The 112,637-nt window shown below is 71.1% G+C and carries 104 protein-coding genes and 1 pseudogene (1 of these 105 only partly in view); 52 read left to right on the top strand and 53 right to left on the bottom strand.

Annotated features, from left to right (window positions below; all coding sequences use genetic code 11):
• A protein-coding gene (locus tag E4V99_RS08690) for an LLM class flavin-dependent oxidoreductase (RefSeq protein ID WP_135069404.1) crosses the window boundary here: on the top strand, positions 1-393 show its 3' end. 657 nt of this gene lie to the left of the window's left edge; the window shows 393 of its 1,050 coding nt (coding positions 658-1,050); its start codon lies beyond the left edge, outside the window; it ends in the stop codon at positions 391-393.
• A gap of 87 nt (positions 394-480) precedes the next feature.
• The gene (locus E4V99_RS08685) at positions 481-1,851 is read left to right on the top strand and encodes an MFS transporter (RefSeq protein WP_245233142.1); all 1,371 of its coding nucleotides are present in this window, start codon (positions 481-483) and stop codon (positions 1,849-1,851) included.
• Positions 1,852-1,880: 29 nt separating this feature from the next.
• Here the strand turns inward: E4V99_RS08685 and E4V99_RS08680 are convergent, their stop codons facing one another.
• The 4 genes from E4V99_RS08680 to pheA form a co-directional block, all read right to left on the bottom strand.
• Entirely contained in the window at positions 1,881-2,996 is a 1,116-nt protein-coding gene (locus E4V99_RS08680; RefSeq protein WP_135116971.1) for an alkene reductase, read from the bottom strand.
• A gap of 131 nt (positions 2,997-3,127) precedes the next feature.
• Complete coding sequence (locus E4V99_RS08675; RefSeq protein ID WP_205805808.1) at positions 3,128-3,580, bottom strand: MarR family winged helix-turn-helix transcriptional regulator; 453 nt, start codon at positions 3,578-3,580, stop codon at positions 3,128-3,130.
• A 30-nt stretch (positions 3,581-3,610) separates the two neighbouring features.
• Positions 3,611-4,441 carry a PhzF family phenazine biosynthesis protein gene (locus tag E4V99_RS08670; RefSeq protein WP_135116970.1) on the bottom strand — a complete coding sequence of 277 codons (831 nt, stop codon included), beginning with the start codon at positions 4,439-4,441 and terminating at the stop codon, positions 3,611-3,613.
• Positions 4,441-5,403 (bottom strand): prephenate dehydratase, encoded by a 963-nt coding sequence (gene pheA / locus E4V99_RS08665; protein WP_135116969.1) that lies wholly within the window; start codon positions 5,401-5,403, stop codon positions 4,441-4,443. Before pheA ends, E4V99_RS08670 begins: the two co-directional genes overlap by 1 nt.
• Before the next feature lie 123 nt (positions 5,404-5,526).
• Here pheA and pgm point away from each other — a divergent pair, with 123 nt between their 5' ends.
• On the top strand, positions 5,527-7,173 hold the full coding sequence (gene pgm / locus E4V99_RS08660) for a phosphoglucomutase (alpha-D-glucose-1,6-bisphosphate-dependent) (RefSeq protein ID WP_135069416.1): 1,647 nt from the start codon (positions 5,527-5,529) through the stop codon (positions 7,171-7,173).
• Positions 7,174-7,201: 28 nt separating this feature from the next.
• Here the strand turns inward: pgm and E4V99_RS08655 are convergent, their stop codons facing one another.
• Positions 7,202-8,311, bottom strand: coding sequence for a glycerate kinase (locus E4V99_RS08655; RefSeq protein ID WP_135116968.1), 1,110 nt, complete (start codon positions 8,309-8,311; stop codon positions 7,202-7,204).
• A gap of 10 nt (positions 8,312-8,321) precedes the next feature.
• Positions 8,322-9,317 carry a LacI family DNA-binding transcriptional regulator gene (locus E4V99_RS08650; protein ID WP_135116966.1) on the bottom strand — a complete coding sequence of 332 codons (996 nt, stop codon included), beginning with the start codon at positions 9,315-9,317 and terminating at the stop codon, positions 8,322-8,324.
• Between the two features lie 62 nt (positions 9,318-9,379).
• Between E4V99_RS08650 and galT the strand changes: the two genes are divergently transcribed.
• From galT to E4V99_RS08635, 3 genes are all read left to right on the top strand, one after another.
• Positions 9,380-10,570 (top strand): galactose-1-phosphate uridylyltransferase, encoded by a 1,191-nt coding sequence (gene galT, locus E4V99_RS08645; RefSeq protein WP_135116964.1) that lies wholly within the window; start codon positions 9,380-9,382, stop codon positions 10,568-10,570.
• On the top strand, positions 10,567-11,721 hold the full coding sequence (gene galK, locus E4V99_RS08640; protein WP_135069427.1) for a galactokinase: 1,155 nt from the start codon (positions 10,567-10,569) through the stop codon (positions 11,719-11,721). Before galT ends, galK begins: the two co-directional genes overlap by 4 nt.
• Before the next feature lie 128 nt (positions 11,722-11,849).
• Positions 11,850-12,686: an alpha/beta hydrolase gene (locus E4V99_RS08635; RefSeq protein ID WP_135069430.1), complete on the top strand. Its 837-nt coding sequence runs from the start codon at positions 11,850-11,852 to the stop codon at positions 12,684-12,686.
• An 18-nt stretch (positions 12,687-12,704) separates the two neighbouring features.
• On the opposite strand, the gene E4V99_RS08630 is transcribed toward E4V99_RS08635, so the two are convergent.
• Complete coding sequence (locus E4V99_RS08630) at positions 12,705-13,733, bottom strand: 2-dehydropantoate 2-reductase (RefSeq protein WP_135069433.1); 1,029 nt, start codon at positions 13,731-13,733, stop codon at positions 12,705-12,707.
• 147 nt (positions 13,734-13,880) lie between these two features.
• Between E4V99_RS08630 and E4V99_RS08625 the strand changes: the two genes are divergently transcribed.
• Positions 13,881-14,192, top strand: coding sequence for a Dabb family protein (locus E4V99_RS08625; RefSeq protein ID WP_135069436.1), 312 nt, complete (start codon positions 13,881-13,883; stop codon positions 14,190-14,192).
• Positions 14,189-15,253 carry an alcohol dehydrogenase catalytic domain-containing protein gene (locus E4V99_RS08620; RefSeq protein ID WP_135069439.1) on the top strand — a complete coding sequence of 355 codons (1,065 nt, stop codon included), beginning with the start codon at positions 14,189-14,191 and terminating at the stop codon, positions 15,251-15,253. Before E4V99_RS08625 ends, E4V99_RS08620 begins: the two co-directional genes overlap by 4 nt.
• Position 15,254: 1 nt before the next feature.
• On the opposite strand, the gene E4V99_RS08615 is transcribed toward E4V99_RS08620, so the two are convergent.
• Entirely contained in the window at positions 15,255-15,950 is a 696-nt protein-coding gene (locus E4V99_RS08615) for a helix-turn-helix domain-containing protein (protein WP_135069442.1), read from the bottom strand.
• Positions 15,951-16,173: 223 nt separating this feature from the next.
• Between E4V99_RS08615 and E4V99_RS08610 the strand changes: the two genes are divergently transcribed.
• The 3 genes from E4V99_RS08610 (at position 16,174) to E4V99_RS08600 (ending at position 20,021) form a co-directional block, all read left to right on the top strand.
• Positions 16,174-17,556, top strand: coding sequence for a Xaa-Pro peptidase family protein (locus E4V99_RS08610; protein WP_135069445.1), 1,383 nt, complete (start codon positions 16,174-16,176; stop codon positions 17,554-17,556).
• A complete protein-coding gene (locus E4V99_RS08605; RefSeq protein ID WP_135116963.1) occupies positions 17,553-18,419 on the top strand; it encodes an NAD(P)-dependent oxidoreductase in 867 nt (288 codons plus the stop codon). The genes E4V99_RS08610 and E4V99_RS08605 overlap by 4 nt, the downstream gene beginning before the upstream one ends.
• 162 nt (positions 18,420-18,581) lie before the next feature.
• Positions 18,582-20,021: an amidohydrolase family protein gene (locus tag E4V99_RS08600; protein ID WP_135116961.1), complete on the top strand. Its 1,440-nt coding sequence runs from the start codon at positions 18,582-18,584 to the stop codon at positions 20,019-20,021.
• 8 nt (positions 20,022-20,029) lie between these two features.
• Here the strand turns inward: E4V99_RS08600 and E4V99_RS08595 are convergent, their stop codons facing one another.
• Positions 20,030-20,596 carry a TetR/AcrR family transcriptional regulator gene (locus E4V99_RS08595; protein ID WP_135116959.1) on the bottom strand — a complete coding sequence of 189 codons (567 nt, stop codon included), beginning with the start codon at positions 20,594-20,596 and terminating at the stop codon, positions 20,030-20,032.
• 58 nt (positions 20,597-20,654) lie between these two features.
• Between E4V99_RS08595 and E4V99_RS08590 the strand changes: the two genes are divergently transcribed.
• The 6 genes from E4V99_RS08590 to E4V99_RS08565 all read left to right on the top strand — a co-directional run bounded on the left by E4V99_RS08590 (position 20,655) and on the right by E4V99_RS08565 (position 26,759).
• On the top strand, positions 20,655-21,746 hold the full coding sequence (locus E4V99_RS08590; protein WP_135116957.1) for an SDR family NAD(P)-dependent oxidoreductase: 1,092 nt from the start codon (positions 20,655-20,657) through the stop codon (positions 21,744-21,746).
• Between the two features lie 19 nt (positions 21,747-21,765).
• Entirely contained in the window at positions 21,766-23,235 is a 1,470-nt protein-coding gene (locus E4V99_RS08585) for a carboxylesterase family protein (RefSeq protein WP_135116955.1), read from the top strand.
• A 99-nt stretch (positions 23,236-23,334) separates the two neighbouring features.
• On the top strand, positions 23,335-23,991 hold the full coding sequence (locus tag E4V99_RS08580) for a DUF1345 domain-containing protein (RefSeq protein WP_135116954.1): 657 nt from the start codon (positions 23,335-23,337) through the stop codon (positions 23,989-23,991).
• A 132-nt stretch (positions 23,992-24,123) separates the two neighbouring features.
• Entirely contained in the window at positions 24,124-24,885 is a 762-nt protein-coding gene (locus E4V99_RS08575; RefSeq protein WP_209305613.1) for an SDR family NAD(P)-dependent oxidoreductase, read from the top strand.
• A 40-nt stretch (positions 24,886-24,925) separates the two neighbouring features.
• Positions 24,926-25,897, top strand: coding sequence for a squalene cyclase (locus E4V99_RS08570; protein WP_135116951.1), 972 nt, complete (start codon positions 24,926-24,928; stop codon positions 25,895-25,897).
• A 19-nt stretch (positions 25,898-25,916) separates the two neighbouring features.
• Complete coding sequence (locus E4V99_RS08565) at positions 25,917-26,759, top strand: NAD(P)-dependent oxidoreductase (protein ID WP_135116949.1); 843 nt, start codon at positions 25,917-25,919, stop codon at positions 26,757-26,759.
• A gap of 4 nt (positions 26,760-26,763) precedes the next feature.
• On the opposite strand, the gene E4V99_RS08560 is transcribed toward E4V99_RS08565, so the two are convergent.
• From E4V99_RS08560 to E4V99_RS08535, 6 genes are all read right to left on the bottom strand, one after another.
• Positions 26,764-27,750, bottom strand: a complete 987-nt coding sequence (locus tag E4V99_RS08560; RefSeq protein WP_135116947.1) for an LLM class F420-dependent oxidoreductase — start codon at positions 27,748-27,750, stop codon at positions 26,764-26,766.
• Positions 27,751-27,873: 123 nt separating this feature from the next.
• Complete coding sequence (locus E4V99_RS08555) at positions 27,874-28,884, bottom strand: site-specific DNA-methyltransferase (RefSeq protein WP_240742910.1); 1,011 nt, start codon at positions 28,882-28,884, stop codon at positions 27,874-27,876.
• On the bottom strand, positions 28,881-29,930 hold the full coding sequence (locus E4V99_RS08550) for a biotin/lipoate A/B protein ligase family protein (protein WP_135069481.1): 1,050 nt from the start codon (positions 29,928-29,930) through the stop codon (positions 28,881-28,883). Before E4V99_RS08550 ends, E4V99_RS08555 begins: the two co-directional genes overlap by 4 nt.
• Before the next feature lie 28 nt (positions 29,931-29,958).
• On the bottom strand, positions 29,959-31,137 hold the full coding sequence (locus E4V99_RS08545; protein WP_135069484.1) for an ROK family transcriptional regulator: 1,179 nt from the start codon (positions 31,135-31,137) through the stop codon (positions 29,959-29,961).
• 71 nt (positions 31,138-31,208) lie between these two features.
• On the bottom strand, positions 31,209-32,165 hold the full coding sequence (locus E4V99_RS08540; protein WP_135071512.1) for an ABC transporter permease: 957 nt from the start codon (positions 32,163-32,165) through the stop codon (positions 31,209-31,211).
• Between the two features lie 86 nt (positions 32,166-32,251).
• Positions 32,252-33,772 carry a sugar ABC transporter ATP-binding protein gene (locus E4V99_RS08535; RefSeq protein ID WP_240742733.1) on the bottom strand — a complete coding sequence of 507 codons (1,521 nt, stop codon included), beginning with the start codon at positions 33,770-33,772 and terminating at the stop codon, positions 32,252-32,254.
• 269 nt (positions 33,773-34,041) lie between these two features.
• Between E4V99_RS08535 and E4V99_RS08530 the strand changes: the two genes are divergently transcribed.
• The 3 genes from E4V99_RS08530 (at position 34,042) to E4V99_RS08520 (ending at position 37,368) form a co-directional block, all read left to right on the top strand.
• Entirely contained in the window at positions 34,042-35,088 is a 1,047-nt protein-coding gene (locus E4V99_RS08530) for a substrate-binding domain-containing protein (RefSeq protein ID WP_135069487.1), read from the top strand.
• 97 nt (positions 35,089-35,185) lie between these two features.
• Positions 35,186-36,328: a Gfo/Idh/MocA family oxidoreductase gene (locus E4V99_RS08525; protein ID WP_135071518.1), complete on the top strand. Its 1,143-nt coding sequence runs from the start codon at positions 35,186-35,188 to the stop codon at positions 36,326-36,328.
• 35 nt (positions 36,329-36,363) lie between these two features.
• On the top strand, positions 36,364-37,368 hold the full coding sequence (locus E4V99_RS08520; protein ID WP_135069490.1) for a sugar phosphate isomerase/epimerase: 1,005 nt from the start codon (positions 36,364-36,366) through the stop codon (positions 37,366-37,368).
• 22 nt (positions 37,369-37,390) lie between these two features.
• On the opposite strand, the gene E4V99_RS08515 is transcribed toward E4V99_RS08520, so the two are convergent.
• Positions 37,391-38,239: an alpha/beta fold hydrolase gene (locus tag E4V99_RS08515; RefSeq protein WP_135069493.1), complete on the bottom strand. Its 849-nt coding sequence runs from the start codon at positions 38,237-38,239 to the stop codon at positions 37,391-37,393.
• A gap of 67 nt (positions 38,240-38,306) precedes the next feature.
• On the opposite strand from E4V99_RS08515, the gene E4V99_RS08510 reads away from it, so the two are divergent.
• From E4V99_RS08510 to E4V99_RS08500, 3 genes are read left to right on the top strand one after another with little or no spacing between them, the layout of a single operon-like run.
• Positions 38,307-38,750, top strand: a complete 444-nt coding sequence (locus E4V99_RS08510) for a MarR family transcriptional regulator (protein WP_240742734.1) — start codon at positions 38,307-38,309, stop codon at positions 38,748-38,750.
• A complete protein-coding gene (locus E4V99_RS08505) occupies positions 38,747-40,147 on the top strand; it encodes an MFS transporter (RefSeq protein ID WP_135069496.1) in 1,401 nt (466 codons plus the stop codon). The genes E4V99_RS08510 and E4V99_RS08505 overlap by 4 nt, the downstream gene beginning before the upstream one ends.
• Before the next feature lie 17 nt (positions 40,148-40,164).
• Positions 40,165-41,793 carry a DHA2 family efflux MFS transporter permease subunit gene (locus tag E4V99_RS08500; protein WP_135069499.1) on the top strand — a complete coding sequence of 543 codons (1,629 nt, stop codon included), beginning with the start codon at positions 40,165-40,167 and terminating at the stop codon, positions 41,791-41,793.
• Positions 41,794-41,812: 19 nt separating this feature from the next.
• Here E4V99_RS08500 and E4V99_RS08495 read toward each other — a convergent pair whose 3' ends face one another.
• The gene (locus tag E4V99_RS08495) at positions 41,813-42,814 is read right to left on the bottom strand and encodes a LacI family DNA-binding transcriptional regulator (RefSeq protein ID WP_135069502.1); all 1,002 of its coding nucleotides are present in this window, start codon (positions 42,812-42,814) and stop codon (positions 41,813-41,815) included.
• Between the two features lie 145 nt (positions 42,815-42,959).
• Here E4V99_RS08495 and E4V99_RS08490 point away from each other — a divergent pair, with 145 nt between their 5' ends.
• From E4V99_RS08490 to E4V99_RS08470, 5 genes are read left to right on the top strand one after another with little or no spacing between them, the layout of a single operon-like run.
• Positions 42,960-43,361 (top strand): L-rhamnose mutarotase, encoded by a 402-nt coding sequence (locus E4V99_RS08490; RefSeq protein WP_135069505.1) that lies wholly within the window; start codon positions 42,960-42,962, stop codon positions 43,359-43,361.
• Positions 43,358-44,524 carry an L-rhamnose isomerase gene (gene rhaI / locus E4V99_RS08485; protein WP_135116945.1) on the top strand — a complete coding sequence of 389 codons (1,167 nt, stop codon included), beginning with the start codon at positions 43,358-43,360 and terminating at the stop codon, positions 44,522-44,524. The genes E4V99_RS08490 and rhaI overlap by 4 nt, the downstream gene beginning before the upstream one ends.
• A 2-nt stretch (positions 44,525-44,526) precedes the next feature.
• Positions 44,527-45,834 carry an MFS transporter gene (locus E4V99_RS08480; protein ID WP_205805810.1) on the top strand — a complete coding sequence of 436 codons (1,308 nt, stop codon included), beginning with the start codon at positions 44,527-44,529 and terminating at the stop codon, positions 45,832-45,834.
• A gap of 30 nt (positions 45,835-45,864) precedes the next feature.
• On the top strand, positions 45,865-47,901 hold the full coding sequence (locus E4V99_RS08475; protein ID WP_135116943.1) for a bifunctional aldolase/short-chain dehydrogenase: 2,037 nt from the start codon (positions 45,865-45,867) through the stop codon (positions 47,899-47,901).
• Entirely contained in the window at positions 47,898-49,328 is a 1,431-nt protein-coding gene (locus E4V99_RS08470) for a rhamnulokinase family protein (protein WP_135116941.1), read from the top strand. Before E4V99_RS08475 ends, E4V99_RS08470 begins: the two co-directional genes overlap by 4 nt.
• 141 nt (positions 49,329-49,469) lie before the next feature.
• Here E4V99_RS08470 and E4V99_RS08465 read toward each other — a convergent pair whose 3' ends face one another.
• The 16 genes from E4V99_RS08465 to E4V99_RS08390 all read right to left on the bottom strand — a co-directional run bounded on the left by E4V99_RS08465 (position 49,470) and on the right by E4V99_RS08390 (position 65,402).
• On the bottom strand, positions 49,470-50,432 hold the full coding sequence (locus E4V99_RS08465) for a LacI family DNA-binding transcriptional regulator (RefSeq protein WP_135117250.1): 963 nt from the start codon (positions 50,430-50,432) through the stop codon (positions 49,470-49,472).
• 49 nt (positions 50,433-50,481) lie between these two features.
• On the bottom strand, positions 50,482-51,369 hold the full coding sequence (locus E4V99_RS08460) for a tagatose-bisphosphate aldolase (protein WP_135069518.1): 888 nt from the start codon (positions 51,367-51,369) through the stop codon (positions 50,482-50,484).
• Positions 51,370-51,544: 175 nt separating this feature from the next.
• Complete coding sequence (locus E4V99_RS08455; protein ID WP_135116940.1) at positions 51,545-52,546, bottom strand: hexose kinase; 1,002 nt, start codon at positions 52,544-52,546, stop codon at positions 51,545-51,547.
• Positions 52,543-53,370: a class II fructose-bisphosphate aldolase gene (locus tag E4V99_RS08450; protein ID WP_245233141.1), complete on the bottom strand. Its 828-nt coding sequence runs from the start codon at positions 53,368-53,370 to the stop codon at positions 52,543-52,545. Before E4V99_RS08450 ends, E4V99_RS08455 begins: the two co-directional genes overlap by 4 nt.
• Positions 53,371-53,381: 11 nt before the next feature.
• Complete coding sequence (locus E4V99_RS08445) at positions 53,382-54,029, bottom strand: nucleoside/nucleotide kinase family protein (protein WP_135116938.1); 648 nt, start codon at positions 54,027-54,029, stop codon at positions 53,382-53,384.
• The gene (locus E4V99_RS08440) at positions 54,026-55,114 is read right to left on the bottom strand and encodes an alcohol dehydrogenase catalytic domain-containing protein (protein WP_135116937.1); all 1,089 of its coding nucleotides are present in this window, start codon (positions 55,112-55,114) and stop codon (positions 54,026-54,028) included. Before E4V99_RS08440 ends, E4V99_RS08445 begins: the two co-directional genes overlap by 4 nt.
• Positions 55,114-55,842 carry an SDR family oxidoreductase gene (locus tag E4V99_RS08435; RefSeq protein ID WP_135069532.1) on the bottom strand — a complete coding sequence of 243 codons (729 nt, stop codon included), beginning with the start codon at positions 55,840-55,842 and terminating at the stop codon, positions 55,114-55,116. Before E4V99_RS08435 ends, E4V99_RS08440 begins: the two co-directional genes overlap by 1 nt.
• Positions 55,839-56,600 (bottom strand): class II aldolase/adducin family protein, encoded by a 762-nt coding sequence (locus E4V99_RS08430; protein WP_135069535.1) that lies wholly within the window; start codon positions 56,598-56,600, stop codon positions 55,839-55,841. Before E4V99_RS08430 ends, E4V99_RS08435 begins: the two co-directional genes overlap by 4 nt.
• Positions 56,597-58,102: an FGGY-family carbohydrate kinase gene (locus E4V99_RS08425; RefSeq protein WP_135116935.1), complete on the bottom strand. Its 1,506-nt coding sequence runs from the start codon at positions 58,100-58,102 to the stop codon at positions 56,597-56,599. The genes E4V99_RS08430 and E4V99_RS08425 overlap by 4 nt, the downstream gene beginning before the upstream one ends.
• A 1-nt stretch (position 58,103) precedes the next feature.
• Positions 58,104-58,871 carry an SDR family oxidoreductase gene (locus E4V99_RS08420; RefSeq protein ID WP_135116933.1) on the bottom strand — a complete coding sequence of 256 codons (768 nt, stop codon included), beginning with the start codon at positions 58,869-58,871 and terminating at the stop codon, positions 58,104-58,106.
• A 66-nt stretch (positions 58,872-58,937) separates the two neighbouring features.
• A complete protein-coding gene (locus E4V99_RS08415; RefSeq protein WP_135069544.1) occupies positions 58,938-59,933 on the bottom strand; it encodes an ABC transporter substrate-binding protein in 996 nt (331 codons plus the stop codon).
• Positions 59,934-59,981: 48 nt separating this feature from the next.
• A complete protein-coding gene (locus E4V99_RS08410) occupies positions 59,982-61,061 on the bottom strand; it encodes an ABC transporter permease (RefSeq protein ID WP_135069547.1) in 1,080 nt (359 codons plus the stop codon).
• Positions 61,058-61,822 (bottom strand): ATP-binding cassette domain-containing protein, encoded by a 765-nt coding sequence (locus E4V99_RS08405; RefSeq protein ID WP_135069550.1) that lies wholly within the window; start codon positions 61,820-61,822, stop codon positions 61,058-61,060. The genes E4V99_RS08410 and E4V99_RS08405 overlap by 4 nt, the downstream gene beginning before the upstream one ends.
• Before the next feature lie 54 nt (positions 61,823-61,876).
• Positions 61,877-63,295, bottom strand: coding sequence for an FGGY family carbohydrate kinase (locus tag E4V99_RS08400; protein ID WP_135116931.1), 1,419 nt, complete (start codon positions 63,293-63,295; stop codon positions 61,877-61,879).
• On the bottom strand, positions 63,292-64,323 hold the full coding sequence (locus E4V99_RS08395) for a class I mannose-6-phosphate isomerase (RefSeq protein WP_135069556.1): 1,032 nt from the start codon (positions 64,321-64,323) through the stop codon (positions 63,292-63,294). Before E4V99_RS08395 ends, E4V99_RS08400 begins: the two co-directional genes overlap by 4 nt.
• Entirely contained in the window at positions 64,320-65,402 is a 1,083-nt protein-coding gene (locus tag E4V99_RS08390) for a LacI family DNA-binding transcriptional regulator (RefSeq protein WP_135069559.1), read from the bottom strand. The genes E4V99_RS08395 and E4V99_RS08390 overlap by 4 nt, the downstream gene beginning before the upstream one ends.
• Positions 65,403-65,512: 110 nt before the next feature.
• On the opposite strand from E4V99_RS08390, the gene E4V99_RS08385 reads away from it, so the two are divergent.
• Complete coding sequence (locus tag E4V99_RS08385; protein ID WP_135116930.1) at positions 65,513-66,697, top strand: HAD-IA family hydrolase; 1,185 nt, start codon at positions 65,513-65,515, stop codon at positions 66,695-66,697.
• A 146-nt stretch (positions 66,698-66,843) separates the two neighbouring features.
• On the opposite strand, the gene E4V99_RS08380 is transcribed toward E4V99_RS08385, so the two are convergent.
• On the bottom strand, positions 66,844-67,572 hold the full coding sequence (locus E4V99_RS08380) for an SDR family oxidoreductase (RefSeq protein WP_135116929.1): 729 nt from the start codon (positions 67,570-67,572) through the stop codon (positions 66,844-66,846).
• A 31-nt stretch (positions 67,573-67,603) separates the two neighbouring features.
• Between E4V99_RS08380 and E4V99_RS08375 the strand changes: the two genes are divergently transcribed.
• Positions 67,604-69,070: a mannitol dehydrogenase family protein gene (locus E4V99_RS08375; protein ID WP_135116927.1), complete on the top strand. Its 1,467-nt coding sequence runs from the start codon at positions 67,604-67,606 to the stop codon at positions 69,068-69,070.
• A 6-nt stretch (positions 69,071-69,076) separates the two neighbouring features.
• On the opposite strand, the gene E4V99_RS08370 is transcribed toward E4V99_RS08375, so the two are convergent.
• A complete protein-coding gene (locus E4V99_RS08370; RefSeq protein ID WP_135116925.1) occupies positions 69,077-70,087 on the bottom strand; it encodes a DUF4432 family protein in 1,011 nt (336 codons plus the stop codon).
• Positions 70,088-70,867: 780 nt separating this feature from the next.
• On the opposite strand from E4V99_RS08370, the gene E4V99_RS08360 reads away from it, so the two are divergent.
• The 3 genes from E4V99_RS08360 to E4V99_RS08350 all read left to right on the top strand — a co-directional run bounded on the left by E4V99_RS08360 (position 70,868) and on the right by E4V99_RS08350 (position 73,922).
• Positions 70,868-71,707 (top strand): aldolase, encoded by an 840-nt coding sequence (locus tag E4V99_RS08360; RefSeq protein WP_135069574.1) that lies wholly within the window; start codon positions 70,868-70,870, stop codon positions 71,705-71,707.
• Positions 71,704-72,861 carry a Gfo/Idh/MocA family oxidoreductase gene (locus E4V99_RS08355; RefSeq protein ID WP_135069577.1) on the top strand — a complete coding sequence of 386 codons (1,158 nt, stop codon included), beginning with the start codon at positions 71,704-71,706 and terminating at the stop codon, positions 72,859-72,861. Before E4V99_RS08360 ends, E4V99_RS08355 begins: the two co-directional genes overlap by 4 nt.
• A gap of 62 nt (positions 72,862-72,923) precedes the next feature.
• Positions 72,924-73,922 carry a LacI family DNA-binding transcriptional regulator gene (locus E4V99_RS08350; RefSeq protein ID WP_135116923.1) on the top strand — a complete coding sequence of 333 codons (999 nt, stop codon included), beginning with the start codon at positions 72,924-72,926 and terminating at the stop codon, positions 73,920-73,922.
• A gap of 224 nt (positions 73,923-74,146) precedes the next feature.
• On the opposite strand, the gene E4V99_RS08345 is transcribed toward E4V99_RS08350, so the two are convergent.
• Together E4V99_RS08345 and E4V99_RS08340 are read right to left on the bottom strand one after the other, a co-directional pair.
• A complete protein-coding gene (locus E4V99_RS08345) occupies positions 74,147-75,685 on the bottom strand; it encodes a family 20 glycosylhydrolase (RefSeq protein ID WP_135116921.1) in 1,539 nt (512 codons plus the stop codon).
• A 5-nt stretch (positions 75,686-75,690) separates the two neighbouring features.
• Positions 75,691-77,412 carry a hypothetical protein gene (locus tag E4V99_RS08340; protein ID WP_135116920.1) on the bottom strand — a complete coding sequence of 574 codons (1,722 nt, stop codon included), beginning with the start codon at positions 77,410-77,412 and terminating at the stop codon, positions 75,691-75,693.
• A 381-nt stretch (positions 77,413-77,793) separates the two neighbouring features.
• Here E4V99_RS08340 and E4V99_RS08335 point away from each other — a divergent pair, with 381 nt between their 5' ends.
• From E4V99_RS08335 to E4V99_RS08285, 11 genes and pseudogenes are all read left to right on the top strand, one after another.
• Positions 77,794-79,056, top strand: a complete 1,263-nt coding sequence (locus E4V99_RS08335) for an extracellular solute-binding protein (protein ID WP_135069586.1) — start codon at positions 77,794-77,796, stop codon at positions 79,054-79,056.
• A 113-nt stretch (positions 79,057-79,169) separates the two neighbouring features.
• On the top strand, positions 79,170-79,964 hold the full coding sequence (locus E4V99_RS08330) for a sugar ABC transporter permease (protein ID WP_240742737.1): 795 nt from the start codon (positions 79,170-79,172) through the stop codon (positions 79,962-79,964).
• Positions 79,954-80,802, top strand: coding sequence for a carbohydrate ABC transporter permease (locus tag E4V99_RS08325; protein ID WP_135069589.1), 849 nt, complete (start codon positions 79,954-79,956; stop codon positions 80,800-80,802). Before E4V99_RS08330 ends, E4V99_RS08325 begins: the two co-directional genes overlap by 11 nt.
• Positions 80,685-81,395 (top strand): XRE family transcriptional regulator, encoded by a 711-nt coding sequence (locus tag E4V99_RS08320; protein ID WP_135069592.1) that lies wholly within the window; start codon positions 80,685-80,687, stop codon positions 81,393-81,395. The genes E4V99_RS08325 and E4V99_RS08320 overlap by 118 nt, the downstream gene beginning before the upstream one ends.
• Positions 81,396-81,424: 29 nt before the next feature.
• On the top strand, positions 81,425-82,429 hold the full coding sequence (locus E4V99_RS08315) for a Gfo/Idh/MocA family oxidoreductase (protein WP_167747828.1): 1,005 nt from the start codon (positions 81,425-81,427) through the stop codon (positions 82,427-82,429).
• Entirely contained in the window at positions 82,426-83,244 is an 819-nt protein-coding gene (locus E4V99_RS08310; RefSeq protein ID WP_135069598.1) for an amidohydrolase family protein, read from the top strand. The genes E4V99_RS08315 and E4V99_RS08310 overlap by 4 nt, the downstream gene beginning before the upstream one ends.
• Positions 83,241-84,440 (top strand): aminotransferase class V-fold PLP-dependent enzyme, encoded by a 1,200-nt coding sequence (locus E4V99_RS08305; RefSeq protein WP_135069601.1) that lies wholly within the window; start codon positions 83,241-83,243, stop codon positions 84,438-84,440. Before E4V99_RS08310 ends, E4V99_RS08305 begins: the two co-directional genes overlap by 4 nt.
• Positions 84,437-85,666, top strand: a complete 1,230-nt coding sequence (locus tag E4V99_RS08300; protein WP_167747830.1) for an ArgE/DapE family deacylase — start codon at positions 84,437-84,439, stop codon at positions 85,664-85,666. Before E4V99_RS08305 ends, E4V99_RS08300 begins: the two co-directional genes overlap by 4 nt.
• A 32-nt stretch (positions 85,667-85,698) precedes the next feature.
• A complete protein-coding gene (locus E4V99_RS08295; RefSeq protein WP_135069607.1) occupies positions 85,699-86,094 on the top strand; it encodes a Rid family detoxifying hydrolase in 396 nt (131 codons plus the stop codon).
• Positions 86,091-86,950 (top strand): annotated as a pseudogene (locus E4V99_RS08290) (fumarylacetoacetate hydrolase family protein). Before E4V99_RS08295 ends, E4V99_RS08290 begins: the two are co-directional and overlap by 4 nt.
• Positions 86,947-87,702 (top strand): SDR family oxidoreductase, encoded by a 756-nt coding sequence (locus E4V99_RS08285; RefSeq protein ID WP_135116919.1) that lies wholly within the window; start codon positions 86,947-86,949, stop codon positions 87,700-87,702. Before E4V99_RS08290 ends, E4V99_RS08285 begins: the two are co-directional and overlap by 4 nt.
• A gap of 54 nt (positions 87,703-87,756) precedes the next feature.
• On the opposite strand, the gene E4V99_RS08280 is transcribed toward E4V99_RS08285, so the two are convergent.
• The 4 genes from E4V99_RS08280 to E4V99_RS08265 form a co-directional block, all read right to left on the bottom strand.
• Positions 87,757-88,602 (bottom strand): transglutaminase family protein, encoded by an 846-nt coding sequence (locus E4V99_RS08280; RefSeq protein ID WP_135116918.1) that lies wholly within the window; start codon positions 88,600-88,602, stop codon positions 87,757-87,759.
• Complete coding sequence (locus E4V99_RS08275; protein ID WP_135069617.1) at positions 88,599-89,531, bottom strand: alpha-E domain-containing protein; 933 nt, start codon at positions 89,529-89,531, stop codon at positions 88,599-88,601. Before E4V99_RS08275 ends, E4V99_RS08280 begins: the two co-directional genes overlap by 4 nt.
• Positions 89,525-91,264, bottom strand: coding sequence for a circularly permuted type 2 ATP-grasp protein (locus E4V99_RS08270; RefSeq protein WP_135069620.1), 1,740 nt, complete (start codon positions 91,262-91,264; stop codon positions 89,525-89,527). The genes E4V99_RS08275 and E4V99_RS08270 overlap by 7 nt, the downstream gene beginning before the upstream one ends.
• A 65-nt stretch (positions 91,265-91,329) precedes the next feature.
• On the bottom strand, positions 91,330-92,646 hold the full coding sequence (locus E4V99_RS08265; protein ID WP_167758100.1) for a Bcr/CflA family efflux MFS transporter: 1,317 nt from the start codon (positions 92,644-92,646) through the stop codon (positions 91,330-91,332).
• A gap of 104 nt (positions 92,647-92,750) precedes the next feature.
• Here E4V99_RS08265 and E4V99_RS08260 point away from each other — a divergent pair, with 104 nt between their 5' ends.
• Positions 92,751-94,493: a dihydroxy-acid dehydratase gene (locus E4V99_RS08260; protein ID WP_135116915.1), complete on the top strand. Its 1,743-nt coding sequence runs from the start codon at positions 92,751-92,753 to the stop codon at positions 94,491-94,493.
• Complete coding sequence (locus tag E4V99_RS08255; RefSeq protein WP_135116913.1) at positions 94,490-95,857, top strand: FAD-dependent oxidoreductase; 1,368 nt, start codon at positions 94,490-94,492, stop codon at positions 95,855-95,857. The genes E4V99_RS08260 and E4V99_RS08255 overlap by 4 nt, the downstream gene beginning before the upstream one ends.
• Positions 95,858-95,860: 3 nt before the next feature.
• Here the strand turns inward: E4V99_RS08255 and E4V99_RS08250 are convergent, their stop codons facing one another.
• The 9 genes from E4V99_RS08250 to E4V99_RS08210 all read right to left on the bottom strand — a co-directional run bounded on the left by E4V99_RS08250 (position 95,861) and on the right by E4V99_RS08210 (position 103,238).
• Positions 95,861-96,655, bottom strand: a complete 795-nt coding sequence (locus tag E4V99_RS08250; protein ID WP_135116912.1) for an IclR family transcriptional regulator C-terminal domain-containing protein — start codon at positions 96,653-96,655, stop codon at positions 95,861-95,863.
• 59 nt (positions 96,656-96,714) lie between these two features.
• The gene (locus tag E4V99_RS08245; protein ID WP_135069634.1) at positions 96,715-97,578 is read right to left on the bottom strand and encodes an ABC transporter permease; all 864 of its coding nucleotides are present in this window, start codon (positions 97,576-97,578) and stop codon (positions 96,715-96,717) included.
• Between the two features lie 3 nt (positions 97,579-97,581).
• Positions 97,582-98,415: an ABC transporter ATP-binding protein gene (locus E4V99_RS08240; RefSeq protein ID WP_135069637.1), complete on the bottom strand. Its 834-nt coding sequence runs from the start codon at positions 98,413-98,415 to the stop codon at positions 97,582-97,584.
• A gap of 19 nt (positions 98,416-98,434) precedes the next feature.
• Positions 98,435-99,535, bottom strand: a complete 1,101-nt coding sequence (locus E4V99_RS08235; protein WP_135116911.1) for an ABC transporter substrate-binding protein — start codon at positions 99,533-99,535, stop codon at positions 98,435-98,437.
• Between the two features lie 87 nt (positions 99,536-99,622).
• Positions 99,623-100,048 (bottom strand): DUF126 domain-containing protein, encoded by a 426-nt coding sequence (locus E4V99_RS08230; protein WP_135069643.1) that lies wholly within the window; start codon positions 100,046-100,048, stop codon positions 99,623-99,625.
• Entirely contained in the window at positions 100,045-101,325 is a 1,281-nt protein-coding gene (locus E4V99_RS08225) for an aconitase X catalytic domain-containing protein (protein ID WP_135116909.1), read from the bottom strand. Before E4V99_RS08225 ends, E4V99_RS08230 begins: the two co-directional genes overlap by 4 nt.
• Before the next feature lie 10 nt (positions 101,326-101,335).
• Positions 101,336-101,587: a hypothetical protein gene (locus E4V99_RS08220; RefSeq protein WP_167758099.1), complete on the bottom strand. Its 252-nt coding sequence runs from the start codon at positions 101,585-101,587 to the stop codon at positions 101,336-101,338.
• Positions 101,584-102,696: a hypothetical protein gene (locus E4V99_RS08215; RefSeq protein WP_135116907.1), complete on the bottom strand. Its 1,113-nt coding sequence runs from the start codon at positions 102,694-102,696 to the stop codon at positions 101,584-101,586. The genes E4V99_RS08220 and E4V99_RS08215 overlap by 4 nt, the downstream gene beginning before the upstream one ends.
• Complete coding sequence (locus E4V99_RS08210) at positions 102,693-103,238, bottom strand: UGSC family (seleno)protein (protein WP_135116906.1); 546 nt, start codon at positions 103,236-103,238, stop codon at positions 102,693-102,695. The genes E4V99_RS08215 and E4V99_RS08210 overlap by 4 nt, the downstream gene beginning before the upstream one ends.
• Before the next feature lie 160 nt (positions 103,239-103,398).
• Here E4V99_RS08210 and E4V99_RS08205 point away from each other — a divergent pair, with 160 nt between their 5' ends.
• The 6 genes from E4V99_RS08205 to E4V99_RS08180 are packed head-to-tail and all read left to right on the top strand — an operon-like array spanning position 103,399 to position 109,579.
• A complete protein-coding gene (locus E4V99_RS08205) occupies positions 103,399-104,553 on the top strand; it encodes an alcohol dehydrogenase catalytic domain-containing protein (RefSeq protein WP_245233140.1) in 1,155 nt (384 codons plus the stop codon).
• Complete coding sequence (locus E4V99_RS08200) at positions 104,550-105,008, top strand: MaoC family dehydratase (RefSeq protein ID WP_135069658.1); 459 nt, start codon at positions 104,550-104,552, stop codon at positions 105,006-105,008. The genes E4V99_RS08205 and E4V99_RS08200 overlap by 4 nt, the downstream gene beginning before the upstream one ends.
• Positions 105,005-105,922: an SDR family NAD(P)-dependent oxidoreductase gene (locus E4V99_RS08195; RefSeq protein WP_209305600.1), complete on the top strand. Its 918-nt coding sequence runs from the start codon at positions 105,005-105,007 to the stop codon at positions 105,920-105,922. Before E4V99_RS08200 ends, E4V99_RS08195 begins: the two co-directional genes overlap by 4 nt.
• Positions 105,919-107,535: an AMP-binding protein gene (locus E4V99_RS08190; RefSeq protein ID WP_135116904.1), complete on the top strand. Its 1,617-nt coding sequence runs from the start codon at positions 105,919-105,921 to the stop codon at positions 107,533-107,535. The genes E4V99_RS08195 and E4V99_RS08190 overlap by 4 nt, the downstream gene beginning before the upstream one ends.
• Positions 107,532-108,404: an amidohydrolase family protein gene (locus E4V99_RS08185; protein ID WP_135069663.1), complete on the top strand. Its 873-nt coding sequence runs from the start codon at positions 107,532-107,534 to the stop codon at positions 108,402-108,404. The genes E4V99_RS08190 and E4V99_RS08185 overlap by 4 nt, the downstream gene beginning before the upstream one ends.
• Positions 108,401-109,579 carry an acyl-CoA dehydrogenase family protein gene (locus E4V99_RS08180; protein WP_135116903.1) on the top strand — a complete coding sequence of 393 codons (1,179 nt, stop codon included), beginning with the start codon at positions 108,401-108,403 and terminating at the stop codon, positions 109,577-109,579. The genes E4V99_RS08185 and E4V99_RS08180 overlap by 4 nt, the downstream gene beginning before the upstream one ends.
• 7 nt (positions 109,580-109,586) lie before the next feature.
• On the opposite strand, the gene E4V99_RS08175 is transcribed toward E4V99_RS08180, so the two are convergent.
• From E4V99_RS08175 to ddaH, 3 genes are all read right to left on the bottom strand, one after another.
• Complete coding sequence (locus E4V99_RS08175) at positions 109,587-110,378, bottom strand: IclR family transcriptional regulator (protein WP_135069670.1); 792 nt, start codon at positions 110,376-110,378, stop codon at positions 109,587-109,589.
• Positions 110,379-110,503: 125 nt separating this feature from the next.
• Positions 110,504-111,721 (bottom strand): ornithine--oxo-acid transaminase, encoded by a 1,218-nt coding sequence (gene rocD, locus E4V99_RS08170; RefSeq protein ID WP_135116901.1) that lies wholly within the window; start codon positions 111,719-111,721, stop codon positions 110,504-110,506.
• Positions 111,718-112,596 carry a dimethylargininase gene (ddaH, locus tag E4V99_RS08165; protein ID WP_135116899.1) on the bottom strand — a complete coding sequence of 293 codons (879 nt, stop codon included), beginning with the start codon at positions 112,594-112,596 and terminating at the stop codon, positions 111,718-111,720. The genes rocD and ddaH overlap by 4 nt, the downstream gene beginning before the upstream one ends.
• Positions 112,597-112,637 lie beyond the last annotated feature (41 nt).

Below are 112,637 nucleotides of genomic sequence, written 5' to 3'. Positions count from 1 at the left end.
CCGCAGCATCCCGAGCCCCGCACGTTCCTGACCGTCAACGTCATCGCCGCCCCCACGGCCGAGGAGGCGGAGGAGCGCGCCCTGCCGCAGCTGCGGATGATGGCGAGGCTCCGCACCAACCGCCCGCTCGTGCCGCTGGAGACCGTTGAGCAGGCTCAGGCCGACCCGTGGGACGGGATGGCGAACAGCCTCATGACCGCCGCCCGCTCGAAGTGGTTCGTCGGCACCGGCGACCACGTGTCGGCGGAATTGTCGGCCTTCGCCGCGCGGTTCGGCGTGGACGAGGTCATGATCTCCCCCGTCGCCGGCTCGTACGACGGTGAGCCCCTGGACACCGCCCCCGGCCGCATCCGCACGCTCGAGCTGCTCGCCGCGCCGGCCCGGGTGGCCTGAGCTCCCGGGCGGCGGCGCGCGTAACCGGACCGCGACATGCCCGCAAGGCCCGGTACCCCCGGCGCACGCGGGCGTACCCTCGACCCCGTGAGCGAAGCCACCGCATCGGCCGGTCCGACGCGCGCGCCGGTGAGCACCGGCCGCGCCATCCTCAACACCGTGAAGGGCTCGGCGGGCAACCTCGTCGAGTGGTACGACGTCTACGTCTACACCGTCTTCGCGACGTACTTCGAGGCGCAGTTCTTCGATCAGGACGACCGTAACTCGACGTTCTACATCTATGCGATCTTCGCCGTGACCTTCATCATGCGGCCGATCGGATCGTGGTTCTTCGGACGGTTCGCCGACCGCCGCGGCCGCCGCGCCGCCCTCACCGTCAGCATCACACTCATGTCCGCGTGCTCGTTCCTCGTGTCGGTCATGCCGACGCGGGAGGCGATCGGCATGTGGGCGGCGGTGATCCTCATCGGCGCGCGGCTCGTGCAGGGCTTCGCCACCGGCGGCGAGTACGGCACGTCGGCCACCTATATGTCGGAGGCGGCCACCGCCCGCCGCCGCGGGTTCTTCTCCTCCTTCCAATACGTCACCCTCATCGGCGGCCACGTGCTCGCGCAGTTGACGCTGCTCATCGTGCTCGCGGTCATGCCGGTGGAAGCGGTCGAGGACTGGGGATGGCGCATCGGCTTCTTCGTCGGCGGCATCGCCGCCCTCGTGGTGCTGTGGCTGCGCCGGACGATGGACGAGTCCCTCAGCGAGGAGCACCTGGAGGCGGTGCGCTCGGGCGCCGACCGCGATTCGGGGTCGCTCAAGACCCTCTTCACCTCGTACTGGCGGCAGCTGGTGTGGGTGTTCCTCGTCACGGCGGGAGGCACGATCGCCTTCTACACCTACAGCGTCAACGCCCCCACCATCGTCAAGACGGCCTTCGGCGAGGAGGGAGCGGTCGCGGCGACGTGGACCAACCTCCTCGGACTCATCTTCCTCATGCTGCTCCAGCCCCTGGGCGGACTGCTGAGCGACCGCGTCGGGCGCAAGCCGCTGCTGGTCTTCTTCGGAATCGGCGGTGTCCTCTACACGTGGGTGCTCATCACCTTCCTCCCGCAGACGCAGTCACCGCTGGTCGCGTTCGCCCTCACGGCGGTGGGGTACGTCATCCTCACCGGCTACACCTCGGTGAACGCGATCGTGAAGGCCGAAGTGTTCCCCGCGCGCGTGCGGGCGCTGGGCGTGGGCCTCGGCTACGCCCTCGCCAACTCGGTGTTCGGCGGCACGGCGCCCGCGGTGTACCAGGCCTCCCTCACCGGCGGCGGGGTGACGTGGTTCATCGTCTACGTCACCGCGGTGATCGCGGTGAGCCTCACGGTGTACATCTTCTTCATGCGCAACCGGGCCGAGACGCCGCTGGACCGCGAACAGGGCAGCGCGTGGGTCACCCTGCAGGACGCCCCGCGTCCCTGACCCTCACCGCACGCGCCGCCGAGCTCGGCTCAGGCAGATGCGCCGTCGCGGGCGAGCACGGGGTAGTCGGTGTATCCCTCGCGACCACCGCCGTACGCCTTGGTCAGGTCGGGCTCGGCCAGCGGAGCGCCCTCGGCGAGCCGGTCGACCAGGTCGGGGTTGGCGATGTACGCGCGGGCGAAGGAGACGAGGTCGGCCTCGCCCCGTGCGACGCGGTCCAGCCGCGCGCTGTCATCGCGTGAGTCGGGGGTGACCGCATTGAGGATGAGCGCGCCCTTCCACGCCGCCCGGATCACCGGGGTCAATCCCGCGTCACCGGCCTCGACCAGGTGCAGATACGCCAGCTGCAGGCCGTTGAGCCGCTCGACGAGAAGCGGGTACAGCGTCGCGGCATCGTCCTCGGTGGTGTCGCCGAGGCCATTGGCGGGCGAGATGCGCAGCCCGGTCCGGTCGGCGCCGATGGCCGCGGCGACGGCCTCGACGACCTCGACGGTGAAGCGGATGCGATTGCGGGCGCTTCCGCCCCAGTCGTCCGTGCGCTGATTGGCGTTGGTGGCGAGGAACTGGTGCAGCAGGTACCCGTTGGCGCCGTGCACCTCCACCCCGTCGAATCCGGCCGCGACGGCGTTGCGTGCGGCGGCGGCGAAGTCGGCGATGGTCGCGCGGATCTCGTCCTCGTTCAGCTCGGCGGGCTGCACGTGATCCCTCGGCCCCTCGGGGGTGAAGACGGATCCGGCCGCACGGACCGCCGACGGGGCGACCGGGGTGAGCGCGCCGGAACCGACGGCGGCGGTTGTGGCGGGATGCCCGATGCGACCGGTGTGCATGAGCTGGGCGACGATCACGCCGCCTGCTTCATGCACAGCACCGGTCACGGCCGTCCACGCCTCCACCTGCTCGTTCGTGTGCAGGCCTGGGGTGTCGGGATAGCCCTGCCCCACCGGGCTCGGCTGCGTTCCCTCCGTGATGATGAGCCCGGCACCGGCGCGCTGGGCGTAGTAGGTGGCCATGTCGGCGTTGGCACGGGTGCCGAACGCGCGGCTGCGCGTCATGGGGGCCATGACGATGCGGTTCCGGAGCCGGAGGCTGCCGATCGTGATCGGCTCGAATGCCGTCACGGGGGTGGGTGCTGAGTGATCGCTCATGCGGATGCTCCTGTTCGAGGTGGCGGAATGCCACTACTTGCTCGAACAACGAAAACCGCCCGGCGTATTCCTTGCTCGAGCAACTTTCTTCCACGCGTCAAGGGGCGGCGGAGCAGGAGCGGATCCCGCGGCTAGAGCCGGTCGCCTGCCTCGCGCAGCGGGGTCTCCAGTCCGGTCAGGAGGGCCAGCAGCTGCCGACGCTCGTCCTTCCCCAGCGACCCCGCCGTCACCGCCTCCAGTTCCGCCCACGCCGCCTCGACGTCGGCCCGTAGGCGGACGCTGGCCTCCGTCGCCTCGACGACGCTCACCCGCCGGTCGACGGGGGAGGGTCCGCGACGGACGAGGCCGGCCCTCTCCAGCCGTCCGATGCTGCGCGTCATCGACGGGGCATCCGTATCCAGCGTCTGCACCAGGTCGGTCATGCGCTGCGGGCCGTGCTCCCACAGGGTCATCAGGACTAGTTCCTGCCCCGGCCGCAGCCCGGTCGATCGCAGGAGCTTGGCCGCGAGGGCCTTGTGCGCTCGGGCCACCCGGAAGATCGCGGAGCTCAGGGGTCCGGTGGACAGCCGCATCGGCTCAGGCATGTCCACAGCGTAGAGGACCCCCGAGCGGGGTCAGAGGAGGCGGGCGGTACCCGAGACAGTGATGCCGCCGGCGGCGGGGATGTCGACCACGAGCAGACTCGGCCGCCCCACGTGCCGGCCCTGGCGGATCCCGACGCGCGCGGGGGCGTCCACCGCCGCGAGTTCGCGCAGGTACCCGCCGAAGGATGCCGCGGCCGAACCCGTCGCCGGATCCTCCGTGATCACCCCGACCGGGAAGAGGTTGCGGGCCTCCCACACCGTGTCGGCCGCGCGCAGCATCACCGTCACGGTGCCCGCCCACCCCTCGGCATCCATCAGCGCCCGCACCGCCGCCGGGTCGAACGTGAACCCGTCGAACACGCCGGCGTCGTGGAGGACGAGCACGGGATGCCGGTTGCCCGCGTACGCGATGCGCGGCGGCAGATCGGGGTCGAGGTCTTCCTCGCGGATGCGCAGGAGGTGCAGAAGGCGGGAGAGCACGGCCGGGGCGAACTCCTCGATCCGCGGCTCGACGCTCGTGAACGACGCGCGCAGGACACCGTCCGCCCCGCGCGAGGTCTCCAGCTCGACCGGGCCCACCGGGGTCGCGAACGTGAGGGAGCCCGCCCCGTCGCGCGCGGCCACCGCGACGGCGGTCGCGATCGTGGCGTGACCGCAGAAGGGCACCTCGGCCAGCGGGGAGAAGTATCGGATGCCGCCGTCGGCGCGCAGGAACGCCGTTTCGGAGAAGCCCACGTCGGCGGCGATGCGCTGCATGTCGGCATCGGTGAGGCCGTCGGCATCCAGCACCACGCCCGCGGGATTGCCGCCGCCGGGGCGATCCGGATCGGCGAACGCGGCGTACCGCAGCACCGCGGGCATCAGCTCTCCGGCTCTCCGCTCAGGAGTCCCCGCAGCCAGTCGCGGGCCTCGGCGAACACGTCGTCGGAGTATCGCGGCGGGTAACGGACGATCGCGCGGTCGGCCCGCGCGTACGAGCCGAGGAAGATCACCTTGGGGCTGAAGCGGCGCAGCCCCAGGAGGGCATCGGCCATGCGCTCGTCGTGGACGTGGCCGTCCGCGTCGATGACGAAGCGGTACCGCCCGAGCGCGTCTCCGATCGGACGCGACGCCAGCAGGCTGAGGTTGATGCCGCGCGTGGCGAACTGCTCCAGCAGCTCCAGCAGGGCGCCGGGGTGGTCTTCGGGCAGCTCGACGATGAGCGAGGTCTTGTCCGCCCCCGTGGGCGGGGCGGGAGCGACGGTGCGGCTGACGAGGACGAAGCGCGTCACGGCGTTGGCGTTGTCCCCGATCCCCTCGGCCAGCACGGCCAGCTCGTGGTGGGCCACGATGCCGGGGGCGGCCACGGCGGCATCCGCATCCGAGGTTCCGTCCAGGATCCCCAGGGCGCTGGCCACGTTGCTGGCGGCGGGGATGTGGGCGTGGGCGGGGAGGGTCGCGGTGAGCCACTGCAGGCACTGCGCGTAGGCGACCGGATGCGCCGCCACCAGCGACACCTCCTCCATCCGCGTGCCGGGGCGGGCCACGAGGACGAAGTTCACCGGCACGAGGTATTCGCCGATGATCCGCAGGCCCGGCATGGTCGCCAGGGCGTCCTGAGCCGTCGACACCCCGCCGTCCACGGAGTTCTCGATCGCGATCATGGCCGCGTCCGAGCGGCCTTCCACGACGTCGGCCAGCGCTTCGCCGACGTTGCGCACGGGCCGCCAGATCTGATCGCGGGCCTCGGGCACCTGCGCGAGCGCGGCTTCCGTGAAGGTTCCCGCCGGCCCCAGATAGCTGTACGTACGGCGGACGGGCGGGTTCTCGTGCTCGGACGTCACGGCGATCAGCCTAGACCCGCCCCGGCGCCGGGCTCGCTGCGCGGCGAGGCCCGCGATTGCCAGAACGGGATCGATCGTGTCAAATCGGTGCCGCTCGGCGCGCGCGCGAGGCAGACTGGGAGGATGAGCAGTCGCGCAGGACTTCCCGCCGAAGCATCCGATCTCATCGACGTCGACGAACTGATCAACGCCTACTACGACCGCAAGCCGGATGCGTCTGTCCCAGGGCAGCGCGTCGCGTTCGGCACGAGCGGCCATCGCGGGTCGTCGCTGTCCACGAGCTTCAACGAAGACCACATCCTCGCCACGACGCAGGCGATCGTCGACTACCGCGCCGGCCAGGGCATCACCGGGCCGCTGTTCCTCGGCCGCGACACGCACGGCCTGTCGCTGCCGGCCGAGCACACCGCGATCGAGGTGCTTGTGGCCAACGGCGTCGACGTGCGCATCGACTCGCGCGACTCGTGGGTGCCGACCCCTGCGCTCAGCCACGCGATCCTCACCCACAACCGCGGGCTCGCCGCCGATGACCCTGGCCGCGCGGACGGCATCGTCGTGACCCCCAGTCACAACCCGCCGCGCGACGGCGGTTTCAAGTACAACCCCCCGCACGGCGGACCCGCCGACACGGATGCCACCAGCTGGATCGCCGACCGCGCGAACGAGCTCATCGCCGGTGGCCTGTCGGGCGTGCGTCGCACCCGCCATGCCGACATCGACCTGGATTCGCTCGGCGAGTACGACTTCCGCGACGCCTACGTGCGCGACCTCGCGAGCATCATCGACATCGACGCCATCCGCTCCGCCGGCGTGCGCATCGGCGCCGACCCGCTGGGCGGGGCATCCGTGGAGTACTGGGCCCTCATCGCCGAGGTGTACGGCCTCGACCTCACGGTCGTGAACCCCGATGTCGACCCGACGTGGCGGTTCATGACGCTGGACTGGGATGAGAAGATCCGGATGGATCCGTCCTCGCCCTCGGCGATGGCCGCCCTCGTCGCCCGTCGCGACCAGTACGACATCCTCACCGGCAACGACGCCGACGCCGATCGGCACGGCATCGTCACGCCCGACGCGGGGCTGATGAATCCCAACCACTACCTCGCCGTCGCGATCGACTACCTGTTCTCGCACCGCCCGGGGTGGCCCGCGGATGCGGCGGTCGGCAAGACGCTCGTGTCGTCGATGATCATCGACAAGGTCGTCGCCTCGCTCGGCCGGTCGCTGTACGAGGTTCCCGTCGGGTTCAAGTGGTTCGTGCCGGGCCTGCTGGACGGCACGGTCGCCTTCGGCGGCGAGGAGTCGGCCGGCGCCTCGTTCCTCCGCACCGACGGGAGCGTGTGGACGACCGACAAGGACGGCATCCTGCTGTGCCTGCTCGCCGCGGAGATCCTCGCCGTCACCGGCAAGACCCCGTCGCAGCGGTACGCGGAGCTCGAGGCCGAGTTCGGTGCGGCGGCATATCAGCGCGTGGACGCGCCCGCGACGCCCGCGCAGAAGGCGCAGCTGGCCAAGCTGTCGCCCGACGCGGTGACGGCGACCGAGCTCGCCGGTGAGCCCATCACGGCGAAGCTCTCGCACGCCCCCGGCAACGGGGCCGCGATCGGCGGCGTCAAGGTGCAGACCGCCGACGCGTGGTTCGCCGCCCGGCCCTCCGGCACCGAGGACGTGTACAAGCTCTACGCCGAGAGCCTGCGCGGCGAGGAGCACCTGCGCGAGGTGCAGGCCGAAGCCCGCGCCGTCGTCACGGCCGCCCTCGGCGACGCCTGACCCTGATCGAGGGCGGGCGGCGCTCGGGTCAGAGGGCCAGGGTGCGCGCGAGGCGCGCACCCGCTTCGTGCAGCCACCGGGCCGGCTCGGCGAGCGCGGCGGCGGATGACCCAGCCAGGTCGGTGAGCGAAAGGGATGCCGCGAAGGCCGACGTGTCGGCATCCGCGGCGACTCGTCCGGCCACCAGTGCCGTGCGGCCAGGGGCGAGCGACGCGACGAAGGCGGGCACCTTGCCGGCCGCCGACTGCGCGTCGTAGGCCCCCTCGCCGGTCACCACGACGTCGGCCGTCGCCGCGGCCGCCGGCAGCCCGGTGAGGGCGGCGACGTGCCGCGCACCGGGGACGAGCTGCGCACCCCACACCGCGAGGCCCCAGCCCGTTCCGCCGGCGGCGCCCATCCCCGCCGCGGCGGCGACGACCGACGGCACGAGCGCCGACAGGCGCGCCAGGCCGGCATCGGCACGGGCGACTCCCGCGTCGTCGAGGCCCTTCTGCGGGCCGAACACCGCGGCGGCGCCCTGCGGGCCGAGCAGCGGATTCGTCACGTCCGTCAGCACCACGGCCCCGGCCGGTGGCAGGGGGCGCAGCCCGGTGAGATCGGCGGCGGCCACGGTGTCCAGGCCCGCCGCACCGGGGGCCACCGGATCGCCCGCCGCATCCGTGAACCGCGCGCCCAGCGCCGTGAGCATCCCGACGCCGCCGTCGGTGGAGGCGCTCGATCCGATCCCGAGGATCAGGCGGGTGACACCGGCGTCCAGCGCTGCGGCGAGAGCCTGCCCGAATCCGGTCGTCGACGCCGACTCCGGCAGCCGCCGGTCACCGAGCAGCTCGATTCCCGAGGTGTTCGCCAGCTCGATGACGGCGCTGCCCACCGGCGCGTCGGGCGTCGGCGGAAGCAGGAGCCAGGACGCGACGATCCGCTCCCCGTCCGGCCCCGTCACGGTGACGGGGATGCGCTCCGCGCCGCGCACGGACGTCGCCACCGCATCGAGGGTGCCTTCTCCGCCGTCGGCCATGGGGCGCAGGACGAGGTCGTCGTGCGGGCGCACTGCGCGCCATCCCTCCGCCAGCGCCCGAGCCGCCGCGGCGGCGGGCAGCGTGCCCTTGAAGCTGTCGGGGGCCAGGACGACGCGACTCACGCGGTCGATGCTATCGGGGGTGCGGGGGCGGTCCGGAGCTCTCGCGCACGACGAGCTCGGCGGCGACGGTGATGGCGGCCGGCGGAGCATCCTCCTCGACCATCGCGAGCAGCGCCGTGAGCGCCTGCGCCCCGAGCGCGTCGAAGTCCTGTCGCATCGTCGTCAGCGGCGGCCGGTACTCCGCGGCGTCGACGACGTCGTCGAACCCCACGATCGCGACGTCGTCGGGGATGCGGCGCCCCGCGTCGGAGAGGGCGCGGATCGCCCCGAGTGCCATCTGGTCGTTTGCTGCGAAGACGGCGGTCGCGCCGGGGAGCGCGGATGCGGCGGCGTGCCCTGAGCGGGAGGTCCAGTCCCCGCGCGCCACCGGCGGGACCGGCGCGCCTGCTCTCCGCAGGGCGAGGAGCCACCCGCGCTCGCGTTCGACCGCGGCGTACGAGCCGCCCGGCCCCGCCAGGTGGTGCACCGTGACGTGACCGCGCGCGAGGAGGTGCCCGACGGCTGCCGCCGCCGCCTCGGCGTGATCGGTCTGGACGATCGTGAACCGCTCGTCCGTCGGCGAGTCGACGACCACGAGGCTCATGCCGGCGGGCGGTGCCACGTCGCGCAGGAGCGTCGTGGCCTCGTTGAGCACGATCGCACCGTCCACGCCCTGGTGCCGGAGGCGCGCGAGGGCATCGGCGATGGGATGCTGCGGCGTGAGGGTGACCACCGCGAGGGCGTAGTCGCGCAGGGCGGCCGCGACGGAGATGGCCTGCAGCATCCGGGAGTTGCCGACCGAGGCCAGCGTCGAGACGACGACCCCGACGGTCTGCGACCGGCCGGTGCGCAGGGCGCGGGCCGCCGCGTGGGGGCGGTACCCGAGGTGGCGCAGGGCCTGCTCGACGCGGGCGCGGGTGGCCGGATCCACGCGCGGGCTGCCGTTGACCACGCGCGACACCGTCTGCCCCGACACGCCGGCGCGGGCGGCGACGTCCGACATCGACACGCGCCGCGGCTGCGCCATCCGCCCTCCGTTCAGAATTCAGGAATGTTGACGTTACCACGGCCCCGGGATACCGTGTTGACGTGAACACGCCTGAGTTTTGGACGCCGGCGGATGCCGAGGCCGTGACGCTCGGCGCCGGCGTCGTGAAGCGCCCCACGCGCCTGGCCGACGGGCGCGAGCTCATCTACTACGACGACGCCGGGACGACCCTCCCGGCGGAACGCGCGGTCGACGCGCGCGTGCTCGATCCGCGGCCGGCGACCGCGACGATGCGCCAGGACGTGCTCACCGGCGACTGGATCTCCATCGCGGCGGCGCGGCAGAACCGCGCCTTCCTCCCGCCCGCGCACCTCGACCCCCTCGCCCCGCAGACGGAGGCGAACCCGTCCGAGATCCCCGACCGGTACGACGTCGCGGTCTTCGAGAACCGCTCACCCTCCTTCGGCCCGGCCCTGGCCGCCGCCACCGGCGACGCCCCCGCCGCCGAGGACGCGCCGCACGGGCTCGACGACCTCGCCGACCCGGGCCTCGGGCGCACGCGCACGTCGGTGGGCCGCTGCGAGGTCGTGTGCTTCAGCCCCGAGCACACCGGATCCTTCGGCACGCAGACCCCGACGCGCGCCCGCACCGTGATCGAGGCGTGGGCCGATCGCACCGCCGCCCTCTCGGCCCTCCCCGGCGTCGAGCAGGTCTTCCCGTTCGAGAACCGCGGCGAGGCGATCGGGGTGACGCTGCCGCATCCGCACGGGCAGATCTACGCCTACCCCTACATCACTCCACGCACGCAGCGGATGCTGGATGCCGCGGCGCGCACGTCCGACGACCTGTTCGCGCGCATCCTCGACTTCGAACAGGGCTCGGAGCGCATGGTGCTGCAGGGCGAGCACTGGAGCGCGTTCGTCCCCTTCGCCGCACGCTGGCCGATCGAGGTGCACCTCCTCCCCCACCGGCACGTGCCCGACCTGGCCGCCACCAGCGACGACGAACGCGCCGAGCTCGCTCCGCTGTACCTGCGGCTGCTGCGCGGGATCGACGCCCTGTACGACTCGCCCACGCCGTACATCGCGGCGTGGCATCAGGCACCCGTGCACGACGGCCGCGAGGCGGTGCGCCTGCACCTGCAGCTGACCTCGCCGCGGCGAGCCGCCGACAGGCTGAAGTTCCTCGCCGGATCCGAATCCGCGATGGGCGCCTGGATCGCCGACATCCCGCCGGAGACGCAGGCCGAGCGCCTGCGCGAGGCCCTCGCGACCGTGGCGGACCCGGCATGAGCGCCGCCACCGATCTCCTGGCCACCTTCACCGACCGGCCGGCCGCCGGGGAGTGGTCGGCGCCGGGACGGGTCAACCTCATCGGCGAGCACACCGACTACAACGACGGCTTCGTGCTGCCCTTCGCCATCGAGCACCGCACGTCGGCGGCCGTCGCCCTGCGCGAGGACGACATCATCCGGGTGGCGACGACATTCGCCGACGCGCCGGTCGAGGTCGCCCTCGCGGACCTGGACCACGCCATCGCCGCCGGCGGGCTGGACTGGGCGGCGTACCCGCTCGGGGTGGCGTGGGCCCTCCGTGCGGCAGCGCCCGGCGCCTCCCCGCGTGGGGTGGACATCGCCATCGCGTCGGATGTGCCGGTGGGCGCAGGGCTGTCGTCCTCCGCCGCGATCGAAGGCGCCGTGGCCGCCGCGCTCAGCGACGTGTGGGCCGCGGGCCTCGACCGCGTCGCACTGGCCCGGGTGGGCCGCACCGCCGAGAACGACGCCGTCGGCGCCCCCACCGGCATCATGGACCAGATGGCCACGATGCTCGGGGAGGCCGACGCCGCGACGTTCCTCGACTGCCGCTCGCTCGAGGCCCGGCCCGTCGACCTGGGCTTCACCCGCGAGGGGCTGCAGATCCTCGTCATCGACACGCTCGTCACCCACGCGCACGCCTCCGGCGGCTACGGCGAGCGCCGCGCGTCGTGCGAGGCCGGCGCCCGCGCGATGGGCGTGCCGGCGCTGCGCGACCTCACGGTCGATGATCTCCCCCGTGCCCAGCAGCAGCTGGACGAGGTGACCTTCCGGCGCGTGCGTCACATCGTGACGGAGAACCAGCGCGTGCTCGACACCGTCGCGACACTGGATGCGGACGGCCCGCGCGCGATCGGCGACCTCCTGACCGCGTCCCACGCCTCGATGCGCGACGACTTCGAGATCTCGGTGCCCGAGCTCGACCTCGCCGTCGAGACGGCTCTGAAAGCCGGAGCGCTGGGCGCGCGCATGACGGGCGGCGGCTTCGGCGGCGCCGCGATCGCGCTGCTGGATGCCGAGCGCGTCGACTCCGCTGCATCCGCCGTCGCCGCCGCGTTCGAGGCCGCCGGCTTCCGCGCCCCGCGGACGTTCACCGTCACGCCCTCCGCCGGCGCCCGCCGCGACGCGTGAGGACTCCGGAGGAGGAGGAGGAGGAAGGTACGAGGGGCCCGCGCACGGTGCAACCCCTGGGATCCGGGGGCCTCGGTCGTTAGCGTCGGAACCGGCCGGCAACGACCCCCGGCCGGAAGAGGTGTTCCGTGGCGTACGTGACCGTCGGGGCGGAGAACTCCGTCGAGATCCGCCTGTACTACACCGACCAGGGCTCGGGGCAGCCGGTCGTGCTGATCCACGGGTTCCCGCTCAACGGCGAGTCGTGGGGCAAGCAGCAGGCCGCGCTCCTGGACGCCGGATACCGCGTCATCGCGTACGACCGGCGCGGCTTCGGGATGTCGACCAAGGCCGGCAGCGGGTACGACTACGACACCTTCGCGGCAGACCTCGACGTGCTGCTGACCCACCTCGGCCTGGAGGACGTCGTCCTCGTGGGCTTTTCGATGGGCACCGGCGAGATCGCCCGGTACCTGTCCGCCTACGGCAGCGAGCGCGTCGCCCGCGTCGCCTTCCTCGGATCACTGGAGCCGTTCCTGCTGAAGACGGACGACAACCCCGACGGCGCCGGCGGACAGGACTTCTTCGACGGAATCGCCGCGTCGGTGCGCGCCGACCGCTACGCGTTCGTCAGCGGCTTCTTCCGGGACTTCTACAACCTCGACGACACCCTCGGCACCCGCATCTCGCAGGAGGCGCTGGACGCGAGCATCGAGGTGGCCAACACCGCCGGCAACGCCGCCATCGCTGCCGCTCCCCTGACGTGGCCGACCGACTTCCGCGGCGACATCGCCGCCATCGACGTGCCCGCGCTCATCGTGCATGGCACCGCCGACAACATCCTGCCCATCGACGCGACCGGTCGACGCTTCCGCGACCTCGTCCCCGCCGCCCAGTACGTCGAGATCGAGGGCGCCCCGCACGGGATGCTGTGGACCCACGGCGACGAGATCAACGAGGTGCTGCTGGCCTTCCTGCGCGCCTGATCGACCGGGCCTCCGCCCTCACGCGGCGGCGGCGGTGAGTTCGCTCAGCAGCGCCGCGTCGGGCCGCACGCCCGCGCGCTCGATCTGGCGGGCCAGGTGCACCACAGCGTCGTTCACGGGGGTGGCGACGCCCTGTCGCCGGCCCTCCGCGGCGACGAGGCCGTTGAGGTCGTCCACCTCGGCGTGCCGCCCCTTCGTCCAGTCCTGCAGCACCGTGGTGGTCGCCCCGGGGACCACGAAACCCGCGAAGAGCTTGTCGGTCATGGTCTCCACGACGCGCGAGCGATCGGCGACCTCGTCGGGGGTGAGTCCGAAGATCGGCAGGACGGGGTGCCCCACGGCTGCACCGACCTCGAGCGCCTCGTTGCCGGCGGCGATCATGACGGCGCGGAATCCCGGAGTGTGCAGCGCGTCGAGCATCGGCAGGCCCAGGATCGCCGAGGTCGCCAGCAGCGTGGCGTTGCTCACGAGCTTCATCCACTTGGCCGCCTCGATGTCGTCCACGCTCGCCACCGTGCCGGCGCAGCGCAGGAGCGCGGCGATGTCCTCCACGCGGTCGGCCGGGCCGCCCGGCAGCGCTCCCACCGCGAACCAGGAACGCGACACCGGCGTGTGGCGGTGCACGATGCCGGGCTCATCCATCGTGGCCGAGCACTCGATCACGGCGCCCATCGTGCGCCGCGGGCCGACGGCGTCCTGCACCGTGCGCGTGGTCATCCCGTTCTGCACGCCCGCCATCAGACCGTCGGCGGCGAGGTAGGGCCTCAGCATCCGCGCCGCCCACGCGGTGTCGTAGGCCTTCATGAGCACCAGGACGACGTCGAACGGCCCGGTGAGCTCGGCCACCTCGCACAGGTTGATCACGTGCGGCCGCACATGCAGGTCGCCGTCGGGCGAGATCACGTGCAGGCCGTCCGCGCGCATGGCCTCCACGTGCGCGGGCCACTGCTCGATCAGGGTGACGTCATGGTCGGCGGTGAGGAGGTCGGCCCCCACCGAGGCTCCGTTGGCACCGGCGCCGAGCACCGCGATCCGTGGACGAACCATGACGACCTCTTCCCACGCTGGACAGCCGCACTTTACATCACGGCACCGCGGTTCCGGGATACCCTGAGCACGGCGCATCCACGCGCCCCGGATGTAAACCTCCGCTGAACAGCTCGACACCGCTCGACGAAGAGAAGAGAAGGGCCCATGATCCTGCACATCGCCGCCTTCCGGTGGAAGGACGACGTCACCGAGGCCGACGTCACCGCCCTCACCGAGGCGCTCCTGACGATGGCCGCCGGCATCCCGGAGCTCCGCTCCTACGTCGCTGCCCCCAACCTCCATCTGCGCCCGGCCGGCTTCGACTACGGCGTGGCGGCGGTCGTGGACGACCAGGCCGGGCTCGACGCCTACCTGGATTCCCCCGAGCACCTCGCGGCATACGAGAACTTCATCGGCCGGATGCTCGCCGAGCGCGCCGCCGTCCAGCTGCCGATCGCGGAGGGCTCCTTGCGATGACCGGCATGCTCGCCGCCGTGCTCCACGGCGTGGGCGATCTGCGCGTCGAGACGAGGCCGGTCCCCGACCCCGGCCCCGGCGAGGTGCTCGTGCGGATCGACGCGTGCGGAGTCTGCGGCAGCGACGCGACGGAGTTCGGGCGGAATCTCGTCCTCGCCGACCCGCCCGTCACGCTCGGTCACGAGTTCGTCGGCACGGTGCACAGCGTGGGCGAAGGAGTGGACGGACTGTCCGCCGGCGCGGTCGTCGTGTGCGGCGCGGGGATCGCATGCGGGAGGTGCAAGCCGTGCCGCGAGGGTCGCACCAACCTGTGCCGGTCGTACACGACGATCGGCTTCCACCACGACGGCGGCCTGGCCGGATACGTCGTGGCCCCCGCCGGGATCCTCCTCGACGTCACCGACGCGGGCCTGACCACCGACACGCTCGCGCTGACCCAGCCGATGGCGATCGGGGTGCATGCCGTCCGCCGCAGCGGATTGCGGGCGGGGCAGGATGCGGTGGTGATCGGTGCCGGCGGCATCGGCACGTTCATCACGATCGCCGCCGCCGCCACCGGCGCCCGGGTGCTGGTCGTCGACCCCAATCAGGACCGCCTCGACCTCGCACAGGAACTGGGCGCGAGCGCAGGGCTGCGCACGGGCGGTGCGAGCCTGTCCGACACGCTGGCGGAACTCGGCATGGATGCCGACGTCTTCTTCGAGGTGAGCGGATCGGCATCGGGCCTGACCGCCCTCCTGGACGCCGCCCGGCCCGGATCCACGATCGTCCCCGTCGGGATCCAGCGTGGCGAGCCCGCACTGGCGCTGGGGTCGTGGACGCTGCGGGAGTACACGATCATCGGCACCGTCGCCCACGTGTTCGCCTCCGACTTCCCCGAGGCCGTGCGGCTGCTGGGCACGCGCGAGGACTGGTCCGGCATCGCCGGCGACGTCATCCCCCTCGCCGATGTCGCCGACCTCGCGCTGACGCCGCTGCTGGAGGGCCGCTCGACGCGCATCAAATCCCTCGTCGACCCGTGGGCGACCTCCGTGCGCCCGGCCCGTCACGGCCGCCGCTGACTCAGCCCAGGTCGTCCATCGCCCGCAGGACGTCCACCGCGGAGGCCGGTCCCACCGCGTCGACGGCTTCCCCACCCCCGCCCGGAGCATCGGGCAGCGAGCGGTTCTGCTGGCGACGGCCCACGACGAACCACACGCCGCGGGCGACCGCGTCGGAGCGGTTGGAGTACAAATGTGGGCGCACCGAGTCGAACTGCAGCGAGTCGCCGGCGTGCAGGACGTGCGTCTCGAAGTCGAGGTGGACGGTGAGCTCGCCCTCGAGGAGGTAGGCGTACTCGACCCCGGCGTGACGCATGAGCTTGCCCTCCACCGAGCTGCTGGCGCCGGGCTCATAGGTGACAAGGAGCGCATCGGCCGGTCCGCCGGCGCCGGCGGCCAGGCGCTCCCAGCGCACGCCGTTCTCCATCTCGATCACCGGGTTCTCCGCGGCGCGCTGCACGTCGGGAAGGGGAGGGCCGGAGTGGCCGAACATCGGCGCGGCCGCCGGCCGGGCCGACGGGATGCCGAGGAGATCGTCGAGCGAGACGCCGAGGTGGCTCGCGAGGGCGTACAGCGTCGCGACCGAGGGCTGGGTCTTGCCGATCTCGACCTGGGAGATGAGGCTGGCCGAGACCCCGACTGCCTGGGCGACGCTGCGCAGGCTCAGTCCGCGCTCGGTCCGGGCCGCGCGGATGCGTTCACCCAGGTGTTCCGGCATGCTGCCGCCTTCCGTGTCGGTTCGCCGGGAGGCGGCGAGCCCTGCGGTCATTCTAGATCGGCCGCCTTCCCGACCTGTGCAGTGACGGTCGACTCCGCTTCCCCACCGGCGACCCTTTTCCGCGCGGACGCCACCTTCCCGCGGCGATCCGTGGCGCCGGTGTTAAGCTCAGCTTCACGCGCGTGCAGCCTGACCGCCACCACCAGCGACCGAGGAGGACTCGATGAAGAGCACCGGCACGACCGGCACCAACGGCGTCGACTGGGAGGAGCGGGTCGATTTCGGGCGTCTGCGGGACGCGCGGTTGGCCCGCCTGAAGGCGCAGCTGGACACCTCCGATCTCGGCGCCGTGCTCGCGTTCGACTTCTCCAACATCCGCTACATGAGCGCCACGCACATCGGCACGTGGGCGATGGACAAGCTGATCCGCTTCGCCCTGCTCACCCGCAGCACCGACCCGATCGTGTGGGACTTCGGCTCGGCCGCCAAGCACCACCAGCTCTACAATCCGTGGCTGGACACCACCACGGCCGAGTTGGATGCCGACCCCAGCGCCCCGCACGAGGGCGCCAAGCGCCCGCGCCTGGAATCCGGTGCGCGCGCGGGCATCTCCACACTGCGCGGCGCCTTCCCGCCCGACGCCGGGATCGCCGAGGGCGTGGCGAAGAAGATCAAGCGCGAGCTGGAGAAGTTCGGGGTTGCCGACCAGCCCCTGGGCGTCGACGTCATCGAGCTGCCGATCCTGTTCGCCCTCCAGAAGGAGGGCATCCAGGTCGTCGACGGCCAGCAGGTGTTCATGGAGGCTCGCCGCGTGAAGACTCCCGACGAGATCCGCCTGCTCACCCAGGCCGCGTCGATGGTGGATGCGGCGTACGAGGAGCTGTACCGGTTCCTGCGCCCGGGCGTCCGCGAGAACGAGGCGGTGGGGCTGGTCGCCAAGACGCTGTACGACCTGGGCTCCGAGTACGTCGAGGGGGTCAACGCCATCTCCGGAGAGCGCTGCTCGCCGCATCCGCATGTCTTCTCCGATCGCCTCATCCGCCCCGGCGACCCGGCCTTCTTCGACATCCTGCACAGCTGGAACGGCTATCGCACGTGCTACTACCGCACCTTCGCGGTGGGTTCGGCCAGCTCCGCGCAGCGCGACGCGTACACGCGCGCCCGGGAGTACATGGACCGTGCGATCGCGCTGGTCAAACCCGGCGCGACCACCGCCGACATCGTCAAGGTGTGGCCCACGGCGCAGGAGTTCGGCTTCGCCGACGAGGAGGCCGCCTTCGCCCTGCAGTACGGTCACGGCGTGGGCCTGTCGATCTGGGAAAAGCCGATCTTCTCGCGTCTGACGTCCCTGGACCACCCCGAGGTGCTGCAGGAGGGCAACGTGTTCGCGCTGGAGACGTACTGGCCCTCCGCCGACGGGTGGGGCGCCGCGCGCATCGAGGAGGAGCTCGTCGTCACCGCCGACGGGTGCGAGGTCATCACCAAGTTCCCCGCCGAGGAGCTCCTCGTCGCCGGTCGGCGGTACTACGCCGTCGACGGACCACTGAACCTCCAACGCGACGCGCAGTCGCACCGGAACACGACATGGGGGCGCGGAGAAGCGTGAGCACCGTCGGATTCCTCGGCCTCGGGAAGATGGGGCGCGGCATGGCCGCGCGCCTGGTCGACGCCGGCCACGACGTGCGCGTGTGGAATCGGTCGACCGGTCCGGTGGATGACCTCGTCGACCGCGGCGCAACGGCGGCGAGCGTCCCGGAGGCCCTCGCCGCCGACGTCTCGTTCTCGATGCTCGCCAACGACGAGGCGGTGCAGGAGGTGCTGACCCCCGCCGCCCTGGCGTCGGCATCCGGCCGCATCCACGTCGTGATGGCCTCCATCTCCCCCGCACTGGCCGATCGCCTGGAGCACCACTTCGCCGAGGCGGGCGCCGGCTACGTCGCCGCCCCCGTGCTGGGACGACCGGAGGTCGCCGCCGCCGGGCAGCTCAACATCCTCGCCGCCGGCCCTGCGGACAGAGTCCAGGCCGTCCTGCCCTACCTGGAGGCGATGGGCAAGCGCGTGTGGCGACTGGGCGAGACCGCGTCGGCGGCGAACGCCGTCAAGGTGGCCGTCAACTACAACATCATCCACGCGATGCAGGCGATCGGCGAGTCGGTCGCGATGACCGAGCGGCTGGGCGTTCCGGCCGAGGAGTTCACCGAGCTGCTGGCGCAGACGCTGTTCGGTGGCGTCGTCTACGGCGGGTACGGCAGGATCATCGCCGAGGAGTCGTATCACCCGCCGGGGTTCCACATGGGGCTCGGCCGCAAGGACCTCGGGCTCGCGGAGGAGGTCGCCGCCTCCGTCGGGGTGAGCCCCGCGACTCTCCCCGGCCTCATCCGGGTCTTCGAGGCGGCGCTGGCGGACGCGGATCTGCAGGACGCGGACTGGAGCGCGATCGCCGAGGTCTCCCGCCGCGACCTCCTCTGACACGGCTGGGGGCGCCCTCGAAAGTGACACTGGACAGAGCTGTCCAGTGGTGCTTACTGTGAACCCCAGGTCGACCCGCACGACGGCAGTCGAGCAGCGGTGCGCGAGGTCGCGCACCGCGGGGCGGGCCACCCGACGGCAATCAAGGAGGATGAACGTCTCATGCCCGGTACTCCCGCTCCACAGCCCGGTCAGCCCATCGTGATCCGCGACGCCATCGTGCTGACGATGGATGACGCGCACACCGTGATCCCCGAAGGCGACGTGCTCGTCGTCGACGGGCGGATCGCCGAGGTCGGCGTCGACCTCGCCGCACCCGAGGTCGCCTTCGAGATCGCCGCGAAGGGCGGCATCGTGATGCCCGGCATGGTGGACACCCACCGCCACATGTGGCAGTCCGCCATGCGCGCGTACGGCGCCGATTGGACCCTCACGCAGTACTTCGTCTGGTACTACCTCGAGCACGGCATGAAGTTCCGCCCCCAGGACGTCGGAGCGGGGAACCGCATCTCGGCGCTGGATGCCATCGAGTCCGGCATCACCACGAGCCTGGACTGGTCGCACGGCCTGCGCACCCCCGACCACGGCGAGGCGGCCCTGGAGGCGCTGGCCGGATCACCCGGGCGGTTCGTGCTGGCCTACGGCAACCTCGCCGGCGCGCCGTGGGAATGGACGCAGGACCCGGCCGTCCGCCGGGTCATCGAGCGGGCGCGTGATGACTCGCGCATGTTCGGCGCGCAGCTGGCCTTCGACGTGCCCGGCGATGAGGGCTTCCCCGAGCGTGCGGCGTTCCAGGCGGCCCGCGATCTGGGCGTCTCGGTCACGACGCACGCGGGGGTGTGGGGGGCCACCGGCGACAACGGCATCCGGCTCATGTACGACAACGGCGCCATGACGCCCGGGACGGTCTACGTCCACGCGGCCACCCTCAGCGACGAGTCGTACCAGATGATCGCCGCCACCGGCGGGACGGTCTCGCTGGCGACCGAGAGCGAGCAGACGTGCGGCCAGGGCTATCCCCCGGCCCACGCGCTGCGGCGGCACGGCATCGGCGCGTCCCTGTCAGTGGACACCAGCGTGTGGTTCAGCGCCGACATGTTCTCCGCGATGCGCACCACGATCGGCGCCGACCGCGCGCTGGAGCACTACATCGCCCATGAGAAGGGCGACACCGTCACCCACGCCACGATCCGCGTCGAGGAGGTCGTGGACTGGGCCACCCGCGGAGGGGCCAAGGCGCTGGGCAAGTGGGATGAGATCGGGAGCCTGGAGGCGGGCAAGCTCGCCGACGTCGTCCTCGTCCACAACCCCGACTCCCCCACGATGGTGCCGATCCTCAACCCCTACGGCCACCTCGTCTACCAGGCCGGACGCGGCGACGTGCACACGGTGCTGGTGGGAGGCGAGCCGGTGAAGTTCGACGGCAAGCTCGTGGCCGGCGACCTCGCCGGCGTGCGCACGCAACTGGAGGACACCATCGAGTACCTGCGCCGCGAACTCGGCGACGAGGACTGGCGCTCGGGCATGAATCCGGACATCCCGGAGAAGGAGATCCTGTCCAACCCGTATCAGTACCGGCGCGAGACCGAGCCGTCGCACTGAGGCGGGGGTCAGGGGGCGAAGGCCCTGTGCACGAGCGCCCGCACGCGGCGGGCGACCTCGGTGCGCGCGGCCGGCTCGGCTCGGGCGAGCTCGGTGGCCAGCATCCCGGCGACCAGGACGACGTCCTCGGTGTCCACGTGCGCCCCGATCCGCCCGGCAGCGCGCTCGCGTGCGACGACGCGGTCCACGAGGGCGCGGAACCGCTCCCCTAGATGCCGCACCGTCGGGTCCTGGCGATGGGAGGTGGTCAGTTCGATGAAGGCGGAGGAGGGCAGCGACTGCGCCACGATGGCGTCGAACAGGTCGGCCAGGTGCGCATCCTCCGGCGCGGCGAGCGCCTCCAGTTCGGCCACGTTCTCCTCGAACACGGCGGCGGCCAGGGCGATGCGGTCGGGGAAGTGGCGGTACAGACTCCCCTGCCCGACGCCGGCCCGGCGGGCGACGGCGGAGAAGGGCGCGCCGGGGCCGCTCTCGGCGTACACCTCGCGGGCGGCGGCGAGCAGGGCACGCCGATTCCCCGGGCCCGCGACAGGCCCGCGATTGCGCTTCGGCGGGACTTCCGGACTGCGCGACATCGGCGTAATCTTAATACCGGACAGGATTGTCCGGTAGGTCGGTAGGAGGAGAAGAACCATGGGATACACCGGAGCCCCGCTCAGCGGCGACTCATCCATCGCCACGTGGCTCGACGACCCGGTGGGCGGCGCGATCCTGCGCGATCTGCTCGCCCAGGGCGGTCAGACGCCGGAGGTCTTCAAGCCCGTGCGCCGCCTCGCGATCAAGCGGCTCGTGAAGATGAGCCGCGGAGCGTTCACGCAGGAGATGCTCGACGATCTCATCCGCCGTGCCGCCGCCGGCGACGTCCCGGCCGGCACCGACGCTCCGGCGGCCGACGCTCCGGCGGCCCCCGAGGGCGCATCCGCGGCGAACGCTCCGGTCTCGGGTGAGGCCGTCGCGCTGCGCGAGTGGACCGAACGCATCGACTCCGGCCGCTTCTCCGGCCGCACCGTCATCGTCACCGGCGCAGGATCCGGCATCGGCCGGGCCGCCGCATCCCGGATCGCCCGTGAGGGCGGTCGGGTCATCGCCGTGGACATGTCGAAGGAGCGCCTCGACGAGGTCGTCGCCGAGCACGCCGGAACCGGCATGGAGGCCGTCGTGGCCGACATCACCGACGACGAGGCCGTCGCACGCATCGTCGCCGCTGCCGGAGACACCATCGACGGATTGGCGAACATCGCCGGGATCATGGACGACATGACCCCCGTCGCCGAGATGAGCGACGCGGTGTGGCAGCGGGTGTTCCGCGTGAACGTCGACGGCACGATGAAGCTCATGCGCGCGGTCATCCCGATCATGCTCGCCCAGGGCGGCGGGTCGATCGTGAACACCGCCTCCGAGGCGGCGCTGCGCGGTTCCGCCGCCGGTGCGGCGTACACGGCGTCCAAGCACGCCGTGGTGGGTCTGACCAGGAGTTCCGCGTTCATGTACGGACCCTCCGGCGTGCGCGTGAACGCGGTGGCTCCGGGCGCGACGATCACCAACATCCAGGCGACGTTCGCCTCCCCCCTGGGCGCCGAGCGCGTGCAGACCGCGATGGCCTCGATGCCGGATGCGGCCGAAGCCGAAGCCGTCGCCGCGTCCATCACGTTCCTGCTCAGCGATGACGGCGTCAACGTCAACGGCGTCGTGCTCGCCAGCGACGGAGGCTGGTCGGCCGCCTGACAGCGAGGAGAATGCGCACATGACCACATCCGGCGAACCCGTCGTCCGCACCCGCAAGGGCGCCGTACGCGGGATCGCCCGCGAAGGTTCCACGGCGTTCCTGGGCATCCCGTACGCCCAGGCGCCCGTGGGCGCGCTCCGCTTCGCCGCCCCTGTGCCGCCCGAGCCGTGGGAGGGCGTGCGCGACGCCACCACCCACGGCCCCACCCCCCAGCGCGGCGACGCCGGCACCACCCTCATCCCCGAGCCGAGCGTCCCGGGCGAGGCGACGCTGAACGTCAACGTCTTCACCCCTGCCGCGGACCCCGACGCCGGGCTGCCGGTGCTCGTATACCTGCACGGCGGCGGGTACGTCTCGGGGTCGCCGGCGAGCCCGTGGTACGACGGCGCCGCGTTCGCGCGCGACGGCGTGGTGACGGTCACCCTCTCCTACCGCCTGGGATTCGACGGGTTCGGGGTGATCGAAGACGCCCCCGGGAACCGTGCGGTGCGCGACTGGCTGGCCGCCCTGAGGTGGGTGCAGGATGAGATCCACGCGTTCGGCGGCGACCCCGCGAAGGTGACCCTCGCCGGACAGAGCGCCGGCGGCGGCGCCGTCCTCACACTGCTCTCGATGCCCGCCGCGCGCGGACTGTTCCGGGCGGCGCTGGCCATCTCCCCCGCCCTCACCGACATCGGCTCCGAGCGCGCCGCGGCGATCACGCGGCGCCTGGCCGCCGCCGCCGGTGTTCCCGCCACCCGCGAGGGATTCGCCACCGTTCCCGAGGAACGGCTGTTCGCTCTGCAGGAGAAGGCCGGGCAGCCTGAGACGGGCGGCCGGCTCGGCATCCTCACCTCGCTGCTGAACGAGGGCCTTCCGTGGGGGCCCGTGATCGACGGCGACATCGTCCCCGAGCCGGTGCTCCAGGCGCTCGCGCGCGGCGAGGGGAGCGACGTCCCCCTCGTTCTCGGCACGACCGACGACGAGTTCACGATGGCCACCGACCGCGCCCGTGGCGTGCTGGGCTTCCTGCCGGTCGAGATCGTACTGGCCACCCTGGGCCTCCGCGGTGCCCGGCAGCGCGCCTACCTCCGGGCCAACCGCGCCCAGCGGCGCAAGGGCAACGCGGCCGTGCTGGGCCGATACGCCACCGACCTGGTCTTCCGCGCCGACATCCCGCGGGTCGCCGCGGCACGCGGCACCTCCCCCACGTGGGTGTACCGGTTCGGATGGGTCTCCCCGGTGATCGGCTGGGCCTGCCATTGCCTGGACGTGCCCTTCTGGTTCGACTGCCTGGATGCGCCCGGCGTGGCGGCGATCGCGGGCGACGCCCCGCCCCGAGGGCTGGCCGATGCCCTGCACTCGAGCGCCGTGGCGTTAGTGCGGGACGGCGCGCCGGGCTGGGAGGCGTGGTCACAGCGCCCCGGCACGACGCGCGTGTTCGGCGGCCCGCCGTCCGAACCCGACGTCCTCCACGACGGGTACGCCTCCGTCATGGCCCTGCACTGACCGCCCAGGGCTCTGACGCGCCCAGGGTCCTGACGCGCTGAGGGCGCCGCGCGCTACGGTTGCGGCGACGACCGGGGATCCGGTGGCAGGGGGTGCGTGATGCCGCAGGGCGCAGGCAGGTTCCACACCGGGTGGCATTCGGGGACCCGCGTGGGCGTGACCTTCCTCCTCTTGGTCGTCGTCACCGCCGCGACCGGACTGGCCGGATCGTGGCTGGTCGCCCCGGCGCTCGGCTGGACCGTCGCGTCGGCCACCTACTGCCTGTGGGTGGCGATCGCCGTGCTGCCGATGGACGCCGCCGCGACGGCCGAGCACGCCACGAGGGAAGACCCCACGCGCGCCGTCGCCCACACGCTCCTGATCCTCGCGAGCATCGCGAGCTTCGGGGCCATCGGTCTCCTCGTGCTCGAGTCGGGACGGGTGCGGGGGGCCGGGGCTGTGGCGCTGGGTGCGGCGGCCCTGGTCACCGTCGCCGCGTCGTGGTTCCTCATCCAGATCCTGTTCACCCTGCGGTACGCGGAGACCTACTATGCCGCCGGGGGCACCGGCATCGACTTCAATCAGACAGACCCGCCCCGCTACCACGACTTCTCGTATCTCGCCTTCACGTTGGGGATGACCTACCAGGTGTCCGATACGGCGCTGACGAGCACGCCGATGCGCCGCCAGGCCCTGCGGCACGCGCTGCTGTCGTTCGTCTGGGGTGTCGTCGTGCTCGCGACGAGCCTCAACCTCATCGTCAACCTGGCCTCATGAGCGCGACCGCGTCGTGCTGCAGCCCGAGGGGCCGGCACGTCAAGGCCCCCCGCGATGACGGCGGTCATGGAGAGGATCGGAGTGCTCGCGGAATCCCCCGCGAGTGATCCCAGAGAGAGGAGCCCTCGCATGATGGACGGATTCGACGGGAAGGTCGCCCTGGTCACGGGCGCGGCATCCGGAATCGGCCGGGCCGTGGCGCTCGAACTCGCCGGCAACGGCGCGAAGGTGGTCGCCGTCGACCTCAAGGACGGCCCGACCCAGAGCATCGTCGACGAGATCGTCGCCGCCGGCGGCTCGGCCATCGCCGCGCCGGCCGACGTCGCGGACGCCCGCCAGGTCAAGGCCGGCGTGGACGCGGCGGTCGAGGCCTTCGGCGGGCTGCACCTGGCATTCAACAACGCCGGCATCGGCGGGCCGCAGGGCCTGCTCGGCGACTACGACGACAGCGACGACTTCGCCGCCTACCAGCGCCTCATCGACATCAACCTCAACTCCGTGTACTACGGCATGCGGTACGAGATCCCCGCCATCATCGCCGCCGGCGGCGGGGCGATCGTGAACACGTCGTCCATCCTCGGCATCGTCGGCGAGCCGACCGCCGCGCCCTACAGCGCCGCCAAGCACGGGGTCGCAGGCATGACGAAGTCAGCGGGCGCCGCCTACGCCGCGCAGGGCGTGCGGATCAACTCGGTGCACCCGGGCTACATCGACACGCCGCTGCTGGAGGCGCTCCCGAAGGAGGCGTACGAGGCGCTCGTGCAGAAGCATCCGATCGGTCGCCTGGGCACCGCCGAGGAGGTGGCGCACCTCGTCGTCTTCCTGCTCAGCGACCGGGCCTCCTTCATCAACGGCTCGCAGTACCTGATCGACGGCGGCTACACCGCCGTGTGACCTGTAGCGCCGCGTCGGAGGGCGGCGCTATGGTCCCGGCATGACCGAGGACGAGATCGCCGCCTGGCTGAGGGACAGTGACCCGACCCTGCGCTGGCAGGTGGAGCGCGACCTCGATTCCGCGCCGGAATCGGTGTGGCGCGAGACCCGGTCCCGCGTCGCGACCGAGGGCCATGGCGCCGCCCTCCTGGCACGGCAGGACGAAGACGGGCAATGGGCGGGGGGCGCGTACTTCCCCGCCCACGTGTCACCGGACGAGCCGGGGCAGCCATGGACGGCCACGACCTGGTCGCTCAACGCCCTGCGGGAGTGGGGCGTCCCGCCGGACGCGCTGCGCCCGGACACCGCTGGACTGCTCGATCGCAACGCGCGATGGGAGTACGACGACCTTCCCTACTGGGGTGGCGAGGTCGACGCGTGCATCAACGGGTACACCCTCGCCAACGGCGGATGGCTGGGAGCGGACGTGAGCCCGATCGCGGCGTGGCTCGTCGGACACCGCCTGGCCGACGGCGGCTGGAACTGCGAGTGGGTCGAGGGGGCCACCCGGTCCTCCTTCCACTCCACGCTCAACGCGCTGGTGGGGATCCTCGATTTCGAGGAGCGCACCGGGGGGACCCCGGAGCTGACGGCGGCACGCCAGGGCGCACAGGAGTATCTCCTCGAGCGGGGGCTCCTGCGGCGGCGCTCCACGGGCGAGACCCACGCGCCGTGGGCCACGCACTTCGCGTATCCGTACCGCTGGTTCTACAGCGTCCTGCGCGCTGCCGACTACTTCCGTGCAGCGTCGCTGCACGACGGCGTCCGGCCCGACGAGCGCATGGCCGGGGCGATCGCCCTCATCCGCGACGCCCGCGATGCCGACGGCACGTGGCACCAGCAGCTGCGTCATGAAGGGCGCACATGGTTCGAGGTCGACGTCCCGCCCGGCCAACCGTCTCGGTGGCTCACCTTCCACGCCCTGCGCGTCCTGGAGTGGTGGGATGCCGCGCACCGGCCCGCGCGGGTGTGATGACGTGCGACGCTGAGACATGCGCATCGCACTGACCGGCTCATCCGGCAAGCTCGGCACCGTCGTCGAGCGGGAACTCCGCGCCGCCGGGCACGACGTCGTCGCCCTCGACGCCGTCGGGCCCCGCCGACCGGGATTCGTCCAGCTCGACCTGGCCGACTACGGCCAGGTGATCGACGCGCTCGGCGGCGCCGGCGACGACCGCGCTCCCGTCGATGCCGTCGTGCACCTCGCCGCGATCCCCGCCCCCGGCCTGCGCCCGGATGTGGCGACGTTCCACAACAACATGACGGCGACCTTCAACGTCTTCTGGGCGGCGGTGCGCACCGGCCTGCGGCGCATCGTGTACGCCTCCAGCGAGACGGTGCTCGGCCTTCCCTTCGACGTCCCTCCGCCCTACATTCCGGTGGACGAGGAGTATCCCGCGCGTCCGGAGTCGGTGTACTCCCTCGTCAAGCACCTCGAGGAGCAGCTCGCGATCGAGCTCGTGCGGTGGCATCCCGACCTCTCGATCACCGCCCTGCGCTTCTCGAACGTCATGGTCCCCGCCGACTACGCCGAGTTCCCCTCCTTCGACGCCGACCCGCAGACGCGCAAGTGGAACCTGTGGGGCTACATCGACGCGCGCGACGGCGCCCACGCGATCGAGCGTGCGCTGGAGGTGGCCCCGGCCGGATTCGACCGGTTCATCATCGCCGCCGCCGACACCGTCATGAGCCGGCCGAACGCCGAGCTGGTCGCGGAGGTCTTCCCCGACGTACCGGTGCACGGCGACCTCGGCGAGCACGACACGCTGCTGTCGATCGACAAGGCCCGGCGCCTCCTCGGCTACGCGCCTCGCCACTCGTGGCGCGACGCCTGACCCCTCACGCCAGCTGGGGGATGACCTCGCGCTCGAACAGTTCGACGCCCGAGCGGTCGTAGGCCGCTTCCGGGAAGTAGTGGATGGCGTAGCCCAGCCCTCGGGCGGCACGATCGGCGAGGCGTCCGGCCACCTGGTCCGGCGTTCCGACGGCCGCCGATCCGCGATAGTCGCGCTCGATCACGGCGGCGCGCTCGGCACCGACGAACGGCGTGAGGCGCGCGATGACCGCGGCGAGGCGGTCCTCCACCTCCGCCTCGGTCGCCGCGACGATCGTGTTGAAGTTCGAAGACCGCGTGATCGTGTGGAAGTCGCGCCCGAGCGCGTCGCAGTGTCCGCGCAGCACCTGCGACTTGTGATCGAACTCCTCCGGGGACCCGCCGAAGTTGGTGTACGACGCATACTGCGCCGCGATCTTCAGCGTGACCTTCTCCCCGCCGCCGGCGATCCAGAGCGGGATGCCCCGCTCCTGCAGCGGCAGCGGCTGAACGATGGCTCCGTCCACCGAGTAGTACTTCCCCTCGAGCGTGGCCGACCCCGTCGTCCACGCCTGGTGCATGATTTCCACGCCCTCGCGCAGCCGCCCGAGCCGCTCGGTGATCGGCGGGAACCCGTATCCGTACGCGCGCCACTCGTGCTCGTACCATCCGCCGCCGATGCCCATCTCGGTGCGCCCGCCCGAGACGATGTCGACCGTCGCGGCGACCTTGGCCAGGTAGGCGGGGTTGCGGTAGCTCATGCACGTGCACATCTGCCCGAGGCGGATGCGGTCGGTGGAGGCGGCGAACGCCGACATGAGCGTCCACGCTTCGTGCGTGGCCTCCGCACTGGCGACCGGCGTGGTGTGGAAGTGGTCGTAGACCCACAGCGACTCCCAGGGCCCCGCGTCGGCGGCCTGCGCGAGCCCGCGCATCGTGCTCCAGTGCTGTGCCGGGTCGATGCCGACGAGGTCGAAGCGCCAGCCCTGGGGGATGAAGAGTCCGAATCGCATGCCCTCAGCCTAGAGAGCCTCTTCCCGCCCGCCGGCGCGCCACGCGCTCCCCCCGCCCCGGGCCCTGCGCCGGCATCCGCCCCATCCCACGTCCGCGCCAGTTTCGCGCAACTGCGCCATTTCTTACTGGCGCGATTGCACCGAACTGGCGCGAACAGGGGAAACCTCGGCGGCGGGGGCGACCGCGGCTGCGGCGGCGGCCCCGGTATCGACGACCTCGGCGTGCGGGATCCGCGCGCGCATGACCGCGATCGCCTCGGGGTTGTCATCGACGAGCACGGCGTGGCGACCGAGGGCGCTGGCCACCGCGCCGGTCGTGCCGCTGCCGGCGAAGAGGTCGAGCACGGAGTCGCCCGGGCGGCTGGAGGCCTGCACGATGCGCCGCAGGATGCCCTCGGGCTTCTGCGTCGGATACCCGGTCTTCTCGCGGCCCGACGTCGGCACGATCGTGTGCCACCACACGTCGGTGGGCAGTTTGCCGCGCGCGGCCTTCTCGGGTGTGACGAGCCCGGGCGCCATGTACGGCTCGCGGTCCACCGCATCCGAGTCGAACCAGTACCGCTGGGGATCCTTCACGTACACCAGGATCGTGTCGTGCTTCGTGGGCCAGCGGCGCCGCGACTTGGCGCCGTAGTCGTAGGCCCACACGATCTCGTTGAGGAACCGCTCGCGACCGAACAGCGCGTCCAGGAGCACCTTGGCGTAGTGGGCCTCGCGGTAGTCCAGGTGCACGTACAGCGTGCCGTCGGGTGCGAGCAGGCGCCACGCCTCCCGCAGGCGCGGCTCCAGGAACCCCCAGTAGTCGTCGAACCGGTCGTCGTAGATGCGCAGGTCGCCCCGCAGCTTGTCGTACTCCCGTCCCCGGAACCCGAACCGCGGACCCATCGGCATGAGCCCGTCCTCGCCCGCCGCCGCACCCGGTCCCGCGGCATCCCCGGGCCCGGCGTCGACACGGTCGAGGGGGAGCATGGTCTCCACCGCGCGGGCCCGCGAGCGGCCGGTGTTGAACGGCGGATCCAGGTAGACGAGGGTGAAGGCGGCGTCCGGCAGCGACCTCGCCACCCCGAGGTTGTCGCCGGCGTGGATGCGGACAGACCCGGCGGGCCCCTCGGCCGCGCCGCCGCGGGGGCTCACGGGACGCGCTGCAGCCACGCGTCGGTGGCGAACTTCGAGGTCACCAGAGCCTCGGCCTCGGCGTATTCCTCTTCCGTGATGTGACCCGGCACGGCGCCGTACAGCTTCGTGAAGGTCTCGATGAACCGCTCGATGATGGCCTCCCGCGGCAGGCCGGTCTGGCTGCGCAGCGGATCCACCCGCTTGGCCGCGGACTGCGTGCCCTTGTCGCTGAGCTTCTCGCGCCCGATGCGCAGCACGTCCGTGAGCATCTGGCCGTCCATGTCGTAGCTGAGCGTCGCGTGGTGCAGCACGCCGCCGTTGGCGAGGCGCTTCTGCGCCGCGCCGCCGATCTTGCCGTGCGGGGAGGCGATGTCGTTCAGCGGCTGGTAGGTCGCCTCGATCCCGAGGGAGCGCAGCGCCTGCAGCACCCAGTCGTCGAGGAAGGCGTACGAGTCGGCGAAGGTCATCCCCGCCACGAGGGATGCGGGGACGTACAGGGAGTACGTCACGATCGAGTTGGCCGCCATGAGCATCGCGCCGCCGCCGGAGATGCGGCGGACGACGTCGAATCCGTGACGTGCGGCCCCGGCGGGGTCGACCTCGTTGCGCACAGACTGGAACGACCCGATCACGACCGCGTTCTCGTTCCACTCCCACAGCCGCAGCGTCGGATTGCGCCGGCCGTCGCCCACGCGCGTGGTGAGCACTTCGTCCAGGGCCAGGTTCATGAGGGGCGACACCGGCTCGTCGTGCACGACCTCCCACGAGAAGTCGCTCCACCCGGGGGCGGTGATGAGCGCCCGGCGCACCGCGGTGCCGACCGCTTCCGGCGTGAACCCCAGCAGCTGAGCGCCCTCGGGCAGTGCCGCCCGGATGGCTGCCGCGATGGTGGCCACGTCGGATTCCACCGGCAGTCCGTTCACGGCCGCGTCGATGTCGTCGAGCGCCGAGTCCGGTTCGAGGAAGAAGTCGCCGGCGAGGTGGAACCCGCCGATGCGTCCGTCGTGGTCTTCGAGGTCGACCACGACCAGCTTGCCGCCGGGCACCTTGTATTCGCCGTGCATGGCCCTCAGCCTACGTCCGGCTGCCGCCTCACGCGGTGACGATGCGGTGCAGCGACTCGGGTGCGAGGGCGTGCTGGAGGGCGAGGATCCCCGCCCCGATGACCGCGGCGTCCTCCGCGGCCGCGGAATGCACGATCGCGAGGCGCTCTGTGGCCAGCGGCATCGACCGCGTGTAGACCACCTCGCGCACGCCGGCGATGAGGTGCTCGCCCACCCGCGCCATCGAGCCGCCGATCGCGATCACCGACGGGTTGAGCAGGCTCACGCTCGTCGTCAGCACCTCGCCGATGTCGCGGCCGGCCTGGCGCACGGCCTGGATCGCCTCGAGGTTGTTGTGCTTGACCAGGTCGATCACGTCGTCGCCGGAATCGGCGGGGATGCCCTGCGCGCGCAGCACGCGGGCGATCGCCGGTCCGGACGCGAGCGCCTCCAGGCATCCCCGGCTGCCGCAGTGGCACGGCACGTCCGCTCCGCGCGCCACGCGCACGTGCCCGAGGTCGCCGGCCACTCCCTGCGCGCCGCGCAGGAGCTGCCCGCCGGAGATCACGCCCGCCCCGACCCCGGTGGCGACCTTGACGAACATGAGGTGCTCGGCGCCGTTCCACGCGACGGCGCGCTCCCCGAGGGCCATGAGGTTGACGTCGTTGTCGACCAGAGTCGGCGCCGACAGGTGCTGCCGCATCCACCCCGGCACGTCGAAGCGGTCCCACCCCGGCATGATCGGGGGGTTCACCGGCTGCCCGGTGGAGTGCCGCACGGGGCCGGGCACCCCCATCCCGATAGCGGCGAGGTCGCTCTCAGAGCGGCCGGTGCGCTCCAGCAGCGACGTCAGGGCCGCCACCACGGTCGTCAGCACCGGCTCCGGCCCGGATGCGACATCCAACGGCTCGGTGCTCTTGACCAGCACGGCCCCGGTGAGGTCGATGAGCGCCACGGTCGCGTGGGAGGCGCCGAGGTCGACGGCGCCCATGACGCGCCCACCCGGGTTCAGGGCGAACTGCGAGGAGGGGCGTCCGCCCGTGGACGCGGCATCCGCCACCGGGGAGACGAGGCCCAGCCGCATGAGCTCGTCCACCCGCGCCGCCACCGTGGAGCGGGCCAGCCCCGTCGCCTTGGCCAGCTGCGCGCGCGTGCGGGGGACGCCGTCGCGCAGCAGCTGGAACAGCTCGGGGACACCGCCTGAGCCCACCGATGATTGTTCGCTCATGAGTGCCACGAAGTCAGTGAATCACAGCGGCCGCAGCAGTCTGCGCGCGCGTGCGGCACCACGGCCGGCGGTCACGTCCCGCGGGTGTTCGTGCGGGCGAACCGCTGCTGCAGCAGCACGGCGACCACGATGATGAGCCCCTTCGCCACGTTCTGCACCGAGGAGGAGAGGTTGTTCTGCACGAACACGTTCTGCAGCGTCGCAAAGATCAGGACGCCCAGCACGGTGCCCGTGATGGTCCCCCGGCCGCCGGCGAGGAGCGTGCCGCCGACGACGACGGCGGCGATGGCGTCCAGTTCCAGCAGCGTGCCGTGCGTGGAGGTCCCCGAGGTGGTGCGTCCGAGGATCATGATCGCGCCGATGCCGGCGGTCAGCCCCGACAGGGCGTAGAGCCACGTGATGTGCCGCTTGACGTCGATGCCCGCGAGGCGCGCGGCCTCACGGTTACCGCCGATGGCGACCGTGCGACGACCGAACGTCGTGCGGTTGAGCAGGATCCAGCCGCCGAGGGCGACGAGGACGAAGATCCAGATGAGCATGTCCACGCCGAGGAAGTCGGCGTTGAGGGCGGAGACGAACGCCCGGGAGTCGACGATGAGGGTGCGGCGCTCGGCGAGGATCTCCGCGAGACCGCGGGCGGCGACGAGCATCGCGAGGGTCGCCATGAACGCCACGACCTTCCCGTAGGCGATCACGACGCCGTTGATCAGTCCCGCGGCCACCCCGACGGCCAGTGCCACGAGCACCATGACGATCCAGTGCGTGCTGTCGACGAGACCCTGGACGGCACTGAGGGTTGCCACGATCGAGGCGAGCCCGAGGACCGACCCCACCGACAGGTCGATGCCGCCGGAGATGATGACGAACGTCATGCCGATGCTCACGACCCCGATGATCGAGGCCTGCCGGAGGATGACGAGGACGTTGTTGATGCTCGTGAAGGTGTCGCCGGCGGTGATGGTCCCCACCACGAAGAGCACGACGAGGGCCACGATGAGTCCGAGGTTGCGGCCCAGCGAGCCGCGCATGATGCGGCGCAGGAACGGCTCGCGGGAGGCGGGCGGGCCGGAGGGCGGCGGCGATGTCGCTGCCGGGCGGGATGCGGTCTGCTCGCTCACGCGGCAGCTCCTTTCATGACGAGGTCGAGCACGCCGTGCTCGTCGATGCGGGACGCCGGGACGGTCTGGAGCACGCGCCCCTCGGCGACGACGAGCACGGTGTCGGCGAGTCCGAGCACTTCTTCGATCTCACTGGAGACCACGACGATCGCGTTGCCGGCCGCGGCGAGCGCCCGGATGAGCGCGTAGATCTCGGCGCGCGCACCGACGTCGACGCCGCGCGTCGGCTCGTCCAGCAGCAGCACGCGTGTGCCGTGCACGAGCCAGCGGGCGAGGAGGATCTTCTGCTGGTTGCCGCCGGAGAGGGTGGCCGCCGGGCGGTCGGGGTCGGCGGGGCGCAGTTCGAGCGCCTCGATCTGCTCGCGCGCGACCCGGCGCTCGGCGCGCTCGTCCAGGAATCCGGCCCGTGCGTAGCGGCTGAGGGAGGAGAGGGTCACGTTGACGAAGAGCGGCTGGTCCAGGAGCAGCCCCTGGCTCTTGCGCTCTTCCGGCGCCAGCCCGACGCCCGCCTTCACGGCGGCGGTCACCGACCCCGGACGCAGCGTCCGGCCCGCGACCTGCACGCTGCCGGCGGTGGCCCGCCTCGCCCCGTAGACGGTCTCCAGGATCTCCGAGCGGCCGGAGCCGACGAGGCCCGCGAGCCCCACCACCTCCCCCGCGCGCACCGAGAACGACACGTCCTCGAAGACGCCCGCCAGGCCCAACTCGCTCACCTGCAGCACCGTGGGCGCATCCGGCGGTACCGGGACGTGCGGGGGGAAGACGTTCTCCACGGCGCGTCCGGTCATGAGGCGGATGAGTTCGCTCGTCGGCGTATCGGCCACGGGGAGTCCGGACGCGGTGGACCGGCCGTCCTTGAGCACTGTGATGCGGTCGCCGATCTGCCGGATCTCCTCCAGCCGGTGCGTGATGTAGATCACCGCGATGCCCGCGGAGGTCAGCTCCCGCACGACGTGGAAGAGGTTCTTGACCTCTTCGGTGTCGAGCACCGCCGAGGGCTCGTCCATCACGATGAGCCGGATGTCGTGCGACAGCGCGCGCGCCATGCTGACGATCTGCTTGCCGGCGGCGCTGAGCTCGCCGGCCTCGGTGTGCGGCGACATGTTCGCGTGACCGAGCCGGGCCAGCAGCTCCCGCGTGCGGGCGGCTGCGTCGGCACGGCGCGTGAACCCCGCGCGCCCGATCTCATGGCCGAGGAAGACGTTCTCGGCGACCGTCAGGCCGTCGACGATGTCGAGTTCCTGGTACATCGTCGCGATGCCCAGGCGCAGGGCGGCTTCGGGGTCGGGGATCTCGACGTCTTCGCCCTGCCACACGATCGTGCCGTCGTCGGGCCGGTAGACGCCGGCGAGCAGTTTGATGAGGGTGGATTTGCCGGCGCCGTTCTGGCCGAGGATGCAGTGCACCTCCCCGGCACGGACGTCCAGGTCGACCCCTTTCAGCGCGGCGACGCCGGCGAACGACTTCGTCGCCCCCCGGACCTCGAGTAATGCCGATGGGTGGTCATCTTTGATCACGTCGCAGACAATACACGTGCACAGAGGAGAACACGATGCCTCCGCATCCCGGGTCCAGGGCGTGGCCGATCCTCCCCACCCGCAGAGATCCCCGCCAGGTCGCGTTGCGGCACGGCCGACCTGCGACGGCTGACTTATGACGGGTTCCCGGCAAAAGCTGTTCGCCGTCGGGCGCCTCTGCTACCGTGACGCTGTCAGCGCGGCCTACCAGGGGAAGCACCACAGCATCGGCTCGCGGTCCTGACTGCATCGCATTCAAGGAGGAAGTCATGCATTCACTGCGCACTGCGCGCTCGCGCGCACTATTGTTCGGCGGCGCCGCCCTCGCGGCCGTCGCGCTCCTGGCCGGCTGCACCCAGGGTGCCGAGGAGGCCGATGTCGTCGACCAGGGCACCACGAGTGAGGAGAACGCCGAAGAGGGCGACACCGTCACGATCGGTTTCTCCGGACCTGCCGCCGACCACGGATGGCTGGGCGCCATCAACTCCGGTGCGCTGGCGGCGGCGGAGAGTTTCCCCGACGTGGATCTTCAGGTGGCCGAGGGGACCAACGACGTCACGGCGCAGATCGCCGCGGTGGAGACGTTCATCAACGACGGCGTGGACGCGATCGTGCTCCTGCCCAGCGACGGAGCGGCGCTCACCGAAGTGGCCATCAAGGCCATGGAAGCGGGGATCCCGGTCGTCAACGTCGACCGGGAGTTCTCCAGCCCGTTCGCCGCGCGGACGACGGTGCTCGGGGACAACTACGGCATGGGGGTCAGCGCCGGCACCTACATCTGCGAACAGCTCGACGGGAACACCGACGCCGTCGTCGCCGAGATCGCCGGCATCGACTCGCTGCCGTTGACGCAGGACCGCTCGCAGGGGTTCGCGGACGCGCTGGAGGACTGCGGCCTGGAGGTCGGCCCCCGCGTCGCCGCCGACTTCACGGTGCAGGGCGGCGAGAGCGCGGCATCCCAGCTGCTGTCGGCCAACCCGCAGATCGACGCCGTCTGGAACCACGACGACGACCAGGGGATCGGCGTGCTGGCGGCGATCGATTCGGCCGGCCGGGACGAGTTCTTCATGATCGGCGGCGCCGGGTCCCGCAACGCGATGGAAGCCATCGAGGCGGACGACACCGTGCTGAAGGCGACGGTCATCTACCCCTCGACGCAGGCGGCGGACGGCATCGCCCTCGCGCGGCTGATCGCGCAGGGCAAGACGGCGGGCGACCTCATCACCCCGAGCGTGCCGAACCGGGTCGTGCTGGATGCGCCGGTCGTGACGAAGGACAACGTGTCGGAGTTCATCGACCTGGCCTTCGAATCCTGACCCCGTGGGGCGTCCGGTAACCTCGGACGCCCCACCTCAGTCAGTTCCGCTGCCACCCAGACAGGACACCTCTGTGAGCACACCTCTCCGCGTCGCGATGATCGGTCACGGCTTCATGGGAGCCGCCCATTCGCAGGGATGGCGCGTCGCGCCGCGCTTCTTCGATCTGCCGGCGACCGTCGAGATGGCGGTCGTGGTCGGACGCAGCGAGGAGAGCACGCGTGCCGCGGCGCAGAAGTGGGGCTGGGCGGAGGCGGCCACCGACTGGCGCGAGGTGATCGCCCGCGACGACATCGACATCGTCGACATCGTCACCCCCGGCGACTCGCACGCCGAGATCGCCATCGCCGCCCTCGAGGCCGGCACGCACGTGATGTGCGAGAAGCCGCTCGCCAACACCGTCGCGGAGGCGGAGGCGATGACCGCCGCCGCCGAACGCGCCGCCGCCCGGGGAGTCCGCTCCATGGTGGGCTTCACGTATCGCCGCGTGCCGGCGGCGACCTTCGCGCGCGACCTCGTCGCGGCCGGCCGCATCGGCGAGGTCCGTCAGGTGCGGGCGGAGTACCTGCAGGACTGGCTCTCCGACGCCGACGCCCCCCTCACGTGGCGCCTGCAGAAGGAGCGGGCAGGGTCCGGCGCCCTGGGCGACATCGGGGCGCACGCGATCGACCTCACCGAGTTCATCACGGGGGAGCACGTCACCCGCATCTCCGGCGTGCTCGAGACTCTCGTCGCCGAGCGCCCACTGTTGGGCGAGGGCATCGGGCTGTCGGGCACCGCCTCCGCCGAGCGCGGCGCCGTCACCGTCGACGATCTGGCGCTGTTCACCGGGCGACTGGAGAAGGGCGCGCTGGCGTCGTTCGAAGCATCCCGGTTCCGCACCGGACGCAAGAACGCACTCCGCATCGAGATCTCCGGATCCGCCGGTGCCCTCGCCTTCGATCTCGAGCGCATGAACGAGCTGGAGTTCTACGACGCCACAGCGCCGGAGACCGAGCTCGGGTTCCGCCGCATCCTCGTCACCGAGCACGACCACCCCTATCTGTCGGCGTGGTGGCCCACCGGGCACATGCTCGGCTACGAGCACGGGTTCAGCCACCAGGTCGTCGACTTCGTCACCGCGATCGCCGACGGCTCGCAGCCGCACCCCTCGTTCGCCGAAGGCCTGCACGTGCAGCGCGTGCTCGACGCGGTCGAGCAGAGCGCCGCGCAGGGCAGCGCGTGGCTCGACGTCGGCTGATCCACTCCCGTTCCCGCAGCGAAAGGACACCCGCAATGGCGCGACCGATCACCCTTTTCACCGGCCAGTGGGCCGATCTGCCCTTCGAGGAGGTCGCCCGCCTCGCCGGGGAGTGGGGCTATGACGGATTGGAGATCGCCTGCTGGGGCGACCACCTCGACCCGTGGCGCTGGGACGACGACGCCTACGTGCAGGGCAAGCTCGACGTGCTCGAGCGCAACGGCCTGAAGGTGTGGACGATCTCCAACCACCTGAAGGGCCAGGCCGTCTGCGACGATCCCATCGACCAGCGGCACCGCGACATCCTGCCCGACGTGGTGTGGGGCGACGGCGACCCCGAGGGCGTCCGCACGCGCGCGGCGGAGGAGCTCAAGAACACCGCCCGCCTCGCGGCCAAGCTCGGCGTGAAGACCGTCACCGGCTTCACCGGCTCGTCGATCTGGAAGTACGTCGCGATGTTCCCGCCGGCCTCGGCCGAGCTGGTGGACGCCGGCTACCAGGACTTCGCCGACCGGTGGAACCCCATCCTCGACGTCTTCGACGAGGTGGGCGTGCGCTTCGCGCACGAGGTGCACCCCTCCGAGATCGCCTACGACTACTGGACGACGGTGCGGACGCTGGAGGCCATCGGCCACCGGGAGGCCTTCGGGCTGAACTGGGACCCGTCGCACATGGTGTGGCAGGACATCGACCCGGTCGCCTTCCTCTGGGACTTCCAGGACCGCATCTACCACGTGCACTGCAAGGACACGAAGAAGCGCCTGACCAACGGGCGCAACGGGAGGCTGTCGTCGCACCTGGCGTGGGCCGACCCCCGCCGCGGGTGGGATTTCATCTCCACCGGTCACGGCGACGTGCCGTGGGAGGACGCCTTCCGCATGCTGAACGCGATCGGCTACCAGGGGCCGCTGTCGGTCGAGTGGGAGGACGCCGGGATGGATCGGCTCGTCGGGGCCCCGGAGGCGCTCGGCTTCGTGCGGCGGATGTCGTCGTACGAGCCCTCCGGCGCGGCCTTCGACGCGGCGTTCAGCCGGAAATAGACCGGGGGCGCTTCCCCGCGCGTCAGTCGCGCGCGGGGAAGCGGGGGTCCAGCCACGCGAGGAGGTCGGCGCGCACGTCGGCCTGGGCCACCTCGTTGAAGATCTCGTGGCGCGCGCCGGGGTAGACGAGCGTCGTCACGTCGGTGAGCTTCGAGCGGCTGCGGTAGGCGTCGGCGAGGCGGTGCACGCTGCGCGGACCGCCCACGGTGTCGTCACGTCCGACCATCAGGAGCACCGGGATGTCGCGCCCCAGATCGCGTCGCGGAAGCCCGTACAGCCGGACACCCTCGGCCACGCCGAACAGGCGGGCGATCGACGCGGAGGTGGTCAGCGGGTCCTCCAGGAACGCGGCGCCGACGGCGTCGTCCGACGACAGCCACTGCATCCCGTGCCCCTTGGCGCTGCGCCACGGCTTGTTCAGGTCTCCCGCGTTCAACGACCACGGCATCCGCAGCCCCGACCCGCTCAGCACGACGGCGTCGTAGGCGTCGGGGTGGTCGTTCAGCAGGATCTGCGCGAGGAGCGACCCCCACGAGTGCCCGAGGAGGATGAGCGGCAGATCCGGATGCTGCGCGCGGATGCGCTGCGTCAGCATCCACACCGCCTCCACCGCCGCGCGGTGGCCGCCCCGGCCCAGCCGGCCGAGCTTGCGCGCATCGCCGCCGTGCTGGCGCATCCCCGTGCGCCCGTGCCCGCGGTGGTCATCGGCATAGACGGTGTATCCGGCGTCGGTGAGCGCCGCGACGAGGGCGCCGTACCGGCCGGCGTGCTCGCCGACGCCGTGGAGCAGCTGGACGACGGCGCGGGGGTGGGCGGCCTCGGCGACGTCGTAGACGATCGCGACCCCGTGTGCATCGGCGAACTCGGGCATGCGCCGAGTCTAGGGTGGCCCGTCGGCCTTTTCTTAGCAAGGCTAATGAGCTAAGCTAAACAACGGCATGACAGAGTCGAACACTTCTCCCACCGACCTCAGCGCCGCCGCATCCGATGTCCGCATGGCCACCTTCCGGTTGGCCCGCAGACTTCGCGCCGAACGTGCCGTCGACTCCATGAGCGACGGACAGTTCGCGGTGCTCGCGGCCCTCAAGGTGTACGGTCCGCACACCCTCGGCGAGCTCGCCGAGCGCGAGCGCGTCACGGCGCCGTCGATGAACCGCACCGTCAACTGCCTGCAGGAGTCGGGCTTCATCACGCGCACCCCCATGGACGATGATCGCCGCAAGGTGCTCGTGGACCTCACCCCGGCCGGCCGCGACGTCGTCGAGGAGACGGTGCGACGCCGCGACGCGTGGCTGGAGGCGGCACTGGGCGAGCTCACCGACGCCGAGCGCACCGCCCTGGCCGACGCCTCGGCGATCCTGCGGAAGCTGGCCGACCGATGACCGCCATGTTCCGCTCGTTCGCGATCTTCAACTACCGCGTGTGGTTCATCGGCGCGGTCGTGTCGAACATCGGCGCGTGGATGCAGGCCACGGCGCAGAACTGGGTCGTCCTCACCGAGCTCACCGCCAACGACGCGGGCGCCATGGGCATCACGATGGCGCTGCAGTTCGCCCCGCCGCTGCTCCTGGTGAGCGTCACGGGATGGGTCGCCGACCGCTTCGACCGGCGCAAGCTCATCATGGTGACCCAGAGCCTCATGCTCCTGCTCGCCGTCGCGCTGGGCGTGCTCGTGCTCACCGGCGTCATGACCCTTCCGCTCATGTACGTGTTCGCCTTCGCGCTGGGCATCATCACGGCCTTCGACAACCCGGCCCGGCAGGCGTTCGTCTCCGACCTGGTGACGCGGGAGAACGCCTCCAACGCCGTCGCGCTGAACGCCGCGTCGTTCAACACCGCCCGCCTCATCGGCCCCGCCGTGGCCGGCGTCATGATCGTGCTCATCGGCAGCGGCTGGGTGTTCCTCGTCAACGCCACGACGTTCATCGCCATGCTGGTGGCCCTCGCCCTCATGCGACCGCACGAGTTCATCCCCCGCGCCGTGGGATCGGGCCGATCCCGGCTGGCCGACGGCTTCCGCTACGTGGGCGGGCGACCCGACCTGCTGGTGATCTTCTCGATGGTGTTCCTCCTCGGCGCCTTCGGCATGAACTTCCCGATCTTCGCCTCCACGATGGCGCTCGAGTTCGGCCATGGCGCCGACGGGTTCGGCCTGCTCAGCTCGATCCTCGCGATCGGCTCGCTGGCCGGCGCGCTCCTGGCGGCGCGCCGCGACCGGGCGCGCATGCGCGTGGTGATCTTCGCCGTCGGCGGGTTCGGCCTGGCCATGATCGCGTCGTCCCTCGCACCAAGCTACGTGCTCTACGCCGTGACGCTCGTGTTCGTCGGCTTCGCAGCGGTCACGACCCTCACCACGGCCAACGGCTACGTCCAGACGACGACCGACCCGGCGCTGCGCGGGCGCGTGCTGGCGCTGTACATGGCGATCCTCCTGGGCGGGACTCCCGTGGGCGCCCCGATCGTGGGGTGGATGGTCGACGCCTTCGGCACGCGTGTGGCCATCTTCGTCGCGGCGATCATGGCGCTGGTCGCCTGCGGCATCGGCCTCACCTGGACCCTCGCCTCCGGCCGTGTGCGGCGCCACGAGAGCAAGCGCTTCCGCCTGACGCTGGATGAGACCCTCCCCATCACGGTCATCGCACCGGTGCCGGAGGAGTTCAGCGACGAGGTCGCCGGAACGACCCCCATCCCGCTGCCGCACGCGACGAACGCGGCACGCGCGAAGAACCCGCGCGCCGACCGTCCTGATCTCGAGGAATCCCTGGACAGGAAGAACTAGCTAGATAAGCTAGCGAGATGACACCGTCATCTCGCCGCTGGGTGGGGCTCGTCTTCATCAGCATCGCCGTGTCGCTGATCATCGTCGACTCGACGATCGTCAACGTCGCGGTCCCCTCCATCGTCGACGAACTGGGGATCACCTCCACGGAGGTGCAGTGGGTCCAGGAGTCGTACACGCTCGTCTTCGCGTCGCTTCTGCTCGTGTTCGGCAGCCTTGCCGATCGCCTGGGCAGACGCGCGATCATGCTGACCGGCGTCGTGATCTTCGCCGCCGCCTCCGTGGCCGCCGCGCTCGCCCCCGACGGCGGCCTGCTCATCCTCTCGCGGCTGATCCAGGGCGTCGGCGGAGCGATGATCCTGCCCACGACGCTCTCGCTCATCAATGCGACCTTCCGCGGCCGCGAGCGCGGCATCGCCTTCGCGGTGTGGGGCTCGACGATCGGCGGCATGGCGGCGCTGGGGCCGCTGCTGGGCGGGTGGCTGACGACGGCGTTCTCGTGGCGCTGGGCGTTCGGCATCAACATCCCCCTGGGACTGATCATCCTGATCGGGGTGTGGCTGACCGTCGCGGAGTCGCGCGGCGAGCGCACGCAGCGCATCGACGTCGTCGGCGCCGTACTCTCGGTCGTGACGATGGCCTCGCTCGTCTTCGGCCTCATCGAGGGGCGCACCTACGGCTGGTGGCTGACCGAGACCCGGGCGCAGATCGGCGGGTGGGAGTGGCCGTGGGACCTCTCCCCCGTGCCGGTCGCGTTCCTCGTCGCCCTCGTCGGGCTCGTCGCGTTCATCCTGTGGGGCCTGCGGCGCGAGCGCGCGGGCAAGTCGACGCTGCTGGCCTTCCGCCTCTTCACGATCGCCTCGTTCCGCAACGGCAACATCGCCGCGATGGTCGTCTCGCTCGGCGAGTTCGGCATCATCCTCGCGCTCCCCCTGTGGCTCCAGTTCGTACTCGGCCTGGATGCGCTGCAGACCGGCCTCGTCCTCCTCGCCCTGGCCGGCGGATCGTTCGTGGCGAGCGGGATCGCCGGTGCCCTCGCCAACCGGGTCGCACCGGTGTGGATCGTGCGCGTCGGCCTTCTCGCCGAGGTCGTGGGCGTGGCCGGCGTGGCGTTCATGATCGGGCCGGACTCCTCCCCGCTGGCGCTCCTGCCCTTCCTGTTCGTCTACGGTCTCGGCGTGGGGCTGGCCACCGCACAGCTCACCGGCGTCGTCCTGGCCGACGTCCCCGTCGCCGAGAGCGGGCAGGCCTCGGGGACGCAGTCCACGTCGCGTCAGCTCGGCGCAGCCCTCGGAGTGGCGGTGCTGGGCACCGTGCTGTTCAGCAGCACCGCCGGGATCCTGGACACGAAGCTCGCCGACCGCGGCGTGCCCGGCGACCAGCGGGAGCAGACGGTGTCGGCGGTCGTGGACAGCGCCGGCGGCGCCATCGCCGGACTCGAGGCCTCCCCGCAGACGCAGGACATCGCCGATGACGCGAAGGCGGCCTTCTCCGAGGGCACGCGCGCCGCCGCCTTCACCGCCGCCGGTTTCCTGGCGCTCGGCCTGCTGTCGACGCTGTCACTCGGCTCCGCCGCATCCACGCCCCGCGCGGGCCGGCCGGCGGAGGTCGCGGACGGCGCGGCCGCGGCACCGCCTCCTGCCTGACCTCCACGGACGCGGGGTCTTAGCCGCTCGTGGAGGCGCGCACGACGAGCTCGGGGCGGAAGCGGATCGCCGCATCCGCCGCCGGAAGGGCGCCGTTCCCCTGCCGGAGGAGCAGGTCGACCGCGGTGCGGCCGATGAGTTCGGCGGGCTGGCGGACGGAGCTCAGCGGCACGACCGCCGCAGTGGCGAAGTCGATGTCGTCGTAGCCGACCAGGGCGATGTCGTCGGGCACCCGCACCCCGCCGAGGAGCGTGAGCGCCTGCAGCACCCCCACCGCCACGAGGTCGTTCGCCGCGAAGACCGCATCCGGGCGTTCCGGCCGGCCCCGCAGCTCCTCCCCTGCCGCCCGTCCGTGCAGCACGGTCGTACCGGCCGTCTCGTGCACCTCGAGCGTCGCGCCGGGGGCGTTCCCGACCGCCCGGCGCGCGCCGGCGAGACGATCCGCCACCTGCCGCGTGGTCAGCGGTCCGCCGACGAACGCGATGCGGCGACGGCCCAGCCCGAGCAGGTGCGTAGTGGCGAGATACCCGCCCTCCTCGTCGTCCACGGCGACCGAGGCGAACCCCGAGCCGGCCGCCTCACGATCGACGAGGGCGACCGGGATGCCGGATGCGGCGAGCCGCTCGAGGGCGGCGAGGTCATCGGAGGCGGGCGAGACGAGAACGCCGTTGACCCGCTGTTCCCGGAAGAGATCGAGGTACGCGTCCTCACGGGCACGATCCTGCTCGCTGCTGCCCAGGAGCACGACGAGCCCTTCCTCGGCGGCGCGCTGCTCGGCGCCTCGCGCGACGGCGGCGAAGAACGGGTTGCCGATGTCGAGCACGACCAGTCCGATGCCACGGCTTCGCCCCGCCCGCAGCTGTCGCGCGGCGTCGTTGCGGACATAGCCGAGCTCCGCGATCGCGGCACGGACGCGCGCGACGACGTCGGGCGTCACGTTGGCGCGATCGTTCAGGACATTCGAGACCGTTCCGACCGAGACGCCCGCGCGCGCGGCTACCTCGCGGATCGTGACAGCCATGCGCGCGCGTCCCCTCTGCGAATTCGCTCGACTGTATCGCACTGCCACCGCCGGATTGACGTCGCCCGGTCGCTGCTCTATTGTGCTGTGAAACGATTCACTGCCCGCATCCGGCGCGCCCGGCCTCAACGAAGAGACACCACCCATGCCCCACCCCGCCGGCCCCTCCCGCGTGTGCTTCACCCTCCAGGTGCGTCCCGACAGACTCGACGAATACCTGGCCCGTCACGCCGCCGTCTGGCCGGAGATGCTCGCCGAGATCGCCGCCGCCGGCCGGCGAAACTACTCGCTGTTCCTCGGCGACGGCGGCCGTCTCATCGGGTACTACGAGACCGATGACGACGCGGCCGCGCAGGCCTACCTCGCCGCGTCCGAGGTCGCCGCGCGGTGGGAGGCCGACATGGCTCCGTTCTTCATCGACCTCGACGGACGCCCCGACCAGGCCGCGACCGCCCTCCCCGAGGTCTTCCACCTGGAAAACCAGCTCACCCGCGCCATCCGCCTGACCCCCCACACCGACACCGACACCGAAAGCGACGACGCATGACGACTCTCTCCCCCGAGATCCTGGGGACCCTGGAAGGGCAGGCCATCGAGCTGCCCTCGTGGGCCTTCGGCAACTCCGGCACGCGGTTCCGCGTGTTCCCCACCCCGGGCACACCGCGCGACCCCCGCGAGAAGATCGCCGACGCCGCGCAGGTCCACGCCTTCACCGCGCTGGCCCCGAGCGTCGCGCTGCACATCCCGTGGGACAAGGTCGAGGACTACGGCGCCCTCCGCTCCTACGCCGAAGACCTCGGCGTGCGGCTGGGCACCGTCAACTCCAACACCTTCCAGGACGAGGACTACAAGTTCGGCGCCCTGACCCACCACGATGAGCGCATCCGCCGCAAGGCCATCGACCATCACCTCGAGTGCATCGACATCATGCACGAGACCGGCTCCCGCGACCTGAAGATCTGGCTGGCCGAGGGGTCGAACTACCCCGGCCAGAACGACATGCGCGCGCGTCAGGACCGCCTGCAGGACTCCCTCCAGCAGATCTACGCGCGCCTGGGTGAAGACCAGCGGCTCGTCCTGGAGTACAAGTTCTTCGAGCCGTCGTTCTACCACACCGACGTGCCCGACTGGGGGACCTCGTACGCCCAGGTGGCCGCCCTCGGCGACAAGGCGATGGTGTGCCTGGACACCGGCCACCACGCCCCCGGCACCAACATCGAGTTCATCGTCATGCAGTTGCTGCGCCTGGGCAAGCTCGGCTCGTTCGACTTCAATTCGCGCTTCTACGCCGACGACGACCTCATCGTGGGCGCCGCCGACCCGTTCCAGCTGTTCCGCATCCTCGTGGAGGTCGTGCGCGGCGGCGGACTGAACAACCCCGACGTGGCCTTCATGCTCGACCAGTGCCACAACATCGAGGACAAGATCCCGGGGCAGATCCGCTCCGTCCTGAACGTGCAGGAGATGACCGCCCGGGCGCTCATCCTCGACCGCGAGGCCCTGGATGCCGCGCAGCAGGCCAACGACGTGCTCGGAGCGCACGCGGTGTTCATGGACGCCTTCTCGACCGACGTCCGCCCGGCCCTTGCGCAGTGGCGGGAGTCGCGCGGACTCCCGGCCGACCCGATGGCCGCCTACGCAGCGTCCGGATACCAGCAGAAGATCGCCGAAGAACGCTTGGGCGGCGCCCAGGCGGGGTGGGGAGCATGAACATGGGCAACCGACGTCCATTGACCGCATGGAAGGCGACCATCGCCGTCGCCATGTCCAACTACATCGAGGCCGGGGCGATCATCGCGCTGGCGACGAGCCTGTCGCTGTGGCAGGAGGCGTTCGGATTCGACGACGGCGTCGTCGGTATCGTCGCCGCCCTCTCGGCGAACGCCTTCGGTGCGGCGATCGGCGCCGCCATCGGCGGTCCCCTGTGCGACCGCCTGGGCCGGAAGTTCATCTACACCTACGACCTCATCGTCTTCATGATCGGCGCACTGGTCGTCGCCTTCTCCGGCAACGTCGTGATGCTCTTGATCGGCGTCATCCTGATGGGCATCGCCGTGGGTGCCGGAGTGCCCGCATCCTGGACCTACATCGCGGAGGAGGCGCCGGACGAGCACCGCGCAGCCCACGTGGGCACCGCGCAGCTGGCGTGGTCGATCGGCCCGGCGATCGGGTTCCTGCTCGCCGTGATCGTCGGCCCGCTGGGCCTGTGGGGCTCACGCATCATCTTCCTGCACCTGTTCGTCATCGCCGCGATCACGTGGTGGGTGCGCCGGGGCCTCCCGGAGTCGCGCCGCTGGAAGGAGCAGCGCGAGTACGAGCGCGCGGGCGGCGAGAAGATCTCGTTCTTCTCCGGCATCGCGGGCCTGCTGCGCGACCGCCGCAACTACGGCGCGCTGCTGTTCCTGCTCGGCGTCTACGGGCTGTGGAACACCGTCGCCGGACAGGCGGGCATCTTCCAGCCGCGGGTCTACGCGGCCGCCGGCCTCGAGGACGCCACGCAGCAGAACCTCCTGCAGGTGCTGGTGTGGTCGCTGACCGCCCTGGCCACGTGGGCCGGGTTCATGCGGTACGGCGACCGGGTCAGCCGCCGCTGGCTGTACTTCGGCGGCGCCGCTCTCGGGGTGGTCGCGTGGGCCGTACTCATCTACGCCCCGCCCGGACTGTTCTCGCTGCTGTTCTTCGCCGTGGCGTGGGGTATCTCGGCCGGTGTCGGAGCGCAGGCGTTCTACGGACTGTGGACGGCCGAACTCTTCGCCACCCGATACCGTGCCAGCGCACAGGGCATGCTGTTCATGCTGGCGCGTGTCATGGTCGGCGTGCTGAGCCTGGTCTTCCCGTTGCTCCTCACCCAGCTCGGCCTGCCGGGCCTGGGCGTGATCATCCTCGGTCTCCTGGTCGCCGCCCTGCTGATCGGCACCATCTGGGCTCCGTCCACCGAGGGCAAGTCGCTCGAGGAGATCGAACGCGAACGCTACGGTGAGCGCGTCCCGCTCTCCGCCGAGGTGCCCGGCAATCTCTGAATCCCGCATCCTCCCCGAAGGAACATCGATATGACCAACCCCACCGCCGCATCCCTCATCGCCCGCAGCAATCGCCTGGGCGCCGACCCTAAGAACACCAACTACGCCGGCGGGAACACCTCCGCCAAGGGCACCGACACCGACCCGGTCACCGGCGAGCCCGTCGAGCTGCTGTGGGTGAAGGGCTCCGGCGGCGACCTCGGCACGCTCACGGAGAAGGGGCTCGCCGTCCTCCGTCTGGACCGCATGCGCGCGCTCGTGGACGTCTACCCCGGGATCGAGCGCGAGGACGAGATGGTCGCGGCGTTCGACTACTGCCTGCACGGCAAGGGCGGCGCGGCTCCCTCGATCGACACCGCGATGCACGGCCTGGTGGATGCGGCGCACGTGGACCACCTGCATCCCGATGCCGGCATCGCCATCGCGACGGCCGCCGACGGCGAAGAGCTGACCGCCAAGATCTTCGGAGAGAAGGTCGTGTGGGTGCCGTGGCGGCGGCCCGGCTTCCAGCTGGGGCTCGACATCGCCGCGATCAAGGAGCAGAACCCGGAGGCGGTCGGCTGCATCCTCGGCGGGCACGGCATCACCGCGTGGGGCGACACGTCGGATGAGGCCGAGGCGAACTCGCTGTGGATCATCCAGACGGCGCAGGCCTACATCGACGAGCACGGCGCGGCCGAGCCCTTCGGCGGCGTGCGCGCCGGTTTCGAGGCGCTCCCGGAGGCCGAGCGGCGCGCGAAGGCGGCGGCGCTGGCCCCCACCATCCGGGGCCTGGCCTCCACCGACAAGCCGATGGTCGGGCACTTCACCGACTCCGACGACGTGCTGGAGTTCCTCGCCCGGGAGAAGGCCCCTCACCTCGCGGAGCTGGGCACGAGCTGCCCCGACCACTTCCTGCGCACCAAGGTCAAGCCGATGCTGCTCGACCTGCCCGCCGACGCGTCGGTGGAGGACGCCATCGCGCGGCTCAAGGAGCTGCACGCGCAGTACCGCGCCGACTACCAGGCGTACTACGACGCGCACGCGGATGCGGACTCGCCGGCCATGCGCGGCGCCGACCCGCTCATCGTGCTGATCCCGGGCGTGGGCATGTTCTCCTACGGCGCGAACAAGCAGACCGCGCGCGTGGCCGGGGAGTTCTACGTCAACGCGATCCACGTGATGCGCGGCGCGGAAGCCCTGTCCACCTACACCCCGATCTCCGATGCGGAGAAGTTCCGCATCGAGTACTGGGCGCTGGAGGAGGCCAAGCTCCAGCGGATGCCGAAGCCGAAGTCGCACCAGGGCCGCATCGCCTTCGTCACCGGCGCCGCATCCGGCATCGGCAAGGCGATCGCGACGCGCCTGGCGGCCGAGGGCGCGTGCGTCGTCGTCGCCGATCTCGACCTGGAGAAGGCGCAGGCGGCGGCGGCCGAGCTCGGGAACACGGACGTCGCGATCGGCATCGCGGCCAACGTCGCCGACGCCGACGCGGTGCAGGCCGCGATCGACGCGACGCTGCTGGCGTTCGGCGGCATCGACCTCGTCGTGAACAACGCGGGGCTCTCGCTGTCGAAGCCGCTGCTGGAGACCACCGAGAAGGACTGGGACCTGCAGCACGACGTGATGGCGAAGGGGTCGTTCTTCGTGTCGAAGACCGCCGCCAAGGCCCTCATCGAGCAGGGCATGGGCGGCGACATCATCTACATCTCGTCGAAGAACTCCGTCTTCGCCGGCCCGAACAACATCGCGTACTCCGCGACCAAGGCCGACCAGGCTCACCAGGTGCGTCTGCTGGCGGTCGAGCTCGGCGAATACGGCGTGCGCGTGAACGGCATCAACCCCGACGGCGTCGTCCGCGGCTCGGGCATCTTCGCCTCCGGCTGGGGCGCGAACCGCGCCGCGACGTACGGCGTGAAGGAAGAGGACCTCGGCCAGTTCTACGCCAACCGCACCATCCTCAAGCGCGAGGTCGTGCCCGAGAACGTCGCCGACGCCGTGTTCGTGCTCACCGGCCCCGAGCTGTCGCGCACGACCGGCCTGCACGTGCCCGTGGACTCCGGCGTCGCGGCCGCGTTCCTGCGATGACCACCCCCGGGTCGGCCGCGTCGGGCGCGGTCGCCGCGGTCGACCTCGGGGCCACGAGCGGCCGCGTCATGATCGGGCGGGTCGGGCCGGGGCTGCTCGCCCTCGAGCCGGTCGCCCGGTTCCCCAACGGGCCCGTCGAGCGCGGCGACGGCTGGCACTGGGACTTCGATGCGCTGTTCGGTCACGTCGTGACGGGCCTGGCGGATGCGGTGCGCACCGAGCCGGGCGTGGCCAGTATCGGCATCGACTCGTGGGCGGTGGACTACGGCCTGCTGCGAGGCGGCGCGCTCCTGGCCGAGCCGTTCCACTACCGGGATGAGCGCACGGCCGAGGGCGTCGCATCCGTCCACGCCCGGGTGCCCTTCGCCGACCTCTACCAGCACAACGGCCTGCAGCACCTGACGTTCAACACGCTGTACCAGTTCGCCGCCGAGGCACGCCTGGACGAGGCGGAGACGGCGCTGCTCATCCCCGACCTCGTCGCGTACCTCCTCACCGGGGAGCGGATCGCCGAACGCACGAACGCCTCGACGACGGGCCTGCTCGACGTGCGCACCGGCGAGTGGGACCTTCCGCTCGCGGCACGCCTCGGCATCCCCGCGCACATCCTTCCGCCGCTGGTCGACCCGGGGACGCGCGTCGGCGCCCTCACCCCGGCTGTGGCGGGCCGCATCGGCGCTCCCCTGGAGGTCGTGACCGTCGGCTCGCACGACACCGCCTCCGCGGTTGTCGCGGTGCCGCTGTCGTCGCCGAACGCGGCGTACATCTCGTGCGGGACGTGGGGACTCGTCGGCCTCGAGCTCGACGCCCCCATCGTGACGGACGCCGCCCGCGAGGCGAACTTCACGAACGAGCTCGGCGTGGACGGACGCGTGCGGTTCCTGCACAACGTGACGGGGCTGTGGCTGCTCAGTGAAACCGTCCGCGCGTGGGAGCAGGAGGACGGTGCGCCGGTGAACCTGCCGGATCTCCTCGCCGCGGCGGCGCGGACGGATGCGCCCGCCGTGGTCTTCGACGCGAACGATCCGTCGCTGTCGGCCCCGGGCGACATGCCGGGCCGGATCGCGGCCGTGCTGCGCGCGGCCGGAGGCGCGGTGCCCGAGGGCAGGGCCGCGTTCGCCCGGGTGATCGTGGAGAGCATCGCGGCCGCCTTCGCCGACGCCGTGCGCACGGCGGGGTACCTGGCCGACCGCGAGGTCGACAGCATCCACATCGTCGGCGGCGGCGCCCTCAACGAGCTGCTGTGCCAGGCCACCGCCGACCGCTCCGGGCTGCCGGTCCTGGCCGGGCCGGTGGAGGCCACCGCGCTGGGCAATGTGCTCGTCCAGGCCCGCGCGCACGGGTGGTTCGGCACGGATGCTCCGCTGGAGACGCTGCGCGCAGCCGTCGCCGCCGCCTTCCGCCCCCGCCGCCACACCCCCCGCTGAGCCGGCGGCACGCCCCTGCGCCGAGGTGCCTCCCGCGTCCGCGCCCCGCTTCCCGCGCCCCACGTCCGCGCCTGTTCCGCGCATCCGCGCCGTAACGATGTGGCGCGGATGCGCCGAACAGGCGCGAAACCGGGGCGGGGGTTAGCGGCAGGAGTCGCGCTCGACGAGGGTGACGTCCACGACGGCGCGCTCGGGATCGCCGGCGGGCGCGGACAGCCGCGACAGCACGCGCTCGGCGGCCAACCGCCCGAGCCGGTCGGGACTCTGGTCGATGACGGTGATCGCCGGGCGCAGGAGATCGGCCAGGGGGAAGTCGCCGAAGCCGACCAGCGGCACGTGATCGTCGCGCATGCCGCGCACCAGCGCCATCGTCGTCCGCGCATTCGAGGAGAAGATCGCCGTGGCCGGATCATCCAGCCCGAGCACACGCGCGACCTCGCGCTGCGCCGCCGCCGGATCGGCCACATCGGCGGAGATCAGGGCGTCGTCGACCGGCGATCCGGCATCGATGAGCGCGCGGCGCCATCCTTCCAGCCGCGCGCGCTCGGTGGAGCGCCCGAGCACATCGCCGAGGTAGGCGATGCGCCGGTGCCCATGCCCGAGCATATGCGTCGTGGCCGCATACGCCCCCGCCTCATCGTCGGCGGTGAAGGTATCGGCCCGGATCCCGGTGGGGGCGCGGTCGACGCACACGATCGGGGTGGACTCCTGCCACCGCTCGAGGTAGGCCTGATCGTCGCCGACGGGCGCCACGATGAGGCCGGACAGCTTGCGCCCGAGGAGCGACTCGATGGTGGCGCGCTCATCGGCGGGGTCGTCGCCCAGGCTCGTCACGAGCGTGGACATCCCGGCATGCCGTGCGACATCGTCCACCGCCCGCGCGATCGCGGCGAAGAACGGGTCCACGATGTCGGGCACCGCGACCCCGATCACCGACGAGCGCCCGGCGCGGAAGGTCGTGGCCAGCACATTCGGAACGTAGTTGAGCTCGCGCATGACGCGCTGCACGCGCTCGCGCGTGTGCGGGAGCACATGCGGATCGTCGTTGAAGACCCGGGAGACCGTCTTCGCACTGACCCCGGCCCGCGCGGCCACGTCTCGCATCGTCGTCACGCCGTCATCCTTCCATCCGACCGGGCCGGATCGTCGGATTTCAGCGGCCGTCGACGGCGGCGGCTAGCTCGTGGAGGCGGACGAGGGCCCGCTCGGTGAGCAGGTGCGCACGGGTATCGGCCGAGATCGACAGGCTGTCCTTCCAGAGCGACCGGCCTGCCATGGCACCCGCTGCCCCGGCCGACATCGCCGTGCGCACCTGGTTGATGAAACTCTCGTGGTCCACTCCCGCGGACAGCACCGCCCACGGCACCCCTTGCGCCGCGGCCGTGACCGCGGCGCACGCCTCGGCGCTGCCGGGATACTGCAGCTTGAGCACCTTCGCGCCGCACGCCACGGCGAGGGCTGCCCCGTCGGCGACGAGCGAGGCGAAGGATGCCGCGTACTCCTCGTCGCTCTCCCCCGGCAGCTGGTAGGTCAGCAGCTCCACGATGAGCAGCACGCCCTCCGCCTCGCACGCCGCGACCAGCTCGCGGATCTCGTGCGCGACGCGGGAGGCGGTGTCCTGCCGGTCGGGCCGGGTGTACCAGAGCATCTTGGCGACGTCGCCGCCGAGTGCGCGGACGGTTGCGGGGGTGACCCCGTCGACGTACTTCGTGTAGCGGAGCCCGTCGACCTCCTCGAACCCGGATGCGTCGAGCCCGACCACGAGCGCCGTGTCCCGGGCGAGGACACCGTCGTCGACGATGGCCGGCAGGGCGACCTCGGGGTCGAGCAGGATGGCGGGGGCGTGGTTGGCGAGGTGCCGCACGAGGTCTGCCTTGACCTCCGCCAGCTCGGCCTTCGTGATCGCTGCGGACCCGTCCGGTGCATCGAGGATCGCCGCCTTCATGCCGTTGCGCTGGTCGGCTGCGACGATGAGCATGTTCCCGGCCGCCGTGGAGATGCCCTGCATGCCGCGTCGCTCGGCGGTGGTCAGTGCGTTCATGCGGTGTCCTCTTCCGTTCGCTGCTGCAAGAAAACCCCGGGAATTCAGCCATGACACCGGTGACTTGCTCGCTTCCATGGTGCCCCCTGCACGCTGGTCTGTCAATGCACCCCGCGGCGGCGCAGCCAGGCCCGCACGGCGCCGCCAGGGCGCCGCGCCCACCCCGCGGGAGCGGTCAGGCGCCCCCCGCCGGCTCCGACAGCGCGGTGGCCGGGTCGGGCGCGACGGTGACGACGGCCTCGGGCAGCCCGCCCAGCCCCGGGAGCACCGTGGTGGTCTGCGCCACGGCGTGCGCACCCCACGCGGCGGCATGGGCGACGGCGGATTCCAGCGGCGCCGAGCCGCCGTCCGCGAGCCCCACGAGGAACCCGGCCAGCGACGCGTCGCCGGCGCCGGCGGTGTTACCCAGACGCCGAGGGCGGGCGTGGGCGTGCACGACCTCGTCGGCCGAGACGGCGAGCGCGCCGTCGGCGCCCATGCTGACGTACGCCAGCCGGAGTCCTCGGTCGATGAGCGTGCGCGCGGCGGCGACGACGTCGCCCACCGTGACGAGCGCACGGCCGGTCAGCTCGGCCAGCTCGGCGGTGTTCGGCTTGATGAGGTCGAGGTCGGGCGTGGCCCCGAGGGCGCGGGCGAGGCCGGTGCCGCTGGTGTCCACCGCGACGCGGATGCCGCGCTCCCGCGCGCGGGTGAACAGCTCCGTCGCATCCACGGGTCGCCCCGTGCCGGCCAGCACCGGCAGCGAACCGCACAGCACGAGCCACTCGGCCCCGGATGCGGCGGCCTCGCTGAGGGCGGTGTCGGTCGCCTGCGCCCACGCGTCCGCCGACAGCGGCGGCGTGGGGGCGTTGACCTTCGTGGTGGCGCCGTCGGCGTCGACGATCGCGGTGTTCACGCGCGTGGCACCAGGCACCGGGACGATCCGCAGCATCCCGGCGTGGGGGGAATGCCCGGCGAACGCGAGGTCGTCGTGCCCGAGGACCACGACGGCCGCGGTGGGGACGCCGGCGAGGTCCAGGGCGGCGGAGAGGTTGACGCCCTTGCCGCTGACCTCGCGGGCGTACTCGGAGGCGCGGATGAGGTCGCCCCGGGCGAAGCCGTCGACCAGGTAGGTCGCATCGATGGCACCGGCGGGCGTCAGCGTGACGACACCCCGGCGCGGCGGCCGCGCGGTCATGCGCGGCCCTCGCCCGTGCCGCCGACGATCAGCCGCAGCATCCGCGCGACTTCCCGCGCGACGGCGTCGCGGGCGGGGCGCACGTAGGTGCGCGGATCCACGACCGCCGGGTCGGCGGCGAGCGCCTCTCGCACCGCGCCGGTGAAGACGACGTTCAGGTGGGTGCCGATGTTGATCTTGCGCATGCCGGCGCCGATCGCGCCGTCGATGCCCGCGTCGGGCACGCCACTGGAGCCGTGCAGCACGAGCGGCACCGGCACCCGTGCGGCGAGGCGGGAGATGAGGCCTTCGTCCAGCGCCGCGGCGCGCTCGGTCATGGCGTGCGAACTGCCCACCGCGACCGCGAGCGCGTCGACGCCGGTGGCGGCGACGAAGGCCGCGGCGTCCTCGACGTCGGTGCGGACTCCGGGCGTGTGGGCACCGCCCTTTCCGCCGACTTCGCCCAGCTCCGCCTCCACCCACGCGCCGGCCGTGTGCGCGCGGTCGGCGACGGCCCGCGTGCGTGCGACGTTCTCGTCGTCGGGGAGGTGGGCGCCGTCGAACATCACCGAGCGCACGCCTGCGGCCAGGGCGGCATCCACGAGCTCTTCGTCGGTGGCATGGTCCAGGTGCACGACGACCGGAACCCGGGCGCCGCGGGCGAGGGCGAGCGCGGCGGATGCGGCGGGGGCCAGGGCGCCGTGGAAGCGGACGGCATTCTGCGACAGCTGCAGCACGACCCCCGTGCCGGCCTCCTCGGCGCCGGCGACGATCGCCTGGGCGAGCTCGAGCTGCACGAAGTTGAACGCGCCGACGGCACGGTGCTCGGCGAGGAGGGTGGACATGTTCGCCAGCGTCATGCGCGGACGTCCCTTCGGTAGTCGACCGCGAAGACGCGATCGGCGCGGTGCGCGGTGGTCTGGACGAGTTCGGCGTTGCGCTGATCGGTGCCCAGCGCCCACGCGCGCGCCGCTGCCGGGTCGCGGCCGTAGCTCTCGTGGCGCGCGATGAGCCACTGCCGGCGCGAGGCCTCGTCCGGCTGGACGAACCACACCTCGTCCAGGCACGGGCGTACCCGCTCCCACCCGGCGGAATCGAGCAGGAGGTAGTTCCCCTCGGTGAGCACGAGAGGCACCTCCGGGTCCACGCGGACGGATCCGGCGACAGCCGCTTCCAGCGAACGGTCGAACACGGGCGCGTAGACGGCCCGGTCGCGGGCCCGGATGCGCTCGAGCGTCGCGACGTACCCGTCGACGTCGAAGGTGTCGGGGGCGCCCTTCCGCTCACCCCGGCCCAGGCGCGCGAGTTCGGTATCGGCGAGGTGGAAGGCATCCATCCCCACGAGCACCGCGTCGGGCCCGAGGGCGGCCAGCAGCGCGTCCGAGAGGACGCTCTTGCCGGCCCCCGGCGCTCCCGCGATACCGAGCAGAACGCGCCGGCCACCGGCGGCGAGCTGCCGCGCGCGCTCCACGAGCTCGTCCACATGCACGGTGGGCACGGTCATGCCGCGTCTCCTGTTCCCTCAGCGCCGCCGGCGAAGGCGACGGATGCCACGTCCGCGGTGTCGAGCTGGAAGTCGAGCAGGATCTTGGGGCGCCGCGTGCTCCCGCCGGCGAGCAGGTCCAGCGCCTCGACGGCTCGCGCGGCCGGGAGGACGCGGTCGATGACGGCATCGGGGTTCACGACGCCGTCGGCGAGCAGCCGCACAGCACGGTGGAGGAACGGGATGCCACCCAGGACGCCGGTCACCTGCAGCCCCTTGACGACGATCGGCATGGCATCCAGCGGTTCGGGCGACCCCGGGACCCCGACGAGCGTGACCCGCCCGGCGGGACGGGCCAGTCGCACCGCGAGCCCGACGGTGCCCTCCCCGCCAGAGGCCTCGATGACGGCGTCGTGGCGGTCGGCGGCGGCGTCGGCGCTGCGGACGAAAGCCGCGCCGCACGCCTGCGCGCGCTCGGCTCGGTCGCCACGGGAGTACACGGTCACGGCGGCGCCGGCGGCGCGCGCGACCTGGGCGGCCAGCATCCCGAGGGTGCCGGCGCCGATGACCCCGAGCGATTCGCCGGCTTCCAGCCGCACGGCCGAGAGGGCGTGGAGCACGGTGACGAGCGGTTCGGCGAGCACTGCCGTCGAGGGGTCGAGGCCTGCCGGCACGACCGCGAGGTTCTCGGCGGGTACCGCGACGTACTGCGCGGCCGTCCCCGGCGCGTCTCCGCGGACCCCGATCTCGTCGCGGTGCGGGCACTGGTCGCGGCGGCCGGCGCGGCACAGCGCGCATCGTCCGCAGCTGAGGAACGGCTCGCCCACGACGCGGTCCCCGACGGCGATGCCCGCGACGTCGCCCTCCACGGCGGCGACGGTGCCGCACCATTCGTGGCCGGGGCGGAGGGGGTAGCGCGTGAGGCCGGATTCGAGGTATCCCATCGATCCGTCCAGCAGTGCCAGGTCGGTGCCGCAGATCCCGACGCGCTCGACCCGGACGAGCACGTGACCCTCCCGGGCTTCGGGGATGCCGACCTCACGCCACTGCGCGACGCCGGGAGCGGTGAAGACGAGGGCAGCCATGCGGCCGGTGGGCCAGGCCATCAGATCGGCTGCCCGGTGGGCAGGAGGACGAGGTCGCGTACGACGACGTGGGCGGGGCGGGTGAGCATGAACACGATGGCGTCGGCGACGTCGGCGGAGCGGATGCCGGTGCGCTCCTCGATGCGGGCGGCCTCCTCCGGCGAGCCGTGCGCGAAGCCCCACAGCGGATTGAGCACGACGCCCGGCGCGATCGCTCCGACGCGCACGCCGGTTTCGGCGGTCTGGCGCCGGACGGTGTGCACGAAGGACTGCACCGCGTGCTTGCTGGCGGAGTACACCGGCTCCCACTCGATGTCCTGGTGCCCCGACACGGAGCTCGTGACGAGGATGTCGCCGGATCCCTGCGCGAGCAGGCAGGGAAGCGCAGCGCGCACCAGCGTCATGACGCCCGTGACGTTGGTGGCCACGAGAGCGGCGATGTCGGCGGGGTCGGTGGCCACGAGGTCGCCGCCGACGTAGATCCCCGCATTGGGCAGGACGATGTCCACCCGCCCGTGCCGGTCCAGGGCGTGCGCCACGATGCGCTCCGCACTGGCGGGGTCGGCGACATCCGCCGCGAACGGGGTGACGCGGTCGCCGAGGCTCGTCGCGAGCTCGGCGAGCCGCTCTTCGGAGCGGGCCACCGCCACGACGCGCACCCCCTCCGCGACCAGGGCGTGGGCCGTGGCCAGGCCGATCCCCGAGCTCGCGCCGGTGAGGATCGCCACCTTGTCGGTCAGCGTGGTCATCGGGTCTCCTCTCCGGCCAGCAGCGCCCGCCGGTACTTCTCATCCGGACGGGTGTCGATGCGGACCACTTCGTCGGCGGGCATGAAACGCACGCCGCCGGCCGCGGCCGCGCCGATGAGCACCCGCGCGCACTTCTGGGCCATCGCCGTGATGCCCAGAACCTGCTCGGCGCTCGCACCGAGTGCGAACATCCCATGGTTGCGCAAGTAGATGGCCTTCGGCGCCTCGCCGTGCGCGCGGATGTGCCGCGTGAGACGCGTGCGCACCTCCCGGGCGAGCCGCACCCCCGGATCGATGTACGGCACGAGCAGGGGCGTCGCCCCGAGGACGACGATCTGGTCGGGGAAGAGTGCACCCTCCACGAGCAGCTCGGCGGCCTCCGAGCACAGCAGCGCGTTCACCGCCGTCGGATGACTGTGCGCGACGACGCACGCATCGGTGGCCTCGTACACGACGGCGTGCAGCAGCGCCTCGACGGAGGGCCGTCGCCCCTCCCGTGCGGCGATGGCGGAGAACAGCGCGTCGACCTCGTCGTCACCGGCGTGCTCGTCGTCGATCAGGGCGAGCGCGTCGCGGAAGGCCAGCGGGACGAAGTCGTCGTGCCGTGCCGCGCCGAGGGCGGCTCCGCTGGCCTTCACGAGCATCCCGTCGGCCACGCGCATCGACGTGTTGCCCTCCCCCAGCAACGCGGCGTCGAACGCCGGATCGCCCAGTCGGCGCGACAGATCCACGAGGGCGTCTCGGGCGGGGTCGGTCATGGGGCTCCTTCGGGGACGGGGCGGGAAGCGGGAAGCGGTGCCGCGGGGACGGGATGGACGCGCGGCGCCGGCTCGCCGTCGTCCACGTCGAGGGAGCGGGCGGCGGCGAGGTCGGGGAGCGCCCCGGCGGCGACGGCGAGCTGGAGGAGGATGCCGCGGACCGAGGCCTCGGCCGGGCCCGCCGTGACCGGCACGCCGGCGGCCGCTGCGGTCAGGCCCGCCAGCAGGTCTCCGCGCGAGCCGCCGCCGACGAGGCGGATGCGCGCGACGGGCCGGCCGGTCAGCTGGTGGATCTCGGTCATGGTGCGGGCATAGGCGCGCGCGAGGCTGGCGAGGATGGCGCGGGCGAGGTCTCCGCGCGTCTGCGGCGGGATGCCGACGTCGGCGGCGCACCGGGCGGCGAGGCGGTCGATGAGGTCGCCGGGGGCGCCCAGCGCGGGATCGGCCGGGTCGAAGCATCCGGCGTAGCGCGACGCCGCCGCATCCTCCAGGAGCTGCGCGAGGCGGTCGAGCGGCCATTCGGCGAGTCCGTCCTGCGTCGCCCACTCGCGCGTGACCTGCTGAAGGAGCCACATGCCGCTGAGATTCTTCACCAGCAGCGTCGCGCCCTCCGCGCCGGTCTCCTGCGTGAAACCGCATGCGCGCGCGGTTTCGGTGAGCACGGGTTCGGCGATCGCGGCGCCGGCCACCGCCCAGCTTCCGCACGCGACGACGCCCTCGATCGCGTCGCCCTCCGCCGTCCCCACGACCGCGGAGAACGCCGCGGCCGTGTCGTGGGAGGTCACGAACCACACCGGCACCGGCTCGGTCAGGTCCAAGCGCGCGGTGACGTCGGCCGTGGTCGACCCGGCCCGGTGCCCTGCCGTCACGAGCGGAGGCAGCCGGGCGGGGAGACCGGCCACCAAGGAGGGCGACCAGGCGTCCCGCGCGCGGTCCACGAGCGCCGTCGTGGAGGCGAGCGAACGCTCGGCGGCGACGGCGCCGGTGAGCAGGTGGACGAAGGCGTCGGCGATCAGCACGATCGTGTCATCGGGCGCGCCGATGCCGTCGCGCCCGTCCTGCCGCAGTTGATGGGCGGTGTTGATGGTCTGGTCCAGCACGCCCGTGACGGCGTAGTCGGCCGCGGCATCCCGCGACGCGGACGTGACGGCGGCGAAGGTCGCGTCGACGTCGCGGTGGTGACGCGCGAAGCGGCGCATCCGGCCGTCGCGCCGGAGGCGCACGTAGTCCACGCCCCACGAGTCCACGCCGATGCCGCGTACCGCGGCGCCCGCCGACGCCGCCGCGGCGCACGCCCGGGCCAGGCCGTCCCGCACATCGGCCCACAGGGCGTCGATGTCCCACGCGAGACCCTCGGGGCGGGGCACAGGGCGGTTCGCGAAGCGTGCGACCTCCCGCACCGACAGGCGGTGGGCGCCGTCGTCCAAGATTCCGAGCATGACCCGGCCGCTGGCGGAACCGAGGTCGACCGCGACGAACGCGGCCGGCGATGGCTCAGGCATGTCAGATGGCCGTGTAGCCGCCGTCGATCACGAGCGTCTGCCCGGTCAGGTACGACGAGGCCGAGGAGGCCAGCAGCAGCACGAGGCCGTCGAGGTCGGCGGGCTCCCCCATGCGTCCGGCGGGGATCGCGGAGATCCACTGCGCGGCCAGGTCGGGGTTGGCGTCGATGAACTGGCGTGTCATGTCCGAGAGGATGTAGCCCGGCGCGATGGCGTTCACGCGCAGGGCGGGCGCCCACTCGACCGCGAGCGAGCTGGTCAGCTGGTCGACGGCCGCCTTGGAGGCGTTGTACGACGCCTGATGCTGAGGCACGTTCACGACGCGACCCGACATCGAGGAGATGAGGATGGCCGAGCCTTCCCGGCCCTCGGCCAGCAGCGGGCGCGCGAAGGCCTGCGTGCTGAAGAACGTGCCGTTCAGGTTCACGTCGATCACCTTGCGCCACGTGTCCGGCTCCACCTCGGCCGAGTCGCCCCAGATCGTGATGCCGGCGGCGGTGATGAGGATGTCGGCAACCCCGAGCTCCCCGCGGACGTCGGCGAACGCCGCATCCACCGAGACCGGGTCGGTGACGTCGACGAAGGCGGATGCGGTCTGCACGCCGTGCTCGTCGGCCAGACGCGCGGCGGAGTCGGCGACCTCCGGCAGCAGGTCGAGCAGGGCCACGTTCACGCTCTGGCGGGCCAGCGCCGAGGCCAGCGAATAGCCGATGCCGCGCGCACCGCCGGTGATGACGGCCGTGCGGCCGGCCAGGTCGGGGAAGTTCATGATGCTCCGTCCGGGGAGGATGACCGCGGTGGCCGGAGCACAAGGCTCCGGCCACCGCGGAGGGGATCAGCAGGAGGAACGGTAGGCGGCGTCCGCGCCCTCGCCGTCGATGTTGTCCTGCGTGATGATGGTGAAGCCGGTCTGGATCTTCTCCTCGACCGTCTCGCCCTCGAGCGCCGCGATGGCCTGCTCGACGCCGTCCTTGCCGATGGTGGCCGGCTCCTGGGCGACGAGCGCCTGGACGATGCCGCCCCGCAGCTGCTCGACCTGGGCCGGACCCGCGTCGAAGCCGACGATCGTGACGTCACCGGTCTTGCCGGCCTGCTGCACACCGGTGGCCGTGCCCTCGGCGGCGAACAGGTTGGCGGCGAAGATGCCGACGATGTCGGGGTCCTTCTGCAGCGCGGCCGTGACGATCTCGGCCGCGGTGGCCGGCTCGTTGTGGCTGTACTGGATGCCGAGGAACTCGAAGTTCTCGTCCTCCGCGGCAGCCGCCTCGAACCCGGCCGCGCGCGCGTCGGAGGTCGAGATGCCCGGGTCGATGGAGACGACCAGGACCTTGCCTCCGTCGGGGTGGGCTTCCTTGATCGCGTCGAACGCCGCGGCGCCGCCGCCCTCGTTGTCGCTGGAGATCTGCGAGACCGCCATCGAGGGGTCTTCCAGCGTCGTGTCGACGAGGACGACCTTGATGCCGGCGTCGGCGGCGGCCTGGATCGGCGCTGCCATCGCGGTCACGTCGGTCGGGGCCACGAGGAGGGCGTCGGGCTTGGAGGCCACGACGGAATCCACGAGCGGCTTCTGCAGCGTGGGGTCGAACTTCTCCGGGCCCTGCACCGAGACGGTGGCCCCGGCAGCCTCGGCCGCCTCCTTGATGCCGCACTCCATCGAGATGTAGAACTCGTCGCCGGCGACGCCCTGGACGAAGGCGATCTTGTAACCGTCGTCGCCCGAGCCGCCGCCGGATCCGCCGGCGTTGCCGCCGTCGGAGGAGCAGCCGGCGAGCACGAGCGCGGCGGATGCGCCGAGCACGGCGATGCCGAGACCTTTCTTACTCCACTTCATTGTGATCAACCGTTTCTCTTGTGTGGTGGGTTGGTGCAGTCGCCGCGGTCACCCGCGTCGACTTCCGCTGACGAACCTGCGCCAGAGGCTTTGGGTGTTGCCCCGCATCGCGGCGGAGCGGCGGGCCTGGTCGACGTACACGGCGGCGATGAGCACCGCGCCGACGGCGACCTGCTGCCAGAACGGCTGGACGCCGGTGATGACGAACCCGTTCTGCAGCACGGCGGGGATGAACAGACCCACGACCGTGCCGAAGATGGTGCCGATGCCGCCGAACAGCGACGTCCCGCCGATCACGACCGCCGCGATGACGTTGAGGTTCGTCTGCGACTGGCCGGCGATCGCCGTCGTGCTGAACTGCGACAGCGAGAGGATGCCGGCGAATCCGGCCAGGCCCCCGGAGATCGTGTAGATGCTGATCAGCTGGCGGTCGACCTTCACGCCCACGCGCCGCGCCGCGACCTCGCTGGATCCCACGGCGAAGGTGTGCAGGCCGAAGCGCGTGTAGTGCAGCACGATCGCGCCGATGATGATGAGGACCAGCGCGATCACCGAGATCGTCGGGATGGTGCCGAACACGTTGCCGTAGCCGATCGTGGTGGTCAGGACCGTGGGCACCTGCCGGATGTCGACGCCGCCGGTGAGGATCTGCGCGAAACCGAGGGCCATGCCCAGCGAGCCCAGCGTGACGATCAGCGGCGGGATCTTCCCCTTGGCGATGAGGAATCCGTTGAACAGCCCCCACGCGACGCCCGAGGCGATCGCGACGAGGATGCCCACGATCGCCACGCCCCAGCCCTGACCGCCCATGGCGCGCATGACCATGGCCGACACGACGCCGGAGAAGACCAGCACCGAGCCGATCGACAGGTCGATGCCGGCGGTGATGATGACGAACGTCATCCCGATGCCGAGGACGGCGAGGATGGAGGCGTTCTGGATGATGAGCCGGAAGTTCGACCACTGCGCGAACGTGTCGGGGGCGAGTGCGCTGAAGATCGCGACGATCACCAGCAGCACCAGGAGGATCTGGAAGGCCTGGGCCTTCAGGAGGTGCTTGAGGAAGCCCTCCTTCGGTTCGGCGGTTCCGATCGCCATGGTCTCGGTGGGCGGGCTCGACGTGCTCATTGGTTCCCCTCCTTCGTGATGGCGCCGGTCATCAGACCGACCAGTTCCTCCATCGACGTGTCCTTCGCGTCGAGAACCGCGGCGCGGGTCCCCAGTCGCAGCACCTGGATGCGGTCGGCGACCTCCATGACGTGCGGCATCGAGTGGCTGATCAGGACGACGGCGATCCCCTTGTCGCGCACGCGCCGGATCGTATCGAGCACGTTCTGGGTCTGGCGGACGCCGAGGGCGGCAGTGGGCTCGTCGAGGAACACGAGGCGGTTCGCCCAGTGCACGGCGCGCGCGATGGCGATCGCCTGACGCTGACCGCCCGACATCTCGCCGACGGGGGAGGTGAGCGAGCGGACGGTGGCACCGAGGTCGGCGAAGGCCGCGCGCGACTCCTCGCGCATCTCCTTCGTCTTCATGAACCCCAGCGCGCCGCCGAGACCCGCCCGTGGCAGCTCGCGACCCAGATACATGTTCTGCACGGGATCCAGATGCGGGGCGAGGGCGAGGTCCTGGTACACCGTCTCGATGCCCAGGGCGCTGGCCTGCGACGGCGTGGTGAGCTCGATGGGTTCGCCGTCGAACTTGATCGTGCCGCTGTCGACGGCGAGGTTGCCCGACAGCGCCTTGACGAGAGTGGACTTGCCGGCGCCGTTGTCGCCGATGAGAGCCGTCACCTCACCGGGGTACACCTCGAAATCGGCTTCGTTGAGCGCGCGGACGTGGCCGAACTGGCGGGACAGTCCACGGGCTTCGAGTACAGGGGTGGGCATGTCAGCTCCTTTCCATGCGGATGCGGATGTGCAGGTGGTTCACAGTGGCTCCGTTCATTCGAGTCGCCCGGCCGGTTCGGTGGCGGAGGCGGAGTGCGCGGCGAGGAAGGAGGCGGCGAAGTCGGGGAAGTCGCCCGATCCGCCATCGGCGGCGAACGCGGCGAACAGGGCGGCGCCGTAGGCCGTGCCCTCGTCGTGCGCCGTGAGCGAGACGTCGGGGAGAACGAGGCTGCGGGCGCGCACGACGCTGGGCATCTTCGACCAGCCGCCGGTGAGCAGGGTCGAGGTGGGGGCGGGGACCTCGCGGTCCATGACCTCCATGAGCTCGGCGCACATGTCGTTGCCGTGCAGCAGCGCGGCGATGAACAGCTCCTCGGGGGAGAGCCCGTCGCTGTTGGCGACGAGCTTCAGCACGCCGTCGTCGTTGCGCGCGCCGGTGACCTCGAGGCCGCCGTCGGCGAGCGCTCCGCGGACGGGCAGCTGCATCACGCGCGCATCCAGGTCGAGGCGGCCGCGTTCGTCCGTGACCCCGATGAGCTGCAGCACGCGTCGCATGAGCAGGCCCGACTTCGTCCCCGCCAGCAGCACGTACTTGCCCGGCAGCACGTGCCGCACGGTGTTGATGCCGGCGTGGGCCAGGCGCTCGCGGGCGTCGAAGGGCAGCGCGGCGTCGATGACGCGGACGAGCGCCTCGGCCGTGCCCATCGAGTCGTACAGCTCGTCGCTGGCGGTCGCCCCGGCAGCGACGGCCGAGACGAGATGGTCGTGGCCGGCGATCGTGAGCGCGGCGGCCTGGAACGCCCGCGGCATCCCGTCGTCGGCGAGCAGGCCGACCGGCATGCCCGCGCCCACGCGTTCGGCGAGAACCCCCGGGCCCACCCCGAGCACGTCCAGCGCGGCCTCCCACGGGACGCTGCCGTCCTGGTCGATCATGCCCGTGCGCGAGACGAGGGAGTACTCGGCCACGCGCGGGCCGCCGAGGGAGCGGACGATGTACTCGGGGACGTTGAGGAAAGTGCGCGCGCGCAGGTCGATGCCCTGGTCGCGCAGGTACAGGAGCTTCGAGATCGTGGCGAGCGGCCCCACCGGCAGGCCCGTGCGGCCGGGGAATTCGGCACGGAACTCCGCCGGCGTCTGCAGGATCTGCGCGCCGCCACGCGGATCGAACCACGCCATGATCGGCGCGGCCGGGCGGTCGGCGCCATCCAGCAGCACTCCCGCCTCCGCCATGCCGGAGACCCCCAGCGCCGCGACGCGGTAGGCGCCGTCGCGGGAGAGGGCGGCGTCGGCCTCGTGCGCCAGCTCGCGGACGACGCTCAGCGCACGCTCGGCCGGCATCTCGGCCCGGCCGTGATCGAGGTTGATCCACGGCGACCGGCGGCTGACCACGAGCACCTCGCGCCCGTGCGGGGTGGCCACGAGCAGCTTGATGCTCGTGGACCCCAGGTCGACGCCGACGACGTATTCGTTCACCGCAGCTCCCCGGTGGCCAGCGTCGCCGGCCACCCCGCCCCCGGGCGCGCCACCAGTAGGGACGCGTCGCCGTCGATGCGCCAGGCCCCGAAGGAGTGCGGCACCGCGAACGCCTGCCCCGACTCGACGGGGACGGCGCCCTCGTCGGAGACGACCGCTCCGGCGCCGTCGGTGACGAGGATCACCGCGAAGCCCGCCTCCACCGCATCCGGCCCCGACGCGACCGCGAGGCGGAAGTACGGGTCGGCGGCGGCAGGCAGCACGCTGCGGATGCCGCGGCCCTGCCGCTCGCCCTCGGTGCAGATGAGCGCGGCGAGCGCGTCGGGTGCGAGCGCTGCGGTGGACACCGCGGGCATGACCGCGTCGAACCCGAGATCCAGGTGCGACTCCTCCCGCGTGGAGGTCGTCACCGACCACTCCAGAAGGATGGAGAAGTCGGTGGGCTCCTGCACCTCCGCCACGAAGATGCCGCCGTCGATGGCGTGGGCGGTGCCGGCGGGCACGAGGACTCCCATGCCTTCGCGCACCTCGACACGGTTGAGGTGGTCCAGCATCCATTCGCTGTCCTGGGCGTCGCGGCGGCGGTCGAGTTCGTCGCGGTCGACGGCTTCCTTCCACCCGACGTACACGGCGCAGCCGGGCTCGGTGTCCAGCACGTACCACGCCTCGGTCTTGCCGTAGGGGCAGTCCAGGTGGGCCGCGGCGAAGCTGCGCTCGGGGTGCACGTGGACGGGGAGGCGCTGGCGCGCGTCGAGCAGCTTCACGAGGATCCCCACGTCCGCGGCGTCGCGGCCCTCGGTCGAGCCGATCCACGCGGGGCGGTCGCCCGCGACGACGTCGCGCAGGAAGGCGCCGCCCTCGGTCACGGCGAGCCCGGTCTCGGCGTCGCCGAAGCGCGCGACGGTCGCCCCGAGCCACTCCTCGGGCTGACGGTCCGTCTCGGGCACGATGCCCCGCAGCGCCGCGATGCGGTCGCCGCCGAGGTAGAAGTGCTGCACGGGGTTCGGCGGGAGGAGGAGAGGCTTCATGATTCGGCTCCGAGGAGGGTCGAGGCCCCCATGGCACGCGGGGGCAGTTCGCCCGATCCGCGCTGGATGAGGGAGGTGGGCAGGACGATCCGCTGCGGTTCCGAGGCGGGGTCGTCGAACAGTTCGAGCAGCCGCTGGAAGGCGGCCGTCGCGATCGGACGGGGGACGTGGTCCACGACCGTGATGGCGGGCGTGAACAGGTCGGCGAGCTCGAAGTCGCCGAAGGAGATGAGCGCGAGCCCTTGCGTGCCGGCGGCGCGGATGGCGTCCATCGTGGCGATGGCGGCACGGGAGGTCGCGCACAGGACCGCGGTGGGCGCATCCGGACGAGCCAGCAGCGCCGCCGAAACGTCCGCCATCGCGGAACGGGTACGCGGGTGACCGACGATGAGCGACTCGTCGACGGGGATGCCGGCCTCGTCGAGGGCGGCACGGAAGCCGGCCAGCCGGGCGCTGTTGGTGGGATAGGCCGGGTCGTCGCCGATGAACCCGATGCGGCGGTGGCCCTGCTCGACGAGGTGGCGCGCGGCGTCGCGGGCGGCGCCGAAATCGTCGACGATCACGGAGTCGATGCCCTCGCGCACACGGTCGACGCTGACGATGGGGAATCGTCGCCGCAGCACCTGCAGCTCCTCCGCACTCACGCCCACGGGGGCGATGATGAGCCCGCGCAACTGATGTCCGGCGAGGCGCTGGAGGTCTCCGCGCTCCCGGTCGGCGTCGAACCCGGTGCTGGCGAACAGCAGGCTCATGCCGTGCTCGGCGGCGAGCTCTTCCAGCACGCTGACGAGGTCGGCGAAGAACGGGTCGGAGATCGCGTCGATGACGACGCCGATGGCGTCCTGTCCCCCGGTCTTGAGCGAGCGGGCGGTCGTGTTGGGCACGAAGCCGAGGTCGTCGATCGCGGCGCGTACGCGCGTGCGGGTCTCCTCGCGGACGCCCGGCTCGTCGTTCACGACGCGGGAAACCGTCTTGATGCTGACCCGAGCCCGCTCGGCGACATCGGTGATGCGTGCACGCGGGTGCGCGCCGCGCGGGAGGGCTGTCGCCCCCGCTTCCGCATCCTCGTCGTGCGCCATTTCACTCCGACATCGTTGTCATTTCGAAACCCCGGGAAGCCCGGGTCGCTGGTCGCTATAGTGGGCCTCTTCCGACAACGTTGTCAAGTCTTGGCGGAAAGTGGGGCCTGATGATCTTTCTGGCAGTCACCGGTGCACCCGGTGCCGGCAAGTCCACCCTCGGCCGCGCGCTGGCCGCACACCTGCGCCTGCCGCTGCTCGACCTCGACACGCTCACCAACCCCCTTCTCGAAGACCTCGTCACTCCCCTGCGGGGTGGCACGCACTGGAACGACGGAGCCCTGCGGGCAACGGTGCGCCCTGCCCGCTACCGCGTCCTGCGGGAGGCCCTCGCCGACCAGCGCCGGGCCGGCGTGGGGGCCGTCGCGGTCGCCCCCTTCACCGCAGAGCTCGCCGGCGGCGAGGAATGGAACCGGCTCGCGGAGGCCTGCGGGCAGGAGCCGGTCGTGGTGTGGCTGACCGGCACGCCCGAGACGCTCGCGGCGCGGCGCGCGCAGCGCGACGCCGACCGCGACGCGCACGCGGTGGATCCGCCCGCCGAGGCGCCGACCGTTCCGCACGTGCGCATCGACGCCGCACTGTCCACCTCGCAGCAGGTGACGCGCGTGCTGCGCGCGCTCGGGCGCCACCGCGAGATCCCGGCGGAGTCCCCGCTGTGGTCGCGGCGCTTCGACGCCGCGCTGTTCGACCTGGACGGCACTCTCATCGACTCCACCCCGGCGGTGCTGCGCTCGTGGATGCTGCTCGCCAGCGAATACGGCATCGGTCTGGATGTGCTCGCCTCCGGTCACGGGCAGCCCGCGGCACAGCTCATCGCCCGCATGTTCCCCGCCGACCGCGCGGAGGTCGCGCTCGCGCGCATCTCCGAGATCGAGGCCGCAGAGGTCTCGGACGTGGCGCCCATCCCCGGCTCGGCCGACTTCTTCGCGTCAGCACCGCGCCGCGCGATCGTCACGAGCGGCACGAGGCTGATCGCGGGCAACCGCCTGCAGGCGGCCGGCCTGCCGCGCCCCGACGTCGTGGTGACCTTCGACGACGTCACGCGGGGCAAGCCCGATCCCGAGCCGTTCGTCCTCGCCGCGGCCCGGCTGGGCGTGGAGCCCGGCGACTGCGTCGTGTTCGAGGACGCCCCCGCCGGCATCGCGGCGGCCCGGGCGGCGGGATGCGCCGTGGTGGCGATCACCGGCACGCACGAGGCAGACGAGCTCGCCGAGGCCGACGTGGTCGTCGACCGCCTCGACCAGCTCGAGTTCGTCGCCGACGGCTCCGCGTTCCGCCTCCGCATCCGCCCCTGATCCGCTCCTTCCGCCTCGCGTCGCCGGCGCTCACACCGGCCCCAGTCGCGAAAGTGCATCAACCCGGCGAGAGTGCACCGGACCCGATGCACTCTCGCCGAGGTGATGCACTCTCGGTGGCGGCGGCTTGGCGGCGGCCGCGCGGGTCAGCGGGCGGTGTAGCCGCCGTCGATGGGCAGGGACACGGCGCTGATCATGCTCGCCTCGTCGCTGAGCAGGAACACGATGGGGCCGGCGATGTCGTCCTCGGTGGCCCAGCGTCCGAGCGGCATCTGCTCCAGGAAGGGTCCGCCCACGTCCTCGCGGCCCCAGTACCACTCCGACATCGGCGTCATCACGACGGTCGGGTTCACGCTGTTGACCCGGATGCCGTAGCGCCCGAGTTCGAGTGCCGAGACCCGGGTGATGTTGTCCAGCGCCGCCTTGGAGGAGCCGTACGAGATGTGTCCGGTGAGGGCGACCAGGCCCGCCTGGCTGGACACGTTCACGATCGCGCCGCCGCGATCCAGCCGGATCATCTCGCGCGCGGCGTACTTGATCACCAGCAGCGCCCCGCGCGTGTTCACCGCGATGACCTTGTCGAAGACGGCGATGTCGGTGTCCTGCGGGGTTGCGATCTCGCCCCCGAAACCGGCGCAGTTGACCACGCCCCACAGGTCCAGGCCCTCGATGGCGCCACGGACGGAATCCTCCGACTCGAGGTCGAACGCGAGGGGGCGGGCGCCCGTCTCCTGTGCGATCGCCTCGAGCGATTCCTCGGTGCGGCCCGCGGCGATGACGTCCGCTCCGCGCGCGACGAGGTGCCGCACGGTGGCGCCGCCGATGCCGCCCGCCGCCCCCGTGACCAGAACGGTACGACCTTCGAAGTCTCCCATTGCGTATGTGTCCTTTCGTTAGACTCTGGCCGTGACCGACCTGAACAGCTCGACGTTGAGCAACGTAAACGACAACGTTGTCATCCCACCGTACGATCGGGACGAGACTCTATCCGGAGTCGTGCACTTCGGTCTAGGCGGCTTCAGCCGCGCACACCTCGCGATGTACCTCGATCGCGCCCTCAGCGCCGGCGGCGAGCGCGGATGGGGCGTGTGCGGTGTGGGGCTGATGCCCGGCGACGCCCGCATGCGCGACGTGCTCGCGACGCAGGATCGCCTGTACACCCTCGTCACCCGCAGCCCCGACGGTGCGACCGACCCGCGCGTGATCGGCTCGGTCGCCGAGTACCTCTACGCCCCCGACAGTCCCGAAGCCGTCATCGAGAAGCTGGCTTCGCCGGAGGTGCGGATCGTGTCGCTGACGGTCACCGAGGCCGGCTACGGCGTGGACGACGTCACCGGCAGATTCGACCTGGACCGCGCCGGCGCGCGATCCGACGCGGTCGCCGGCGCCGTCCCGACCACCGTGTGGGGGTTCCTCGTCGCCGGTCTCGCGCGGCGCCGGGAACGCGGCATCCCGCCGTTCACCGTGCTCTCCTGCGACAACATCCAGGGCAACGGCGCGGTCGCTCGGGAGGCGCTCGTCGGCTTCGCGCGCGCGGGCGCCCCCGACCTGGCGGACTGGATCGCGACGGAGGTGGCGTTCCCCAACTCGATGGTCGACCGCATCACACCGGCCACCACGTCTGCAGACATCGACGCCGTCGAGGAGATCACGGGGCTGCGCGATGCGTGGCCGGTGTGCGCCGAGGAGTTCGCGCAGTGGGTGATCGAAGACCGTTTCCCGGCCGGGCGCCCCGCGCTCGAGACGGTCGGCGTGCAGTTCGTCGCCGACGTCGCCCCGTACGAGAAGATGAAGCTGCGCCTGCTGAACGCCTCCCATCAGGCGATGTCGTACCTGGGACTGCTCGCCGGCTTCACGTACGTCCACGACGTCGTGGACGACCCCGACTTCGCCGCCTTCCTCGGCGCGTACATGCGGGAGGAGGCCGAGCCCACCCTCGATCCCGTGCCCGGCATCGACCTGGCCGCCTACCGTGCCCAGCTGCTCGCGCGGTTCTCCAACCGCGCCATCCAGGACACCCTCGCCCGCCAGGTCGTGGACGGATCCGACCGCATCCCGAAGTTCCTCGTGCCCGTGATCGAAGACCGGCTCGCCGCCGGCGGCTCCCTCGCACGATGCGCCCTCGTCCTGGCCGCGTGGCAGGCCTGCCTCGCCCGTGGCGCCGAGGATGAGCGGCAGCGCCTCATCACGCACGACATCCGGTTGCCCCTGCTCGAGGCGGCCGCGGTGGCCGATGAGACCGACCCGGGCGCGTTCCTCACGCACGTGCCGACCCTCGGCGTGGATGATCCGCGGCTGCGCGAGGCCTACCTCGCCGCGCGCGCTCTGCTGTCCGAGCGCGGGCCGCGGGGGGCGGCGATCGCGCTCACGTGACGCGCGTTAGGACAGCGAACCGCTCGCCTCGATCTCCACACCGAGCGTGAGCGCGGCGCCGGGCGCGAGCGGCCGCAGGAGGCCCTGCTCCCGGGCTGCGGCGCGGCCCAGGATCGTCGGCACGAGAGCCGGCTCCACCCCGAGCACGAACTGCCCCGGCTGGGCCACGCGCCACTGGAACAGTCCGGGAAGCTGCGCCGTGTCGAAGCGCACCGCGACGCTGAGCCCCCGCGGGTTGACCACCTCGACGGCGACGCACTCATCCGCCGGCAGTTCGTGGGCGAACACCTGCTCGGGATAGGGGTGGGACGGAGCGGGGAAGGTGTCCCACGTGTCCGCGCCGACGGCGGCCTGCTCATCCCGGGGGCGCACCGCCGTGGCCGGAGTGCGCAGCCGCGTGCCCTCGTCCACGAGCGGCCAGCCGAAGTTCAGGTGATAGAGGACCATAGGCTCGACAGCATCCGCGCCCCGGTTGGTCAGGACGTCCTCCACCCGGATGATGCGCTCCCCCGTGACGAGCGTCACGCGCCGGCGCAGCTCGAGGTCGACGCCGAAGACGGCGGCTTCGCGCACGACGGCCTCGACTACGACCTCGTCGCCGGCGGCCTCCGTGCGCACGACCGTCGCCGGCAGCGACGTGTACCGCCCGTGCATGGGATGCTGCTCCCCGCCGTCTTCCGCGGCGGGGCCCACGTTCTGCAGGCCGCACGTGGTGAGGAGCCCACCGCCGAACGCGCGCGTGAACCCGCTTCCGTCGGCGTCGTGGACGCCGGCGCGGGGGAATCCGGTCGGCGAGAGCCACGCCAGCGGCACCCCGCCCACGCGCACCTGCCCGAGGTCGAGGCCGCGGTCGGGCAGGAGCTCGAGGTCGACGTCGCCCGCGGTCATCCGGATGCGCCGCATCCCCGCCGACGGGCCGTCGGTCATGATCGAGGACTCGACCGCCGCCGTCTGCGCGAGCGAGCCGCGGCGTTCGCGCGCGTGCTCGATAGGCCTGCCGAACAGCTCCGTCGCCATGTCTTCCCCTCCGTCGAAGCGCCACGGTAGCAGCCCCGCCGCCACGCGTCGCTGCCCTGAGCCGTGCCGGACGGGGGCGGGCGCGCCGGGCGGCCCGTGCGGCTCGCCCGAACTCCTCAAGAATGGCGCGCGGGGTCCGACGGATCCCCGGAATCACGCGAAGCCGCGACTGTCCGAGGTGCGATCTTGAGGAGTTCGGGCACTGGGCGACCGGATCCCGGCTCGGCCGCCCCGCCGCCCGCGGGTGCCGCCTCGCCGCCGCCCGCGGCCGCCACCTCGCCGCCATCCGAGCCCGCCACCTCGCCGCCGCCCGCGCCCGCCGCGCCCGCCGCCATCCGAGCCCGCCACCCCGCCGCCGCCCGAGCCCGCCGCGCCCGAACTCCGCAAACGCCGCACGTGCGGTGTCGCCGAACCCCGGAATCACGCGGGTCCGCAACCGTGCGGCTCGCGGATTTGAGGAGTTCGGGCGCGCCGCCCATCCGGTGGCGGTCTGGTCACCCTCCGCCGCTCCCGCAGGCCGTCCGCCCCTCCGCCGCTCCCGCAGGCCGCCCGCGCCCGCCTCGCCCGAACTCCGCAAGAACGGCACGCGGGGCGCGGCCGCACCCCGGAATCACGCGGGTCGGCAACCGTACGGCCCGCGGATTTGCGGAGTCCGGGCGCGGCCGGAAGCCGGGACAGGCGCGAAACCACCGTATTGACAACGTTGTCTCGGCCTGCTCATACTGTGAGAGCCGCCGCATCGGTGCGGCCCCGCCGCCAGCCATCGGAGAGTGCACTCCCATGACGAAGTACCGCCTCAACCGACTCTTCAACCCGCGATCGGGCCGCGCGCTGGATGTCGCGGTGGATCACGGCGCGTTCCACGAGCACGGATTCCTCGCCGGGATCGAAGACATGCCCGCCACGGTCGCGACGCTCGTCGACGCCGGCCCCGACGCGATCCAGCTGACCCTGGGCCAGGCCCCGCTGCTGCAGTCCGTGCCGGGGAAGCAGAAGCCCGGACTCGTGCTGCGCACCGACATCGCGAACGTCTACAACAGTCCGCTCGAGTCGCCGCTGCACAGCGTCCACGTGCCCGATGCGATCGAGGTCGCGGTGCGGCTGGACGCGGTCGCCGTCTGTGTGAACCTGCTCGACCTGCCCGGTCACCCCGAGGTCCGCGAGCAGTGCATCCGCTCGATCCTGGCGCTGCGCACCGACGCCGAGCGCTACGGGATGCCGCTCATGATCGAGCCCCTCGTGATGCAGACCAACTCCGACAAGGGCGGCTACATGGTCGACGGTGACACCCGCAAGATCGTCACGCTGGTGCGTCAGGCCCGCGAACTGGGCGCCGACCTCATCAAGGCCGATCCGACCGACGACATCGACGGCTACCACCTCGTCGTGCAGGCCGCCGCCGGCACCCCCGTGCTCGTGCGCGGAGGCGGACGCGTCGACGACCGCACGCTCCTCGAGCGCACCCAGGCGGTCCTCGCCCAGGGCGCACGCGGCATCGTCTACGGGCGCAACGTCATCCAGCATCCGGACCCCGCCGGCATCACGGCGGCCCTCATGGCCGTCGTCCACGACGACGCCACCGTCGACGACGCCCTCGCGCTGATCGGTGGCGAGCGATGACCGCGCCGCGGCGCGTGAACGTCGGCATCGTGGGCGCCGGCCTCATGGGGCGCGAGATCGCGGCCGCCCTGCGTCGCTGGCCCGCGCTCATCGACCACCCCGTCGATCCTCAGCTGGTCGCGGTGTGCGACATCAACCCCGCCGCCATGGAATGGTTCGACCGGATCGACACCGTGCGGCTGAAGACCACCGACTACCACGAGCTCCTCGCCGACCCCGACGTCGACGTCGTCTACATCGCGGTGCGGCACGATCTGCACGAGCAGCTGTACGTCGACACCATCCGCGCGGGCAAGGCGCTGCTGGCCGAGAAGCCGTTCGGCATCGACGGGGCGGCAGCGGATGCGGTGCTCCGCGCGATCGACGAAGCCCCTGCCTCGTTCGTGCGGGTCTCCAGCGAGATGCCGTTCTTCCCGGGCGCGCAGTGGGCCGTGGACTACGTCCGCAGCGGAGCCCTGGGCCGCGTCATCGAGGCGAAGTGCACGTTCCTGCACGCCAGCGACCTCGACACCGCGAAGCCGCTGAACTGGAAGCGGCAGAAGCAGTTCTGCGGCGAGGCGGGCGTCATGAACGACCTCGGGATGCACACGTGGCACGTCCCGCTGCGCCTGGGCTGGGTGCCCGAGCGGCTCGTGGGCGTCCTGCAGGACATCGTCACCGAGCGCCCCGGCCCCGACGGGACGCCCGTGCCATGCGACACGTGGGACAACGCCGTCATCCACAGCTGGACCACCCACGACGGTGCGCCCTTCGTGCTGACCACCGAAACGAAGCGCATCGCGCCGGGTGAGAAGAACACGTGGGAGTTCGAGGCCATCGGCATGGACGGCGGGGTGCGCTTCAGCACGAAGAACCCGAAGTCGGTCGAGGTGTTCGCCGTCGTCGATGTTCCGGGCGTCGGCCGGGAGCAGAGCTGGCAACGCATCGACGCGGGCAGCCAGGCCGTGTGGCCCACCGTCACGGGAGCGAACTTCGAAACCGGTTTCTCCGACTCGATCCTGCAGATGTGGGCCGCCTTCCTCGCGGAGTTCGCCGGCGAGCTGGGCGAGCGTTTTGGGACGGTCCGGCCCGAGGAGGCCGCGCTCACTCACCGCATCTTCTCCGCGGCGATCGCGTCGCACGAGCAGGCCACCCTGGTTCCTCTGGAGCGGTGATCCGCGGCAGCGGCGCGCAGCATCCGTAGGATCGACGCGACCACGACGCAGGAAGGCACCGGATGCGCAAGAGCGGCCGCCCCACCATGGTGGATGTCGCCGCCGACGCCGGCGTCAGCCTGAAGACCGTCTCCCGTGTCATCAACGGCCAGCCCAACGTCGACGCGGCCCTCATCGAGCGGGTGAACGCGTCGATCGCCCGGCTCGGCTTCCACCGCAACGCCCTCGCCGCCAGCCTGCGCTCGGGCAGCCGCGACACCATCGGGTTCCTCGCCGCCGACCTGTCGAACACCTTCTACATGACCATCGCCGCCGCCGTGTCGACGGTGGCGATCGGCCGCGGGATGCAGGTGATCATGGCCTCCAGCGAGGAGGATGCGCGCTCCGAGCGCACGCTGGCGCTGGATCTGTGTCAGCGACGCGTGGGCGGTCTCATCCTCGTCCCTGCCGGCGATGACCAGTCCTACCTCGGCGGAGAGGTGGCCGCCGGCACGCCAGTGGTGTTCCTCGACCGCCCCGGCGGCGGGCTGGACGGCGACGCCGTGCTGATCGACAACCGCGGCGGCGCACACGCGGCCGCGGCCGAGCTGCTCCGCGACGGGCACGAACGCATCGCGCTGCTGTTCGACTCCCCCTCCATCTTCACGATGACCGAGCGCCGGCAGGGGTTCCTCGACGCCTTCGCCGAGGCGGGCCGCACGCCCGACCCGGCGTTGCTCGTGTCGGACCTGCACACCCCGGCCACAGCCCGGGACGCCATGGAACGCCTGCTCGAGGCGGAGCATCCGCCCACCGCGGTGTTCTGCGCCAACAACCGGTCGACCATCGGGGCGCTGGAGGCGATCCTCCCCCGCGATGCCGACGTCGCGGTCACCGGCTTCGACGACTTCGAGCTCGCGCAGGTGCTCCCCCGCCGCATCCGCATCGTGGACTACGACACCGCGCACCTCGGAACCGTGGCGGCCGAGATGCTGTTCGCCCGCATCGACGGCGACGACTCCCATCCGTCGCATTTCCTGCTGCCGACTCACCTGGTCGACCGCGGCGGCTACATCCGCTGACGCCCGGACCGCCAGCCCAGTGCGGCCACTGGCGCTGCCGACCCCGCCCACCCTTTCACCCTGCACAACGGCGGATCCGCACGGTGACACGCCGCGCTACATGGCCCATCCCCGGCGTGTCCCCGACGATCTCCGCAGTTGTGCACGGCAACCTCGGCGCCTCCCTCGCGCGTCGCCGCGCGGCGGACCGCCCGCCCCGCTCGCGGCGCGAGGGAGACCCGCGCCTACAGTCCCGCAGGAGGCGCTGACGCGCGATCGCTGTCCGCCCATGGGACCTCGGGGGACCGGAAGAATCCGATTCCCATTGATTTCCAGAGCGGGCCGAGACCGGCTATGCGCTGACGGAACGACCCCCATGTGCGCCACTCGTTCTCGATCGTCGCGGGCGACCACGCAGCTTCGGCTGCCGACGCGACACGAGGAAACATCATGTGGTCGATATCTGCCAATGAGCTCACGGTCTCCGTCCACAACGGCGCCTCAACTCCGAGGATCGCTTCCTCGGGGAGACCGCGGATCACGTCCGACGGCTCCCACTCGTATGAGCGGCGCACGCTCGTCGGGCCGTTTGCCCAATCGAGGCCGATCGGGGTATCAGCGTCGTACTTCATGTCGAGATAAACGGCGTCCGACGGTGAGAGGATGACACGGCCGCCGCGCTCGACGAAGGCCAGTGCCTTTCGGTCCGCACCATCCGCGGGGTTCACCGACCCCCAGTACTGGCCCACCGCACCGGCCACGAGCCCGGGGACGGCGCCGGCCTCGTGCCACGCCACCACGACTTTCCCGTGGCTCGAGGCGATGGCACTGGCCCGCTGCATGAATGCGGCGAAGTCCCCGGCGTCGGTGCTGAGCGCCTCGTCCCCGCCGATGTGGAGGAACGGACCCGGAGTCCCCTCGGCCACCTCGGCGAGGACCGCGTGGAGGAACTCGTAGGTCCGCGGGTCGTGGATCCTGAGCGAGGAGAAGCCGACCGCCGTGCCCTGGTACCCCACCCCTTTACGCGGCGACGGCTGCCGCCCCTGTGCGATCTCCGCCGCCATCCCCGGCGACAGGGCTGGGTCCTGCACCAGCTCCGGGTAGGCCAGGCCGATCGCATGGGTGTGTCCCGGCATGTCGATCTCCGGAACGACCGTCATGTGACGCTCAGCTGCGTACTCGACGATGCGCCGGTAGTCCTCCTTGGAGTAGTAACCACCGCGGTCACCACGGACGGCGCTCGCGGAGCCCTGTTCGGTGAGCTTCGGCCAGGATTCGACGGCGAGACGCCAGCCCTGGTCGTCAGTGAGGTGCAGATGCAGGTGATTGAGTTTGAGGCTCGCCGCGCGGTCGATGACCGCTGTCACGGTCTGCACGTCGAAGAAGTGGCGGGCGACATCGAGCATCACCCCGCGATACGCGAAACGCGGGAAGTCGTCGATCTCCACCGCCGGGACCCGCCAGCCGCCCGGGGCGGACTCGACCAGCTGACCGAGCGTCTGTACACCGTAGAAGAGGCCGGCCGCATCATGGCCTATGACAGAAATTCCCGCTGAGCCCACGACCAGCCGGTAGGACTCCGGCGTACCCCCGCCCTCGATATGCAGCCGGATCGCACCGCTCGCCACCAGCGCCGGCTGCCGCCCGGTGCGCGCCTGGAGGAGCGACCTGAGCGTGCCCGCCGCGGCCGCCTCGCCGGAGATCGTCGTCTGGGTCGTGAGGGGGAAGGGTTCGGCATCGTGCACCCGCACTCGCACGGGGACAGGAGACAGTGCCGCACGCATGTGCGTCACCATTCGCTCACCGGAGGCGGCGCACTTTCGATGTCACGCCCCGGCGGCGGCATCGCCTCGAGCTGCCCGCGCAGGTCTGCGATCTTCTCCTCCACGCGACGCCGATCGAACATCCTCGACTGCGCTTCGGCGTGCCAGCCCATCTCCTTCCCGCCAAGCCACGGCAGCGCCACCTCGAGCGCACGTAGTTCATCGCGCACGATGCGTGCGTAGGCGTCACGATCAAGAGGGCCGTCGTGCCAACGGCGCTTGAGGGCGAAGAGCCGATAGTGGTTCCTGGTGCTCGAAAAGCTCGCCCACGCCACCCAGGCACTGGCGACCTCCTCCTCCGCACGAGTCGTCGCGGCGGGCTCCACATCCGCGAGCGCGCGCTCCAACTGCTCCGCGCCGATCCGCCATTGCGCGCTCAGCGCCGTGAGCTGACGGATGACGACCTCGAGGGGGAGTTCGGCAAGGGAGGCGGATAGATCATCCCCGCGGGGCTGATCGATCCACGACGCGCCGACCGGAGCAGGCGAGACGGGCGTCGGACGCAGGGGAAGAACGAGCGCGTAGTTCGCCGGCGAGAAGTACAGGAAGCTCATCGAGAACGGGTACTCGTTGAGCGCCTCCCCGAGCGTTGACCACGCCTCGACGACGCGCGCAGGATCAGCACCGGGAAGGTAGATCATCGCCAGTCGCTTCAGCGCGGCGTCGGCCGAGTCGAAGGGGCCTTCATTAAGAAAGAAGTTGAAGGCCACCGCGTTGAGCGACAAGGCGTTGCCCATGTTCCAGCAGCCCATGAACCCGACGCTGCCGGACCGCGCGAATGCCTCGGCCTTGGCGTAGATGTTCCCGAGCACGGGGAGGCTGGGCACCGTCGCCAGCTCGTGCGTCGTGGACAGCTGCAATTTGGCCAACGTCGGCAGGCCCCGATCGCGAGCGAGTTCGACAGTCGAGGAGAAGCGGGACGAGGGGCCGGGGTAGCTCAGAGAATACTCATCGACCTCGCGAACCACGCCGCGCAGCATCCGCGTTCCGCCGCGCTCGAAATCTGCCATCACCTCCACGCCGTCGGGGAGCGCAGCCACGATCCCCGCGCTCGGGTCAGGCTCGAGAAACGACCACGACCAGTTCCAGACGATGATGCGCGCGTCGGCGCGGGCCTCCTGGGCTCCGGCGGTGACGAGGGTCACGATCTCACCGATCACTTCGGCCGGACTCCGAACCCCGCAGCGGGGGCAGGGAAGGGACCTTCCCGGGCCGAATGCCCACGGATCGTCTGAGGCCTGGGCAGCGTCCGTCCGGAAGTGATAGCGCGCGTAGCAGTGCGACGGCGCCTCCGACGCGGTGATGAGGATCAGGCCGGCGAGATCGGGGACTCTCTCGAACAGGTTGCGGGACGCATCGTGGAGGAATCGCTGCACGCGCGGCGTCGACGTGCACAGGGATCGGAAGAGGCGATCGTCGTAGGGCGGGGCGCCGAAGATCGCGGGCGCGCCCATCACATCGCCGTTGTCATCCCAGAACGGGTCGTCGGCGAGCACACCCCGCGGCGGCTGCGCGTAGCCGAACACCTCCAGGTCGAATCGGGCCGCCCTCTGGATGAGCAGATCGATGGCATCGAGGTGCCGGGCGGCGGCGCCGCCGAACTCAGGGAACGCCTCGGTGCCGACGACACGGTCGAGGCGGACGTGAACCCAAATGGCGGTGAACCCCGCCGCAGCTATCCGGCTCATTTCCGATTCGGTGTAGGCCTCGACCGCACGAAGAGATTCATCGGCCTCCTCCTCCCCGAAGAGGTGGAAATCCGACCAGGAGCTTCGCCAGATGCGGGTGGGCGCAAGGGGACCGCCCACCGCTGCGTGGCTGAGATGAGAGGGTGCGTGCAAATCGATCACCTTCGCTGCCGCCGCTGTTATGTGGGGCAAACGTATCGTTCGCCATATCGAACGTCAAGGGCGCCCCTGCGAACGCTGATAAAGTGGCCATTGACCCCGGAATATGAAACGTGCTTCACTTACTCGCGTTCTATATATCAAACGAACTGTCTCGTAGATCGAACAGATCGAAGCACAGGTGCCCGACAACGTGCACCGTAAGCATGGAGGGTTGCAGAAATGAAGAGAACGCGCTCGAGGTACCTCCGGATGGGCGGCGCTGTCGCCACCATCGCGTCCTTGGCCGTGGTCGCCGCCGGATGCTCGAACTCCGCCAGTGACCCGGATTCCCCGATCGTGTGGGAGATGTGGGGTGGGCAGGAGAGCGACATCAAGAACAGCGAGGATCAGCTGCGGATTGCCCAGGAAGAGAATCCCGACCTCAAGGTCGACCTGTCGATGTCGCCCTACGACGGGTATTTCACGAAGTTGACCGCCGGAATGTCGTCGCAACAGCTCTCGTGCATCTTGACGATGAACGGGCAGAACATGGCGGACTACCACGAGGCGTTCTCGCCGCTGTCGAAGGAGGATCTCGCGGTCGCCGGCATCGACGAAAGCGAGTTCACGGCGAATTCGTTCGACCTCATGCGGGTGGACGGCGAGTTGTACGGAATCCCCTGGGACGTCGCCGCGATGCTCGTCTACGTCAACGAGGATGCCCTTGCTCAGGCGGGCCAGACCGTTCCCGCACTCGATTGGACCTTCGATGACTTCGACGCGCTCGCGACATCTATGACGGGCGGAGACATCTATCCCTTCGCCGTCGACACAGGTGACCTGCAGTGGCAGACCCTTCCCATCGCGCGCGCGGGCACCCAGCCCGTGACCGAGGACTACACCCTCGATCTGACGAACCCCGACTACCTTGCGAGCGCGGAGTGGTACGCGTCGCTGGTCGACACCGGCGCCGCAGCGCCGGTGCCCTCGGCTGCCGAGTCGGTCTGGGGATCGGACCAGTTCACCAGCCAGCGAGCGGCGATGGTGGTGGAGGGCACCTGGAACGCGCTGAACTTTCTGAACAACGACGCCGGATTCGAGACCGTCTTCCTTCCCGTCCCCGCCGGACCGGAGGGATCCCTCGCCATCCTTCTCGGAAGCGGCTACGGCATCTCCAGCACGTGCGAGAACCGCGAAGCGGCCCTGAAGGTGCTGGGCTCCTTGGTCGGCGAAGCGGCACAGGACTCCATCGCGGAGTCCGGTCGCAGCCTCCCTGCCCGTCTTTCGTCGCAGGAGATCTACTACGAGTCCATTCCCGAGCCCGCGCGCACGGAGATCCGTGCGGCGTTCGAAGCGTCCTTCGCCGGCGCGCAGAACTGGCGCACGGCGCCTGACTGGCAGCAGATGGTCAGTGCGCTGCAGCCGGAGCTCATCTCTGTCTTCAACGGCCAGAAAACGATGACTTCGCTGCTGGAGCAGATGCAGGACCGGTTCGGGGAGTAGTAGTGCCGCACTCGCATCAGCGGGTCTCGAAGCTGGGGCGTGCCGAGAGGCGGTACGCCCTGGCCTTCGTGTCACCCGCGCTCCTCGGGCTCACCGTTTTCACCATCTTTCCCGTGGCGCTCGCGGTCGTGATGAGCCTGTTCGACTGGCCCGCGTTCGGCGACCGCGCTTTCATCGGGATCGGCAACTACGTCGACCTGTTGACCGAGGATCCCGACTTTCTGGTCGCGTTCCGCAACACGGTCGTCTTCGTGGTCCTGACCGTGCCGCTCAATCTGCTGCTGGCACTGGGGCTCGCGCTGCTGTTGGCCGAGCGGATCCGTGGGCGAACCGCCTTCCGGGTGTTGTTCTTCATCCCGGTCGTCACCCCGATGGTTGCGAACGTGTTCGTCTGGAGGATGCTGCTGCAGCCTGAAGGCATCGTGCGCTCCGGCGCCCTCGACCTGTTCGGCCTGGAGATCCCGAATCTGCTGGCGGACCCTTTCTGGGCGATGGTGCTCGTGGTCGTCGTGTCGGTGTGGGCAGGCGTGGGCTACAACATGCTCATCCTCATCGCCGCGATCGAGCAGCTCCCCCAGACCACCATCGAGGCAGCGCGTCTCGATGGGGCGAGCGGCCTACGGCTGATCGGGCGGATAGTGCTCCCGCTGTTGTCCCCTTCGATCTTCTTCTGCCTGGTGATGACCACGATCGGATCTTTCCAGGTGTTCGCCCAACCGCAGCTGCTGACCGGCGGCGGACCGGGCAACGCCACCCTTCCACTCGTGATGTTCATCTACAACAAGGGTTTCCAGTTTCACGACCTCGGCGGGGCCGCGGCTGCCGGCTGGCTCTTGTTCGCTGTGATCATCGGCCTGACGGCCGTACAGTTCCGCGCTCAGAGAAGGTGGGTGCACTATGAGCACTGACAGCCTGTTGCTCGCCCGGCCGAACCTCCCGAAACGGATCGCACTGAACGCGTCCGTATGGGTGGCGGCGATCCTGTTCGCCTTCCCGTTGTTCTACGCCATCACCGTGTCGCTGAAGACCCAGGGGGAGGTGCTTGGCAGCGACCTGCTGCCGAGTGAGCCGCAGTGGGGCAATTTCGCCGCCGTCTTCCAGTCGGTACCCTTTTGGCAGTACATCGTCAACTCCTTCCTTGTGGCGATTGCGGGCACGGCCGTTGCGGTCACGGTCTCGGTGCTTGCGGGCTACGCCTTCGGGCGTCTGCGCTGGAAGGGGAGGGATCTCGCATTCGTCGTCTTCCTGGGCACACTCATGGTCCCGCAGGAGGTGATCGTCGTCCCGATGTTCATCCTGATGCAATGGTTCGGCTGGGTGAACACGTATGAGTCGCTGATCTTCCCGTTCGCTTTCACCGCGTTCGGAACCTTCCTCATGCGCCAGTTCTTCCGCGGAATCCCCTTCGAACTGGAGGAGGCAGCCCGCGTGGACGGTGCTGGTCCCCTGCGTACGCTCGTGGGCATCCTGATCCCACTGGCCAAGCCCGCCATCGCGGTGCTCGCCGTCTTCACCTTCATGAGTTTCTGGAACAGCTACCTCTGGCCGCTGATCATCGTCAGCGACTATGCCGACATGGGGACCATTCCCATCGGCCTCGCCTCCTTCACGTCACAGAGCGGAACCCAATGGAACCTGCAAATGGCCGCGACACTGATTTCGATGATCCCCACGGTGATCCTCGTGATCATCCTTCAAAAGCACCTCGTCAGAGGAATCGCGATGGCCGGGCTGGCCGGGAGATGAGTCCTCGATCGATTGCGGGCGCGATCGAGGGTGACCAGCCCCTCTCCCCCCTCGCGATGAACCTCCGTCAGTGGCGTGAACGACGCGGGCTGAGCGTGTCGGCCCTCGCTCGCGAGGCAGGCGTGTCGAAGTCGACCGTCTCCGAGCTCGAGCGGGGGCACGGGAACCCCTCACTCGACACGATCTGGGCGCTCGCCAAGACACTGCACGTGTCGCTCGGCGCATTGTTCGTCGGGCACACCGAAGGCGACGGCAGTGAACTCAAGCGTCTCGCGGACGCACCCGTGATCGCGCACGAAAGCACGACGTATGTCGCCCAGCTCATGGCCGGCTGGCGCAGCAGTGGGGAAGTGGAGCTCGCCGTCGTGACCCTCGCCCCGCACGCCCTGCGCCACTCCAAAGGCAATGCAGCGGGCGTGATCGAGCGTGTCGTCTGCGTCAACGGTCCTGTGGATGTCGGGCCGGTCGGGGCCACCTCACGGCTCCATCAGGGGGACATGCTCATGTTCCCTGCCGACCAGGCGCACGTCTACGAAGCCGGCGAGAACGGGGCCCGCCTCGTCGTGGTGCAGCAGTACCCGGCGGCGGAGTGAAAAGCGAGCGGGTACGAAGGGAGGCGGTCTTGGACCTCGACATCGCACGGCGACAACGACACGCACTCCAGGGCCCCGTGCGGGTGGTGATCGTGGGCACGGGGCCCTTCGCGCAACGGCACGCCCAGGCGTTCGCCGCCAACCCCGACTGCGTGGTGGTCGGAGTCGCCTCCGCCGACGCCGACGCCGCGTCATCCCTCGCCGCCGTCGTCGGCGCTCCACATGCGGCGACCACTCTCGACGAGCTCCTGGCGCGCACTGACGCTCACGCGGTCTCGGTCGTGAACGCGAACGCGCTCCACCTGCCAACGGCAATGACGGCGCTCCACGCGGGAGCCAGCGTGCTGGTCGAAAAACCCGTCGTTCTGACCGTTGCCGAGGGGCGGCAGCTGGAGGCCGCCGCTGCCGCGGCACCCGGGTTCGTCATGCCTGCGCATGTCCTGCGCTTCGCCGCCCCGTATGTCGAACTGCGCCACCGATTGAAGTCCGGTGCCGTGGGGCGGCCCCGGGCCATCTCGTTCCGGCGGCATCGAACCGCGGATCACGATGCGCTGTTCCCCATCACACATCCGGTGCTGATGACGATGATCCACGACATCGACCTCGCCCTGTGGCTGGGCTCGGGGCCCTTCCGGTCGGTCAGGGCGCGGCAGATCCCCCTGGCCGGGCGGGCACAGCCTCTTGCCGTGCGCGCCGAGGTGGAGACGGAGGGCGGAGTTCTCATCTCCTTCGACGTCTCATGGTCTCTCAAGTCCGGGGCTCTCCCCGACGCCTTGGAGATCGTCGGAGAGGAGGGCCTGCTGGCACTCGAGCTCGCTCCGCGTGTCCAGACCCTCGGAGACGATGATGCGTCAGTTGACGACGCGCTGACCCCTGACGCCGCCCACGGCGCGCTGGCGGAAGAGATACGCGCCTTCGTGGACGCGGTGCGGTTCGATCGCGCACCGACCGAAGTCACCCTCTCCGACGCCCTGCACGGCATCGATCTCGCGGAGCGCATCATCGAAGCCGCTACCGAGGTGAGTGATCGATGAGGCCGCGGCACGACGCGCACATCCACCTCTTCGAGACCGGCTATCGCGGATCTGCACGGGTAGGGGCCGAACTCGCGGAGTACGAGCGCCTGCGGGACCTGCACGGCCTCGACCGCGCCCTGGTGGTGGGGTACGAGGGCGAAACGCGCTTCTCCGGCAATAACTCCTACATCCTGCGCCTCGCCCGCGACCGCGCCTGGGTGGTGCCGCTGGTCTACCTCCACCCTCGAGCCACGACCATGGACGTCGAGGACGCGTGGCGTCGCGGAGCCGCGGGTTTCTCGCTCTACCTCTCCGGGCAGGACATCTCGGCCCTGAGGCCGGCGGTCTTGCAGGCGCTGGACGAGCGCCGTGCCCTGCTCAGCGTCAACGCGACCCCCTCCGCGCTTCGTTCACTCGCCTCCGTGCTCGCCTGCGTCCCGAACGCGACGGTCCTCCTCAGCCACCTCGGGCTACCGGCGCACCCCGAGTGGGGCGGCCTCGAGGACTGGGCAAAGGCCATCGAGGCCCTGGCGCATCATCCGGGTGTGCTCATGAAGCTGTCGGGACTTTACGCCATCGACCCTCACCCTCCCCACATCGGGGCAGCGTCGGCGCTCGAAATCGCGCTGTCGTTGTTCGGCGCATCGCGGCTGGTCTGGGGCTCGGATTATTCGCCGGGACTCGAGGTCGTCGGAACGACCGAGCTCTTCGACGTGCCCGGGTGGCTGGCGACCGCCCTGACGAGCGACGGCTTGGAACTCGTCACCACCGCGAACCTGCATCTCCTGCTCACGCAACGATCATCCGAACCCCGCGGGCACGTGGCCCGATGACCACCCTCATGACCACGAACGGAGTTCACATGACATCCACGGGCGATTCCGCCCTCCTCGACCCGAGCGATTTCGTCGACCTCGGCACGGAGGCGTACCTGTACTGGGGGGCGCATTCCCCGGCACTTCGGCGCGTCGAGGAGGCCGTCGTCCGCTCGTACCGAGCCAAGAGCCTCGGGGAGAGAGGCAGGGAGGTCATGTTCGACGCCGAGGCACGCGCCCGCGCGAGCATCGCCAGGCTCACCGGGCGCAGTGCGGGCGAAGTTGGTCTCCTTGGCGATGCCTCGACGGCGTGGAGCGCCATCGCCAACGGGTGGAACTGGCGACCGGGTGACAACATCGTCATCAACGAATACGAGCACCCCGCTGTCTTCGCAGCGTTCCTTCGGCTGCGTCGCTTCGGGCTGGACGTTCGCGTCGTGCGGCGGGATGCGGACTGGGACATCCCTCCTTCGAAGATGGAGGCGGCCTGCGACGATCGGACCGTTGCGATCGCGGTGAGCCATGTCGGCTACGTCTCGGGGCTGCGCCACGATCTCGGTGAGTTGGGGCGGATCGCCGACCGGGTGGGCGTGCCGCTTCTCGTCGACGTTTCCCACTCGATGGGCGTGGTGTCCACAGACCTGGAATACGCGGCCATCACGGTGAGCGCGTCCTACAAATGGGCCCTCGGCCCCTACGGCGTCGGAGTCGTGGTGTGGAACCAGGAGAGGCTGCCCGGCTTCGAGCCCGGGGCGGTCGGATGGCGATCGGTCAGCAACATCTTCTCCGACGAGCGGTTCGACGATCTGAAGTGGAATGGCGACGCGACGCGTTTTCAGATGGGCGCGCCGGCCCTCGCCGACATCGCCGGGCTCGGAGCCGGAGTCGACACGATCCTCGAGTTGGGAATCGATCGGGTCGAGGCGCACGCGCTCGCTCTCAGCGGCGCGGCGATCGAATCACTCGACCAGCTCGGCGTGGAGATCATCACCCCACGCGACCCAGCGCGCCGCGCGGGCAACGTGGCTTTCCTCCATCCGCACGCTGAGCAGTTCGCACGGCGACTCGTCGAGCGCGGGGCGCTCGTATGGGGCGGCGACGGCCGAGTGCGCGCCTCATTCCACGTGGCCAACAACCGACGGGATGTGGAGCGTCTGGCCGAAGCGGTGGCGGGGGTCCTGAAGGAACTGCCTGTCGGGGCGGTAGCGCGATGACCCATCACACCCGCATCGACGACTTTCTCCTGCAGTCTGACGCCGAGCTCTTCCAGCTCGTCGACGATCTGATCTCGGTCGACAGTCAGATCCCGCCTCACGCCGACGAGCGCGCGATCGTCGCGCGCCTGCTGGAGGTGACGGAGCGGTTCGGGCTCGGCGAGCAGACGGTGATCGGACCGACGGAGCAGCGCCCCAGCCTGATCGTACGAATGCGCGGCTCGGGCGGTGGTCGCAACCTGATGCTGAACGGTCATACCGACACCAAACCGGTCGGGGAGGCTCGCGAGCAGTGGGTCTCGGATCCCCTCACTCCCACCGTTCGGGATGGGCGGATCTACGGCCTCGGCGCCGTCGACATGAAGGCTGCGCTCGCGGCGATGATCTTCGCTGCCCGTGCGCTCAAGGAGTGCGGCGTGCCGCTGCGCGGCGACCTCCTCATCGGCGCCATCGCCGATGAGGAGGCCGGCGCTCAGCTGGGAGCGAAGTTCGTCGCTCCCTTGCTTCGCGACGTCGACGCGATCCTCATCGGAGAACCGAGCGGATGGGATCACGACTGGCAGGCCATACATCTGGTGTCGCGGGGGGTGTGCGGGTTCCGCGTTTCCGTCAAGGGAACCCAGATGCATTCGAGCCTGTCCGACCGGATGCCCTCGGTGAATGCGTCGCTCAAGGCTGCCGAGCTTCTTCTTCGAATCGCACGGGAGCTCGACGTGCCGTTCACCCCGCATCCGCTCGGCGATGTCGGCCCCACCCTGAACCCCGGGGTGATGATCAGTGGCGGCACGTTCTTCGGGGTGGTACCCGGACAGGCGGAGTTCGCCTGCGATCTGCGGACCGTGCCCGGCCAGACGCGCGACGATGTGGCGCGGGCGATCGAGCGATGGCTCGCCGCCTGTCGCGCGGCCGATCCGGACCTCGATGTCGAGTACAGCTTCGAGCCGGGCCTGGACTGGGTGCCGTGGAGCGAACTCGACGCCGCACATCCTCTGGTCGCCGCGACGCAGGCGGCCGCGGCGGACGTGCTCGGTGCGGCACCTCCGCTCGGAGTGTTCCCCGGCGGCACCGACGCGCCGTGGTACTCCGGTCTGGGGATCCCGACGCTTCCCTCGTTCGGTCCGGGCGTGCTCACAGGCGCCCACGGACCCAACGAGTACGTGAGCGTGCAAAGCGTGCGAGACGCCGCGCGCATGTATGCCCGCATCGCCGCGGATTTCTGCTCGTGAGCCGCGACCGACCACCGATAGGAGATCACCTCATGCAGCTCATCCACACCGCATCCGCCCCATCCCCCGGGGGGCACTACTCGCAGGCCGTCCGTGACGGCGACCGCGTGTTCACCTCGGGGCAGGTCGGGGTCGATCCCGGGACGGGGCTGACACCCGCCGACTTTCGGGAGGAGGTCCGGCAGTGCCTCACGAACCTCCGCGAGGTGCTGAGCGCATCGGGTGCGGAACTCACCGACGTCATCCGCACCATGTGCCTCCTCACGGACATCCGGGACTTCGGCGTCTTCAACGAGGAGTACGCCTTGTTCTTCGGTGACCACCGGCCCGCCCGGAGCACTTTCGGCATTGCACTGGCGGGTGGCTTCCGGGTCGAGATCGAGGCGATCGCTCGCATTCCACACGCCGCGGGGGAAGGAGCATCGTGAGGTTCGCGCGCGTGGGACCGCAGGGGACGGAGATCCCCGTCGTCGTCGACGGTGATCGGTACTTCGACCTGCGCCCACTCACCGCAGATATCGACGGGGCCTTCCTCTCGGATGAACCGGGCGGGCGTGCACGGACGGCGCTCCTCGCCGGGGTCCTGCCCCAACTCGACGACCCGGCGAGTCTGCGGCTGGGCTCCCCGATAGCCCGCCCCGGCGCCGTGGTCTGCATCGGGATGAACTACGCCGCCCACGCCGCCGAGTCGGGATCGACACCGCCCGAGGCCCCCATCATGTTCTTGAAGGCCCCCAACACCGTCGTCGGCCCGAATGACGACGTCACCATCCCGCCGGGCAGCGTCAAGACGGACTGGGAGGTCGAACTGGGGGTGGTCATCGGCCGGCCCGCCGCGTACCTGCGCTCCGTAGAGGACGCGGGATCCTGCATCGCAGGTTTCGTCGCAGTGAACGATGTGTCCGAGCGATCGTTTCAGCTCGAGCATTCTGGCGGCCAATGGTCCAAGGGCAAGTGCGCGCCCGGGTTCAACCCGACGGGCCCATGGTTGGTCACGCCGGACGAGGTCGCGCACGGCGACCTCCGGCTGCGGAGCTTTGTGAACGGTGAGAGTCGTCAGGACTCGAGGACCACCGACATGGTCTTTCCGTCGAGCACCTCATCTGGCACCTGTCGCAGTACATGACCCTGGACCCTGGGCACCTGATCCTGACCGGAACCCCGGAGGGCGTGGCCCTGTCCGGCCGCTTCCCCTATCTGGCGGCGGGCGACGTGGTGGAGCTCGAGATTGAAGCCCTCGGGCGCCAGCGGCAGACCATGCGGGCCGCGGAGGTCGACCGATGACCGCTGGGGAGCTGGCCGGCCTGGCCGTCGTCGTCACCGGGGGAGCCTCGGGAATCGGAGCGGCCATCGCCGACCGGCTGGATCGCGCAGGAGCCGCCGTCGCCGTGCTGGATGTCTCCCCCGCCTACGCCGACCCCCGATTCGCCAGCTTCGCGGCCGATGTCTCCGACCGAAAGAGCGCCGAGGCCGCAATGGCCGCCGCCGCGGATCGACTCGCCGGGATCGACATCCTCGTGAACAACGCAGGGGTGGGTGCAGTGGGCGACGTCGCCGCGAACGATGACGACGAGTGGGCTCGCGTCCTCTCCATCAACGTGACTGGCATCGCCCGCGCTACCGCCGCCGCCCTGCCGTGGCTGCGAGCCTCGGGCGCCGCCGCGGTCTGCAACATCGCCTCGATCGCCGCGACGGCAGGATTGCCGGAGCGGGCACTCTACTCCGCATCCAAGGGCGCCGTGCTTGCCCTCACCCGGGCGATGGCCGCAGACCACCTGCGCGAGGGGATCCGAGTCAATGCCGTAAGTCCAGGCACAGCAGATACTCCGTGGGTTGAACGCCTCCTGCATTCAAGTGCCGATCCCGCGACCGAACGTGCGGCTCTCGAGGCGCGCCAGCCGCACGGGCGACTGGTATCACCCGAGGAGGTGGCCGCAGCGGTTGCCTACCTGGTGGGTCCGTCTGCGGGATCGACGACCGGATCGATCATCGAAGTCGATGGGGGCGCCGCCGGCCTGCGGTTGCGGCCGCATTGAGCAGGTGAGCTCACCTCGACGCCTCCGTCGCGCGTCCCCGCGCGGATGCGGTGGCTAGGCCTCGCGTGTGATCGTGACCTTCACGCGCAGCTGCGACTTGAACGGCCCGGCGTACACGCCGCGCAGCGGCGGCACGTCGTTGTAGTCGCGGCCGCGCCCGACCAGCACGTGCCGGTCGCCGATCTCGATGTTGTTGGTGGGGTCGAACCCCTGCCAGTCGCCGGCGAACCACTCCACCCACGCGTGCGACTCCCCCGTCACCGCGACGCCCACCTCGGCGCTGGGCCGCGGATGCAGGTAGCCCGAGACGTAGCGGGCGGGGATGCCCACCTCCCGCAGCGCCCCGAGGGTGATGTGCGCGAGGTCCTGGCACACGCCCTTGCGCGCCTCCCACGCCTCCGACGCGGTGGAGTGCACGCCCGTGACGCCGTGCATGTACTCCACGGCGTCGCCGATCGCCTCCGCGATCGCATGCGCGGCCGTCCCGGGGTGATCGTGCTGCGCGGCGATCGAGCGGGCGATCTCGGCGACCTCCGGATGCGGCCGGGTCCGGGCGGTCTGCACGAGCTGCTCCACCGTACCGATCGAGCGGGCCGCCTCCGCGGCGAGCGCGTCCCACGTGATGTCGACGTGCTGCAGCGGACGGGGGCGCACCTCCACGAGCGAGCGTGCCGTGATCGTCAGATCCGAATGCGGTGAGAGCACGTCGAAGGCGCTCACGCGGGTGCCGAAGTAGTCGAGGTAGGAGTTCACCGTCGTGGACGGCTCCACCTCCAGCCCCGAGCTCAGCACGAACTGGCTGTCGGTGGAGGTCGGCAGCATCCGCGCTTCGTTGTACGACGCAGAGACGTCGCCCTGGTAGGCGAAGCCGGTCGAGTGCTCGATGCGGAGGCGTTTCACGAGGTCTCCCCGATCCAGCTCGGCTCGGCCTGCGTCGGGAAGAACCGCGAGCGGATGGCCTCGGATGCTTCGCGGGTGACCTTCTGCACGCGCTGCATGTGCAGCGGCAGTTCGCCGAGGATGTCGCTGATGGGCCGGTACTCCAGGTCGTTGCGGATCTGCCCGAGCGCGCGCAGGACCGTGTTGGAATGGCCGACCCGGTCGGCCCGAGGGTCGATCGCGCTCATGCACTCCTCCGCGCGTTGGATCGAGTAGATGATCGATCGCGGGAACAGGCGGTCCAGCAGGAGGAACTCGGCGGCGTTGCGGGCGCTGGGCATGCCGCGGTAGGTGCGCAGGTAGGCCTCGTACGCGCCGCACGAGCGCAGGATCGTCGTCCACGACGGCCCCGACACCTCCGTCAGCGACCGGGTGGCGAGCAGGCGCGCGGTCATGTCGGCGCGTTCGATGCTGCGCCCCAGCGTGAAGAACTGCCACGCCTCGTCGCGACTCGTGGAGGAGTCCACGATCCCCACCGCGAGAGCCGCGCGCTCACGCACCCAGGCGAAGAACTCGTGCACCTTGTCGGTCTGCAGTCGCCGCGGCATCCGCGAGTTCGTGGTGTTGAGGGTCTCCCACAGCTCGCTGGAGACGATCTCCCGGGCGCGGCGCGCGTTCTCGCGGGAGGCGGTGAGGGAGTACGCGATGCTCGCGGGGTTCATACGGTCCACGGCGAGGCGCTGCAGCACGTCGTCGCGGCGCACCTTGTCGACGCCCTCGAGCGGGGAGGACCCCATGACGCTCAGAAGCGACCGGCACGCGGTGTCCTCATCGATCCACGGATCCTCCAGCAGCAGCTGCAGGTGCACGTCGAGGATGCGGGCGGTCCCGTCGCTGCGCTCGATGTAGCGCCCGATCCAGAACAGCGATTCGGCGATGCGGCTCAGCATCCGTCCACCCCCCGCGTGAGGTCACGGGCCTGCTGCTGCTGCTCCTGCTGCGGGCCGTGCTCGTGCTCGGCGGGCTCGGCCTGCTGCTGCTGTTGCTGCTGCTCCGTGCCGCCGGCCGTGGGATCCTGCGGGGAGTGGGTGACCTCGGGCTGACCGTCGTAGATGATCGGGATCGCCGCGGTGATGGTGGCGGCCTGATCGGCGACGAGACCGGCCAGGCCGTTGCCCTGCCCGTACTCGACGTGGGCGGGCGCCGAGCCGCCGACGATCCACGTGTCCTTGGAGCCGCCGCCCTGGCTGGAGTTGACCACGAGCTGCCCCTCGGGCAGCGCCACACGCGTCAGTCCGCCCGGGAGCACCCAGACGTCGTCCCCGTCGTTGACGGCGAAGGGGCGGAGGTCGGCGTGGCGCGGCCGCATGCCGTCTTCGACGAGGGTGGGGATCGTGGAGAGCATGACCACGGGCTGGGCGATCCAGCCGCGGGGATCGGCAAGGAGCCGTCGACGGAGGGCCTCCAGCTCGGACGGCGACGCGTCCGGCCCCACGACGAGGCCCTTGCCGCCGGATCCGTCGACGGGCTTGACGACGAGTTCGTCGAGACGGTCGAGCACTTCCTCGAGCGCACCCGGGTCTTCCAGCCGCCATGTGTCGACGTTGCGCAGGATCGGCTCTTCGGCGAGGTAGTAGCGGATGAGGTCGGGCACGTATGTGTACAGCAGCTTGTCGTCGGCGACACCGTTGCCCACCGCGTTGGCGATCGTGACGTTCCCCAAGCGCGCGGCGAGCATGATGCCCGGTGCCCCCAGCATCGAGTCGGCGCGGAACTGCAGCGGGTCGAGGAAGTCGTCGTCCACGCGCCGGTAGATCACGTCGACGCGCTGCGGACCGCGCGTGGTGCGCATGAACACCTTGCCGCCCACGCAGAGGAGGTCCCGCCCCTCGACGAGCTCGACGCCCATGAGGCGGGCCAGCAGCGTGTGCTCGAAGTACGCGGAGTTGTACACGCCCGGCGTCAGCACGACGACGTTGGGGTCTTCGATCCCGCCTGGGGCCGAGGCCCGCAGCGCCGCGAGGAGCTTGTTCGGGTAATCGCCCACGGGGCGTACGCGCATCGAGAGGAACAGCTCGGGCAGCGTCTGCGCCATCACGCGCCGGTTGGAGATGACGTAGCTCACGCCGCTGGGGACGCGCACGTTGTCCTCGAGCACGCGCATCTCGCCGTGCTCGTCGCGGATGAGGTCGATCCCGGCGACCTGGATGCGGACGCCGTTGGCGCTGTGGATCCCGGCGGCCTGACGGTAGAAGTACTGCGAGGAGGCGATCAGCTGGGCGGGGAGCACACCGTCGCGCACGCAGTGCTGGCTGCCGTACGCGTCGTCCAGGAACGCCTCAAGAGCGCGCACGCGCTGCTTGACCCCGGATTCCACGCGCGACCACTCGTCGTAGTCGATGATGCGGGGCACCGCATCCAGGGGGAACGGGCGCTCCTCGCCGGCGAAGTCGAACGTCACGCCCTGCGCGAGGTACGAGCTGGCGAGCGACTCGGTGCGTCCGCGGAGCTCGTCCTGGGTCATCTGCGCCAGCGCCTGGTACAGCTCCCGGTAGGCCATGCGCGATTCGGCATGCTCACCGGGATGCGGCGGGTCGCCGAACATCTCGTCGTACGCCGGGACACCGGTCGAGGTCTTGCGCGGCGCCAGCGTGGAGCCGTATCCGTCGAACAGGTCACCCATGTCCCGAGCCTAGTGGCGGCCGTGTTGCCGCCACATTTCGGCGCACGGGGATTGCACCCGCCGCCCTAATCAGGAAGATCGCCCGGATCAGGACGAACGGATGCCGAAGCATCCTGAATCGGGCGATCCTCCTGATCTCGGGGATGCGCCGCGAGGACGACGCGCCGCTCCGCGCGGCGGCCGAAGACCCCTGCCGCCGCGCTGAGCACGAACGCCGCCAGCATCGTCAGCGCCATCGGGGCGGCGGTGGTGGGCCCGAGCACACCGCTCAGCGGCGAGATGACCGAACCCAGGGTGAACTGCGTGAAGCCCATCAGCGCCGCGCCGGAGCCCGCGGCGAAGGCGGCGCGGGCCAGCGTCAGCGTCGTCGCATTGGCCAGGAGCGCCGACCCGGCCGCGCACGCGGGGATGACCGTGACGAGGAAGGTGACGACGGTGAACGTGCCGGTGAGGGCGAAGACCGCCATCGCCGCCGTCGCGGCGATGGCGATGCCCTGGCTGATCAGGAGCATCCGGCGGGCACCGAAGCGCCCCGACAGCGGGGCGTTCACGGCGCTGCCTGCCATCACCGCCAGCGCGTAGGCCATGTAGAGGAAGGTGAAGCCCCACTCGTCGGTGCGCAGGACGTCCTGCGCGACGAACGAGGACGCACTGACGTGGGTGACCAGCGCGGCGAATCCGAAGGCCATGGCCAGCGCGTTGCCGACGTAGCCCCCGTCACCGGCGAGGCGGTGGTAGTTGCTCATCAGCCGCCCGATCCGAACCGGCGTCCGGTCGGCGACGGCGAGGGTCTCGGGGACGGAGAGGGCCGCAACCACGAGGTACAGCACGCTCATCACCAGCAGCGCGGCGAAGGTGGCGCGCCACCCCCCGAGCGGGAGGAGGAGCGTCCCGAGCAGCGGACCGAAGAGCGGGCCGGCGGCCAGCATGCCCATGAGCACGCTGTACGCACGCGCGGCCTGGGCACCGCGCGCGGTGTCCGACACCACGGCACGGGTGACGACCACCGCAGCGGACGAGCCGAATCCCTGCAGCACGCGACCGAGGATGAGGACCCCGAGGGTGGGAGCGAGCAGGACGAGCGCGCTGGCCGCGGTGAGCAGCCCGAGGCCCAGCAGCAGCACGCGACGGCGACCGAGGCTGTCGGTCATCGCACCGACGACCAGCTGCCCTACCGCCACTCCGAGCAGGAAGCCGGTGAGAGCGAACTGGGCGCCGGCCACCGTCACGCCCAGGTCGGCCGCCATCTGCCCCAGGCCCGGCAGGTAGATGTTGGACGCGATCGGATTGACCGTCATGAGCAGGCCGAGCACGGTGAGGAGCCCTGCTCCCAGCACGGGCTGCGAGTGCGTCGTCGGAGCCGCCCGCCGCGCTGCGCTCACCTTTACCCGCTTCCCCTGGCGTCGTATGCTCAGCGTACGCATTGCGACATGTTGAACGCAATGCGTACGCCCTCCGGGGATCACGACGCGAGACAAGGACGACGATGCCCACCCTGCGCAGCAATCTGCCCCCCACTTCCGCCCTCGGCATCGCGCGGCGCGCGCAGTGGCGCTCGCTCGGGATCGCTGCGGCCGACCTGACCAAGCCCAAGGTCGCGATCGTGAACACCTCGTCCGAACTGGCTGCCTGCTACGCCCACCTGGATGAGATCGCCGACGCGCTCAAAGGGCACCTGCGCGAACTCGGGGTGCTGCCGTTCGAGATCCGGACCACCGCCCCGAGCGACTTCGTCACGAGTGCCGGTCGGGCGGGGCGCTACATCCTGCCCAGCCGCGACCTCATCGTCGACGACATCGAGGCGGCGGTGGAGGGCGCCAAGCTCGACGCGATGATCTGCCTCTCATCCTGCGACAAGACCACGCCCGCGCACCTCATGGCGGCCGGACGGCTGAACATCCCCACCGTCGTCGTGCCCTGCGGGTATCAGCACAGCGGACTGGCGGAGGGACGCGAAGCGGACGTGGAGGAGGTGTTCCTCCTCGCGGCGATGGCGGCGGTCACCGGCGAGCCCACGGACGATCTGGAGGCGCTCGCGGACGACGCCATCCTGGGTCCGGGCGTATGCGCGGGGATGGCCACCGCCAACTCCATGCACGTCGTCGCGGAGGCGCTGGGGATGGCCGTGACGGGGGCCGCTCCCGTGCGCGCCAACAGCGAGCGCATGTGGCACTCCGTGCGGCGCAGTGCCGAGGTTCTCGTCGACGCGATCGAATGCGACCTGCGCCCCCGTGAGATCGTCACCGACGCGTCGGTGCGCAACGCCGTGCGGGCGATGCTCGCCGTGGGTGGATCCATCAACACCATCAAGCACCTGCAGGCCATCGCCGTGGAGACCGGCTTGGACATCGATGTATGGGAGGAGTTCCGCACCCTGGGGCGCAGCACTCCGCTCCTGGCGTCGGTGCGCCCGAACGGCCCGTGGCTCACGGAGCAGTTCGAAGACGCCGGGGGCGGCGCCACTCTGCTGCGCGAGCTGCTGCCGCTGCTGGACGGCTCGGCGCTCACCGTGGAGGGCAGGACCCTGGCGCAGTGCCTCGAGGATGCCCGTCCCGGCGACGGCGAGATCATCCGCACGATCGAGGACCCCTTCGGCACGGATCCGGCCATCGCGGTGCTGCGCGGTTCGCTCGCCCCGAGCGGAGCAGTGGCCAAACGCCCCGTCCCCGACCCGGGACCGCGGCGGTTCACCGGCCCGGCACGGATCTTCACGAGCCGCGAGGACGCCATCGCGGGCATCTCGGACGGGCGACTGCGTCCGGGCGACGTCGCGGTGATCCGCGGCATCGGCGTCAGCGGCGCACCGGGGATGGGACTGACGAGCGCGTTCATCTTCGCCCTGCACGCACGCGGGCTCGCCCACTCGGTCGCGCTGGTGACCGACGGACAGTTCAGCGGCCTCGTGAACCAGGGCATGACCGTCGGGGAGGTCTCCCCCGAGGCGGCCACCCCCGGCGCCCCGCTGGGACTCGTGCAGGACGACGACGTCATCGACATCGACCTGGCCGACGGCCGTATCGATCTGCTGGTGGACCCCGCCGAACTGGCTGCGCGACCGTCCTACGTCCCCCTCCCCGACCGCGACAGCGGCGGCGGGATGCTGGACCAGTACGAGCAGCTCGTGCAGCCCCTCGGCTGCGGCGCGGTGCTGTGCGCCCGCCCGAACGGCCCCTGCCAGCCTGCGGCGGAGTTCGCCGCATCCATCCCCGAGCACACGGAGCACGCATGACCGATCCGACCATCGCCCTGCCCGCCGCCCGCGTCCCCGTGATCGGGGAGTACGACGTCGTCGTCGTCGGCGGTGGACCCGCCGGCCTCCTCGCGGCCACCGCAGCCTCGCGCGCGGGGCGTTCGACGCTGCTCATCGAGCGATACGGCTTCCTCGGCGGAGCCGGGACGATGGGCGGGCTCAGCACCTTCTGCGGCCTGCACGCCCGCGTGTACGGGCAGGACCGCCTGGTGGTGCACGGGTTCGCCGGCGAACTGTACGACCGGCTGGACGCCCTCGACGGTCTGAACGAACCGCACCTGTCCGTCGACGACCGCATCCAGGCCGTCGCCTTCGACATCTCGGCGTACAAGATCGCCGCCGACGAACTGCTCCTGGCCGGCGGGGCGGAAGTGCTCTTCCATGCCGTCGCGGTCGATGTCGTGATGTCAGGCGACGACACGATCGACGCGGTCGTGATCGAATCGAAGTCAGGTCGGGCAGCCGTACGGGGGAGGTTCTTCATCGACGGGTCCGGCGATGCCGACATCGCCGCGTGGGCGGGTGCGCCCTATGAGCGGGCCGAGCATCTGCTCTACCCGTCCTTGATGTTCCGCATCAACGGCGTCGACCCCCAGCGCGCCGGCGAGGCGTGGAAGACGATCCGGCGGCGGATGGAGGAGGCCGAGGCTGCCGGAACCCACCACTTCCCCCGGAAGAAGCCGATCGTCCGCCCGCAGCGCAATCCCCTCGAGTGGCGCTCGAACCTCACCCAGCTCAGCAACGAGGACGGCTCGGCCATCGACGGCACGGATGTCCGTCAGCTCACGCGTGGCGAGATCCAGGGCCGCCGGCAGGTCAAGGACACCTTCGCGTTCATCCGGGAGAACACCCCCGGGTTCGAGGACGCGTACGTGGTCGACATCGCCCCGCAGATCGGCATCCGCGAGACGCGCCGCATCGTGGGGGAATACCAGCTCACCGAGCAGGACGTGCTCGGCTGCGCCGACTTCGACGACACGATCGGGGTCAACGGGTGGCCGGTCGAGGCGCACGTGCCCGGTGACGTCGAATTCCGCTTCCCTCCGGTGGATTCCCGCGGGTACAACCAGCTGCCCTATCGGATGCTGGTGCCGCAGGTCGTCAGGAACCTCCTCGTCGCCGGCCGGTGCGCGTCGATGACCCAGCGCGGTCAGTCCTCCGGCCGCGTCACCGGGCCGTGCTTCGTCATGGGGCAGGCGGCCGGCACCGCCGCCGACCTTGCGCTGGCCGGGGACGGCACCGGGTCCGGCGTGGATGTGTCGCGGCTGCAGGAGCGTCTGGAGGCCGACGGCGCGTTCCTCGGGACGCGCCTGCCGGATGATGTGGCCGCGCCGGTGGCGTGACGCTCACCGGTCGGCGCGGAACACCTGCGGGTTGGCGTTGCGGTAGGCCCGCGCGATCTCGTCGGCTGCGGTGCGCAGCACCGGCATGACCGTCTCGGTGAGGCTCTGCTCCGTCTCGCGCACCGTGGTCGAGGAGGCCGCGATGGCGCCCACGGCCTGTCCGCCCGCGACGATCGGCACCGCGACGGCGACCTGGCCGGGGTTCAACTCCTCCAGCGACACGTCGAACCCGCGTTCCCGCACACGTGCCAACCGCTCCCGCAACCCGGCCGGGTCCGAGACGGTGTGCGGCGTGTAGGCCTCGAGGGTCGTGGAGGCGAGCAGCCCGGTCAGCTCCGGCTCGCTCAGCTGCGCCAGCAGCACCTTGCCGATCGCCGTGGCGTGGGCCGGCAGGCGGTTACCCACCCGCACCGAGTCCGGCAGCGGGCGGCGGTCCTCGACGCGGGCGACATGGATGACCTCGAGGCCGTCCAGCACGCCGATGCTGCAGGTCTCGCCGGTGCGCTCGACGACCTCCGCCATGTAGGTGTAGGAGATCTCCGGCAGCGAAGAGGCGGTGAAATACCCCGAGCCGAGCTCGAGGATCCGGGGCGTCAGGCTCCAGGACCCGTTCGTGGACTCGACGTAGCCGAGGTGGGCGAAGGTCAACAGGATGCGACGGACCACCGGGCGGGCGAGCCCCACCCGCGCCGAGATCTCCGCAACGCTCAGCGACCCCTCCTGGCGGTTGAAGGCCCGGAGCACCTCGACGGCCCGCTCGATGCTCTGGATCCTGTCGCGCGACCGCTCCTCCGACATGCCGCCCCTTCTGTGCGCGCTCTGCGAGAGAGCGGCACCAGCCTACGGGGCGGGCCGGCCTACATCCCCTCGCGCAGCCCGTACACCGACTCGTGCCACGGGATGAAGAACCGCTTGGCCTCATTGACGATGAGGTACAGCGCGAGCCCGATCAGGGAGAGCAGCAGGATGAGGGCGAACGTGCGCGCGGCATCCAGCGAGTTCATCGCGCGCACCACCATCGCACCGAGCCCCACGCTGCCGCCGAGGTACTCCCCGACGATCGCTCCAGTGGTGGCCAGGACGATCCCGACCTCCATGCCGGCGAACAGGTACGGCTGCAGGCTCCGCATCTCCAGCTGGGTGAACATCTGCGCGCGCGAGGCGTTCAGGCTCCGCATCACCTCGCGCTGGCCGCGCTCGACCGAGCGCACCCCCAGGAGAACGTTGAGCATGACCGGGAAGAACGCCAGCAGTGCCGCGAGCAGCACCTTGGAGGTGATGCCGAAGCCGAACCAGATGACGAACAGCGGGATGAAGGCGACCTTCGGCGCGACCTGTGCGACGACGATGAGCGGGCGGATGCTCACTTCGAGCCACGGCAGCTTGCCGAACGCGACGCCGACGATGACGCCCATCAGCACGGCGATGGCGAAGCCGAGGAGGATCTCACTCAGGGTGATCCAGGTCTCCCCCCACGTGCTGCCGTCCAGCACGAGCGTCACGAACGCCTCGCCCACGGCCGCAGGAGGCGGGAAGACGAACGGGTTGACCTGCAGCGCCGTGACCAGCACCTGCCACACGACGATGATCAGCACGACCAGCGAGGGCGTGACGATCCACGGCAGGATCTTCAGGATGCGCCCCTCCGACTGGCGGCGCTGCTCGGTGACGATCGTGGTCGTCGTGGGTTCTTCCGGCGGGGCCGCCTGCACTGTGGCCATGGGTCAGTCCTCCTCATCGAGGTCGTGGCGCAGGTTCCGGACGATGTCGTTGAACCCGGGGGTGGTCTGCAGTTCGATGCCGCGCGGTTTGGCGTCCGGGACCGAGAGGATCTGCCGGATGCGGCCGGGACGCGGCGTCATGTGCACGACCCGATCGGCGAGGAACACCGCTTCGGGGATGTCGTGCGTGACGAACACGACGGTCGATCCGGTCTCCAGGACGATGCGCTGCAGTTCGAGGTTCATGCGCTCGCGCGTCAGCGCATCCAGGGCCCCGAAGGGTTCGTCCATCAGCAGCAGGTCCGGTTTCGTGCTCAGCGCGCGTGCGATGGCAGCCCGCTGACGCATGCCGCCGGACAGCTCACGGGGGTACGACTTCTCGAACCCGCTCAGCCCCACGAGAGCGGCGAGCTCGGTCGCCCGCTGCCGGCGTGCGGCCTTGTCCACTCCGCGCAGCTTGAGCGGCAGCGCGATGTTGTCCAGGACCGTGAACCAGGGGAAGAGGTTGCTCTCCTGGAAGACGAAGCCCAGCCGGGTCACGGCGGAGCTCTCGACGTGCCCGTTGCGCCAGAGATGTCGCCCATCGACCTCGATGGTCCCCGACGTGGGCGAGAGCAGTCCCCCGATCATGCGCAGGAGGGTGGTCTTGCCGCATCCGGATCGGCCGATGAGTGCGACGAACTCGCCTCGCTCGATGTCGAGATCGATGCCGGACACGGCGTGGGTGACGCCGGCCTTGGTGTGGAAGTCCCGCCCGACGCCGCGGATGCGGAGCCGCGGGAGAACCTGCTCCTCGCCGGCCTGCTCGGCACCCGCGACGGTCGCCTGGTTGCTCATGTGATCTCCTCGGATCGTGTCACTCGGCCGGGACGTGGTCGTCGATGATCCACTCCGCGGGGTCCTGCCCGCCCTCGAGCAGGCCTGCTGCCACGTACGTGTCATACGTCGTGGTCCACGCCTCGTGGTTGTTCTCCAGCAGGGAGACCCCGCCGTCCGCGTCCACCCAGGTCTGCGTCGTGTAGATCTCCAGCGCGTCGGCAGCGACCTCGTCGTCCGCCAGGGCGGGGAAGCTCCAGTCTCCGCTGTCGCGGAGGGTCTTCAGGACATTGGCGAAATCGTTCGGCGCGTCGTCGATGACGTCCTGCACCGCTTCCTGGATCGCGGCCAGGAACGCCTCGATCTGGGCGACCTTCTTCTCGTCCTGGAGGTTCGCTTCGGTGGTGATCCACGTCTGGATGTCGGGCGCGTCGCCCAGGCCCGCGTGGTCGACGACGGCGTCGTCGTTCTGCTGCCCGATCGCGAGCGACGTGTCGAGGCTCACGATGTAGCCGTCCAGCTGCCCCTGCCGCACGACCTCGAGGGTCGCCGCCGTCACCGGCACCGCTTGACGGGTCACCGAGTCCGCGGCGATGCCCGCGTCGTCCAGGGTGAGATCCAGCAGCTTCTCGCTGGTGCCTCCCACCGAGCCCATCCCGATCGTCTTGCCCTCCATGTCGGCCGGCGACTCGATGGGCTCGTCTTCGACGGAGATCATGCGCAGGTTCGACTTGTACGCCATCGTGCCGACGGCGCGGATGGGCTGACCATCCTCCATCGGCGGGAAGACATCGACGGTGCTCGCGCGGGTGAGGGTGGTTGCACCGCCCAGCAGCGACTGGATCGCCGCGGAGGTGCCCTGCACCGGCTGCAGCTGCACGTCCAGGCCGTGCTTCTCGAAGTACCCGCCTGAGTACGCGAACATCTCGGGGGTGAAGCTGAAGGATTCCAGCGGCAGGAAGGTGACGACGGTCATGCTCCCCAGGTCCACCACTTCTCCCTCGCCGGCGCCGGCGTCGGTGGCGTCCGGTGCCGCGCCGCCGCCCGCGCAGCCCGAGAGGGCGAGAGCGCCGGCTGCCACGGAGGCGACGAGAAGCAGAGAGTGACGTCGGATGGCCTTTCGGCGGACTGCTGTGATCATGTCTGACTCCTGTGTCGGGACCCGCTCACGCCGTTGCGAGCGTCAGGTCGAGTCTGCGAAGGACGAGGCGGGGTGCCAACCACTTTTTCACTCAATGGAACCGTCGGCCGCAGGCCACACACGGATGCGCCCTGCGGTGCCGTCGACCTCCACGGTGTCGCCGGTGCGAATCGTGCGGTGCGGGACGGGCTGGGCCCCCACCACCGTCGGCACGCGCGTGAGGATGGCGCCCAGGACGGCCTTGGTCGTCACCACGTCGAAGACCATCCCCGCGGGTGCCGTCCCCATCAGGCGCGTGCTCTGGAAGAAGCTGGACCACCCCGACGACCCCTTCGCGCCGGGGAAGACGAGGATGCGACCGGTGAAGCAGACGCCGAACAGTTCGTGTCGCGGTTCGATCACGGTGCCGGTGGCGACATCGATCCCCCCGAAGCCCGAGATGGGCTCCGCGGTGACGAGCGCGGCGGCACGCACCACGCCGCCCACGATCCCCCGCCCGGTCAGCTCGATCACGCCAGCTCTCCGCGCCACCGGCCCGTGAGCGCTGCCTCCACGCACTCGGCGGTCGTGCCGAACCACGCCTCGATGCCGAGGATCGCCGGGAGGTAGTGCGCCTGCTTGGCCGAATCCGTCGCCATGACGCGGGTTCCCGGGGGAGCTGCCCGCGACATGGCGGGGCAGGAGTCGGTCAGCACGTGGCCGCCTGCGCGCATGATGGTGCGCGTCCATCCGGCGCGCAGCGACTCCGTGGCCAGCGCGCGCGGAAGCATGACCCACAGCTGCGTACTGTCGCTCAGGCGGCGGCCCTCGAGAAGGCCGGCGATCTCGGCGACCTGCTCCAGGGATGCGTGCGGGCATCCCAGCAGGACGAAGTCCACGTCCGTGCTGGTGCCCTGCGCGTTGAGCGTCTCGTAGACCGCGGCGCGCTCGCGTGCGCCGTAGCGGATCGGTTCCGGGGACGGACGTCCCCCGAACGCCGCCTCGAGCGTGGGGGCTTCCGGCGTGACGCCGGGGAGGTGGTAGATCTCGACGCCGCCGGAGGTCGCGGTGGCCGCGCCGAAGTGCTTGAGATCGGAATCGCGGGGCGCATGCAGTCGTCCCGTGACCGCCGGCCGCGCTTCCTGAACCGCCTCGCCGACGAAATAGCCGAACATGCCCCATTCGCGGAAGCCGTCGACATCGATGTCGGCCGAGACGTGATGGGTCGCGTAGCGGTTCTCGGGGACATGGTTGCCCCAGTAGGGGATCTTGCCCGTGAGGGAGGCCGCACCCGTGGACGCGGCCCCTTCGCAATTGGTCCGGGCGCCCAGGACGGAGTTCGCATAGACCACCGCCGAGGATTCCATCCACGCACAGTGCTCGTCGCGCGCCGGCACGTTGCCCACCTGGTAGGGGGTGCAGGTGGCCAGGACCGTCACGCCGCGATCGGTGAAGTACGACTCCGCATCCTCCTGCATCCGGATGTTCTCCACCGGGTACGGGGTGAGCCCCTGCGCATCCGCGCCGAACCCGTGCTGGAGCTGACACGTCGGCACCCGCATCGGGGGGATGTCGAGGGCGCGATCGGAGTCGAGGTTGATCACCGCGAACGCGCGCTCCCATCCGCCCTCGGCCACGAGCGCCGCCTTCGCGGGGGACGGCTGGGTCATGGTCCCGGCGACGTTGCGCGTCTCGACCAGACGCTCGGCGCCGAGCGCGTCGCCGTAGCGGATGAGGAGGTCCATCGCGGCTGCGACGGCGTCGCCCTCCGCACCGTCGCGCATCCGCTTCTCCTGCTCGCTCAGGCGCACGGGAGGTTCCTCAGTGCGCGGCCGGCAGGACCACGTGGTCGAGGGAGTACGGCGTCGGCTCCAGCGCCTGCGCCATGATCGCCTCCATCACCGGCTGGGGGACCAGGCAATCCGCACAGGCCCCTTCCGTCGCGTCGATGCGGACGACGATGCGGTCGGCCTCCGCCGGCTGCCAGCTCAGGACGTACCCGTCGGCTGCCATCATCTCCGTGAACTGCGCCAGCGCGGCATCCACCGTCGTGGCATCCTGCGATCCGCTCATGATGAGCCTCCGATTCTGCTGAGCGAGAGAGGGATCTCCCGCGGGGGGTTGAGGGTGAAGATCTCCACGACCGCCGATACTCCGGCGTTGTCGGCGCCGGCGACCATGATCTGCAGCGAGGTGGGGTTGCTCAGTGCGGGGACGCGATCCGGCGTCTCGGTCGCGCTGGCACTGTCGGGCATGGAATCGGGGTGGGAGCCGGGGAGGCGCCACCGGGTCTTGTGCGACAGGGCGTCCTTGCCGACGGCGGCCAGATCGTCCCGGCGGCGCATGGCGTTCGTGAAGACGTAGTCGCGCAGGTCCTGCTTGCTCCATCCGGCGCGCGCGAACACGTCGGCATGCTCGGGCGTGAGCACCAGCAGCGCACTGGTGTACTCGTGGATGAGCGCGCCGGTGCGCACGATGGTGTCGATGAAGTCGCGGGCGAGCTGCTCCGGCTCCTGCGTGTGCCGCGCCTCGATGTGGATCACCGAACGGATGACGAACGCCGTCACGACGTCGTCGTCGGCCACGTAGCCGTGCTCGACGTGCAGCGGCTCCCACGGGCTCTGCTCCTCGTTCTCGGCCAGGCACGACGAGTACTTCGCCGGCGTCCCCTGCGTGGCCTGGTCGAGCTTGTGCGGGTGCAGCCCGAAGACGTTGATGCAGCCCAGCCGGATCGCCCGACCGATCGTGGCGTTGGCCCGGAACCCGGAGCCGAACACGTTGCCGCGGCTGTTGAGACCGATCCGCTCGCGGATGGGGCCGTTCACCACGAGGAGCGGTGCGGTTCCGGTCGTGGACTGCCAGATGCCGCGGGCGGGATGCGGCTCGGCGGCGATGGCCAGCCACGCGGACACCACGACGGGGAAGTACTCGGGACGGCATCCTGCCATCGCCGCGTTGATGGCGGCGAGCCGCACGGTCAGACGGCGGTTGAGGTGCCCGATCTCGAACAGCACCTCTTCGGGGTCGCGGGACACCGTGGCCAGGAACGTGTCGAGCAGCGTCTGCGTGACCGGGACGACCGGCAGGCCGTCGGTCCACTCGTTGTCGAAGTAGTACTCGACGAGCTCCTGCACGCGTTCAGCATCGGCACCGACCTCCACGGGTGTCGCCGTCGTCATCATCGTCCCTCCTCCACGCCGAGGATCCGCAGGACCTCGGGCATCACGGTCTCCGCACGCTCGCGGACCTCTTCGGCCGACAGGCTGGCCATCGGGTGCGCCACGGCGGTGAAGTCGAACGCGGGGAATCCCTGCACCTGCGCCATCGCGCGTCCCGACATGAAGAACGAGTCGGAGGTGATCGAGACGGTCGGGATCCCGGCCCGCTCGAACAGGATGCCGTCGGCCACCGTCGCCGCCGAGCACGATCCGCAGTCGCCGACCGCCGTGACCACGACGTCGTTCTCCGCTGCGATCCGCTCGAGCAGCGCCTCGGCGACCGGAGTGCCGAAGTAGTCCTTCGTGTACAGCGTCGCCTCACCGGCGCCGTACTCGCGCTGCAGATGATCCGCGATCTCCTCCAGGAGCATCGTGGAGTTCGGCTTCGTGTTGTCCAGCAGCCCGATGCGCAGGCCCTTCAGGCTCACCGGTCGCGGCGCGAGGGTGCCGTCTGCGGCGCCCTCCGCCATGCCGGTCGGGTCCAGCAGCGCTTCTTCCCATGCCATGTCGATGTCTCCTCGGTACGTCTGTGTCCAGGCGCCGGTCAGGATGCCACGGGGCGGCACGACGCGGGCAGGGCAGTTTTCACTCGATGGAAAGGTGGGTGCTCGAGCCGGTGTGCGCCGGACAGGATGCTGAAGAGCAGACACGACAGAGGGAGCGTCGGTGCAGCCACCCATACCCGCGACGATGCGGGCCGCCATCCTCGCCGGCGGCGCCCCGAACCTCACGGTGCGCGAGATCCCGACCCCCACCCCCGGTCCGGACGAGGTCCTGCTCGAAGTGATCGCATGCGGGGTGTGCCACACCGACCTGCACGTCATGAAGGGTGAGGTCGCCTTCCCCCGGCCGGCGGTGCTCGGGCACGAGGTCAGTGGGCGCATCGTCGCGATCGGCGAGGGGACAGAGGATGCGCGGGGCTTCGCGATCGGCGACACGGTCGTTGCGGGTTTCATCATGCCGTGCGGTTCCTGCCGGCAATGCCGGCGCGGGCGGGATGACCTGTGCATCGAGTTCTTCCGGCAGAACCGGCTGGAGGGGACGCTGTTCGACGGCCGCAGCCGCCTCCGCATGCCGGACGGCTCGTTCCTGGCCATGTACTCGATGGGCGGACTGGCGGAATACTGCGTCGTCCCCATCTCCGCGCTGGCGCAGCTGCCGGACACGCTCGACCCGGAGACCTCCTGCCTGCTGGGATGCGCCGGCCTCACCTCCTACGGCGCGGTGTTCCGCGCCGCGCAGGTGGAGTCGGGGACCACCGTCGCGATCGTCGGCGTCGGCGGGGTGGGCTCGAGCCTCATCCCCATGGCGCGGGCGGCGGGATCCACCACGATCGTCGCGGTGGACATCGCCGCCGACAAGCTGGAGGCGGCGCGCGAACTGGGCGCCACCGTGCTGGTGAACGCCCGTACAGAAGACCCGGTCGCAGCAGTACGCGCCGCCACCGGGGGCGTGGATGTCGCTTTCGAGGCGCTCGGCCGCGCGGAGACGTTCGGGCAGGCCCTCGCGATGATCGCCGAGGGCGGCCGGCTCGTGGCCATCGGCATCGCTCCGACCGGCACGGCGGCGGAGGTGGAGATCACCCCGCTGGTGCGCCGCGGACAGCACATCGTCGGTTCCTTCGGCGGCCGGACGCGGCAGGACCTGCCCGTCGTCGCCTCCCTCGCCGCGCAGGGCGCCTACGACACCGAGCGGCTGGTGACCCGACGGTACCGGCTGGAGGACGCCGACGCGGCCTATGCGGCGCTGGCTCGCGGGGAGATCACCGGCCGGGCCATCATCACGACCCGCCGGGAGGCGGAAAGGGAGACGACGACATGACGACCGAGGCGATCGCGCTTTCAGAGCTGAGCGGGCAGAAGGGGCGGGAGCTGGGCCCCTCCGCGTGGCACACCATCACGCAGCACGACATCGACGTGTACGCCGATCTGACCGGCGATGACAACCCGATCCACGTGGACGAGGCCGCCGCGGCCGCGAGCCCGTTCGGCGGGCGCATCGCCCACGGCATGCTGACCCTGAGCATGGTGGTCCGTCCGCTCAGGGAGATCTACCGCGTCAGCGGCGCCACCACCGGTATCGTCTACGGTTTCGACCGCATCCGCTTTCCCGCCCCTGTGCCCTCCGGCTCGCGCATCCGGGTGAGCGGACGCATCGCCGAGGTCGAGGAGAGGCAGGATGCGGTGCAGGTGACGCTCGCGCTCGCGTTCGAGGTCGACGGTGGCGGCGCCAAGCCCGCCGTCGTGGCCGAGCTCGTGCTGAGGCACTTCCGGTGAGCGCGGTGCGACTGGACGATCGGGTCGCGATCGTCACAGGGGCCGGCCGGAGTCTCGGCCGCGCCTACGCGCGTGCCCTGGCCGAGGCGGGCGCGGCAGTCGTGGTCAACGACGTGGATGCGGCCGCCGCCGACACCGTGGTGGCCGAGATCACCGAGACCGGCGGCAGGGCCGTCGCCGAGGTGGGACCGGTGGGCCCCACCTCGACCGCACAGGCGCTGGTCGAGCGGGCCGTGGCCGAGTTCGGCCGCCTGGACGTGCTGGTGGCCAATGCCGGCGTGCTGCGCGACCGCGTGCTGTGGAAGATGACCGACGAGGACTTCGACGCCGTCGTCGAGACGCACCTGCGCGGATCGTTCACGTGCGGCCGGGCGGCCGCGCAGCACTTCCGGGACCGCGGCGAGGGCGGCCGGATCATCCTGGTCGGCTCTCCGGCGGGGCAGTTCGGCAGCTTCGGGCAGACCAATTACTCCGCGGTCAAGGCGGGGATCGTCGCCATGGCACGCACGTGGTCGCTGGAGCTGGCGCGCGCCGGCGTGACGGTCAACACCATCGTGCCCACCGCCCTCTCCCCCATGACGGCGACCATCCCCGAGTACACGCAGGCCTACCAGGACCACGTGGCCGGTCTGCCGATCCCGGAGCACCTCCGCCGCGAACGGGCGCTGGGATCGGTCGACGACGTCGCGCCGCTCGTGGTCTGGCTGGCCTCGGACCGCGCCGCGCACGTGACAGGGCAGGCGATCGGGATCGGCGGCGACCGGCTCACGCTGTACGCGCACCCGGACATCCTCGCCACGGACGACGCGCTCGGAGGGTGGAGCGCCGAGGCCATCGACCGCGCGTGGTCGGAGCGGTTCGCCGCGAGAGCCCAGCTGTCGGGACCGCCGTCGCGCCGGGAGCAGCCGGCATGAGCGGCATCCATTACAGCGATCTGTGGCGGGGCATCGCGGCTGCCGACCCGGAGCGCCCGGCGATCATCACGCGCCGCGACACGATGACGTACGCCCGCTTCGCGGCGGAGGCCGGTGCGCTGGCCCGCCACCTGCGCGCGCAGGGCGTCGGCGTGGGCGATGCCGCAGCCCTGCTGCTGTACAACCGGACGGAGTATCTGACCTTCTTCTGGGCGTGCCTGGCCATCGGGGCGGCACCGGTCGCGATCAACTACCGCTACCGGGCCGGTGAAGTGCGCTCTCTCCTGGAAGACAGCCAGGCCAAGGTGCTCATCGCGCCGACCTCCCTCGGCGCCGTCGCGCAGGAGGCGGCGGCCGGGATCGACCCGCCGGTTGCACTCATCTCGGTCGACGACGGCGGACCGGCCCTTGCCGGCGCCGCCGCCTATGCCGACATCGTCGCCGGCGGCGGCGCGCTGCCGCCCGCGGCACCGCGGGGCGCGCACCTGCGGCTGTACACGGGTGGAACCACGGGAATGCCCAAGGCGGTGGTGTGGGAGATGGACACGCTGCTGGAGGCGCGTCGCCACTCGACATGGGGCGTCATCGGCATCGAGCCGCCGGCCGACCTGGCCGGCGCGGTGCGCATCGCGACCGACCCCACCACACCGCGCGTGGCGACCCTGCCACTGCCGCCCATGCTGCACGGGACCGCGCAGTCGATGTCGATGGGCACGCTCGCCCTCGGCGGCACGCTCGTGCTGCACGACGAGGCCCACCTGGACCTCGCCGCGGCGCTGCGCCTGGTGCACGAGCACCGGGTCACGCGGCTCGTGGTCGCCGGCGATGCGGTCGCGCTGCCGTTCGTCGAGGCGGTCGAGGCGGAGGGGCGGGGCCTGCCCCACGTGGACTCGATCTTCAGCTCCGGGATGCGGTTCGGCGATGCGGTCAAACGGCGGCTCCACGCTCAAGGCGACATCATGATCGTCGACCTCCTGGCCTCCAGTGAGGGCGGCCCGTTCGCGTTCGGCACCACACGTTCGGCCGACGACCTGCCCGCGCGCTTCATGCTCACCCCGGGCACGGTGCTGCTGAGCGAGGACAACACCGAGATCCCCCTCGAGCCCGGGGCACTGGGGATCCTGGCCTTCCGCGGCGTGCTCCCGCGCGGTTACCACGGCGACCCGGAGAAGACCGCCCGCGCGTTCCCGACGATCGGGGAGCATCGGTACGTGGTTCCGGGCGACTGGGCCCGCGCCCGCGGCGACGGATCGATCGAGCTGCTCGGGCGCCTGAGCGCCGTGGTCAACACGGGTGGCGAGAAGGTGTTCCCCGCCGAGGTCGAGGAGCAGCTGCTGGCACATCCGAGTGTCGCCGACGCGGTCGTCTTCGGCCTGCCGCACGAGCGCTTCGGCGAGGTGGTCAGCGCCATGATCGTGCCGGTGGAGGACGCCGAGATCGATCTGGACGCGCTGGTGTCGCATCTGGACGAGCATCTGGCGGGATATAAGAAGCCGCGCCACTTCTTCATCCGGGTATCACTGGAGCGCAGCCCCACCGGGAAGGTGGAGCTCGCACGGGTCAAGGCAGACGCGTCCCGGGAGCGGGACGCATCCAGACAGGGGGCACGATGACCATCGACCTGAGCACGATCAGCGCCATCGACATGCACGCCCACGTGCACGTCGACGGCAGCGGACGCACCGCGTCGCCGCCGCAGCTGTCGGCCGCGATGGCGGCCTACTTCGGCAGCAGCGAGCCGCCCCGCACCGTCGAGCAGACGGCGCAGTACTACCGCGAACGCGGGATGGCCGCCGTGGTGTTCACGATCGACGCCACCACGAACCTCGACCACGCGCCCAACAGCATCGACGACCTCGTCGCCGGGGCCCACCGCAACGGCGATGTGCTCATCCCGTTCGGCAGCGTCGACCCCCTGCAGGGCGAAGCGGCCGTGGAGGAGGCGCAGCGGCAGGTCGGCGAGCTCGGCGTGAGCGGCTTCAAGTTCCACCCGTCGGTGCAGGGTTTCGATCCCTCCGCGGAGGAGTTCGTCCCGCTGTGGTCGGCGATCGAACAGCTGCAGGTGCCGGTCCTCGTCCACACCGGACAGACCGGGGCGGGGGCCGGAACCCCGGGTGGCTGGGGATTCCGGCTCGCGCTGTCGAACCCCATGCTGCTGGACGACGTCGCCGCGCGGCATCCCGATCTCCAGATCATCATGGCCCACCCCAGCGTCCCGTGGCAGGACGAGGCGATCTCCATCGCCACGCACAAGCTCAACACCTGGATCGACCTCTCCGGCTGGTCGCCCAAGTACTTCTCCCCCGCCCTCGTGCGGGCCGCACGCACCTACCTCACGCACAAGATGCTGTTCGGCACGGATCTGCCCGCCCTCACCCCCGACCGGTGGCTGCGGGATTTCGACGGCCTGGAGTTTCCGGAGGAGGCGCGCGCGATGATCCTGAAGGACAACGCCGCCCGCCTGCTGGGCCTGTCGTCGTGAACGCAGCCGCGCCCGTGGACCTCTTCGGCTTCGCCGAACGGCTCACCCCGGGAGAGCACGACAAACTGCGGCAGCTGCGCGAACTGCTCGACGCCCGCGCCCGGCCGCACCTGGCGCAGTGGTGGGAGGACGCGCACAGCCCGGCACACCTCCGCGCCGAACTGGCCGCGCTCCGCCTGGAGGACGACCCCGCGCTGCTGGGCGAGGACGGCCTGCCGCGTGCCGTGTACGTCGGGTTCCGCCACTTCGAGCTGGCGCGCTTCGACATGTCCATCGGCACCCTGTACGGGGGCCAGGTCGGCATGTTCCGCACGCTCGTGCGCAGTGGCGGATCGGCGGAGCAGATCGCACGGTGGGACCCCCGCATCCCCTCGTTCGAGCTGACCGGATGCTTCGCGCTCACCGAACCCGGTCACGGCTCGGACGTCGCCGGGGGCATGGAGACGATCGCCACACGCGACGGCGAGGGCTGGCGCATCAGCGGCCACAAGCGCTGGATCGGCAACGCCGCACTGTCGGAGGTCATGGTGGTCGTCGCCCGCGACGCCGCCGACGGACGAGCCAAGGCCTTCCTCGTCCCGCGGGAAGCGCCCGGGGTGACCGTGAGCGACATCACCGGCAAGCTCGCGCTGCGGATGGTGCGCAACGGCGACATCCGGCTCCAGGACGTCTGGGTGCCCGAGACCGACCGGCTCGCCCGCATCGACTCGTTCGCCGACATCGCGGCGATCCTCGCCCAGCTGCGTTACGTCGTCGCCTGGAATGCGGCGGGCCTGCAGGCCGGCGCGTACGAGGCGGCCCTGGGCTACGCGATGCGGCGGACCCAGTTCGGCCGGCCGATCGCGGGATTCCAGCTCGTGCAGGAGAAGCTGGCGCGGATGCTGGGGAACGCCACCGCCACTCTCGCGATGGCGGTGCGGATGACCGAGCTGCGCGATGCCGGCCGAGCCGAGGAGGTCCATGCCGCCCTCACCAAGGGCTGGGTCGCCGACCGGGCTCGCGAGACGGTGGCCCTCGCCCGCGAGATCTGCGGCGCGGAGGGGATCCGCGTCGACACCGACGTCGCCCGCTTCTTCGCCGACGCCGAGGCGCTGTACACCTTCGAGGGCACGCACGAGATGAACGCGCTGATCGTCGGGCGGGCCATCACCGGCCTCAGCGCATTCACGCGCTGACCCGCCGTCAGCTGTCGGGCCGGCCGTATCCGGCGGCGACGAGCGCGCGGCCGATGGAGGTCGCCGTCAGGCGCACGAGGTGGATCATGTTCTTGCCGTCCACGTCCTGTTCAGTCAGGGCCAGCGAGACGGCGGCCACGACCGATCCGTCCACGCCGTGGATGGGCGCTGCGACGCCGATGTGGACGTCGTCGATCTGCCGGTCGCTGACGGCGTAGCCGCTCCGCCGGATGTCGCCGAGGAGCCGATCCAGCAGCACCGGATCGGTGTACGTGCGAGGCGTGAAGGCCGGCAGCGGGCCGGCCAGGACCTGCGCGCGCACGTCGTCGGGCGCGTGCGAGAGCAGGACGAGGCCGATCGCGGTGGCATGCAGCGGGTAGCGGGCTCCGGCCAGCGGCCGACGCACCTGCCTGCGCGGGCTCTGCACCCGTTCGATCGAGACGAGCTCCAGGCCCTCCCGGATCGCGAGGTGGGATGCGTACCCCGTCGTCTCGTACAGGTCCAGGAGGTAGGGGCGGGCCAGGCGCAGCAGCCCCACCGAGCGGGGTGCCAGCGACGCGACCTCCCACAGCCGCAGCCCGATGTTGTACCGCCCGTCGCCGTCCCGCTCCAGCGCCCCCCATTCGGTGAGCCGGCCCACGATGCGGTGGCACGTGGCGATGGGCAGCCCCGTGCGCCGCGAGATGTCGGAGAGCGACTGCCGCACGCGTCCGCCCTGGAACGTGCCGAGGATGGCGAACGCCCGGTCGATGAGCGAACGCGCCCCGTCCGCTGTCGTACTCTCGCGCGCCGTCGTCACCCTGTCATTATCGACCGGATGCGCCCGCGCCCGTTGCCCGGATCAGGCGAATCGCCGGAATCAGGACGGATTGGGCCCGGAGCATCCTGAATCGGGCGATTCTCCTGATCTCGGGCGGGGGTGGGCTACGCGTCGAGGACGTACTTGAGCTGCTCGACGGCCCAGTCCAGCTCCGTCGCGCGGATGACCAGCGGCGGGGCGATGCGGATCGTCTGCCCGTGCGTGTCCTTGACCAGGACGCCGCGGGCCAGCAGCCGCTCGGCGACCTCCCGCCCGGTGCCGACGGCCGGATCGATGTCGATGCCGGCCCACAGCCCGGCCGCCCGGACGGCGGTGACGCCCGAGCCGACGAGTTCGGCCAGCCGCCCCTGGAGGTGCTCGCCGAGCGCCGTGGCGCGGGTCTGGAACTCCCCCGACGCGAGCATCTCGACCACGCGGAGCCCGACGGCCGCCGCCAGCGGGTTGCCGCCGAAGGTGGAGCCGTGCTCCCCGGGGCGGATGACCCCGAGCACGTCACGGTCGGCGACGACGGCCGACAGCGGCAGGATGCCGCCACCGAGCGCCTTGCCCAGCAGGTAGACGTCGGGCACGACGCCCTCACGGTCGCACGCGAAGGTCGTGCCCACGCGGCCGAGGCCGGACTGGATCTCGTCGGCGATGAACAGCACGTTCTTCGCGGTGCAGATCTCGCGGACGGCGCGGAGGTAGCCCTCCGGCGGCACGATGATGCCCGCTTCGCCTTGGATGGGCTCGATCAGCACCGCGGCGGTGTTCTCGTCGATGGCCGCCTCGATCGCGGCGGCATCGCCGAACGGCACGCGGACGAACCCGGCGGCGAAGGGTCCGAAGTCGTCACGGGCGGCCGCGTCGTCGCTGAACCCCACGATCGTGGTGGTGCGGCCGTGGAAGTTGCCGTCGGCCACGACGACGGTGGCCGCATCCGCCGGGATCCCCTTGACGCGATACCCCCACGCGCGGGCCACCTTGATGCCGGTCTCGACGGCCTCGGCGCCGGTGTTCATGGGCAGCACGAGCTCTTTGCCGCACAGGTCGGCCAGCGCAGCGGCGAAGGGCCCCAGCCGGTCGTTGTGGTACGCGCGGCTGGTCAGGGTGAGCCGCTCGAGCTGCTCACGGGCGGCGGCGAGGATCGCCGGATGGCCGTGACCGAAGTTCAGCGCGGAGTAGGCCGACAGCAGGTCGAGGTACCGCTTGCCCTCGACGTCGGTCACCCACGATCCCTCGCCGCGGGAGATGACCACCGGCAGGGGCGCGTAGTTGGATGCGACGTGCTCGCGCTCGTCGTCGATGATGTGCATCGTCCCGGTGTCCAGCCGCAGGGTCATCGGACCGCTCCCCGCAGTTCGAGCGTGCAGCACTTGATGCCGCCGCCACCCAGCAGCAGCTCGGAGAGGTCGAGCATGATGGGCGTGTAGCCGCGCTCGCGCAGCTGCGCCTCGAATCCGGTCGCGCGCGGGGAGATGATGGCATTGCGCCCGTCGCTGGCGGAGTTCAGGCCGAACACCGCGCCGTCGGCATCCGACACCTGGATCGCGTCGGGGTAGCGCTCGCGCAGGATCGCCTGGCTGCGCTCGTCGAAGGCGTTGGGCAGGTAGGCGATGTTGGCCCGCTCGGCTCCCCCGGGCCCCTCGACCGGGTCGAGGACGGCGATCGCGGTGTCGAGGTGGTAGAACCGGGGGTCGGTCAGGGTCAGGGAGACGACCTCGCGGCCGAACACCTCGCCGACCTCGCGGTGGCTGTCTCCGGTGGAGCGGAACCCGGTGCCGGCGAGGATCGTCTGGCCGACGAGGAGGAAGTCCCCCTCGCCCTCGTTCACTTCGGCCGGCTCGACGACGTCGAAGCCGTTCGCCGCGAACCACTCCATGAACGCCGGACCTTCGGGCACCCGCTCGGCGAAGCGGAACTTCGCGCCGTACGCGACTCCGTCGATGAGGAACCCGCCGTTGGCGGTGTAGACCATGTCGGGCAGGCCGTCGATGGGGTCGATGAGGTCGACGTCGTGACCCAGCGCGAGGTAGGTGTCGTACAGCGTCTGCCACTGCTGCAGAGCGCGGGCCGTGTCGGTGGGGCGGGAGGGTTCCATCCACGGGTTGATGCTGTAGCTGACCGTGAAGTGCTCGGGACGGCACATGAGGTAGCGGCGGTGCTGCTGGATGCGCTCGGTGCCGGTAGCGGGGGCGACGGATTCGTGCGTGGACATACAGCTCCTCGGATGAGTGCGGCGGACGCTGTCCCCGGGCC

This window comes from Microbacterium sp. dk485 (assembly GCF_004570445.1).
Taxonomy (GTDB): Bacteria; Actinomycetota; Actinomycetes; order Actinomycetales; family Microbacteriaceae; genus Microbacterium; species Microbacterium wangchenii.
This window is presented reverse-complemented; position numbering and strand designations above follow the sequence as displayed.

What these genes read in the sequence shown, in the direction of transcription:
- E4V99_RS08680 (WP_135116971.1), bottom strand. Translation starts at nt 2,996, where the DNA reads ATGAGCGATCACTCAGCACCCACCCCCGTGACGGCATTCGAGCCGATC.
- E4V99_RS08675 (WP_205805808.1), bottom strand. Translation starts at nt 3,580, where the DNA reads ATGCCTGAGCCGATGCGGCTGTCCACCGGACCCCTGAGCTCCGCGATC.
- E4V99_RS08670 (WP_135116970.1), bottom strand. Translation starts at nt 4,441, where the DNA reads ATGCCCGCGGTGCTGCGGTACGCCGCGTTCGCCGATCCGGATCGCCCC.
- pgm (WP_135069416.1), top strand. Translation starts at nt 5,527, where the DNA reads ATGAGCAGTCGCGCAGGACTTCCCGCCGAAGCATCCGATCTCATCGAC.
- E4V99_RS08650 (WP_135116966.1), bottom strand. Translation starts at nt 9,317, where the DNA reads ATGGCGCAGCCGCGGCGCGTGTCGATGTCGGACGTCGCCGCCCGCGCC.
- galK (WP_135069427.1), top strand. Translation starts at nt 10,567, where the DNA reads ATGAGCGCCGCCACCGATCTCCTGGCCACCTTCACCGACCGGCCGGCC.
- E4V99_RS08630 (WP_135069433.1), bottom strand. Translation starts at nt 13,733, where the DNA reads ATGGTTCGTCCACGGATCGCGGTGCTCGGCGCCGGTGCCAACGGAGCC.
- E4V99_RS08625 (WP_135069436.1), top strand. Translation starts at nt 13,881, where the DNA reads ATGATCCTGCACATCGCCGCCTTCCGGTGGAAGGACGACGTCACCGAG.
- E4V99_RS08620 (WP_135069439.1), top strand. Translation starts at nt 14,189, where the DNA reads ATGACCGGCATGCTCGCCGCCGTGCTCCACGGCGTGGGCGATCTGCGC.
- E4V99_RS08615 (WP_135069442.1), bottom strand. Translation starts at nt 15,950, where the DNA reads ATGCCGGAACACCTGGGTGAACGCATCCGCGCGGCCCGGACCGAGCGC.
- E4V99_RS08610 (WP_135069445.1), top strand. Translation starts at nt 16,174, where the DNA reads ATGAAGAGCACCGGCACGACCGGCACCAACGGCGTCGACTGGGAGGAG.
- E4V99_RS08600 (WP_135116961.1), top strand. Translation starts at nt 18,582, where the DNA reads ATGCCCGGTACTCCCGCTCCACAGCCCGGTCAGCCCATCGTGATCCGC.
- E4V99_RS08595 (WP_135116959.1), bottom strand. Translation starts at nt 20,596, where the DNA reads ATGTCGCGCAGTCCGGAAGTCCCGCCGAAGCGCAATCGCGGGCCTGTC.
- E4V99_RS08590 (WP_135116957.1), top strand. Translation starts at nt 20,655, where the DNA reads ATGGGATACACCGGAGCCCCGCTCAGCGGCGACTCATCCATCGCCACG.
- E4V99_RS08585 (WP_135116955.1), top strand. Translation starts at nt 21,766, where the DNA reads ATGACCACATCCGGCGAACCCGTCGTCCGCACCCGCAAGGGCGCCGTA.
- E4V99_RS08580 (WP_135116954.1), top strand. Translation starts at nt 23,335, where the DNA reads ATGCCGCAGGGCGCAGGCAGGTTCCACACCGGGTGGCATTCGGGGACC.
- E4V99_RS08575 (WP_209305613.1), top strand. Translation starts at nt 24,124, where the DNA reads ATGGACGGATTCGACGGGAAGGTCGCCCTGGTCACGGGCGCGGCATCC.
- E4V99_RS08570 (WP_135116951.1), top strand. Translation starts at nt 24,926, where the DNA reads ATGACCGAGGACGAGATCGCCGCCTGGCTGAGGGACAGTGACCCGACC.
- E4V99_RS08565 (WP_135116949.1), top strand. Translation starts at nt 25,917, where the DNA reads ATGCGCATCGCACTGACCGGCTCATCCGGCAAGCTCGGCACCGTCGTC.
- E4V99_RS08560 (WP_135116947.1), bottom strand. Translation starts at nt 27,750, where the DNA reads ATGCGATTCGGACTCTTCATCCCCCAGGGCTGGCGCTTCGACCTCGTC.
- E4V99_RS08550 (WP_135069481.1), bottom strand. Translation starts at nt 29,930, where the DNA reads ATGCACGGCGAATACAAGGTGCCCGGCGGCAAGCTGGTCGTGGTCGAC.
- E4V99_RS08545 (WP_135069484.1), bottom strand. Translation starts at nt 31,137, where the DNA reads ATGAGCGAACAATCATCGGTGGGCTCAGGCGGTGTCCCCGAGCTGTTC.
- E4V99_RS08540 (WP_135071512.1), bottom strand. Translation starts at nt 32,165, where the DNA reads ATGCGCGGCTCGCTGGGCCGCAACCTCGGACTCATCGTGGCCCTCGTC.
- E4V99_RS08530 (WP_135069487.1), top strand. Translation starts at nt 34,042, where the DNA reads ATGCATTCACTGCGCACTGCGCGCTCGCGCGCACTATTGTTCGGCGGC.
- E4V99_RS08525 (WP_135071518.1), top strand. Translation starts at nt 35,186, where the DNA reads ATGATCGGTCACGGCTTCATGGGAGCCGCCCATTCGCAGGGATGGCGC.
- E4V99_RS08520 (WP_135069490.1), top strand. Translation starts at nt 36,364, where the DNA reads ATGGCGCGACCGATCACCCTTTTCACCGGCCAGTGGGCCGATCTGCCC.
- E4V99_RS08515 (WP_135069493.1), bottom strand. Translation starts at nt 38,239, where the DNA reads ATGCCCGAGTTCGCCGATGCACACGGGGTCGCGATCGTCTACGACGTC.
- E4V99_RS08510 (WP_240742734.1), top strand. Translation starts at nt 38,307, where the DNA reads ATGACAGAGTCGAACACTTCTCCCACCGACCTCAGCGCCGCCGCATCC.
- E4V99_RS08505 (WP_135069496.1), top strand. Translation starts at nt 38,747, where the DNA reads ATGACCGCCATGTTCCGCTCGTTCGCGATCTTCAACTACCGCGTGTGG.
- E4V99_RS08500 (WP_135069499.1), top strand. Translation starts at nt 40,165, where the DNA reads ATGACACCGTCATCTCGCCGCTGGGTGGGGCTCGTCTTCATCAGCATC.
- E4V99_RS08495 (WP_135069502.1), bottom strand. Translation starts at nt 42,814, where the DNA reads ATGGCTGTCACGATCCGCGAGGTAGCCGCGCGCGCGGGCGTCTCGGTC.
- E4V99_RS08490 (WP_135069505.1), top strand. Translation starts at nt 42,960, where the DNA reads ATGCCCCACCCCGCCGGCCCCTCCCGCGTGTGCTTCACCCTCCAGGTG.
- rhaI (WP_135116945.1), top strand. Translation starts at nt 43,358, where the DNA reads ATGACGACTCTCTCCCCCGAGATCCTGGGGACCCTGGAAGGGCAGGCC.
- E4V99_RS08480 (WP_205805810.1), top strand. Translation starts at nt 44,527, where the DNA reads ATGGGCAACCGACGTCCATTGACCGCATGGAAGGCGACCATCGCCGTC.
- E4V99_RS08475 (WP_135116943.1), top strand. Translation starts at nt 45,865, where the DNA reads ATGACCAACCCCACCGCCGCATCCCTCATCGCCCGCAGCAATCGCCTG.
- E4V99_RS08470 (WP_135116941.1), top strand. Translation starts at nt 47,898, where the DNA reads ATGACCACCCCCGGGTCGGCCGCGTCGGGCGCGGTCGCCGCGGTCGAC.
- E4V99_RS08465 (WP_135117250.1), bottom strand. Translation starts at nt 50,432, where the DNA reads ATGCGAGACGTGGCCGCGCGGGCCGGGGTCAGTGCGAAGACGGTCTCC.
- E4V99_RS08460 (WP_135069518.1), bottom strand. Translation starts at nt 51,369, where the DNA reads ATGAACGCACTGACCACCGCCGAGCGACGCGGCATGCAGGGCATCTCC.
- E4V99_RS08455 (WP_135116940.1), bottom strand. Translation starts at nt 52,546, where the DNA reads ATGACCGCGCGGCCGCCGCGCCGGGGTGTCGTCACGCTGACGCCCGCC.
- E4V99_RS08450 (WP_245233141.1), bottom strand. Translation starts at nt 53,370, where the DNA reads ATGTCCACCCTCCTCGCCGAGCACCGTGCCGTCGGCGCGTTCAACTTC.
- E4V99_RS08445 (WP_135116938.1), bottom strand. Translation starts at nt 54,029, where the DNA reads ATGACCGTGCCCACCGTGCATGTGGACGAGCTCGTGGAGCGCGCGCGG.
- E4V99_RS08440 (WP_135116937.1), bottom strand. Translation starts at nt 55,114, where the DNA reads ATGGCCTGGCCCACCGGCCGCATGGCTGCCCTCGTCTTCACCGCTCCC.
- E4V99_RS08435 (WP_135069532.1), bottom strand. Translation starts at nt 55,842, where the DNA reads ATGACCACGCTGACCGACAAGGTGGCGATCCTCACCGGCGCGAGCTCG.
- E4V99_RS08430 (WP_135069535.1), bottom strand. Translation starts at nt 56,600, where the DNA reads ATGACCGACCCCGCCCGAGACGCCCTCGTGGATCTGTCGCGCCGACTG.
- E4V99_RS08425 (WP_135116935.1), bottom strand. Translation starts at nt 58,102, where the DNA reads ATGCCTGAGCCATCGCCGGCCGCGTTCGTCGCGGTCGACCTCGGTTCC.
- E4V99_RS08420 (WP_135116933.1), bottom strand. Translation starts at nt 58,871, where the DNA reads ATGAACTTCCCCGACCTGGCCGGCCGCACGGCCGTCATCACCGGCGGT.
- E4V99_RS08415 (WP_135069544.1), bottom strand. Translation starts at nt 59,933, where the DNA reads ATGAAGTGGAGTAAGAAAGGTCTCGGCATCGCCGTGCTCGGCGCATCC.
- E4V99_RS08410 (WP_135069547.1), bottom strand. Translation starts at nt 61,061, where the DNA reads ATGAGCACGTCGAGCCCGCCCACCGAGACCATGGCGATCGGAACCGCC.
- E4V99_RS08405 (WP_135069550.1), bottom strand. Translation starts at nt 61,822, where the DNA reads ATGCCCACCCCTGTACTCGAAGCCCGTGGACTGTCCCGCCAGTTCGGC.
- E4V99_RS08395 (WP_135069556.1), bottom strand. Translation starts at nt 64,323, where the DNA reads ATGAAGCCTCTCCTCCTCCCGCCGAACCCCGTGCAGCACTTCTACCTC.
- E4V99_RS08390 (WP_135069559.1), bottom strand. Translation starts at nt 65,402, where the DNA reads ATGGCGCACGACGAGGATGCGGAAGCGGGGGCGACAGCCCTCCCGCGC.
- E4V99_RS08385 (WP_135116930.1), top strand. Translation starts at nt 65,513, where the DNA reads ATGATCTTTCTGGCAGTCACCGGTGCACCCGGTGCCGGCAAGTCCACC.
- E4V99_RS08380 (WP_135116929.1), bottom strand. Translation starts at nt 67,572, where the DNA reads ATGGGAGACTTCGAAGGTCGTACCGTTCTGGTCACGGGGGCGGCGGGC.
- E4V99_RS08370 (WP_135116925.1), bottom strand. Translation starts at nt 70,087, where the DNA reads ATGGCGACGGAGCTGTTCGGCAGGCCTATCGAGCACGCGCGCGAACGC.
- E4V99_RS08360 (WP_135069574.1), top strand. Translation starts at nt 70,868, where the DNA reads ATGACGAAGTACCGCCTCAACCGACTCTTCAACCCGCGATCGGGCCGC.
- E4V99_RS08355 (WP_135069577.1), top strand. Translation starts at nt 71,704, where the DNA reads ATGACCGCGCCGCGGCGCGTGAACGTCGGCATCGTGGGCGCCGGCCTC.
- E4V99_RS08350 (WP_135116923.1), top strand. Translation starts at nt 72,924, where the DNA reads ATGCGCAAGAGCGGCCGCCCCACCATGGTGGATGTCGCCGCCGACGCC.
- E4V99_RS08345 (WP_135116921.1), bottom strand. Translation starts at nt 75,685, where the DNA reads ATGCGTGCGGCACTGTCTCCTGTCCCCGTGCGAGTGCGGGTGCACGAT.
- E4V99_RS08340 (WP_135116920.1), bottom strand. Translation starts at nt 77,412, where the DNA reads ATGAGCCGGATAGCTGCGGCGGGGTTCACCGCCATTTGGGTTCACGTC.
- E4V99_RS08335 (WP_135069586.1), top strand. Translation starts at nt 77,794, where the DNA reads ATGAAGAGAACGCGCTCGAGGTACCTCCGGATGGGCGGCGCTGTCGCC.
- E4V99_RS08325 (WP_135069589.1), top strand. Translation starts at nt 79,954, where the DNA reads ATGAGCACTGACAGCCTGTTGCTCGCCCGGCCGAACCTCCCGAAACGG.
- E4V99_RS08320 (WP_135069592.1), top strand. Translation starts at nt 80,685, where the DNA reads ATGGAACCTGCAAATGGCCGCGACACTGATTTCGATGATCCCCACGGT.
- E4V99_RS08310 (WP_135069598.1), top strand. Translation starts at nt 82,426, where the DNA reads ATGAGGCCGCGGCACGACGCGCACATCCACCTCTTCGAGACCGGCTAT.
- E4V99_RS08305 (WP_135069601.1), top strand. Translation starts at nt 83,241, where the DNA reads ATGACCACCCTCATGACCACGAACGGAGTTCACATGACATCCACGGGC.
- E4V99_RS08300 (WP_167747830.1), top strand. Translation starts at nt 84,437, where the DNA reads ATGACCCATCACACCCGCATCGACGACTTTCTCCTGCAGTCTGACGCC.
- E4V99_RS08295 (WP_135069607.1), top strand. Translation starts at nt 85,699, where the DNA reads ATGCAGCTCATCCACACCGCATCCGCCCCATCCCCCGGGGGGCACTAC.
- E4V99_RS08285 (WP_135116919.1), top strand. Translation starts at nt 86,947, where the DNA reads ATGACCGCTGGGGAGCTGGCCGGCCTGGCCGTCGTCGTCACCGGGGGA.
- E4V99_RS08275 (WP_135069617.1), bottom strand. Translation starts at nt 89,531, where the DNA reads ATGCTGAGCCGCATCGCCGAATCGCTGTTCTGGATCGGGCGCTACATC.
- E4V99_RS08270 (WP_135069620.1), bottom strand. Translation starts at nt 91,264, where the DNA reads ATGGGTGACCTGTTCGACGGATACGGCTCCACGCTGGCGCCGCGCAAG.
- E4V99_RS08260 (WP_135116915.1), top strand. Translation starts at nt 92,751, where the DNA reads ATGCCCACCCTGCGCAGCAATCTGCCCCCCACTTCCGCCCTCGGCATC.
- E4V99_RS08255 (WP_135116913.1), top strand. Translation starts at nt 94,490, where the DNA reads ATGACCGATCCGACCATCGCCCTGCCCGCCGCCCGCGTCCCCGTGATC.
- E4V99_RS08250 (WP_135116912.1), bottom strand. Translation starts at nt 96,655, where the DNA reads ATGTCGGAGGAGCGGTCGCGCGACAGGATCCAGAGCATCGAGCGGGCC.
- E4V99_RS08245 (WP_135069634.1), bottom strand. Translation starts at nt 97,578, where the DNA reads ATGGCCACAGTGCAGGCGGCCCCGCCGGAAGAACCCACGACGACCACG.
- E4V99_RS08240 (WP_135069637.1), bottom strand. Translation starts at nt 98,415, where the DNA reads ATGAGCAACCAGGCGACCGTCGCGGGTGCCGAGCAGGCCGGCGAGGAG.
- E4V99_RS08235 (WP_135116911.1), bottom strand. Translation starts at nt 99,535, where the DNA reads ATGATCACAGCAGTCCGCCGAAAGGCCATCCGACGTCACTCTCTGCTT.
- E4V99_RS08220 (WP_167758099.1), bottom strand. Translation starts at nt 101,587, where the DNA reads ATGAGCGGATCGCAGGATGCCACGACGGTGGATGCCGCGCTGGCGCAG.
- E4V99_RS08215 (WP_135116907.1), bottom strand. Translation starts at nt 102,696, where the DNA reads ATGATGACGACGGCGACACCCGTGGAGGTCGGTGCCGATGCTGAACGC.
- E4V99_RS08210 (WP_135116906.1), bottom strand. Translation starts at nt 103,238, where the DNA reads ATGGCATGGGAAGAAGCGCTGCTGGACCCGACCGGCATGGCGGAGGGC.
- E4V99_RS08200 (WP_135069658.1), top strand. Translation starts at nt 104,550, where the DNA reads ATGACGACCGAGGCGATCGCGCTTTCAGAGCTGAGCGGGCAGAAGGGG.
- E4V99_RS08190 (WP_135116904.1), top strand. Translation starts at nt 105,919, where the DNA reads ATGAGCGGCATCCATTACAGCGATCTGTGGCGGGGCATCGCGGCTGCC.
- E4V99_RS08185 (WP_135069663.1), top strand. Translation starts at nt 107,532, where the DNA reads ATGACCATCGACCTGAGCACGATCAGCGCCATCGACATGCACGCCCAC.
- rocD (WP_135116901.1), bottom strand. Translation starts at nt 111,721, where the DNA reads ATGACCCTGCGGCTGGACACCGGGACGATGCACATCATCGACGACGAG.
- ddaH (WP_135116899.1), bottom strand. Translation starts at nt 112,596, where the DNA reads ATGTCCACGCACGAATCCGTCGCCCCCGCTACCGGCACCGAGCGCATC.